Here is a 115343-nt window from a genome sequence, read left to right as displayed (position 1 = left end):
GCTCGTCTCCGCAGCCGATCCGGGGTCTCCGAGCCCGCGGGCCCGGGCCTCCTCGTTCGTGCTGTCGTCGGTCATCTCGGGCCTCCTCATCCGTCACGGCGGTCCCTCCACCGAGTCCCCGGAGGGGTCGTGACCCTTCGACCCTAACCCGGACGGGTCACAGATCCTCGGACGTTTCGGCCACGGATCGGCGAAGACGGCGGATCGTCTTGTCGCTCTTGACCCGCTCGCCCAAGGCCTCCGGGGTCCAAGCGGCATCGGGGATGTCGGTTGACGCGACGGAGCCGGACACCGTGGTGGGGTGCTCGGCCTGGGCCGGGACGCCGGCCCCCGCGTCGGGGTCGACTGTCTCTCCCATACCCTCGACCGGCGGGTGGGCACCCTTGGCCGGGCGGCGCTTGCGCTCCGGTGGGACCACCCCTGGCGCGAGACGACGGGTCGTGATCAGGAAACCCGTGTGCCCGTGCATCCGATGCTGGGGACGCACCGCGAGGCCCTCGAGGTGCCAGCCGCGGACGAGGGACTCCCAGGCGCTGGGCTCCGTGTAGCCGCCATGGGCCCGGATGCCTTCGGCGACCCGGCTCAGCTGGGTCGTCGTCGCGACATAGCAGATCAGCACCCCGCCGGGGAGCAGGGCGTCCGCGACGACGTCCAGGCATTCCCACGGAGCGAGCATGTCGAGGACGACCCGGTCGACCGAGGCGGGCGCGACCGTCCGGGGCAGCGCCTCCACGAGGTCGCCGACGGTGACCGTCCAGGCGGGGTGGTCGCCGCCGAAGAAGGCGCGCCCGTTGCCCCGGGCGATCTCGGCGAAGTCCGCCCGCCGCTCGAACGACAACACCCTGCCGTGCTCCCCGACCGCCCTAAGCAGGGACATCGACAGGGCTCCCGAGCCCACCCCCGCCTCCACGACCGTCGCGCCGGGGAAGATGTCGGCCATCGTCACGATCTGACCGGCGTCCTTGGGGTAGACGACGGCTGCGCCCCTCGGCATGGACATGACGTAGTCGCTGAGCAGCGGCCGGAGCGCGAGGTACTCGACGCCTGCCGTGTTGGTGACCACGGACCCGTCCGGGGCGCCGATGAGGTCGTCGTGGCGCAGGAAGCCGCGGTGCGTGTGGAACTCCCGGTCCGGCTCCAGGGTGATGGTGTGCAACCGGCCCTTGGGATCGGTCAGCTGGACCCGCTCGCCCACCTCGAAGACCCCTCGCCGATGGTGTGCGGTCGTGGGCGCAGCTGGGCTCGTGGCCACCTCGGCTTCGGTCATGGCAGGCAAGTCTAGGTGTCCGCGGCGCCGCTGCCGTGCACCCGGCGCAGGGCCTTGGCCTCGACCTCGTAGCGGCTCTGGCGTCCCTTCGGCGTCGCGAAGAACCGTCGTCGCAGCGACCCCTCGACCTCGATGGTGACGCCCGGGTCCAGTCGCAGAGCGGTCCGCCTGGTGCGAGCGCCCCAGCACACGACGTCGATGGTGTCGACCCGGCCCTGAGGTCGCTCTCCCTCTCCAGGACCGGCGCGTCGTGTGCTGTCGAGCCTGGGGACGACGACCCGGAGCGTGACGAGGGTGTCACCGCTGGGGAGCACGCGTTCCTCCGCGGCCGCGCTCAACCGGCCGCAGAGCCTCACCTCGTTCCGCCCGGGACCCGAACGGCCGGACCGGGCGTCCGCCCCGGACGACGTGCTGGCTGTGCTGCTTCTCGGCATCGCTGTGCTCCCTTCCGGCCCGGCGTTCTCGGGCACCGCAGAAGCGTGCGACACGGCGACGACCGACACGTCCCGTCCGACTGCGGCTGTGGACAGTGACCGGCGCGCCCGAGGGGGTGTGGACGACGCCATCTGCCGTGGTGGGCAGGCGTCAGCCGGTGGCCGCGTCAGCCGCGTCAGCCGCGTCAGCCCCGTCGGCGACGCGCCAGCGCGGCACCGACGACCGTGTTGACCCGGTCCGCCGTGACGAGCCCCCGGACACCCCGGGTCGCGTCGTCGACCACGAGGGCGACGGGAAGGTTGCGCTCGCCCATGGCTCGAACCAGGTCGGTGAGCACCGCATCCGGGCCCAGCGCCACGACCCAGTCGGCCGGCTGGGCGGTGACCACGGCGCCGAGAGGTGTCGTGGCGGCCGCCGCGTCGGGCACCTGCCCTGCCGCCGTCGGGTCGAACAACGCGAACGGCCAGCCCGACCCGTCCACCGCAGCCAGCCAGGTCGAGCCACCACCCGCAGCTGCCCGCCGCTGCACGTCGGCCACGGAGTCGGTCGCCGGGACCAGCAGCACCGGCTCGAGGACGTCCTCGACCGGCCCGGACGTCGCGTCGGTGATCGCACCGGCTCGGATGGCCTGGCTCGCACCCTGCCACAGGAAGAAGGCGATCGCGACCGGCCAGACGGCCTCGAACAACGCGATCCCCGCCCCCTCGAGAAAGGGTCGCCCGACGAACCACAGGACTGTGGCAACCGCCATGACGCGACCGAGCCATCCTGCGGCGACGAGGCCTGCGCCCCTGCGTCCGGTGACGCGCCAGACGAGCGCGCTGATGATCTGGCCGCCGTCCAACGGCAGCCCGGGCAGGAGGTTGAACAGCCCGACGAGGAAGTTCGCGCGGGCGACGATGAGCAGCAGGGTCGAGGCGGTCTCGTTGGTCACCCCGGCCTCGGCGATCCACGCGACGAATGCGAGCGCCAGGTTGGACAGCGGCCCCACGACGGCCACGATCGCAGTCGTCCCGGGAGAGGAGCGGGTGGCGTCGTAGACCGTGTGGCCGCCCCACACGTCGGCGACGATCCGCCCCACGGAGTGCCCGCGTGCCCGCGCTGCCAGGGCGTGGGCCGCCTCGTGGACGAGGACGGAGACGAGGAGCAGGAGCGCGTAACCGGCTGCGACGAGGTAGCCGTACGAGGCACCGCGGTCCGCTTGGCCGAGGGCAGGGCCGAAGACCGCGACGATGAGCACCGCGATGACCGGCCAGGACCGGGCGATGTACACGGGCGTGCCCGCGATGCTGCCGATGCGCCAGCCGTGGCGTCGGGAGTCGTCCGGCGCAGGTGAGGTCATGACGGGAAGCCTATGCGGGGCTCGGCGCGGCGTGGGCCACACCACGGTGTCGGAGCCCCGGCCTACAGTCGGGTCATGGTTCCCGCCCTGTCACCGAGTCGCGCTTCCGACTTCATGACGTGCCCGATGCTCTACCGCTTCCGAGTCATCGACAAGCTGCCGTCACCGCCGACCGCCGCGACGGCCCGCGGGACCCTCGTGCACGCGGTCCTCGAGCGGCTCTTCGACCTGCCGACAGCGCACCGCACCCTTGACGCGGCGATCGCCCTCGTGCCGCAGGAGTGGCAACGCATCGCGACCGAGGAGCCCGACATGCTCGCCCTGCTCGCGGAGCACGACGGCCGGACCGAGGAGTGGTTCTCCGGGGCCGGCGCCCTCCTGGAGACCTGGTTCGGTCTCGAGGACCCGACCCGCCTCGAGCCGGCGGAGCGCGAGCTGTACGTCGAGACGGAGGTCGACGGGCTCGTCCTGCGCGGTTACGTCGACCGCCTCGACGTCGCCCCGGACGGGGCGATGCGGGTCGTGGACTACAAGACCGGCAGGTCCCCCTCCGAGCGGTTCGAGGGCAAGGCGCTGTTCCAGATGAAGTTCTACGCCCTCGTCCTGTGGCGGCTGCGCGGTGAGATCCCCCATCTGCTGCAGCTCGTCTACCTCGGCAACGGTGAGATCGTCCGCTACCAGCCGGACGAGCAGGACCTCCTCGGGGTGGAGCGCAAGATCAAGGCGCTCTGGGCGGCCATCGAGCGAGCCGCCGAGCTCGGCGACTGGCGGCCGAGCCCGAGCCGCCTCTGCGACTGGTGCGAGCACCGACCGCTCTGTCCCGCCTGGGGTGGCACTCCCCCGCAGCTGCCGGAGGACGCCGCAACGCGCGCGGTCGACCCAAGGGCCAGCGGCCTGGTCACGATCGACGACTGAGCCGTATGCCGCTGGGCTTGCTTCCAGCCCACCCCTCCCAGCCGCTCGCAACACACCCGCTTACCGCGTGCGTGCACCCCCTCCAGCAGGGCCCAGCACGCGGTAGGCGGGTGTGTTGGCGCCGGTGACGGCGGCAGGGCGCGCGAGGCCGCTGGACCCGGGAAGCGGGCCCAGCGGCATACGGCATCAGGTCACGTGGTGAAGGTGTCGGCCACGTCGAGGGCCTCGTCGAGGATCGCCAGGCCCTCCTCGGCCTCCTCCGGCGTCGTCGTGCACGGTGGCACGACGTGGGTCCGGTTGAAGTGGGTGAACGGCCACAGTCCCCGCTCCTTGCAGGCGGCAGCGAACGCGGCCATCGGCGTGGCGGCGTCGCCAGAGGCGTTGAAGGGGACCAGCGGCTCGCGGGTCTCACGGTCACGGACGAGCTCGACGGCCCAGAAGACGCCCAGCCCACGGACGTCGCCGACACTCGGATGCCTTGCCGCGATCTCGCGGAGCCGCGGACCGATGACGTCCGTGCCGAGCCGGCGGGCGTTGTCGACGATGCCCTCCTCGTGGAAGGCGGTGATCGAGGCCACCGCCGATGCGCACGCCAAGGGGTGGCCGGAGTAGGTCAGGCCGCCCGGGTAGGCCCGCTCCCGGAAGGTGTCAGCGATGGCGTCCGAGATGATGACCCCGCCGAGCGGCACGTAGCCGGAGTTCACCCCCTTGGCGAAGGTGATGAGGTCGGGCACCACGCCCCAGTGGTCGACGGCGAACCACTCGCCGCACCGGCCGAAACCGGCCATCACCTCGTCGGCGATGAGCATGATGCCGTGCTCGTCACAGATCGCTCGCACGCCCTCGAGGTAGCCGTCCGGCGGGACGAGGATGCCGTTCGTCCCGACGACGGGCTCGAGGATGACCGCCGCCACCGTGTGGGGACCCTCGACCATGAGGGTGTCGCGGAGGTGGGCGAGGGCTCGGTCGCGCTCCTGCTCGGCGTTCTCGGCGTGGAACGCCGACCGGTAGGTGTAGGGCCCCCAGAAGTGGACGATCCCCGGCTGTCCGGGCTCGGAGGCCCAGCGGCGCGGGTCCCCCGTCAAGGTGATCGACCCAGCGGTCGCTCCGTGGTAGCTGCGGTAGGTCGCCAGCACCTTGTGACGACCGGTGTGCAGGCGAGCCATCCGCATGGCGTTCTCGTTCGCCTCCGCACCTCCGTTGGTGAAGAACACTCGGTCCAGGCCGTCCGGTGCGACCTCCGCGATGAGGCGAGCGGCCTCGCTGCGGGCGTCGTTGGCGAAGGCCGGCTGGATCGTGGCGAGACGGGCAGCCTGCTCCTGGATCGCGGCGACGACCTTCGGGTGCTGGTAGCCGATGTTGACGTTGACCAGCTGCGAGCTGAAGTCGAGGTAGCGGCGACCGGTGTAGTCCCAGAAGTACGAGCCCTGCGCCCGTGCGATGGGGAGGGGGTCGATGAGTCCCTGCGCGGACCACGAGTGGAAGACGTGGTCCCGGTCGAGCTGCCGGACGGTGTCCTCGCCGAGAGCGTCCATCCGCTCGGTGAACGAGGCCGCCGACGTGGTGGTGTCAGTCACGAGTCCTCCTGGAGCTCAACGGGTCCGCGGAAAGCCGAGGTCGACGGTCGACGCCGCCGGACCGGGCCATCGCTGGGTGACGACCTTGCCACGGGTGTAGAAGTTCACTCCCTCGGGACCGTACATGTGCGTGTCGCCGAAGAGGGAGTCCTTCCAGCCGCCGAAGGAGTAGTAGGCCACGGGTACCGGGATCGGCACGTTGACCCCGACCATCCCGACCTGCACCTCGGTCTGGAAGCGCCGGGCCGCACCACCGTCGCGGGTGAAGATGGCGGTGCCGTTGGCGTAGCGGTTGGCGTTGATGAGGGCCAGTCCCTCGTCGAACGACGAGACGCGGACGACCGAGAGAACGGGACCGAAGATCTCGTCCGTGTAGACCGTCATCTCGGGCGTCACCTCGTCGAGGAGCGTCATGCCGAGGAAGAACCCGTCGGACGGGAGATCCTGCCGGCGCCCGTCCACGACGACCTTCGCCCCCGCCGCGGCGCCCTCCCCGATGTAACGAGCCACCCGGTCCCGGTGCTCCCGGGTGATGAGCGGGCCCATGTCGGTGCCGGGCTCGTTCCCGGGACCGACCGTGAGGGACGGCAGACGGGCTCCGATCGCCTCGACGAGGCGGTCGGCCACGCCTCCCACGGCGACGGCGACCGACAGGGCCATGCAGCGCTCCCCGGCTGCACCGTAGGCCGCGGACACGATGGCGTCGGCGGCGAGGTCGAGATCTGCGTCCGGGAGCACCAGAGCGTGGTTCTTCGCGCCACCCAACGCCTGGACTCGCTTGCCCGCTGCGGTGCCCCGCTCGTAGATGTACCTGGCGACGGGTGTGGAGCCGACGAAGCTGACGGCGGCGACCTCATCGTGGTCGAGGAGCGCGTCGACCGCCTCCCGGTCACCGTGGAGAACGGTGAAGACCCCGTCCGGGAGCCCTGCCTCCTTCCACAGCTGGGCCAGGAAGAGGGCGGCGGACGGGTCCTTCTCACTCGGTTTGAGCACGAACGCGTTGCCGCAGGCGATGGCGTTCGCGCACATCCACAGCGGGACCATGGCCGGGAAGTTGAACGGGGTGATCCCGGCGACCACACCGAGCGGCTGGCGGATGCTGTAGACGTCGACGCCAGACGCGGCCTGTTCGCTGAAGCCGCCCTTGAGCAGCTGCGGGATGCCCGTGGCGAACTCGACGTTCTCGAGACCGCGCGCGATCTCCCCTGCCGCGTCGGCCAGCACCTTGCCGTGCTCGGAGGTGATGATCGCCGCCAGCTCGTCGGCCCGGGAGTGGAGCAGCTCGCGAAAGGCGAAGAGCACCGCGGCCCGGCGGGACAGGGAGCTGTGTCGCCACTCCCCCGCTGCGGCAACGGCCGTCTTGACCGCGGCGTCCACCTCTGCACGGGAGGCGAGCGGCACCAGGGCGGTGGGGCGTCCGGTGGCGGGGTCGAAGACGCGGGAGGTGCGTCCCGACGTGCCCGGGACCGGGCCGCCCGAGATCCAGTGGTCGAGCGTGCCTGGGGAGAGGACGGAGGTGTCGTTCATGGCAGCAGGCTAGGTTCCAGGTCGTGGCCGCACAAAGCATCTATTGATATGTTACAAACATGCGCGACACCCTCTCCGCTCTCGAGGAACGCCTGGACGCACCGACGAGCAGGGCCTTGGCTCAGGCGGTGTCACGCGCCATCCGAGATGGGGCTCTCGCGCCCGGGGAACGCCTGCCACCCATCCGGCGGGTGGCCCAGCAGCTCATGCTGTCCCCCACGACGGTCAGCTCCGCATGGCAGCTGCTGGCCCGTTCCGGTGTCATTCGGTCGGATGGTCGACGCGGCACCACCGTCGCCCTCGCCGGCTACGGCGGCGACCGCTACTCGAGCGCCCTCAAGCACGATCCGGGCAGCCGCCTCGACCTGTCGACAGGGGTTCCCGACCCCGCGCTCCTGCCAGACCTGGGCCGCCTCGTCGACCTGGTGGGGCGCGCCGAGGGACACGCTGCGCCGGGCAGCTACCTCGACGACCCGGTCCTGCCCGAGCTGCGGGACGTCCTGCTCGCCGACTGGCCCACCCCCGCCGAGGACCTGCTCGTCGTCGACGGCGCCATGGACGCCCTCGACCTCATCACCCGCGCTCTTCTCCGCCCCGGAGACCCCGTGGTGGTGGAGAGCCCCGGCTTCCCGGTGCTGCTCGATCTGCTCGAGGACCGCGGGGTCCTCGTCCTGCCCGTGGAGCTCGACCACAGCGGCCCGGATCCGGACGCCCTGGCCGCCCTGCTCGCCCGCAGACCGGTCGCCGTCATCGTCCAGCCGCGAGGCCAGAATCCGACCGGCGTCTCGCTGACCCCGACGCGTGCCCGACGGCTCGCCTCCCTCCTGGCTCCCACGTCGAGTCTCGTCATCGAGGACGACTCTGCCGGCGACATCGCATCCTCCCCCGCGCTGAGCCTGGGTCGCTGGCTCCCGGACCGGGTGATCCACATCCGCAGCTTCAGCAAGTCCTACGGGCCAGACCTCCGGCTCGCCGCCATGACCGGTCCCGCGTCGGTGCTGGCGCCGATCCGGCACGTCCGAGCCCTCGGGCAGGGGTGGACCAGTCGGCTGCTCCAGAGGGTCCTGACAGCACTGCTGACGGATGCGGAGACGCAGGCCGGGGTGCGCTCGGCCAGGGCCGAGTACGCGCGCCGCCGCGGCCTGGTCACCGGCCGTCTCGCCGAGCACGGCATCCCCGTCTCGGGGACCGACGGGCTCAACATCTGGGTCCCGGTGCGGGACGAGCCGGCCGCCGTGCTCCGGCTGGCCAGCGAGGGCATCGCCGTCGCCCCAGGGAGGCCATTCCTCGTCGATCGACGTGACGGCGAGCCACACATCAGGGTCACCACGGGGCTCATCACCGAGGGTCACCTCGCCATCGCCGACGCCATCGCCGACGCAGCGAGGGCGTCGGCCTGGTCGGCCCAGCACCGCTGACCCTCCCCGAGTGGACCCGGGGCACCCCGGGGACGCCTCACCTACGATCGGGACCGTGACCGGTGCGAGCAGGCGTGACCGTGGCCCGCAGTGGGGGTCGGCCACCATCGCCGACCTCGCCATCGCGGTGGTCCTCGCTGCGTTCCTGCTCACCGCGAGCCTCGGGGCGGTCTCCGACTCCGATCTGGGTGGCGTCTGGCGTGGCACCGTGCTCGGCGCCCTCGTGGTGCTGCACGCGGCGGCCCTCGTCCGGTCCCGATGGCCCGTCGCGACGTTCGCGGCAACGTCTGTCGCGATGCTGCCGCTCGCCCTCGCCCCCGACCTCTCCGGGCGGGCCGGCCTCGAGGTGGGCGGACCCTACTCGGCGCTCCTGCTGCCGAGCTCCCTCGTCTTCTTCGTCGCCCTTTACACGATCAGCTCACGCGCCGACCCTCCCCTCCCCCACCTCGCGCTGGGCCTCGGGCTGCTCGGCGCCGTCATCACGGTCGCCCGGCTCTGGAACGCCGACGAGTACGTCACCATCCCGGTCTCGGGCCTCATCGCGTGGCGACTGTTCATCGCTGCCGCCGTCACCGCCGGAGTCGTGGCGGCATGGTCCCTCGGCCGCTACCGCGCCACCCGAATCGCGTGGGTGTCCGCGCTGGAGGAGCGAGCCGTCCGTGCGGAGCGGGACCGGCTGGCCGCGATCGAGCAGGCTCGGGCCGACCTCGAGCGCGAGACCGAGCGCTCCGCCGCGGCCGAGCGACGTCGCATCGCCCGAGAGATGCACGACGTCGTCGCGCACTCGCTCGCGGTCGTCGTGGGGCAGGCGGAGGGTGGTCGCATGCTCGTCGAGAGCGAGCCGGGTCGAGCCAGAGAGGTGCTCGCCACGATCGCCGAGCAGGGACGACAGGCGCTGACCGAGATGCGGTCCCTGCTCGGAGTGCTCCGGGACGACGACACCGGCCCGGAGGCAGGCACCGCACCGCAGCCCGGGCTCGCAGATCTCGGTCGGGTGCTCGACGAGGTACGACGGGCCGGGACGACGGTCCACCTCGTCGAGGGTGGTGGGCCGGTCCCCTTGCCCGCCACCGCCGACCTCGCGGCGTTCCGGGTCGTCCAGGAGTCGCTGACCAACGTGGTGAAGCACGCACCGACGGGGGTCGGTGCGACCGTGAACTTGGACTGGCAGCCGAAAGGTCTGCGGATCCGGGTGCGCGACGGCGCGCCGGCTCCAGTCGCGCCACCGGTGCCCGGCCGTGGGCTGCTCGGGATGCGGGAGCGCCTCGCCCTCGTCGGCGGGGACCTCGTCCACGCCGGGCCCGCCCGCGACGGCGGCGGCGGGTTCCTCATCGAGGCCTGGGTCCCGAGAGCGCCCGAGGCTCGACGCCTCCCGGCCGCGGGCGACTCCGATCCGTCGTCCGAGCCTTTGTCCGGGCCCTCCTCCATTCGCCCAACCGAAGGAACCCATTCGTGACGTCCTCATCGACGATTCGCGTCGCCGTCGCCGACGACCAGGAGCTCATGCGGTCCGCCCTCGGCATGGTGATCCGCAGCCAGCCGGACCTCGAGCTCGTCGGCGAGGCCGTGGACGGGAGACAGATCGTGAGCCTGTGCCGAGAGCGACGCGTCGACGTCGTCCTCATGGACGTGCGGATGCCGCACCTCGACGGGATCGAGGCGACCCGGCAGGTCCTGGCGCTGCCCGATGGACCAAAGGTCATCGTCGTCACGACCTTCGACCTCGACGAGTACGCCTTCGCTGCCATCCGCGCCGGCGCGAGCGGCTTCCTGCTCAAGGACGCGCGCGGCGAGGACATCGTCGATGCCATCCGGGTCGTCCACGCGGGACACGCCGTGGTCTCTCCGTCGACGACACGTCGCCTCATCGAGCACCTCGTCGCGTCACCGGCACCGGACCGCGGAGAGGCGCAGCGGGTCCTCGACGGGCTCACCGCTCGCGAGCGGGACGTCCTCCTCGAGCTGGCCACCGGTGCGTCGAACGCCGAGATCGCCAAGCGGCTCTTCCTGTCGGAGTCGACGGTCAAGACCCACGTCGGCCACCTGCTCGGCAAGCTGCAGCTGCGCGATCGGGTGCAGGCGGTCGTGCTCGCGTACGAGATCGGGCTCGTGCGGCCGGGGACCTGACCGCGGCGGTGAGCCCAGCGGCATACGGACGCCGGTCGAGCACCTCACCCTTGAGGAGGATGGGAACGGGACCTCCGGGCGATGCGCCGGCCCTCTGGGGAGGGAGACGCTCCCACCATGAGACACACCAGCACGGATTCGGTGCCCTGGGTGTGGGGCCACGTCGGCGACACACTCCCCCCTTCGCCCAGCCCGTCGCGAGACGTGCACCTCGTGCGTGCCGTTCGTGTCGCCGCACCGGCGGCAGTCGTGTTCGGCTGGTTGGCGCAGCTGCGCGCCGCGCCCTACAGCTACGACCTCGTCGACAACCTCGGCCGGAGCAGCCCCGACGCGATGACGCGGACCGAGCCGGTCGAGCTGGGGCAGACGTTCATGAAGATCTTCACGCTGACGGCCTTCGAGGCGGACCGGGGGCTCACCCTCGAGCTCACTGATGCGGGAGCCCGACGCGCATTCGGGCCGCTCACCGTCGTCTATCGCGCGGTGCCCCTTCCCCCCGAAGCGCCGGAGCAGACCGGACCGCCCGCGTGCATCCTGCGCTGCGACCTCTTCCTCCGCCGGCCTCGCACCGTCCTCGAACGCATGCGTCTGATCATTCTCGCCTGGGGCGACCTGGTCATGATGCGACGCCAGCTGCTCAACCTCCGGAGGCTGAGCGAACGAACCGCATCCGCGCGGTGACCGGCCGCTAACGGGCCGCTGACGAGGCGGTGGTGCCCAGCGCGGTCGCCCGCAGCTCGGCGGCTCGCAGCCCATCGAGCGTGGTCACCCGCACCGATCCCGCTACCGGTGGCACGGGGACGATGTGCGGGATCGCGATGGTGGGCACCCCCGCAGCGGTCGCCGATCGGACGCCCGTCGGGGAGTCCTCGAGTGCGACACACTCCGATGGGTCGGCGCCGACCAGCTGCGCTGCCCGGAGGTAGGGCTCAGGGTGTGGTTTGCCGTGTGTCACCTCGTCGCCCGTCACCAGGGCGGTGAACGATGCAGGCGGCAGGAGGTCGACAACCGTCTCGGCGAGGTTGCGCCACGACATCGTGACGAGGACGTTCGGAACACCCAGCCCGATGAGCTCGTGGAGCAGCTCACGAGCACCGGGGCGCCACGGGACCTGCGCGCGCACCTGCTCGATGACCCGGTCCAGCAGCGCGTTGACCACCTCGGGCACCGAGAGCGGTATCCCGGTGAGCTCGATGATCACCTGGGCGGAGACATCCAGAGCGTTCCCCACGAGGCGGTGGGCCAGCTCCTCGTTCCAATCACCACCGTGCGCAGCCACCAGCTCGTGCTCGGCCGCGATCCAGTAGGGCTCGGTGTCGACGAGCGTGCCGTCCATGTCCCAGAGGACGGCGGCAGGCAGCCCGGCTGACGGGGGGCGGACATCCCGCCCGGAGGTGACCCCGTCGAGCTGCGGATCCGTGGCCACGCCTCAGTCCTCGGGGTCGTAGGCAAGGTACGGGGACAGCCAGCGTTCGGCCTCGGTCAGCGTCCAGCCCTTGCGCGACGCGTAGTCGGTGACCTGGTCTCGCCCGAGCCGACCCACGACGAAGTACTGCGACTCCGGGTGCGAGAAGTACCACCCGGAGACCGAGGCACCGGGCCACATGGACATGCCCTCGGTGAGCTGGATCCCGGTGTGGGCCTCGACGTCGAGCAGCCGCCACAGCGTCTCCTTCTCCGTGTGCTCGGGACACGCGGGATATCCGGGCGCCGGCCGGATGCCTTGGTACTGCTCCTTGATGAGGGCGGCGTTGTCGAGGTGCTCGTCCGGTGCGTAACCCCAGAGCTCCTTGCGGACCTTCTCGTGCATCCGCTCGGCGAAGGCCTCTGCCAGCCGGTCCGCCACGGCCTCGAGCAGGATGGCGTTGTAGTCATCCAGGTCCGTGCGGAACTCGGCCACGCGCTCCTGGCTGCCCAACCCGGCTGTCACCGCGAAGCCGCCGATGTAGTCGCGCAGGCCCGCGGACCTGGGCGCGACGAAGTCGGCCAGGCTCCGGTTGGGGATCCCCCCGCGATGCTCACCCTGCTGGCGCAGGTGGTGGAGCACGGCGATCGGACTCTCGCGCTGCTCGTCCAGGTAGACCTCGATGTCGTCGCCGACCGAGTTCGCCGGGAACAGGCCCACGACGGCGTTGGCCGTCAACCAGTTCTCCTCGATGACGCGCTCGATCATGACCTGGGCGTCGTCGTAGAGCTTGCGAGCAGCCTGCCCGCTCGCGGGGTTGTTGAGGATGTCGGGGAAGGATCCCTTGAGCTCCCACGCGTTGAAGAACGGCTGCCAGTCGATGTAGCGCCGCAGCTCCTCGACCGGGTAGTGCTTGTACACCCGGACGTGCTGGGTGCTGCCCTGGTGCCAGACGACCGGCGAGACGTCCTTCTCCTGCTGCAGGAGCAGATGGGGGCGCGGCGGGTGGTAGCCCTCCCAGGAGATCGGCGTCGCCCGCGATCGAGCCTGCTCGAGGGTGAGGAGCGGCCGCTCGTGCTTCGTCGCGTGCCGGGTGCGGAGGGCGTCGTAGTCGGCCTTGACGTCGAGCATCAGCTGGGGTCGCTGATCGGCGCTGAGCAGCGCAGCGGCCGTCGGCACGGACCGTGAGGCGTCCTTGACCCAGACGACCGGTCCGTCGTACTTCGGGTCGACCTTGACGGCTGTGTGGGCCCGCGAGGTCGTGGCCCCGCCGATCAGCAGCGGGATGTCGAAGCCCTGGCGCTGCATCTCGCCGGCGAAGCCCACCATCTCGTCCAGGGACGGGGTGATCAGCCCGGACAGTCCGATGAGGTCGGCGTCGTGCTCCCGAGCCGCGTCGAGGATCTTCTGTGCGGGAACCATGACGCCGAGGTCGATGACCTCGTAGTTGTTGCACTGCAGGACCACCCCGACGATGTTCTTGCCGATGTCGTGGACGTCGCCCTTGACAGTCGCCATCACGATCGTGCCGTTGGTGTCCTTCTGCTTCGCGAGCGCAGGGTCCTTGGCCTTCTCCTCCTCGATGTAGGGGATCAGGTAGGCGACGGCCTTCTTCATGACCCGAGCGCTCTTGACGACCTGCGGGAGGAACATCTTGCCGGCACCGAAGAGGTCGCCGACGACGTTCATCCCGTCCATCAGGGGACCCTCGATCACCTCGATCGGCTGTCCCCCGGCCGCGGCGATCTCGGCCCGGAGCAGCTCGGTGTCGTCCTCGATGTGCGCGTCGAGGCCCTTGACGAGCGAGTGGGTGATCCGCTCCCGGACGGGCAGCGACCGCCACTCGTCCTCGGCGACCGACTCCTCACCCGGAGCGCGGTTGTAGCGTTCTGCGATCTCCAGCAGCCGCTCCGCCGCATCCGGCCGCCGGTTGAGGATGACGTCCTCGATCCGCTCCCGCAGCTCCTCGTCGATCTCGTCGTAGACGGCCAGCGCGCCCGCGTTGACGATGCCCATGTCGAGACCTGCGGCGATGGCGTGGTAGAGGAAGACGGCGTGGATGGCCTCGCGAACCGGATTGTTGCCGCGGAACGCGAAGGAGACGTTGGAGATGCCACCCGAGACCTTCGCTCCGGGCAGGTTCTTCTTGATCCAGCGGGTTGCCTCGATGAAGTCGCGCCCGTAGGAGGCGTGCTCCTCGATGCCGGTGGCGACGGCGAAGACGTTGGGGTCGAAGATGATGTCCTCGGCCGGGAAGCCGACCCGCTCGGTGAGGATCCGGTAGGCGCGAGCACAGATCTGGGTGCGCCGCTCGAGGGAGTCGGCCTGGCCCTCCTCGTCGAAGGCCATGACGACCGCGGCGGCGCCGTACTTGCGCACGAGGCGCGCATGCTCGATGAAGGCCTCCTCGCCCTCCTTGAGCGAGATGGAGTTGACGATCGGCTTTCCCTGGACGCACTTGAGGCCGGCCTCGATGACCTCCCACTTGGACGAGTCGATCATCAGGGGCACCCGGCTGATGTCGGGCTCGCTGGCGATCAGCTTGAGGAAGCGGTCCATCGCCTTGACGCCGTCGATCATCCCCTCGTCCATGTTGACGTCGATGACCTGGGCGCCGCTCTCGACCTGCTGGACCGCCACGGACAGAGCGGTGTCGTAGTCGCCGTCCTTGATCAGCGTGCGGAACCGCGCCGAGCCGGTGATGTTGGTCCGCTCCCCGACGTTGACGAAGAGGCTGTCCTCCCGGATCGCGAAGGGCTCCAGCCCGGACAGATGCATGGCGGAGTCCGCCGGGGTCACCTCGCGCTGCGGCTTCCCGTCGACCGCCTTGGCGATCGCGGCGATGTGCTCGGGGGTCGTGCCGCAGCAGCCCCCGACGAGGTTGACGAATCCGGCCGAGGCGAACTCACCGATCACCTCGGCCGTCTCGTCGGGAGCCTCGTCGTACTCGCCGAAGGCGTTGGGCAGACCGGCGTTCGGGTAGCACGACACGAAGCAGTCGGCGACTCGTGCCATCTCGCTGATGTAGGGACGCAGCTCCTTGGCCCCGAGCGCGCAGTTGAGCCCCACCGCAAGGGGGCGGACGTGCCGGACGGAGTTCCAGAAGGCCTCGGTGACCTGGCCCGACAGGGTGCGGCCGGACGCATCGGTGATGGTTCCGGACACCATGACCGGCCAGCGGCGGCCGTACTCCTCGAAGAGGTTCTCGACGGCGAAGATGGCCGCCTTGGCGTTGAGCGTGTCGAAGATCGTCTCGATGAGGAGCAGGTCGGCCCCGCCGTCCACGAGCCCTCGCGCCGCCTCCGAGTAGGCGGCGACCAAGGCGTCGAACGTCACGTTGCGGGCTCCGGGGTCGTTGACGTCCGGTGAGATCGAGGCCGTGCGCGTCGTCGGCCCGATGGCCCCGGCGACCCAGCGGGCACGGTCGGGGGTGCGGGTCGTCATGGCGTCCGCCTCGCGGCGGGCGAGGCGAGCGGCTTCGTGGTTCAGCTCGTAGGCCAGCTCGCTCATGCCGTAGTCGCCGAGGGAGACGGCGTTGGCGTTGAACGTGTTCGTCTCGATGATGTCCGCGCCGGCCTCGAGGTAGTCGCGGTGGATCTGGGCGATCATCTCGGGCTGGGTCAGGGTGAGCAGGTCGTTGTTGCCCTGCAGGTCGGAGGGCCAGTCGGCGAACCGCTCCCCGCGGTAGCCCGCCTCATCCGGGCGGTCGCGCTGGATCGCGGTGCCCATCGCGCCATCGAGCACCATGATGCGCTCGCGCATGATGGCAGCGAGGATCTCTGTGGCGTCGGCACGGTGCTGTCTGGGCTGGGTCACGGCTTCTCTCCGGGGTTGGCAGGATCTCCAAGTCTAGAGAGGTTGCGTCCGGACCCTCTCCTGTGGCCGGAGTGTGGTCGTCCGGGCCGTCCGGAAGGGCCGGAGGGGACCCACCTCGGCCGCCCACGTCACGGTTCCTGTGATGCGCCCCATCCCCGGCATAAGGTGAGAGGCGGGGGCACCTTCGCCCCGCGGTGAGAGGAGGCCACGTGCTGGAGTTCGAGGACGTCCCGGATCTCGTCGACCCTGTGCTCATCGCGGCTTTCGAGGGATGGAACGACGCCGGTGAGGCCGCGAGCGCGGTGGTCCGCCACCTGGCCGAGGCGTGGGACGCGGAGCTCGTCGCAGCGTTCGACCCCGAGGACTACTACGACTTCCAGGTCAACCGGCCGAGAGTGGCCCTCGAGGAGGGCAGGCGCGTGGTGTCATGGCCGACGACGCGGGTCCTCGTCGCGACGGAGACCGGCTTCGACCGGGACGTCGTGCTCATCCAGGGGATCGAGCCCTCGATGCGCTGGCGGGCCTTCTCGGTGGAGCTGCTCGATCTCGCCCAGCAGCTCGGGGTGTCGACGATCGTGACCATCGGTGCGCTGCTGGCCGACGTCCCCCACACCCGACCCATTCCGGTCACCGCGACAGCGGAGGACGAGGCGGCGATTCATCGGTTCGACGTGGAGGCCAGCCGCTACGAGGGCCCGACCGGCATCGTCGGGGTGCTGAGCACGACGGCGAGCGACGCAGGGGTGCCGACGGTGTCCGCGTGGGCGGCGGTGCCGCACTACGCAGGCGGGTCGCCGTCCCCGAAGGCGACGCTGAGTCTGCTCCGCCGGATCGAGTCCCTGCTCGGGGTGACCATCCCGCACGGCGAGCTCGAGGAGAGCGCCCGGGCGTGGGAGCGGGGCGTCGACGAGCTCGCGCAGTCCGACGAGGAGGTCGCAGAGTACGTCCAGTCGCTCGAGGAGGCCCAGGACACCGCCCAGCTGCCGGAGGCGTCGGGGGATGCCATCGCGCGTGAGTTCGAGCGCTACCTGCGCGGTCGCGACAACGACCAGGGCGGGCGGGCCTGACCACGGGAGCAGGAGCGCCTCCTCCTGGCGTGGGTCGGTCGTGCCGTGCGTCGGTCGGTGGTGCCGACGCGGAGGTCTCGAGCTTCCTCTCGCTGGTCAGAGCCGGACGCCCAGAAGCGCGTCGAGGGCGCGGGCCAGAACGCCAGGGGCACCGGGGTCGTCGCCGCCTCGCGTGAGGGACTCGGTGGCCCAACGGTCCACGGCGGCGAGGGCCCGCGGGCTGTCGAGGTCGTCGGCCAGCGCTGAGCGCACCTCCTCGACCGTCGCGTCGGCGCCGGGCCCGCCGTTGCCGGACACGGCTTCACGCCAGGTGGCGAGGCGCTGCTGGGCAGCCGTGAGGTCGCCGTCGTGCCACATCCAGTCGCTTGCGTGGTGCCTGGCCAGGAGTGCGAGCCGGATCGCCATGGGGTCGACGCCGTCGCGGCGCAGCTGCGAGACGAAGACGAGGTTGCCTCTGCTCTTGCTCATCTTCTCGCCGTCGAGGCCCACCATGCCCTGATGGACGTAGGCCCGCGCGAACGTCGCGGTGCCGCTGAAGGCGCGGGCGTGCGCGGCGCTCATCTCGTGGTGGGGGAAGATGAGGTCCGTCCCGCCGCCCTGGACGTCGATGGGGAGGCCGAGGCGGGAGCAGGCGATGCACGCGCACTCGATGTGCCAGCCCGGACGGCCCGGCCCGAGCTGACCACCGTCCCACTCCGGCTCTCCCTCGCGGTGCGCACGCCACAGGAGCGGGTCGAGCCGGTTGCGCTTGCCCTCTCGCTCGGGGTCACCTCCCCGCTCGGCGAAGACATCGAGCATGCCGAGCTCGTCGAGCTGGCTGACCGAGCCGAACTTCGGGTCCCGGCTGACGTCGAAGTACACGTCGTGCGCACCGTTCCGGGATGCATCCGCGGCAGGCACCTGGTAGGCGTCGCCCGACGCGAGCAGCTGCTCGATGGGTGCGATGAACGTCGGGATGCTCTCGACGGCGCCGAGGTACTCGTCCGGTGGGAGGACGGCCAAGGCTGTCATGTCCTCACGGAAGAGGCCGATCTCCCGGGTGGCCAGCTCCTCCCACCCGATACCGTCGCGCTCTGCGCGCTCGAGCAGAGGATCGTCGATGTCGGTGATGTTCTGCACGTATCGGACGGGCACGCCGCTGTCGCGCAGTGCCCGGACCAGCAGGTCGAAGGTGACGTAGGTGGCTGCGTGGCCGAGGTGGGTCGCGTCGTAGGGGGTGATCCCGCACACGTACACCGAGGCAGATCCGCTCACAGCGGCCGGAACGAGCTCGCCGGAGACCGTGTCCCTCACTCGGACCTCAGGTGATCGACCTGGGACCTGCGGGACGAACGGTGCGGGCCAACTCTTCACGCGCAGACTCTATCCGGCGACGGGCGCCCTCCTGCGCCCCCTCTCAGAGCGGGGGCCAGGGGACGGCCGGCCAGCCGGGGCTCGGCCGGGGGTGTCGCCGGAGCCGCAGCAGGCGGGCCACCCGCTCGCGAAGGGCGAGGACATCGGTGTGGGGCAGCAGCGTCTCGAGGGCCTCTGCCAAGCCGACAGCCGGGTCGTCCAGGGCGTCGCGCAGCCGCTCGAGGCGGCCGAGGTCAGCATCGGTCAAGGGATCGCCGGACCAGCCCCAGAGGACCGTCCGGAGCTTCGGGGTGGCGTGGAACGTGACGCCGTGGTCGATGGCCCAGAGCCGGCCGGCCGCGTCCCGGAGGCAGTGGGACCCCTTGCGGTCGGAGTTGTTGATGACTGCGTCCAGCACGGCCAGGGCTCGCACGTCGTCGGTGGCGGCGTGGACCACCGTGACGGGCTCGCCGGTCGAGGTCTCCGCGGAGAAGGTCGGCAGCCATCCCGGCGGCACCGAGCCGGCGGGCGCGAGGTCCACGACCTGGTCGTCCGGAAGGGGTGTGAAGGGATCGCCGACCCACCGCTGCACCGATCCGGCGCCGAGCGGCCCGTCGCGCAGGACCGTGGCGGGGACGAGGTGCCAGCCCCCCGCCTCGGAGACGAGATGAGCGGCGACCTCGCGCCCGGCGAGCGTGCCCTCCGGGAAGTCCCACAGCGGCTGCTCGCCACGAACCGGTTTGTAGATGGCGTAGGCGTCGTCCGCAGCGAGCAGGCGAACGAGCACCGCGACGTTGGAGGAGGCTGCGAGCCGACCGACGACCTCCAGGTCGCCGAGCAGTGCGGCGTCACGTGGCGTGCCCCCGACCTCCGGGAACCCTCCCTCAGCGACGGTAGCCATTGGCCCGCGGGCAGATGTGCCCCGTCGGGTCGAGGGGGCCGCCGCAGAAGGGGCACGGGGGTCGCCCGGCCCGGACGATCGTCAGCGTGCGCCGGGCAAACGCTCGGGCCTGCACCGGGTCGAGCGACACCCGCAAGGAGTTGCGCGCGAACGGCGAACCCTCGAGCTCGTCCGGGTCGCCCGCCGGGTCGGCAGCACCTTCCGGCAGCTCGTCGGGGTCGTGGTCGTGGCACTCGATGACGAGCCGCTGGTGCTCCTCGTCCCACGCCAGGGAGAGGGTCTGGACGCGCCAGTCCTCCTCGAACGGGGTCTCCAGGGGGTCCGTGTCCTCGGCGGCGCCACCCGGCTGGCCCGGCTCGATCGCCGCCGCCGGCGCAAGCTGGTCGAGGACGTCGTTGATGCGGTCGGCGAGGATCGAGACCTGCTGCTTCTCGACCGCGACGGTGACGACGCGCCGACCATCCGTGGCCTGCAGGTAGAAGGTCCGGTTGCCGGCAGGCCCGACCGTGCCCGCGACGAAGCGCGTGACGGGGTCGAAGTCCTGGAAGGTCATGCCGTCGACCCTATCCGACCTCGCGAGCCTCACCTGAGGCGTCGTCGCCACCGACACCGGCGGCCGAGGGGGCCCCGGCGCCGCCCCCGATCTCGGCATCACCGTCACGCCCCGGCGCGGTCGTGGGCCGCAGCGGGCTCAGGTCCCCGCCGACATCGTTGAGCCGGAGCAGGAAGGGCCGGCGCGAGGTGTAGCGCACCACACTGACGGACCCGGGGTCGACGACGAAGCGCTGGAAGTCATCGAGGTGAGCGCCCGCGGCATGCGCCAGCACGGCCTTGATGACGTCACCGTGGGACACGGCCACCCAGACCGCCTCCGGGCCATGGCGCTCGAGCACGTGCGCATCCGTCTCACGCACCGCCCGCAGAGCCCGGTCCTGGACGTCTGCGATCGACTCGGACGAATAGGCCTCGGACGGAGGGAACCGCGCCTCACTCGGCCGGTCCTGGACGACCTCCCACAGCGGCTCCGAGACGAGGTCGCGGATCGACCGTCCGGTCCACGCCCCGTAGTGGCACTCCCCCAGGCCCGGATGAACGGACCGGGGCAGCGAGTCGAGCTCACGGGCGATGAGGTCGGCGGTCTGCAGACAGCGGTCGAGCGGCGACGAGACCAGCTCGACGACCTGGAGACCCGCGGCCGCGATCGAGGCCCCAACCCGGCTCGCCTGGGCCTCCCCCGTCTCGTCGAGGAAGACACCAGGGGCCCACCCCGCGAGCAGGCCCGCGGTGTTGGCGCTCGATCGGCCGTGGCGCACGAAGAGGACGGTGGGCACCCGGCCAGCGTAGACGCGCCGTCGCAACCCAGCGGCATACGCCTCCTGGCTGTGGTGAAGTAGGGCTGTGATCGTGGACCAGGCCATCTACCGGCGCGGGGAGCGCGTCGAGTGCGGTGACCTCAGCGACGAGCTGGGGCGCCTGCGTGCCGGCGCGGAGGGTTTTCTCTGGATCGGGTTGAAGGACCCGACCGACGACGAGTTCGCCCTCGTCAACAGCGAGCTCGGGCTCCACCCGCTGGCCGTCGAGGACGCCGTCAAGGGCAACCAGCGCGCCAAGATCGAGCAGTACGAGGGATCGGTGTTCGTGGTCCTCAAGACGCTGCGCTACATCGACGAGACGAGCGACATCGAGACCGGCGAGGTCATGCTGTTCATCGGCGACCGCTTCGTCGTCACGGTGCGACGTGGCGAGGGCAATCCCCTCCGGGACGTGCGACAACGTCTCGAGCTCGAGCCGGACCGGCTCGAGCACGGTCCGCTGGCCGTCCTCCACGCGGTGATGGACTCGGTCGTCGACAACTACGTCTACGTCGACCGGGAGCTCAATGTCGACCTCGACGACATCGAGGCCCAGGTCCTCGCCGAGGACGGGGCCGGTGACGCGAACGCCATCTACCGGCTCAAGCGCGAGGTCCTCGAGTTCAAGCGAGCGAGCTGGCCGCTCGCGGACGCACTGGGGATGTACATGGACCGCGGAGGTGGCCGCGAGCTCCACGTCGATGTGCGGCACCTGTTCCGGGACGTCGCCGACCACCTGCGCCATGTCAACGACCACATCGAGGCCTACGACCGGCTGCTGACCGACATCCTCTCGGCCCACCTCGCCAGCGTCTCCGTGCAGCAGAACTCCGACATGCGCAAGATCTCTGCCTGGGTCGCCATCGCCGCGATCCCCACCATGGTCGCCGGTGTCTACGGGATGAACTTCGCGGTCATGCCCGAGCTCGTTGCGAGTGTCAATGTCGGCGGGACCGAGTACTACTACGGCTACTTCGTCGTTCTCGCCCTCACCGGTGCAGCGTGCGTGTTCCTCTGGACGAGGTTCAAGCGCTCCGGCTGGCTCTGAGTCGACTCTTAGTCGGCTCTGAGTCGGCTCTGAGTCGGCGCTGGCAAGGTCGGGATCCCGCGCGGGCCGGGCAGCCAGGGGGCTCGCCAGGAGCTCCTCCTAGGTGGCCGAGATCCAGCTGGCCATCAGGGCGACGGCGAGGAGGAGGCCGAGGCCGACCCGGTACCAGACGAAGGACAGCAGGCTGTTGGACGCGACGAATCGCAGCAGCCAGGCGATCGACGCGTACGCGACGACGAAGGCCACGACGAGACCGACCGCCATCGGGCCGAGTCCGAGCGCACCCAGCGCCGACCGCTGCTCGACCGCCTGGAAGATGCCGGCCGCGGTGAGAGCCGGGATCGCCAGGAAGAAGCTGAGCCTGGTGGCGGTGACCCGGTCGATCCCGCGGACCAGCCCGGCTGAGATCGTCGCACCCGAACGGGAGACCCCGGGGATCAGGGAGAAGCACTGGACCAGACCGATGACCAAGCCGTCCATCGGCGTGACGGAGTGCTCGCCCCGGACGGCGTCCCTCCGCTCGTAGGTGGTGTGCACCCGCTCGGCCACGACCATGACGGCGCTCCAGAGCACCAGGGCCGCCGCGACGACCCAGAGGCTGCGCAGGCCGCCCTCGATGAGGTCGCGCCCGACGAACCCCACGAGACCGACGGGCAGCGACCCGATGACCACCGCCCAGGCGAGCCCGTAGTCGGGGTCCCGACGGCCTTCTGCTGACGACAGCCCCCGGAACCAGGCGCGCGCGAACCGGACGATGTCGGCGAAGAAGTAGATCAGGGTCGCCGCGATGGCGCCCAGCTGGATCACTGCGGTGTAGGCAGTGACCGCTGGGTCGTCGACCTCGAGCCCGAGCAGCTTCTCGGTGATGGTGAGGTGGCCCGTCGACGAGACGGGGAGGTACTCGGTCAGGCCCTCCACGACGCCGAGGATGACTGCGTCGAGGTAGCTCAGGTCAGCCACGATTCACGAAACCTTCTGGGTGGACGGACGCCGGAGTGCCCGCCGGGCCAGCATCAGCTCGCCGCTGGGCACAGTGGTGCAGCCTAGCCCGACCCGACCGGCCCAACGACCCGGCTGGTCGAGACGTCATCCCTCGCGGACTCCGTGGAGCTGCGCCACGACGGCCAACGTCGCCGTGGCCTGGTCACGGGTCATCCTCCCACCGGTCGCCACCGCCAACGTCGTGACGCCGGCTTCCTCGTAACGCCGGAGCCGCTGCGCCACCCGCTGCGGGGACCCGAGGAGGGCGGTCTCGTCGATGAACTCGATCGGCACGGCGGCCGCTGCCTCTCGATGCTGCCCGGCGAGGTAGAGGTCCTGGATCCGCGCGGCCTCCTCCTCGAAGCCCATCCTGCAGGCGAGCCGGTTGTAGAAGTTCTGCTCACGGGAGCCCATGCCGCCGATGTAGAGGGCGCAGTAGTCGCGGAGGTGGTCAGCGGCGGCTCGGACGTCCTCGACGAGGACGACAGGCGTGGAGGACACGACGTCGAACCCAGCCATCGGGTCCGTCGGCGTTCCTCGGCCCGCTGCGCGACGTGCCTCGGCTATGGTGCGGATCTCCTCGCGGGCGTGCGCTGGGCTCAGGAAGATCGCCAGCCACCCATCGGCGATCTCCCCGGTCAGGGCAAGGTTCCTCGGGCCCACGGCCGCGAGGTAGACGGGGACCTCGCTGCGGAGTGGGCGGGAGCCGAGCTTGAGCGCCTTGCCCGGTCCGTCCGGCAGGGGCAGCTCGTAGTGCGGACCGGGATGGGTGACCCGCTCCCGTCGCAGCACGGCACGGACGATGTCGACGTAGTCGCGCGTGCGACCCAGCGGGCTGGTGAACCGGACGCCGTGCCAGCCCTCGCTGACCTGTGGGCCCGAGACGCCGAGGCCGAGCCGGAAACGGCCGCCTGACATCGTGTCGATCGTCGCCGCCGTCATCCCCGTCATCGCGGGCGTCCGGGCGGGTATCTGCATCACCGCCGAGCCGAGGTGGATCCGCTCCGTGAGCGCCCCGATCCAGGCCAGCATCGAGGGCGCATCCGAGCCGTAGGCCTCGGCGACCCAGAGGCTGTCGTAGCCGAGGCGGTCCGCCTCCTTGGCGATGGCCACCATGTCGTGGGCAGCCGTGGCGCGGTCCCAGTACCCGAGGTTGACTCCCAGTCGCATGGGGGGAGGCTAGCGGCTTGCCGGTCCCCGGACACCGGCGTGCCGACGCGGCGGCCCGGTCCTCCGAGCGACTACCGTGCTGCTCCATGCACAGACGTGTCGGCTCCTCCGGCCTTCGGGTGGCCCCCCTCGCCCTGGGGACGATGACGTGGGGCAACTCGGTCGACCGGCACGAGGCCACCGACCACGTCCGCGCCTTCCTGGACGCCGGCTGCCAGCTCGTCGACACGGCCTACGGCTACGGGGGTGGCGACGCCGAGAGGTGCCTCGGCGACATGCTCGACCACGTCGTCCCGAGGGATGACCTCGTCATCTGCACCAAGGCCGGCATCCATCGGGTCGGTGACGAACGCCGGGTCGACGTCTCCCGCAGGGCCCTGATGCAGCAGCTCGACAGCTCACTGCAGCGCCTCCGAACCGACCATGTCGACGTGTGGCTCGCCCACACCTGGTCCGACGAGGTGCCGCTGTCCGAGACACTGTCCGCCCTCGAGTGGGCGCTCACCACCGGTCGCGCCCGTTACGTGGGCGTCTCCAACTACTCCGGGTGGCAGGCTGCGCGGGCGCTCAGCCTCCTCGAAGCAGCACGAATTCCATTGGTGCTGAACGAGATCCAGTATTCCTTGCTGGAGCGCGAGGCCGAGAGCGACGTCCTCCCAGCTGCTGAGTCCCTCGGCTTCGGTGTCCTCGCCTGGTCACCTCTCGGTCGGGGCGTCCTCACCGGCAAGTACCGCTCAGGCGTGCCCGCGGGGTCGCGGGCGACGTCGCCGGACTTCCCCGCGTTCGCCGAGCGGTTCCTCGACGAGCACAGCATGCGCGTCGCCGAGGCCGTCGTCATGGCGGCCAAAGGACTGGGCGTCACGCCGACCGAGGTCGCGCTCGCCTGGGTGCGGGACCGTCCGGGCGTCACCGCGCCCATCGTCGGCGCCCGCACCGGGGCACAGCTGCGGTCCGCACTGGCCAGTCTCGAGCTGACCCTGCCACCGGAGATCGTCGAGGCGCTCGACGACGTGTCGGGCGAGCGATGAGGCCGCGAGCGAGCTAGGCGCCGTCGCCCGACGCCCCACCCCGACCGCCGGCCTGGTCGCCGGGCAGCCCCTCGTCCACTTCGTCCTCGTCGTCGAGGTCGTCCTCGTCGTCGTACTCGAGGTCGTCGTCCTCGTCGTCGTCCTCGTCGTCGTCCTCGTCGTCCTCGTCGTCGTCGAGGTCCTCCTCGTCCTCGTCCTCGTCGTCGCCGTCGTCGTCGTACTCATCGGGATCGAGCCCGACGTAGACCCCGTCGGAGTCCTCCTCGTCCTCGTGACCGTCGAAGTCGTCACCGTAGACGGCGAGCGGCGTGGCCACCTCGGTGGCGTCGAACAGCGCCTCGTCGTAGTCGTCGAATGCCTCGGCGAGGTCCTGCGCCGCCGCGGCGACGAGCGGGTGGTCGGGGTCCTTGGTCGACCCGGCCGCCTCGTAGTGACGTTCGAGCGCTGTGATGAGCCGCTCGAGGGCGGCGCGGGGCTCCACGGTCATGACTCGACCGTAGTCGACCTGCGAGTGCGATGACACCGAAAGACCCCACCAAATGGACCACCCTGACCAGCGACGGCTCGCGAACGTCGAGAACGTTCGCGAGCCGTTGACCGGCTGCTCGACGTGAGCTCGTCAGGAGTTGGGGACCTCGACGACGTCGGCCGCCTTGGGAGCCGAGATCTCCACGGGCTCACCGTAGTTGCTCATCTTCATCTGGGCGTCGATGCCTGCGACGGAGTAGATGACCTGTCGGATGCGATCCTCGTCGTCGAGCCACATGTCGTACGTGATGGTGTCGGGGAGCGACGCTGCGTCGTCGGGGAGGGTGTCGCCGAGCGCCTTCGTGTCCATGGTGACCTCGTACTGCTGCAGGCTCTCCCCGTCGACGGTCTGGGGGCCGACGAACGTGACGTCGGTGATGGCCTGCTCGTAGGACTCGGCGAGCTTGGAGGGGTCCGCCTGCTGGAGCGACTTCTCGAACTCCTTGGCCATCTCTCCCGTGACTGCGACCTTGGCCCACTTCTTCGCGTCCACGCCTGGCACGCCCTTGAGGTAGAGGACGCTGTCGAGCAGGATCATGTCCAGGCTCATGGCTGCGCCCATGTCGATGGACATCTGCATCGCCGGGCTCTTACCGTCCATCTTCGTGTCACCGGCCATGGTGATCGTCTGGCCCTGCGCCTCCATCACCATCTCGACGTGCGCGGTGGTCATCTGGGTGCTGCCGGCCTTCAGGGCCGCGATGAACGAGTCCTTGTCAGCGTGACCCTGAGCGGCCGGAGTCGTCGTGGTCGTCGGCGCGGCCGACGTGCTGCCTGCCGTCGCGGTGGCGCTCGGAGCGGGCGATTCCGTCGACCCGCACGCCGTGAGCAGCGCCGCGGGCAGGACGATGGCGGCCGCCGTGAACCGGCGGGTCCTTTTCAGCATGGTCCCCTCCTGGGACTTGAGTGCCCGTGGGACGGGCTTCCCCCGATCCCCCTGGACCGGACCGTGCGACGGTACCTCACGGCTCCCGGCCGTGTGGTCGCCGTGATGTCACAATGTCGGCGATGAGCGATCCTGACCTCCGCTACGAGTACCGCGTCCTGACCTTCGACCGGCACACGCCGAAGGCTGCTCGACGACAGGCGGTGCGGGAGCACGCGGAGTACGGCCGGTGGGAGCTCGCGCGGTCGGTCCGTTACGAGGGCGGGGTCCACCGCGTCTGGCTGCGTCGGAAGGTGATGCGCGTCGAGCGGACCGCCTGAGCGGGACTCTCTCAGCAGGTGCGCAGGAAGTCGCCGAGCACACGTGCCCCGAAGCGGAGCGAGTCGACCGGGACGCGCTCGTCGATCCCGTGGAACATCGGCGCGAAGTCCAGGTCGGCCGGCAGTCGCAGCGGCGCGAAGCCGTAACCCGTGATCCCGAGCGTCGCCAGGGCCTTGTTGTCGGTGCCACCCGAGAGGCAGTAGGGCAGCACGGTGGCGCCGGGGTCGGCGCGAAGCAGCGACTGCTTCATCGCCTCCACGAGGTCGCCCTCCCACGGCGCCTCGAGGGCGATGTCCCGGTGGACCACCTCGACCTCGACGTGCTCACCTGCGAGCTCGCGGATCGTGGTGAGCAGCGACTCCTCGTGACCCGGGAGGTAGCGGCAGTCGACGGCAGCGGATGCTGACTGCGGGATGACGTTGTGCTTGTACCCGCCGTCGAGCATCGTCACGTTGGCCGTGTCCTGGAGCGTGGCGCGCACGAAACCCTGCGCGCCGCGGAGGGAACCGAGGAGCGGGTCGAGCCCAGCGGCATACGGCTGCTGGGTCAGCGCACTCATGCCGTCGAGGAGCTGCTTGACCGAGGCGATGTACTCGCGGGGCCACTCGTGGGTGGCGATGCGCCCGATGGCGGCGGCGAGCCGGACGATGGCGTTCTCCTCGTTGGGCACCGACCCGTGCCCTGCGCGGCCGTGGGCGTGCAGGCGCAGCCAGAGGATGCCCTTCTCCGCGGTCTGGAGCAGGTAGGCCCGCCGCTCACCGTCGGGTGTGGGCACGGTGACGCTGTAGCCGCCGACCTCGCTGATCGCCTCGTTCACGCCCTCGAACCACTGTGGGTGACGTTCGACGAGCCAGTGGCTGCCGTGGACTCCTCCGGCCTCCTCGTCGGCGAAGAAGACGAACGTCGTCGTCCTCGCGGGCCGGGTGCCGGTCCGGGCGAACTCGCGCAGGTTGGCCAGGATCATCGCGTCCATGTCCTTCATGTCCACGGCGCCGCGGCCCCAGATGCAGCCGTCGCGCTCCTCGGCGGCGAACGGGTCGACCTGCCAGTCGGCCGCGGTGGCCGGCACGACGTCGAGGTGCCCGTGCACGGCGAGCCCCGGTCGGGACGGGTCCGATCCCTCGAGACGGAGCACCACCGTCGCGCGTCCGGGCCGGCTCTCGAGGAGGTCTGCCTCGAGGCCGACCTCGGCGAGCTCGGCCATGACGTACTCGGCTGCCGCCCGCTCCCCCGGACCGCTGCCGTCACCGTAGTTCGACGAGTCGATCCGGATCAGCTCCCGGCAGATCCGGGTGACCTCCTCCTCCGCGGTCGGCTCAGCGGTCCGGTCAGCCGGGTCGGTCGGGGCCGTCAGGGACGTGTCCTTCGCAGGGTGGGACGTCATGGCGTCAGCGTATGCCGCTGGGCCCGCTGGGTGCCCACGGGCGGTTTGGTCTTTTGGCGGGGGGCCGTGCTACCGTTTCACCTCGCCGCAAGGGATCCCCTCGGGAACGTCGGGCCCCTTGGACATCACCTTGTCGGGGTGGCGGAATGGCAGACGCGCTAGCTTGAGGTGCTAGTGCCCTTAACGGGCGTGGGGGTTCAAGTCCCCCCCTCGACACCAGTCAGGCCCCGGGTCTCTGCACGCAGAGACCCGGGGCCTTCTGCATGCCACGGACCATGCCATCGACCGTGCCCTCGACGTGCCATCGACCACACGGGCGAGGGAGCCGGCGGGGCACCTGCTCAGACCTCGATCTCGGCGAGGGCCGCAGGCAGCTCGCGGACCAGTTCGCGCGCGAGGAAGCCGACGCGCCCGACGGCCGCGGTGAGACGCTCGCCCGCTCGCCCGTGGAGGAAGGCGCCCCAGACGGCCGCCTGTGCCGGGCCGGCTCCTCGAGCGAGCAGGCCGGCGATGGCACCGGCCTTGGCGTCCCCGGATCCCGAGGCGGCCATCCCCGGCGCTCCCGACTCGTTGCGCCAGACCGTCCCGTCCGGGGTCGCCACGAAGGAGGTGGCGGCACCGCCGAGCACGACGGCTCCGGTCTCGACGGCGAGCCGGGCCGCCATGGCACGCAGATCCTCGTCGGAGGGATCGTCGATCTGCTCACCCAGCGTCTCGGCAAGCTCCCTGGCATTGGGGGTGAGCAGCGCTCGGCCGGCGAGGTGTCGGACCCCGTCCCGGTGCTCGGTGAGGTAGGCCATGCCGAGGGCATCGACGAGCACGGCAGTGTCAAGGCGGGGGACGACCCGCTCCAGCAGGGCCGTGGCCGCCCCGGGCGCCATGATGCCCGGTCCGAGCAGGACGGCGTCGGCTGACGCAGCGAGCTCGAGGACGCGATCGGCGGCCTCGGGGGCGATGTCACCGTCGGCCTCCTCGGGCAGGCCCTCGACGAAGGCCTCCGGCACGGCGGTCGACACCAGTGGGGCCGTGCTTCGCACGGTGGCCATCTGCAGCGTTCCGGCGCCCACCCGGAGCGCCGCCTCCGCGGCGAGCAGCACGGCGCCGGGCGTCTGCGCGCCGCCGCCGACGATGAGGATCCGCCCCTTCTGGTGCTTGTCCCCACCGGGGTCCGGGAGCGGCCAGTCCCGCAGCACTCCGGGCGTGATCGTCACCTCGGCCCGGGGCCTCGCAGCCCTCGGTCCGGGGCGTGGTCCGTCACCGGCTGACCGTCCCTCAGGCATCGATCCCGCCCCGATCCGTGTGGGGCCGCTCGTGGGTCTCGGAGACCTCCCGCGCCTGAAGATGGTCGGTGGCGGCGAACTCGGCGAGCTGCAGGGTGCCGCCCTGGCCGCGATAGGTCGTGAGGGAGCAGTTCGCGAGTGGGATCTCCCGGTCGATCTCCAGGAGCTTGGTCTCGTCCAGTCCCTCGATGACGAGCCGGAAGCTCATGATCACCGCCTGGTGGGTGAAGACCCAGACGCGCTTGCCCACGTAGTCCTGCCGGATGTCCGACAGGACGCTCCGGATCCGCAGCGCGACGTCGGTCCAGCTCTCTCCACCCGGGGGTCGGTAGTAGAGCTTGCCCATGGTGCTCCGCCGCTTCGCCTCGTCGGGGAACGCCTCGCGGATCCCCAGGCCCGTCATCCCGTCGAACGCGCCGAGGTCCCGCTCCCGGAGACGTTCGTCTCGCTGCACCGTGACCGCGTCGAGCCCGGCAAGGGCGATCTCGGCCGTCATCTCGGCCCGCGCGTAGGGCGAGGTCAGCACGATGTCGGGGTGGCGGTCCGCGTCCAGGCCCGTCACGTACGCACCCAGCGCAGCGGCCTGCTCCTCGCCCACGTCGGACAGCGGGGTGTCGGCATCGCGGGTCGTCAGCTCCAGCCGGCTCAGGCGCTGCCGCCGGGCCGCCTCGTCGGCGACGTTCCCCACGCTCTGCGCGTGCCGCACGAGGACGAGCTCGGACGGCGCGGTCCCGCGCCCGGCGGCGATCGACTCGGACGAGCTCACGTGGCCTCCCTCGGGGTGGGCATCTGCGGACCGGGCCGGACACCCGGGACGGTCTCTCCTGAGCCCTACCCGCGCGCCGCCCGACGCAACGGACGAGCAGTCTCTCGGCCCTTGGCCCAGCTGAGGGGGGCACCCCTACGCTGACGGCGTGACGTTCCTGCGAGCTCTGGTCATGTTGCTGGGGCTCCCCGGGTTCCGGCGCCTCTTCCTGGCCAGGATCACCTCGCAGGGCAGCGATGGTGTGTTCCAGGTGGCGCTCGCCAGCCATGTGCTCTTCAACCCTGAACAGAACGCCGACCCCACCACGATTGCGGCCGCCTTCGCCGTCGTCCTGCTGCCCTACAGCGTCCTTGGCCCGTTCGCCGGCACCGTGCTCGACCGCTGGCCACGTCGTCGGGTCCTCGTGGCGGGTCAGTTCGTCCGGGCCGGGGTCATGGCCGGGGTCGGCGGACTCATCCTGCTCGGTTCGCTCGGCCTCGGCTTCTTCCTGGTCGTCCTGCTCGTCTTCTCGGTCAACCGGTTCGTCCTGGCGGGATTCTCGACGGGCCTGCCCCACGTCGTCGCGCGCGAGCACCTCGTCAGCGGCAACGCGGTCGCTCCGACCTCCGGCTCGGTCGCGTACTTCCTCGGAGGTGTCGCGGGCGGCGTGGTCAGCGCGCTGGCCAGCGACGCCGTGGTCGTCCTCGTGGCTGCGGGCGGGGTGCTCTCGGCCGCCTGGGCTGCGGCGCGGTTGCCGTTCATCGGTCCGGACATCCCGCGCGCCGCTCTACCGGCGACGGACGTCCTCCGACAGGTCGGCCGGGACCTGAGCGACGCGGCGCGCACGCTGCCCCGGCGGGCGAGGCTGCTGCTCGGCCTCGTCTTCCTCTCGCGGCTGCCCCTCGGCTACGTCCTGCTCCAGACCCTGCTGCTGTTTCGCGGCCCGTTCGCCGGCCCGGACCCGGAGCGGGGGGGCGACGTGCTCGGGTTCGGCCTCGCCGCCGCGGCTGCAGCAAGCGGCTTCGGCATGGCCGCCGTCGTCACGCCCTGGCTGGCCACCCGCTGGCGCCCGGTCCCGTTCGCGACCCGAGCGCTCGGGATCTCCGCGATCACCACGCTCGCGCTGGCACCGTGGCTCAACCCGTGGGTCGTCTCGGCCCTGAACCTCGTCGTCGGCTTCGCCGCCCAGACGGTCAAGATCAGCATCGACAGCCTGCTGCAGGCGCATGTGCCGGACGCGCTCCTCGGCCGCACCTTTGCCCTGCATGACATGATGTACAACTCGGGCCTCGTCGCCGCGGCCGCCCTCGCCGCGTGGACCCTGCCGCCGGGCGGTGCGACCACGTGGTCCTTCGTCGCCGTCGCCGTCGTCCTCGGCGCCCTCGCGGCGGGGCTGCCGTCGGCCTGGCAACGCGCCTCCCGCGCCGACGAGCGCGCCCCCCAGGTGGACGGCGGCCAGTCCGGCGGGGCCTGAGCCGCGGCCCCGGCCACTAGGCTGTCCGCGTGCTGCCACACGTCACGGCGACTCGATACGTCACCCCTCTCAAGGAGGGCGGCTCCCTACCCGGGATCGTCGAGGCGAGCGACGAGGGCACGTACGTCATGAAGTTCCGGGGCGCCGGGCAGGGGCTCAAGGTGCTCGTGGCGGAGGTCGTCGTCGCCGCCCTGGCCCGGGCCGTCCTCGTGCCCGTCCCGGACCTGGCCGTCATCTCGCTCGACGAGCGGATCGCCAAGTACGAGGCGGACGAGGAGGTCCAGGACCTGCTCACTGCGTCCGTCGGCACCAATCTCGGGGTCGACTTCCTTCCCGGCTCCCTCGGCTACGACGGGTCCCAACCACCACCAGCCGACCTCGCGGAGCGCATCATCTGGCTCGATGCCCTCACTGCCAACGTCGACCGCACGTGGTCGAACCCCAACCTGCTCGTGTGGCACGGACGGACGTACGCCATCGACCACGGCGCAGCGCTCTACTTCCACCACTCGTGGCCGAGCCGGGCTCCGTCGCCGGACCGGTTCGCCGCGCAGGCGTTCGACTCCTCCAAGCATGTCCTGCGCGACGTCGCGGGTGACGTCGCCGCGCGCCACGACGAGCTCCGTGAGCTCATCACCGATGACCGGGTCGGTGCTGCGCTGGACGAGGTGCCCGACGAGTGGCTCGAGCCCACGGACGACCTGCCCGACGTCACCGCGGTGCGCGCGGCCTACCGGACGCTTCTGGGAGCCCGCCTCGACAGCCTGGCGTGGGTGCCCGGGCGGGCCGCCGCGTGAAGGCCTACCAGTACGTCGTGCTGCGCCTCGTCCCCCGCGTGGACCGCGAGGAGTTCATCAACGTGGGTGTCGTCCTCTACTGCCAGGACGCCGACTTCCTGGACGCGGCCTGGGAGCTGGACGATGCCCGGGTGGCCGCGTTCGCGCCGATGTGTGATGCCGCCGGCGTCCGCGGGATGCTCGAGCGGATCCGGGCGCTGTGCCGCGGCGAGACGGGACGGGGCCTGCCGACCCTGGACAAGCCGGGCCAGCGGTTCGGCTGGATCATCGCCCCACGGTCCACGGTGGTCCAACCGGGGCCGGTCCACGGCGGGCTGACGGAGCACCCGGCGGCCGAGCTCGCCCACCTCATCGACCGGCTCGTGCGCATGGACCACGCCTGACGGACCACTCCGCTCCTCACTCCGCGGGCGTGCCGTCACCGGTCCCGGACGCGCAGAGCCCACATGGCCACTGCGGACGCCGCCGCCACGTTGAGGGAGTCGACACCGCCCGCCATCGGGATCCGGACGGTGAGGTCGGCTGCCGCGACCGTGCGCGCCCCGAGTCCGTCGCCCTCGGCGCCGAGCACCAGCGCGACCTTCGCCGGTGGGTCGGCCTCGAGCTCGTCGAGGGTGACGGCGTCAGCCGACAGAGCGAGCGCCGCGACCGTGAACCCGAAACGCTGCAGCACTCCGATCCCGCTGGGCCACGGGTCGACCCGCGTCCACGGCACCTGGAAGACGGTGCCCATCGACACCCTGATCGAGCGACGGTAGAGCGGGTCGGCGCACCTCGGGGTGACGAGCACCGCATCGACGCCGAGAGCAGCAGCCGAGCGGAAGATCGCGCCGACGTTGGTGTGGTCGACGATGTCCTCGAGGACCATGACCCGCCGGGCATCCTCGATGAGCGAGGTCACCTCGGGCAGGACGGGCCGCTGCATCGACGCGAGCGCTCCGCGGTGCAGATGGAAGCCCGTGAGCCGCTCGATGACGTCGTGCTCCCCCACGAAGACCGGGACACCGTCCGCCTCGGCCTCGGCAACGACGTCGGCGAGGTCGGTGAGCCAGCGCTGCGCCATGAGCAGGGAGCGCGGTCGGTGGCCGGCGGCGAGCGCCCGTCGGATCACCTTCTCGCTCTCGGCGATGTAGAGACCCCGCTCGGGCTCCGCCCGCCTGCGCAGGGCGACGTCCGTCAGGGAGACGTAGTCCTCGAGTCGGGGGTCTGAGGCCTCGGTGATGTGGGTCGGCACCGGGCAAGGCTAGAGGGCGACACCGGTCCACGCGCTCACGACACCAGCGCCCGGACGATCACTCCGATGCCGGCCAGCGCGCAGAAGGCCAGGACTGCGCCCCGGAGACGGCCACCCGGAAGCAGCCGGCGCACCGGCTGGGCGGCAGCGTAACCAAGCAGCGCGAAGGGGATCCAGAGCAGCCCGACGCTGACGGCGGTCGCGTCGACCTGCCCGGCGGCGGACAGGCCCCCCAGACCCATGAGGGTGCCGACGAGGAAGAACCAGGACAGCGTCGCCCGGAGGCGGACCGGAGCCTCGTGCTGGAGCACGAGCGCGAAGAACGGTCCGCCGATCGATGCTGCTGTCCCGGAGACACCGGCAAGGGCCCCGGACACGAGCGCGTTCGCCGCGGTCGCGTGGATCTCGAACCGGGTCAGGGACACGAGGACGGTGATGAGGAGCAGCACCCCGACGAGCACGGCGATGAGGTCGGTCGAGTAGGCGGCGACGACCCAGACGCCGACCGGCGTCAGGAGGGCTCGCCCGACGAGCGCCCAGGTGAGGGTTCGCCACGCAATCTCCCGGGGGCCGTGGAGGAGCTGGACCACCGGGACCGACAGGCTCGTGACGAGGATGGCAACGGGCATGACGTCAGGTGCCCACACCACGACGAAGGGGGCCGCGACGACGGCGATCCCGAAGCCGATCGACCCCTGGACCAACGCCCCGAGCGCGATGGCCAGCCCCAGGGCGAGGTGGACGCCGGTCACGGGAACCAGATGAGCTTGACGATGGCGACGACGCCGATCGTCACGATCAGGACCCGGAGCACGCCGGGTGGGATGCGTCGGCCGATCCTGGCGCCGAGCACCCCGCCGACGAAGCTCCCTGCCGCGATGAGGACGACGACGAGCCAGTCGATGTGCTCGCGGGCGAACACGACGAAGAGCAGGGCCGCAACGGTGTTGACGATGAGGGCGAGCACGTTCTTGTAGCCGTTGAGCCGCTGCAGCGGCTCGGCGCTCAGGGCGCTGAACAGTCCCATCAGCAGGACGCCCTGGGCGGCTCCGAAGTAGCCGCCGTACATCCCGGCGAGGAGCACTCCCCCGGCCATGGCCGGCACGTGCCAGCTCGGCTGCTCGTGACGGTCGCGCGCCGCCCACGCCTGGATCCGGGGGCCGAGCACCACGAGCACGAGGGCGAGAGCGATCAGCGCCGGGACGATCGCGTTGAACGCGCTCGGTGGTAGGACGAGCAGCAGGGCAGCGCCGACCACCGAGCCGAGGAAGGAGAGGGGGATGAGCCGTCGCAGACTCGGGGCCTGGCCGGTCAGCTCGTGGCGGTAGCCCCAGGCGCCGGTGACTCCCCCGGCGACCAGCCCGACCGTGTTGGAGACGTTGGCCGCGAGCGGGTGGACCCCGAAGAAGAGCAGGGTGGGAAAGGTGATCAGGGTGCCGGAGCCGACGATCGTGTTGATCATTCCGGCACCCGTGCCGGCGAGGGCGATGGCGGCGGCGGACCAGAACGACATCCGGCCACCCTAGGGCAGGGCGGCCGGGTGTCGGCTGGTGTGGTCAGCGGGCGGGCGAGGTGCCCTCGTCGTCGTGACCGGGCAGCGCGTCGTCCTCCACGGGTGCCGTCGGTGCGCTCGCCGCGGCGGGCGCACCCGCGGGGGCGTCTGCCGCGCCGGAGGTCGGCGCCATCCCGGCCATCGGAGCGGTCGGCGGCATCGGCGCAGCAGGGGGGACCTGGTCGGCCGGGGGCTGGATCGGCGGCTGCTGACGACCCACGGGCGCGGCGTGCTCGGTGGACTCGGCACTGGCCTGGGCCGCCTGCCCGCGCGCCTCCGCGAGGGCCTTCGCCGGGTCCTCGAGGACGGTCTCTGCGAAGGCGTCGTCGTCCGGCGTCCCGGGCTCGACCCACGTGTCGTCCTCGTCGAAGCCGGGACGGGCGTTGCTGCCCAGTGCGCCGCCGATGCCTCGGAGGGCGTCGGTCAGCTCCGAAGGCACGATCCACATCTTGTTGGAGTCACCACGGGCGAGCTGTGGCAGCACCTGGAGGTACTGGTAGGCGAGCAGCTTCTGGGTCGGCTTGCCCCGGTGGATCGCGGCGAACACCTGCTGGATGGCTCGTGCCTGGCCCTGGGCCTCGAGGATCCGCGCCTGCGCCGAACCCTCCGCCCGGAGGATCTGGCTCTGCTTCTCCCCCTCGGCGGTGAGGATGGCGGACTGCTTGACGCCCTCGGCCGTGAGGATGGCCGCGCGCCGGTTTCGCTCGGCGCGCATCTGTTGCTCCATCGAGTCCTGCACCGAGTGCGGCGGGTCGATCGCCTTCAGCTCGACCCGGTTGACGCGGATGCCCCACTTGCCCGTCGCCTCGTCGAGGACCCCGCGCAGCTGGCCGTTGATCTGGTCCCGGCTCGTCAGGGTCTGCTCGAGGTCGAGCGAGCCGATGACGTTGCGCAGCGTGGTCACGGTGAGCTGCTCGATGCCCTGGATGAAGTTGGCGATCTCGTAGACGGCTGCCTTGGCGTCGATCACCGAGTAGTAGATGACGGTGTCGATGCTGACGACGAGGTTGTCCGAGGTGATCACGGGCTGGGGCGGGAACGTGACGACCTGCTCGCGCAGGTCGATGTTGGCCCGCACCTTGTCCACGAAGGGCACGAGGAAGTGGATCCCGGCCGTGAGTGTCTTGTTGTAACCCCCGAGGCGCTCGACGATCTGCGCCGTCTGCTGCGGGACGATGCGCACCGTCCGCAGCACGATGATGAGTGCGACGGCGATGATCAGCAGCGGGATGATGAGTACCGGGTCCACGACCTACTCCCTGTCTCTGGGTGGTGAGCGTCTGCTCTGGTGAACGCGATCCCTGGCAGGGTCGCGCGTCTTCTGGGGCGGGGCCGACCCGCCGTGGCTGGTGCGAGCGGGGCGGGTCAGCTGCCGAGGATGCGGGCTCGGCTGACGACGACGGTGGCGCCCTCGATGGCGTCGACGACGACCTCCTCGCCCGGCTCGATGCTGTCGCCCGTCGTCCGAGCGCTCCACGTCTCCCCCGCGAGCTTCACTCGGCCGTTGGAGCTGGTGACCCGGTCGAGGACGTAGGCCGATCTGCCGAGGTTGGCCTCGGCTCCCATCCGGTGGTGCTGCTCGACGGTGAACCGGCGCTTCAGCCACGGTCGGACGGTGACGAGCAGCACCACGGCGACGATGGCGGCCACGATCGCCTGGACGAGGAAGGGCGCTCCGACCGCAGCGGCGGCCGAACCGCCGAGCGCGCCGCCGGCCAGCATGAGGAACGTGAAGTCGACGGTGGCGGCTTCGACAGCCACGAGCACGAGTGCGACCCCGAGCCACACCATCCAGGCATATCCTTCGAACACGGTGCACCGACCTTCTCCGGCCGTTGCCCCGGCCGGCCCGGGTCGCCCCCGCGGGGCGACGCCCCATACGTCACAAGTGTGACGTCTTCGATTCTGCCTCAGTTCCCGTCAGTGGGACCTGCGCCACCTAACGGATCGGTCACGACCGGGCCCGCGCCGACCACCGCTCGCCGTGCTGCTCCAGGACGAGAGGCAGACCGAAGGTGCGCGAGAGGTTCTCCTCCGTCAGCGTGATCGGAATGGGCCCTGCTGCCACGACCCGGCCCTCGCGGAGCAGCAGCACGTCGGTGAAGGAGGGCGGGATCTCCTCGACGTGGTGAGTGACGAGGACGAGAGCCGGCGCCTCGGTGTCGGCGGCCAGCTCGCCGAGTCGTCGGACCAGGTCCTCTCGGCCACCGAGGTCGAGCCCGGCGGCCGGCTCGTCGAGCAGCATCAGCTCGGGGTCGGTCATCAGCGCCCGGGCGATCTGGACCCGCTTGCGCTCGCCCTCACTCAGCGTGCGGTAGTGCCGGTCCGCGAGGTGCTCGACCCCGAGGGTCTTGAGCAGCTCCATCGCCCGCACGTAGTCGAGGTGGTCGTAGTGCTCGCGCCAGCGGCCGACGATTCCGTAGGAAGCGGTGACCACGACGTTGCCGACGAGCTCGTCGCCGGGGATGCGGTCGGCCATCGACGAGCTCGACAGCCCGATGCGCGGGCGCAGCTCGAAAACGTCGACCGTGCCGAGCACCTCGCCGAGGATCCCGGCCACGCCGCTCGTCGGGTGAATCCGGGCGGCCGCCACCTGGAGCAGGGTCGTCTTGCCGGCACCGTTGGGGCCGAGCACGACCCAGCGCTCGCCCTCCTCGACCTCCCACGTCACGTCGTCGAGGAGCGTCGTGGTGCCCCTCCTGACGGAGACGCCGGCAAGGGCGAGGACATCGCTCATGGCCCCGACCCTATGCCACGTCGCCCGGTCATCCGCGACGGCTCACCCGTTGGGTGGCCACTCCTCGGCACCTACGATGTCGCCTGATGTCCGAGCTCCCCGCGTCCGTGCGTCTCGCCCTCTGGGTCACCGCTGCGTGGAACGGCGCGGTCTCCCCCAGCGACGCCCTGGCGAGGTCCTTCCCCGACCTCGACCATGTCGCCGGGGACCTCGGTCGCCTCGACGTGTGGCGGGACCTCGGCGAGCGCGCCCTCTTCGTCGCGCTCCCCCGACCGGGAGACACCAGCCGTATGCCGCGGTGCTCGGTCCCGGCGGCGGCGCTGGCTGCCGAGGCCGGCGAGTGTGTGTTCGTGCCCTCGATCGGGGGCCTGCTCATCCCCACCGTCGCCCCGTTCGGCCCCGAGGGCGACACCGGGTGGCGGGCCGACTGGTTCGCGCACGACGCCCAGCCGGTGCCCCGGCACCGGCTGGAGATGATCGACCTCCGGGACGTGGAGCGCACCCTGCTCACCGGGCTCCGCGAGCTGACCGAGGCGTTCGAGCGCGTCGGTGGCGCCCCCTGGAGCGGCGCAGGACGCTCCGAGGCCGAGGCCGCGCTGGACAGCCACGGCTGGGGCCTGCCAGACGACACCCCTGCCAGGGCCCTGCGCGTCATGGCGCTCGCGGCGACCGCCGGCCGGCTCGCCGACCGCGCCGCTCGCCTCACGGCCCTGGGCTCCGACGGGCTCGACGCCGGCACGAGCGTGACACGCGAGGTCCTGCTGAGGCAGCTCTCGGGGCACTCGGACGACGCGCTCGCCGACGCCACGAACGTTGCGGTGATGAGCCTGGCCGGCTGGCGACCGGCATAGTTGGCTCATGGCCACCACTCCCGAGCTCGAGCCCCTGGACGACTCCACCTTCGACCGCGTGCTCTGCGTCGCTGCGCACCCCGACGACCTCGAGTACGGCACGACCGCAGCCGTGGACAAGTGGGTCAAGGCGGGCAAGACCGTGACCTACCTGCTCGTGACCCGCGGGGAGGCCGGCATCGACACCATGCCCCCGCACGAGGCGGGACCGGTCCGTGAGCAGGAGGAGCGCGACGGTGCCGAGGAGGTCGGGGTCTCGGTCGTGCAGTTCCTCGACGAGTTCCGCGACGGCGTCGTGGAGTACGGCCTCCCCCTCCGGCGCGCCATCGCTCGCGAGATCCGGATCCGCCGGCCCCACCTCGTCGTCACGTCCACCTTTGCGCCCTACTTCCCCGGCGGCTTCGTCAACCAGGCGGACCACCGGGCGGTCGGCCTCGCCACCCTCGACGCGAAGGCCGACGCCGGCAACCGCTGGATCTTCCCGGGACTCGTCGAGGAGGGGCTGGAGCCGTGGCAGGCCGGGCAGCTGCTCATCCTGGCCGACCCGGAGCCGACCCACGCCATCGACGTGTCCGGGCACTTCGAGGAGGCGGTCGCTTCCTTGTCCGCCCATGACCGCTACCTCGAGGCACTGGGTCCCGACTACCCCCGACCCCGGGACCTGCTCCAGCAGATCCTCGGGGGTGCAGGCGCTGCCCTCGGCGTCGAGCACGCGCTGGCCGGGCGGCTCATCGGCTGACGGCCTGGCCCGCGCTCAGGCGACGGGCGCCTCCCGGGGCCCTCGACGGCGACGCCACCGGCGCACGACGAGCATCAGCTTGATGAGCACGACCGCCAGGAACACGAGGCCGACGATGACGAGGACCGGCGCGAAGAGCGCGGCCAGGCTCAGGCCCACGGAGGCGGTGTCCTCCACCGTCGAGACGACCGGTGCGCCGGCGCCGAGCGTGCCGGCGTCGATCGCCGGGCGGGCGGTGGCCTTCCCCGCATGGACGAGGCCGGAGACGACGATGCCGAGAACGACGCCGACCCATGGGTTGTCCGCCATCCACGAGGACTGGTCGACGTCGCGGGCGGCCGACGACGCAGCGAACATCAGCCCGCCCATGCTCGGACGGATGAACGTCTGGACCGCGTCGTTGACCGTGTCGACGGCCGGGATCTTGTCCAGGACGACCTCCGTGAGCAGGAGGACCGAGCCGATGCCGATGGCCCAACCGCTCTCCATCCAGGCCAGACCCGCCGGCAGCGCGACGATGTCGGTGAACCTGGCGACCAGCGCGACGAGCAGGAACGGCACGTAGGCGTTGAGCCCCGCGGCGGCCGACAGGCCAGCCCCCGTCAGTACCTCGATCATCCCTGTCCTCCTTCGTGTCGCGGAAACCGACCTGCGTGCGGAACCCGGCCCAGCGGCATACGGAATGGGCCCGTCAGGTGACCAGGACCGAGCGGTACACGTCGAGGGTCCGGTCACCGATCGACCCCCACGAGAACGACTCGACGGCCCGCCGGCGACCGGCCGCGCCGAAGGCGCGCGCCCGGACCGGGTCGGACACCGCATCGGTCAGAGCCGCAGCGAGGTCGGCCACGAAGCGCGCCGGGTCCACCGGCGTGCCCGTCCCGTCCTGGACCTGGTCGATCGGGACGAGCCAGCCCGTCGCCCCGTCGACGACGACCTCGGGGATCCCTCCCGTCGCAGTCGCGACCACGGGCAGCTCACAGGCCATCGCCTCGAGGTTGACGATGCCGAGCGGCTCGTAGACGGAGGGACAGGCGAAGACGGTGCCGTGGGAGAGCAGTGCGACCACCTCGGCGCGGGGCAGCATGTCGGCGATCCAGACGACCCCGTCACCGCGCTGGGCCCGCAGACGCTCCATCAGCCCCTCGACCTCGGCCATGATCTCGGGTGTGTCCGGGGCACCGGCGCACAGGACGAGCTGGACGTCGGGCGGCAGCTCGGCGCAGGCGCGGAGCAGGTAGGGCAGCCCCTTCTGGCGGGTGATCCGACCGACGAAGACCACCGAGGGGCGATCCGGGTCGACCCCGTGGCGCTCGACGACTGCTCGGGCCTCGGGAGACCGGTCGGGCTGCCACAGCTGCGCGTCGATGCCGTTGTGGACGACGTGGACCCGCGCCGGGTCCAGGGCCGGATAGCTGCGGAGGATGTCCCCACGCATCCCCGCGCTGACCGCGATGACCGCGGCGGCGGCTTCATAGGCGGTGCGCTCCGCCCACGAGGAGACCTGGTATCCCCCGCCGAGCTGCTCCGCCTTCCACGGGCGCATCGGCTCCAGGGAGTGCGCCGTGACGACGTGCGGGATGCCGCCGAGGAGGGCGCCGAGGTGACCGGCGAGGTTGGCGTACCACGTGTGGGAGTGGACGAGGTCGGCACCGGCGCAGTCGCTCGCCATGGCGAGGTCGACGCCGAGCGTCTGGATCGCCGGGTTGGCGTCCGCGAGACCGGGCAGGTCGGGGTAGGCGGTCGTGCCCGTCTCGTCGCGCGGAGCGCCGAAGCACCGCACCTGGACGTCGAGGTCGCCGCGGGCGCGCAGGGCGCGCACCAGCTCGGCGACATGGACGCCGGCGCCTCCGTAGATCGCCGGCGGGTACTCCTTGCTGAGGATGTCGACGCGCACGTGCCGAGCGTAGCCCCGAACCCGGTTCCGACCCGGTTGACACCGGCATCGGGACGACGGATGTCCGCGCCTCCCGCGCGGCGTGCGCCACGACACGCGTTGTGGTGGACATCGCTCCCCGCGAGCAGGCCTTGCCACCTAGGGTGAGGCCATGGCGCGACGAAGCCCGTACTCCAATCGCAAGGTCCTCGCCATCGTGCTCGCGGGCGGTGAGGGCAAGCGGCTCATGCCGCTCACCGCGGACCGGGCCAAACCCGCGGTGCCGTTCGCCGGCATCTACCGCCTCATCGACCTCGCCCTGTCCAACGTCGTCAACTCCGGGTACCTCCAGGTCGTCGTCCTGACGCAGTACAAGTCGCACAGCCTCGACGCGCACGTGACGAAGACGTGGCGCATGTCGACCCTCCTCGGCAACTACGTCACGACCGTCCCGGCCCAGCAGCGGGTCGACAAGAACTGGTACCTCGGCAGCGCCGACGCGATCTTCCAGAGCCTCAACCTGATCCACGACGCGAAGCCCGACATCGTCGTCGTCGTCGGTGCCGACCACGTCTACCGCATGGACTTCAGCGACATGGTCGAGCAGCACATCGAGTCGGGCGCCGGAGTCACCGTGGCAGCGATCCGTCAGCCGATCTCGCTGGCCGACCAGTTCGGCGTCATCGAGGTCGACGACGCCGACCCCGCCACGATCGCCGCCTTCCGCGAGAAGCCGACCGACGCCAAGGGACTGCCGGACAGCCCGACGGAGGTCCTGGCGTCGATGGGTAACTACGTCTTCACCGCCGATGCCCTCATCGAGGCGGTGACCCGCGACCGCGAGCGTGCGGGCAGCAAGCACGACATGGGCGGCGACATCGTCCCGGACTTCGTCGACCGCGGCGAGGCGGCCGTCTATGACTTCAAGGACAACCTCGTGCCCGGAGCGACCGACCGGGACCGCGGCTACTGGCGTGACGTCGGGACGATCGAGTCCTACTACGACGCCCACATGGACCTCGTCTCGATCCACCCGATCTTCAACCTCTACAACTACGAGTGGCCGATCTACACCCAGCACGCGCCCTACCCGCCGGCGAAGTTCGTGCACGGCAGCGGCGACCGGATCGGTGAGGCCCTCAACTCCGCGGTGTCCCCCGGCGTCGTGGTGTCCGGCGCGCACATCTACGCCTCGGTCCTCTCCCCGCTCGTGCGGGTCCACTCGTATGCCAGTGTCCAGGGCTCCGTGATCCTCGACGGGGTGGAGGTCGAGCGCCACGCGCAGATCCGGCGGGCGATCATCGACAAGAACGTCGTCATCCCCGAGGGCTGCCAGGTGGGCATCGACCACGAGCACGACCTGGCTCGTGGCTTCCACGTGACCGAGACCGGCATCACCGTCATCGGCAAGGGCCAGACCGTCGTCCGGTGATCGAGCGGGACACCAACCGACTGACCCTCGGGGCCTACGAGCAGCAGGCGCAGGCCTACCGGGAGCAGACCGAGCCGCAGCGAGGCCATCGGCAGGACGGGCGCGGAGCTCGTGGCGCCGTACCCTCCGGGGGTGCCGGTGCTCGCGCCGGGTGAGCAGATCACTGCCGCTGCCACCGAGGCGCTGCGGGAGGCCGTGGCCCACGGGACCCGGGTCGCCTACGCGGCGGACCCGCCCCTGGCGACCCTGCGGGTGCTGCGATCATCGACCTCTCAGCCGACCACCCGAGGCCACCTGATCCCCGGAGCGAGCCCAGCGGCATACGGCATCGCTCGCCCACCGGCGACCACGAAGAGGAGGACACCGTGACCGAGGAACTTCCCGCCAGCGCGACGGACCCACGCCCGGCCCGGGTGGCGGTCCAGATCCCGCCACAGCACGCGAGCTGGGCCGAGATCCGGTCCCTCGCCGTGACGGTCGAGGAGCTGGGCGCCGACGTCATCCTCACGTGGGACCACTTCTTCCCGCTGAGCGGCGATCCCGACGGCGCCCACTTCGAGGCGTGGACGATCCTCGCCGCCTGGGCGGAGGCGACCGAGCGGGCCGAGATCGGCTGCCTCGTCACGAGCAACTCCTACCGCAACCCGAACCTCCTCGCGGACATGGCCCGGACCGTCGACCACGTGAGCGGGGGACGCCTCATCCTGGGCATCGGCTCAGGTTGGGCCGAGCGCGACTACGACGACTACGGCTACGAGTTCGGCACTGCCGGGAGCCGACTCGACGACCTGGCCCGCGACCTGCCCGTCATCCGGGACCGGTGGCAGCGGCTCAACCCGCCGCCCCTTCGTGACATCCCCGTCCTCATCGGCGGCGGCGGCGAGCAGAAGACTCTGCGCATCGTCGCCGAGCACGCCGACATCTGGCACGGCTTCGGTGACGACACCGTCATCGCCCACAAGCACCGGGTGCTCGACGAATGGTGCCGGCGGCGGGGCCGAGACCCACTGGAGATCGAGCGGTCGGCGGGGGTGTCGTTCGTGCCGGGGCGCAACCCCGACCAGCGAGCGGACTACGCGGGAAATGCCCAGCGCCTGCATGACGTCGGCACCCGGCTCTTCACGGCGAGCCTCTCGGCCGCACACCCCGACCTGGGCCGCCTTCGCGACCTGCTCCAGTGGCGCGACGCCACCAATGCCCGGCTGCGTGCCGCCCCTCCGATGTGACCGGTCGCATGGCGGAAGCCCCGCGATGCCCGGCGCGCACCTGACTAGCCTCGGTGCCGTGACGAGCGACGACGTGCAGACCCTGAGCATCACGGTGACCGGCGAGGACCGCCCGGGTGTGACGAGCGCCATCGTCGACGCCATCAGCGGCACCGGGGCGGAAGTCCTCGACATCCAGCAGGTCGCCGTCCACGGGCACCTGACGCTCGCCCTGCTCCTGGCTCCCGGAGAGCACTCCGACGCGCTGCGCGACGCCGCGGCGGTGGCCGCTCACCGGCTCGGACTCACCCTCACGGTCGTGGAGGGCACCGGTGACAACGCTCGGCAGCGCCATGGACGGGCTGCTGTCGTCGTCCTCGGTGCACCGCTGCGCGCCGAGGCCGTCTCGCTGGTGACGGCCCGGATCGCCGAGCACGGCGCCAACATCGACCGGATCCGGCGCCTGTCGCGCTATCCCGTGACGACGGTCGAGTTCGACATCAGCGGCGCCGACGTCGCGTCGCTCCGGACCCAGCTGTCCCTCGTGGCCGCCACCGCCGGGATCGACGTGGCCGTCGCGCCTGGTGGGCTCGCGCGTCGGGGCCGTCGCCTCGTCGTCCTCGACGTCGACTCGACGCTCATCCAGCAGGAGGTCATCGAGATGCTGGCGGCGCACTGCGGCCGCGAGGCAGAGGTGGCCGCGGTGACGGCTCGGGCGATGGCCGGCGAGCTCGACTTCGAACAGTCGCTGCGTGCCCGGGTCGCGACGCTGGCCGGGCTGCCCGAGACGGTCCTCACCGAGGTCCGCCGCGACGTCATGCTCACCCCGGGTGCCCGGACGTTGGTGCGCACCCTCAAGCGGCTCGGCTACACGGTCGGCCTGGTCAGCGGCGGTTTCATCGAGATCGTCGGCGAGCTCGCCGCAGAGCTCGGGATCGACCACGCGCGAGCCAACCGGCTCGAGGTCCGCGACGGTGTGCTGACCGGTCGGGTCCTCGGCCCCGTCGTCGACCGCGCCGGGAAGGCCGCGGCGCTGCGCGAGTTCGCCGCGCTGGAGGGCCTGCCGCTGAGCCGCACCGTCGCCATCGGGGACGGCGCCAACGACCTCGACATGCTCGCCACCGCCGGGCTCGGCGTCGCCTTCAACGCCAAGCCGCTCGTGCGCGAGCAGGCCCACACGAGCGTCAACGTCCCTTACCTCGACTCGGTGCTCTACCTGCTCGGCATCACCCGGGAGGAGATCGAGGAGGCCGACCTCAGCGACGGTTCGATGTGATCGATCGGGTCATGACTCGATCGATCACATCGACCGCGGCGGTGGAAGGTCAGCCGCCCATCGCGTGGGCGCCGCCGTCGACGTGCAGGATCTCGCCCGTCGTCGCCGGGAACCAGTCGGACAGCAGCGCCGCGCAGGCCTGGGCCGCCGGCACCGGGTCGTTGACGTCCCAACCGAGCGGAGCCCGGTCGTCCCAGACCTCCTCGAAGTGCTTGAACCCGGGGATGGACTTCGCGGCGGTCGTGCGGATCGGCCCGGCGGCGACGAGGTTGCAGCGGATGCCCTTCGGGCCGAGGTCACGGGCCAGGTAGCGGTTCGTCGCCTCGAAGGCCGCCTTGGCGACACCCATCCAGTCGTAGACGGGCCAGGCGAACTTCGCGTCGAAGGTCAGCCCCACGACGCTCCCACCTGGTGCCATGAGCGGCAGGGCGGCGACGGCCAGGGACTTGAGGCTGTAGGCCGAGATCTGCAGTGCCGTGGACACGTCCTCCCACGTGCCCTCCATGAAGTTGAAGGCACCCTGGGGGGCGAACCCGATCGAGTGGAGCACGCCGTCGACCCGGTCGACGTGCTCGCCGAGGCGCTCGGCGAGCGAGTCGAGGTGCTCCTGGTTGGCGACGTCGAGCTCGATCACCTCCGGCGTCTGCGGAAGCCGCTTGGCGATGGTCTGGGTGATCTTCATGGTGCGTCCGAAGGAGGTCAGCACCACCTCGGCGCCCTCCTCCTGCGCGATCTTGGCGACGTGGAACGCGATGGAGCTGTCCATGAGGACACCGGTGACGAGGAGCTTCTTGCCTTCGAGGATTCCCATGTCTTCTCGTGACTTTCTCGTGTGGGAGGCGACGTGCGTGCGGAGGTGAGCTGAGCGGCATACGGACACAGCGGTCGTATGCCGCTGGGCCGGCTCAGTGCCCCATGCCGAGTCCTCCGTCGACGGGGATCACCGCGCCGGTGATGTAGGCGGCGTCGTCGCTGGCGACGAAGCGCACGACGGACGCCACCTCCTCGGGGGTGGCGAAGCGGCCAGCCGGGATGCTGGCCAGGTAGGCCTTCTTCTGCTCGTCGGGCAGGACCGCGGTCATCTCGGTGTCGATGAACCCGGGGGCGACGACGTTCGCAGTGATGCCGCGTCCACCGAGCTCGCGGGTGATCGAGCGTGCGAGGCCGACGAGGCCTGACTTGGAGGCGGCGTAGTTCGCTTGGCCCGGGGAGCCGTAGAGGCCGACGACGCTGGAGATGAGGACGATGCGGCCCCGGCGCTTGCGGATCATCCCCGTCGCTGCCCGTCGGGCACACCGGAACGCGCCCGCGAGGTTGGTGTCGATGACACTGTCGAAGTCGTCGTCGCTCATCCGCATCAGGAGCGTGTCCCGGGTGATGCCGGCGTTGGCGACGAGCACCTCCACCGGGCCCCCGAAGATCTCCTCGGCGGCCGCGAACGCCTGGTCGACCGACGCCGAGTCGGTCACCTCGCACGTCACGCCCTGCAGCCCCTCCGGAGGCTCGCCGGAACGGTGGGTGATGACGACCTTGTCGCCCGCAGCCTGGAAGGCCCGGGCGATGGCCAGCCCGATCCCTCGGTTGCCTCCCGTGACGAGGACGTTGCGTGGCTCAGTGGCTGCCACCTGGTCTCCTTCGCGTGCGTTCAGGTCGACGCCGCCCAATCCGGCGTCCCGGTCAGCCCCGAACCTAGTGGACTACCGATGGGTACGACGACGCCGTCCAAGGCCGACGGCGCTCTCCGCGTACGGCGGGCTTATGGTGGACGAGTGGCAGAAGGCAAGCAGCGACCGGTGGTGCACACTGTCACCTCGGCTCCCTCCTCGCCCGCGGACGACCAGTCCCAGCGGGTCAGGCGCTACCTGACCATGATGGGCATCCGGATCGCGTGCCTCGGCCTGATCTTCGTCACCGAGGGCTGGCTGCGCTGGGCCGCGATCGTCGGTGCGGTGGTGCTGCCGTACTTCGCCGTCGTCACGGCCAACGCGGTCCGACCCAGCCAGTCCGGCGCCATCGAGCCCGTGACGCCGCACGCCGTGCCCCCACCGGCGGAGCAGAACCGGCTCGAGCAGTGAGCGGACCCCTCGGCGGATCCTGGGCGGAGAGCGCGGACCGGACCTGCAGCGCCAAGGGCTGCCGGGCCGCGGCCGTGCATGCCGTCGTCTGGCGAAACCCCAAGCTGCACGTCGAGGGCCGGCGCAAGGTGTGGCTCGCCTGCGACGACCACGCGCAGTCCCTCGCCGACTTCGTCGGGGTGCGCGGGTTCCTCATCGAGATCATCCCCGTCGGAGCGCTCACCGAGGCCGACGGCTGAACGGGACGGCGCCCGGGGGCGGTCAGCCGCCGATCGCCGACATCGGCCGATCCGGCTGGACGAAGCCCGGGTCGCCGATGCCGTGTCCGCGGCGCTTGCGCCACATCTCCCCACGCATGAGACCGAGCAGCTCGGCGTCCGTCGCGCCCTCGCGCAGGGGCGTGCGCAGGTCGGTCTCGGTGCGTGAGAAGAGGCAGTTGCGCACCTGCCCGTCCGCGGTGAGGCGGGTGCGGTCGCACGCCCCGCAGAACGGCGCCGTGACGCTGGCGATGATGCCCACGGTCTCGGGGCCGCCGTCGACGAGGAACCGCTCGGCCGGGGCACTCCCCCGCTCGGCCGCCGGCAGCGGCGTGAGCGAGTAGCGCTGGGACAGGGTGGCGCGGATCTCGTCGGCGGTCACCATGTCACGACGGTCCCAGGCGTGCTGCGCGTCAAGGGGCATCTGCTCGATGAAGCGCAGCTCGTAGCCCCGGTCGAGACACCACTGCAGCACGTCCGCGACCGAGGCGTCGTTGACCCCTCGCATCGCGACGGCGTTCACCTTGACCGGCCTGAGTCCCGCATCGGCCGCCGCCTTGAGGCCGAGCTCGACATCGGCGAGCCGGTCACGACGGGTGAGACGCGTGAACGTCTCGGAGTCGATCGTGTCGAGGCTGACGTTGACCCGGTCGAGCCCCGCGTCGGCGAGGCCCTGAGCCACCCTCTCGAGCCCCACGCCGTTGGTCGTCATGGCGATCCGCGGCCGAGGGTCGAGCGAAGCGATGCCGGCGACGAGGTCGACGAGGGACCGACGCAGCAGCGGCTCACCGCCGGTGAGCCGCACCTGGGTGACCCCGTCGCGAACGAACAGGCCGATCAGCCGCAGCATCTCCGCATCGGTGAGCATCTCCGCCTTGGGCATCCAGGGCAGCCCCTCGGCCGGCATGCAGTACGTGCAGCGGAGGTTGCAGCGGTCGGTGACCGAGACGCGCAGGTCGCGGGCCACGCGACCGAACTGGTCGCGCAGGCCGGTCTGGCCAGCCGGCCCGCCGATCGCTGCGGCGGGCCGGACGGTGGGATCCGGAAGGCGCGTCATGACCACCACTGTAGGCCGGGTAGCGTCGTGGCGTGCTCCGGCTCTGGCTCACTCCTCGATGGCTCCTCGTGACGGTGGTCGCCCTCCTCTTCGGTCTCGCGTGCTGGACGCTGGGCTCGTGGCAGTGGACGCGTCACGTCGAGCAGCGCACCAAGGTGACCGCCATCGAGCAGAACTACGACGCCGCACCGGTCCCGCTGAGTCAGGTCCTGGCCGAGGGCGGGGGCGGCAGCCGCCTGCGTGCCGAGAACCAGTGGACGAAGGTGACGTTCCGTGGTCGCTACCTCGCACAGTCCGACCAGATGGTGCGCAACCGCACGCGGGAGCGAACCGTCGGTTTCGAGGTGCTGACCCCCTTCGTCGCCGATGGGACCACCGTGCTCGTCGACCGGGGCTGGGTGCCCAACGCCCGCGAGGCCGAGACGACGCCTCCCGCCGACCGGGCACCAGCCGGTGAGATGGAGGTCGTCGGTTGGGTCCGTTCGGCCGAGCCCGACCTCGGCCGCGACCTGCCCGCTCCACAGCTCGCGAGCATCAGCATCGCCGACGTCCGCGAGCGGGTGCCCTCGCTCAGTGACCTCGACGTCTACGTCGTGCTCGGCGAGCAGACTCCGCAGCCGCCGGCGGGTGCGCACCCCGTGTCCCCGCTCCCGCGGCCCGACGAGGGGCTGGGGCCGCACCAGGCCTATGCCATCCAGTGGTGGCTGACGATGCCGGCCGGGCTGGTCTTCGTGTTCTTCGCCATCCGCAGGCAGGTGATCCAGACTCCCGGGGATCCAGCAGCACCCGGGGCGGCTGCCAGGCCCAGGAAGGTGCGGATCTGGGACGAGGAGGACGCCTGACGGCCGGGAGGCCGGCATCGCGTCCTGACGGGCTCAGCTCGTGGCGTGCCGGGCGGCAAGGACCTGCTCCCGGAGGATGTCGGCGTGGCCACCGTGCTGGGCCAGCTCGCGCAGCACGTGCAGGAGAACCCAGCGGAGGGGCAGCGGCCCACGGCGGTTGCCGGTGACCAGGTCATCGAGTCCGAGACCGGCGACGGCCGCACGGGACGCCTGGCACGCCGGGCGTGAGCGGCGCGGACCGTCTCGATGGTGTCCTCCGGGTCGAGGACGAAGGACTCGTCCGGGGTCGCGGGGATCCCGATCTCCGCTCGGCTGCGCGCGGTGACCGCCTCGTCGAACCAGACCTTCTCGACGAACGTCGCGTGCTTGACCAGGCCGAGCAGGGTCGTCCGCGACGGCACCAGAGCGCGGCGCGCCTCCTCCTCGGTCAGCCCCTCGAGGCACCCGCCCAGCTGGACGCGGTGGTCGTCGATGAACAGCTCGAGCTGCCTGCGAAGCGGGGCGCCGAAGGCACTTGAGGTCAGGGCGGCCGGGTCTGATTGCACGGGGGCCACCATAGGCGGGCCCGCGTCGTGGGGGCCGCGTGGAGAACGGCTCAGGCGCGCGCCGGCCCGGTCGGCAGGGCGATCGCGTCCCTGCGCTCGTCCGCGGTCCGCGGGGAGTCCGCGAACTGGGTCGCATGGAGGTCGGCGTAGAGCCCTCCGGCGGCGAGCAGCTCGACGTGGCGACCGGTCTCGACGACCCGACCGTGGTCGAGCACCACGATGAGGTCGGCCTGACGGATCGTCGAGAGACGGTGGGCGATGACGATGGATGTCCGGCCCGCGAGGGCCGCGTCGAGGGCCCGCTGCACGGCGACCTCTGACTCGGAGTCCAGGTGGGCGGTCGCCTCGTCGAGAACGACGATGTCGGGGGCCTTGAGCAGCAGCCGGGCTATCGCGAGCCGCTGCTTCTCTCCCCCGCTGAGCCGGTGCCCTCGGTCGCCCACGACGGTGTCGAGTCCCTCGGGCAGGTCGTCGACCAGGTCGCCGATCTGCGCAGCTCGGAGAGCCCGCGCCATCTCCTGCTCCGTCGCCTCGGGCCGCGCATAGAGCAGGTTGGCCCGGATCGTGTCGTGGAACAGGTGCGCCTCCTGGGTGACGACACCGAGGCGCCGACGCAGCGAGCCGAGCGTGACGTCGCGCAGGTCCAGGCCACCGACGCGGACGGAGCCCGAGGTGGGGTCGTAGAGCCGGGTCACCAGTGACGTGAGGGTCGTCTTGCCGGCGCCGGACGGGCCCACGAGCGCGACGAGCTGCCCCGGCCGCACCGAGAGGCTGATGTCTCGCAGCACAGGCCCACCCGCCCGGCGGTCGCCACTCGCCGTGGACTCCAGCGAGGCGAGCGAGACCTCGTCGGCCGACGGGTAGCGGAAGGACACGTGGTCGAGCTCGACCCCGAGCGGGCCGTCCGGCAGCGGCTGGGCTCCCGGGCGCTCGGCCACGAGCGGCTGGAGGTCGAGCACCTCGAAGACCCGCTCGAACGAGATGAGCGCCGTCATGATGTCGACGCGGACGTTGGAGAGCGACGTCAGCGGGCCGTAGAGCCTCGCGAGCAGGGCCGCGAGGGCGAGCAGGGTGCCGACGGAGAGGCTGCCGCTGACGGCCATGAGACCGCCGAACCCGTAGACCATGGCGGTCGCGAGGGCGGCAACGAGGGTGAGCGCCGCCATGAAGAGGGTCCGGTTGATGGCGATCTGGATGCCGACGTCACGGACCCGGCTGGCTCGCTCGTCGTACTCGGCCTCCTCGCGCCGCGGGTCACCGAACAGCTTGACGAGGAGCGCCCCGGCCACGTTGAACCGCTCGGTCATCCGGGTGCCCATGTCGGCGTTGAGGGTCATCTGCCGCGAGGCGAGAGCGGCGAGACGCCGGCCCATCAGCTTCGCCGGAATGAGGAACAGCGGCACGAGCAGGAGCGAGCCCAGGGTCAGCTGCCAGGACAGGGCGAGCATCGCCGCGACGACGAGGATGACCGAGACGATGTTGCTCACCACGTTGGACAGCACCGAGGTGAAGGCCTGCTGCGCGCCGATGACGTCGCTGTTGAGCCGGGACACCAGGGAGCCGGTCTGGGCGCGGGTGAAGAACGCGATGGGCTGCTGGAGGACGTGTGCGAAGACCTCGGTGCGCAGGTCCTTGATCAGCCCCTCACCGATCCGGGCCGAGTACCAGCGCTGCACGATGCTGAGCAGGGCGTCGAGCACCGCGATGCCGGCGACGACGAAGGCCAGCCGGACGACGACGCTGGAGTTCTTGGGGATGACGCCGTCGTCGACCAGGGCCTTGATGAGCAGTGGCACCGTGACGACGAGGATGGAGTTGACGATGACGACGCCGAGGAAGGCCAGGATCGAGGAGCGGTACGGCGCGGCGTACGAGAAGACGCGGCGCCGCGTGCCGGGGGCGAGGGTCCGCTCGGTCACGCTCTGATCGCGCGACATCGACCGCATCATCATCCACGGCTGCATTCCCAAGGCGGGCCCTCCTTCGTCCTCCGATCCAACCGCAAGGAGGGGACAACGATTCCCTCGGGGTGTCAGGCCGCCACGGTGGTGGGCGGCACCACGCGCAGGACTCCCCAGCCGGAGACCGCCGCCGGTTGCGCCAGCTCGACGCGCAGGACGCGCAGGCAGTCGAGGCACGACCAGGCGGACAGGGGGTCCGGGAAGGGGCTCAGGTCGTCCCCGCCGCAGTACGGGCACGCGAGGTGGTAGGTCGGCATGACACTCAGTGTCGGCACAGACCTCGCCAGATACAATAACCATCCATTATCTGGATGATCACCTTTGATTATGTGGATCAGGCGAGCGCGATGAGGTCCTTGTAGTCCGGGCCCCAGAGGTCCTCCACGCCATCGGGCAGGAGGAGGATGCGTTCCGGCTCGAGCGCGTCGACGGCGCCCTCGTCGTGGGTGACGAGGACCACGGCTCCCTCGTAGGTCGAGAGGGCACCGAGGATCTCGGCCCGGGACGCCGGATCGAGGTTGTTCGTCGGCTCGTCCAGCAGGAGCACGTTGGCGGCGGAGACGACGAGCATCGCCAGCGACAGACGCGTCTTCTCGCCGCCGGAGAGCACGCCGGCCGGCTTGTCGACGTCGTCGCCGGAGAAGAGGAACGAGCCGAGCACCTTGCGCACGTCCGTCTCACCGAGGTCCGGGGCAGCGGTCTTCATGTTCTGCAGGACGCTGCGCTCGACGTCGAGGTTCTCGTGCTCCTGCGCGTAGTAGCCGAGCTTGAGCCCGTGGCCCGGCTCGACCTCCCCGGTGTCCGGATCGTCCACCCCCGCGAGCATCCGCAGCAGCGTCGTCTTGCCGGCTCCGTTGAGGCCGAGCACGACGACCTTGCTCCCCCGGTCGATGGCCAGGTCGACGTCCGTGAAGACCTCGAGCGAGCCGTACGACCGTGACAGCCCCGACGCCCGCAGCGGCGTCCTGCCGCAGGGCGCGGGCTTCGGGAAGCGCAGCTTGGCGACCCGGTCCTGCAGCCGCTCACCCTCGACGCCGGCGAGGAGCCGCTCCGCACGCTTGGCCATGTTCTGTGCCGCGGTCGCCTTGGTCGCCTTGGCGCGCATCTTGTCCGCCTGCGCGAGGAGGGCGCTCGCCTTCTTCTGGGCGTTGGCCAGCTCCCGCTTGCGGCGGCGCTCGTCGGTCTCCCGCTGCTGGAGGTAGGTCTTCCACCCCATGTTGTAGACGTCGAGCGCCGACCGGTTGGCGTCGAGGTGGTAGACCTTGTTCACGACCGCATCGAGCATCTCGACATCGTGGCTGATGACGATGAGACCGCCGCTGTAGCCGCGCAGGTACTCCCGCAGCCACACGACCGAGTCCGCGTCGAGGTGGTTGGTCGGCTCGTCGAGCAACAGCGTCTCGCTGCCGGAGAAGAGGATCCTCGAGAGCTCGACCCGGCGTCGCTGTCCACCCGACAGCGTCCCCAGCGGCTGCGAGAGGATGCGCTCCTCGAGCCCGAGAGCGCTCGCGATGGCCGCCGCCTCCGACTCGGCCGCGTAGCCACCGGCCGCCTCGAACTCGACCTCGAGGCGGGTGTACTGCCGCATCGCCTTCTCGCGGACCCGCTCGTCCTCACTGGCCATCCGCTCCTCCGAGGAGGCCCGTCGGCGGACGATCTCGTCGAGGCCGCGCGCCGAGAGGATCCGGTCCCGGGCCAGCATCTCGAGGTCCCCGGTGCGGGGATCCTGCGGAAGGTAACCCACGGCCCCGGTGCGGGTGACCGTGCCCGCGGCCGGCTGCCCCTCCCCCGCGAGGACCTTGGTCAACGTCGTCTTGCCCGCGCCGTTGCGGCCGACGAGCCCGATCCGGTCCCCTGAGTCGATGCGGAAGCTGGCATCCTCGAGCAGCAGGCGGGCACCGGCCCGCAGCTCGATCCCGGTCGCGACGATCACGGCATGTTCCTTCCTCGTGCCGCACTTCGTCAGCGGCTGGACAACCCCTCCATTCTGCCAGCGGCGACAGCATGCTCTCGACCGGTTTCGCTCCCCCGGCCCGGCCTCGCGAGCGCAGGCGAGCCCAGCGGCATACGGCTTCGTCCTTCTCCGCGCGGGCGGATCGGCCCGCTCCGGTAGCGTGGCGCTCCGTGAGCGCCCCGATAACCGTCCGCGAGATCACCGCCGACGAGCACCTCGCCTGGCTGCGGACGCAGCCGTCGGCGAGCTTCCTCCAGACACCCGCGTGGGGGGACGTCAAGACCGACTGGCGGCACGAGTCGCTCGGCTGGTTCGAGGGCGACACCATGGTCGGGGCCGCGTTGGTGCTCCACCGCAGCCTGCCGAAGCTCGGGCGCACGCTCGCCTACCTGCCGGAAGGTCCCTGCATCGACTGGGCCTCACCCCGGCTCGTCGAGCTGCTCCGCGCCCTCCGTGACCACCTCAAGGCCGAGGGAGCCTTCGCGCTCCGGCTCGGGCCGCCCGTCCCCACGCACCGGTGGCACGCGGCGACGATCAAGGCGGCCATCAGCGACCCCGCCACGGCGCGGTACGACCAGGCACCCCCGGACGTCGTGGAACCGGTCGGCACCACCGTCGTCGAGACGCTCCGCCGACTGGGGTTCAAGCACCTGTCCGCTGACGACGGCTTCCTCGCCGGCCAGCCCGAGTACGTCTTCCAGATCCCCCTCGAGGGGCGGTCCGAGACGGAGCTGCTGGCCGGGATGAACCAGCTCTGGCGGCGCAACATCAAGAAGACCCAGAAGAACGGCGTCATCGTGCGGACCGGCGACGCAACGGATCTCGGCACCTTCCACCGGCTGTACCTCGAGACCGCGGAGCGCGACCGGTTCACCCCGCGGGGCCTCGAGTACTTCGAGCGCATGTACCGCGTCATGTCGGCGGAGGACCCCGACCGGATCCGCGTCTACCTGGCCGAGCACGAGGGCGAGGTCCTCGCCGCGACGATCTTCATCCGCGTGGGGCGGCACGCCTGGTACTCCTACGGCGCGTCGACCGCGGCCAAGCGGGACCTGCAGGCCTCGACCGCGGTCCAGTGGCAGATTATGCGGGACGCCCTGGACGCCGGGGCCGCGGTCTACGACCTGCGCGGCATCACCAACACCGTCGCCGAGGACAACCCGCACATCGGCCTGATCCGGTTCAAGGTCGGCACGGGCGGCGAGGCGGTGCGCCTCGCCGGGGAGTGGGACCTCCCGCTCAACCGCCTGCTGTACACCGCCTTCGACCTCTACATGAAGCGGAGGTGACCCCGTGGCCCTGACCCTGCACGTCGACGGCGGCCGGTGGCGCGCTGCCCAGGCCGCTGCCCTCGCCGCCAACCCCGGCCTCGTCCCCGTGGTCAAGGGCAACGGCTACGGCTTCGGGAGGGACGTGCTCTACGCCGAGGCCGCCCGGCTGCCGGTGCGGATGATCGCGGTCGGCACCTACGCCGAGGTCCCCGGTGCGCTGACCGGCTTCCCCGGAGACGTGCTCGTCATGGAGCCGTTCCGCGCGTCGATCCACGCGGCGCTCGCCGGGCTCGGCGCCGGCCGCCTCGTCCACACCATCACGGCCCGGGTCGACCTCGACGCACTCCTGGCGGCCAACGCGTCGGCGAGGCTCGTCGTCGAGGGGCTGACGTCGATGGGCCGCTTCGGTGCGCCCGTCGAGCGCGTCGGCGACCTCATCGCCGCCGGCCGCGGCGAGGGGGTCACCCTCCACCTGCCGCTGGGATCCGGGCACGTCGACGAGATCAGCCACTTCGTCGAGGCCGTCGGTGGGATCCGGCCGTTCTTCGTCTCCCACACGACCGCCGACGAGGTCGCCGAGCTCAGACGACGCTTCCCCGAGCACACCTTCGCCGCCCGGGTGGGCACCGACCTCTGGCTCGCCGACCGCACTGCGTACGAGGTGAGAGCGCACGTGCTCGACGTGCGGGCCCTGTCCAGGGGCGAGCGGGTCGGCTACCGGCAGCGGCCCCAGCCGGCCGGTCACCTCGTCGTCGTCAGCGGGGGCACCTCCCACGGCGTGGCCATGGAGTCCCCCGCGTCGGCGGCGACTGCCCGGAGCCGGGCCATCGCCGTCGCCGAGGGAATGCTCGAGGCCGCGCACCGCGTCCGGTCGCCCTTCACCGTCGGCGGCACGATGCCACGGTTCGCCGAGCCGCCGCACATGCAGTGCAGCCTGCTCGCCCTCCCGGGCGACGTCGCGCCCCCCGCCATCGGGGACACGGTCCAGGTGCGGATGCGGCTGACCACCGCCTACCCGGATGCCGTCGTCATCGAGTGACGCCGGTGGTGTCGATGATGGCGCCGCATCAGGGCATCGAGGCGCGACATGCGGTCGGCCGGATGCCCGGTGGGTACAGGGCGGTGACTAGGGTTGACGCAGCGACGGCCCGACACGTGCCGGGCCCCATCTCCAGCAGGAGCGTGACATGAGCTTCAACGAGAACGCCCAGCTCGACACCTCTCAGGTGGAGAGCGGTGGTGGCGGAGGCTTCGGCCGCGGGGGCGGCGGGGGCGGCAACTTCCCCGGCGGCATCCAGGTCGGCGGCGGCATCGGCGGGCTCATTCTTCTCGTGCTCATGCTGATCTTCGGCGGCGGCAGCATCCTCGGTGGCGACTCAGGGGGCGACTCAGGGGGCGGCGGCAGCTCCGGTGGGCTGCCGTCCCAGCAGCTGCAGCCCGAGCAGGTCGGGGCCGCCGGCCAGGTGCAGGAGTCCGAGTTCGCGCAGTGCAAGACCGGCGCGGACGCCAACAAGGACGATGTCTGCCTGATCATCGCCACGGTCAACAGCGCCAACGACTACTGGACCAAGACGCTGCCGAAGTACCAGATGAACTACGAGGTGGCCCGGACGGTGATCTACGAGGGTCAGGTCCAGTCCGGGTGCGGCACGGCCAGCGCCCAGGTCGGCCCGTTCTACTGCCCGTTGGACGCGAAGGTCTACGTGGACGCCAGCTTCTTCCAGGAGCTGCAGAGCAAGTTCGGCGCTGATGGTGGGCAGCTGGCCAAGGAGTACGTCATCGCCCACGAGTACGGCCATCACGTGCAGAACCTCCTCGGCATCCTCAACCGCGCCCAGCAGGACCCGCAGGGCCCCAACTCCGGCGCCGTGCGGATCGAGCTGATGGCCGACTGTCTCGCCGGCACCTGGGTCAAGCACGCCACCGAGACGACCGACGCGAGTGGCACGCCGTTGCTCAAGCCGATCACCCAGGACGACGTCCGCTCTGCGCTCTCGGCCGCCGCGGCCGTCGGCGACGACCGCATCCAGGAGAAGATGCAGGGCCGGGTCACTCCCGAGAACTGGACCCACGGCTCCGCGGATGCCCGGATGAAGTGGTTCAACCAGGGCCTGCAGACCGGCGACATCAACCAGTGCAACACCTTCGGGGTCGAGTCCGTCAGCTGACCTGGTCGGCGCCCCGCTCCCCCGTCCGGCCCGCCACCCACCTCGCAACACACCCGCTACCTGGCAACACACCCGCTACCTGGCAACACACCGGAGCCCTACCGCGGTGCGCTGCACGGTGCTCGGTGTGTTGCCGGGGTCATGGGCTCGAGGGGGTGGGCTCGGTCAGGGTGATCCGGTAGCTCCTGCCCCTGCGCACCGCCGCCTCGAGGACGTCCCGACGAGGGTCGGGCAGGTCGAACAGCTCCCGCACGGGCAGTCCGCGCAAGGCGCGCAGGGCCGGCGACTCGAGCACCTCGCGGACCAGGGTCCGGTCGCCGCCGACCACGAGCCCGCATGGCAGACCGTGGGGCAGACCGTAGGGCAGACCGTAGGGCAGACCCGGTGGCTGCTGACCCGGGGCACCCCGACGCGGCGACTCGTCGTCCCTGAGCAGGATGCGTCGCGCGTGCACCGCGACGGCGCCCACCAGCTCATCCGCCTGCTTGCCGCGGCGCCGCGCGAACCGCTGCTGGGACCAGCCGCCGGCGGCGGTCCGCGACTGGACGTGGCGCGCGCCCACCTTGGCGTCGACGAGGCGGCCCGCCACGGCGATGGCCACGGCGTACCCACCCCTACGCACGAGAACGATCCCGAGGGGGTCGTGGTCGAACGGGTCAGCGACCGCGACCGCACCGTCCGCTGCCTCGGCGCGGACGAGGACGCCACCCGCGGTGCTCTCGCGGGTGGCGTCGTAGGGGCCGTGTCGCTCGGCGAAGCCCGTGAGCCAGCGCTCGAGCCGCTCGGGTGCGACCTCGATGACGCGGCTCACCTCAGCGCCGGGCCGGTTGGGCGGTCAGAGGTTGAAGCCGAGCGCCCGCAGCTGTTCGCGGCCGTCCTCGGTGATCTTGTCGGGTCCCCACGGCGGCATCCAGACCCAGTTGATCCGATGGGACGCGACCAGCCCCTCGAGCGCCTGAGCGGTCTGGTCCTCGATGACGTCGGTGAGCGGGCACGCCGCTGACGTCAGGGTCATGTCGATGACCGCGTGCGACTGCGAGTCCACGGTGATGCCGTAGACGAGGCCGAGGTCGACGACGTTGATGCCGAGCTCGGGGTCGACGACGTCACGCATCGCCTCCTCGACGTCCGCGACGTTGGCGGGGGTGGTCTGGGTGGTCATGACTTCGCTCCCGTGGTGGTGGGCTTCGGTGAATCGGTCCGCGGGGCGGCACCGGCTGTCGGGCGGGTGATGTCCTGGCCCGAGCGGGCCAGCGCGTCGGTGAAGGCAGTCCAGCCGAGCAGGGCGCACTTGACCCGGGCTGGGTACTTGGCGACCCCGGCGAAGGCCACGCCGTCGCCGATGATCTCCTCGTCGCCGGCGACCTTCCCCTTGGAGGTGAGCATCGTGCGCATCGCCTCGACCGTCTCGAGAGCCTCGGCCACCGGCCGCCCGATGACCTCCTCGGCGAGCACCGAGGAGGAGGCGACCGAGATGGAGCAGCCCTTGGCGTCGTAGGAGACGTCGTCGACGACGGGCTGGCCGTCGGCGTCGGCGACCGACACGCGCAGGGTCACCTCGTCGCCGCAGGTCGGGTTGATGTGGTGCACCTCGGCCGTGTAGGGCTCACGGAGCCCGGCGTGGTGCGGCCGCTTCGAGTGCTCGAGGATGAGCTCCTGGTAGAGGTCCATGTCAGCCCACCTCAACCGGGGTCGCGACGTCGAGGCCGAAGATCACCGGCACCCGGTCCAACGCCTCCAGCAGAGCGGTGACCTCTGCGCGGGTGCTGTGCACCGCGAACGAGGCGCGCGTGGTCGCTGCCGCGTCCAGGGCACGATGCAACGGCCAGGCGCAGTGGTGCCCGACCCGCACCGCCACGCCCGCGTCGTCGAGAACCTGGCCGACGTCGTGGGCGTGAACACCGTCGACGACGAAGGCGACCGCACCGCCGCGGGGGGTGCCGCGCGGAGGACCGACGACCCGGATCCAGGGCCGCTCCTCGAGACCTGCCAACAGCTCGTCGACGAGCGCCGCCTCATGTGCCTGGATCCGTCGGATGCCGATCTCCTCGATCCAGCGGACCGCCGCGGCGAGCCCGACGGCCTGTGCGGCGTTGGGCACGCCGGCCTCGAACTTCTGCGGAGGCGGCGCCCACGTCGAGCGCTCCATGGTGACCAGCTCGATCATCGACCCTCCGGTGAGGAAGGGTGGCATGACCTCGAGCAGCTCGGAGCGGCCCCACAGCACACCGATGCCCATCGGGCCGTAGAGCTTGTGGCCGCTGAACGCGATGAAGTCGGCGCCGAGCGCGGCCACGTCGACCGGCAGGTGCGGGACCGACTGGCAGGCGTCGACGACGACGAGGGCGCCCAGCGCGTGGGCACGCTCGGCGAGCTCGGTCACGGGGTTGATCGTGCCGAGGACGTTGGACACGTGGGCCACGGCCAGGACCTTGGTGCGCTCGGTCAGCAGGTAGGCGAGCTCCGAGAGGTCGAGCGCGCCGTCCGACCCCACGGGGATCCACCGCAGCGTCGCCCCGGCGCGCCGGGCCAGCTCCTGCCACGGCACGAGGTTGGCGTGGTGCTCCATCTCGGTGACGAGGATCTCGTCGCCGGGTCCGAGCACGAACCGGTCGTCTTTCGGGTCGTCGGTCGGCGCAGCGTTGGAGAAGGCGTAAGCCACGAGGTTCAGCGCCTCGGTCGCGTTCTTCGTGAAGACGATCTCGTCCGCGGGGGCGCCGATGAAGGAGGCGATCGTCTCCCGCGCGGCCTCGTAGTCGTCGGTCGCCTCCTCGGCGAGCTGGTGCGCGCCGCGATGGACGGCCGCGTTGTGCTTCTCATAGAAGGCGCGCTCGGCGTCGAGGACCACCGTCGGCTTGTGCGACGTCGCCCCGGAGTCGAGGTAGACGAGGGGCCTGCCGTCGCGCACGGTGCGCGACAGGATGGGGAAGGCGCGCCTGATGGCGGCGACCTCCTCATCCGTGAAGGCGCCGACGTGCGGCGTACCGGCAGAACGCATCTCGATCGGACCTCTCAGACGCTGTCGGCGACGGCAGCCGTCGCGTAGCGGTCGTAGCCCTCTTCCTCGAGGCGGTCGGCGAGCTCGGGGCCGCCCTCCTCGACGATCCGGCCGTCGATGAAGACGTGGACGAAGTCGGGCTGGATGTAGCGCAGGATCCGCGTGTAGTGCGTGATGAGCAGCACTCCGAGGCCGTCGGGGGTCGCGGTCTTGGCCCGGTTGACGCCCTCGGACACGACCTTGAGGGCATCGACGTCGAGGCCGGAGTCGGTCTCGTCGAGAATCGCCATCTTGGGCCTGAGCAGCTCGAGCTGGAGGATCTCGTGGCGCTTCTTCTCGCCGCCGGAGAAGCCCTCGTTGACGTTGCGCTCAGCGAAGGACGGGTCCATGCGCAGGTCGGCCATGGCGCCCTTCATGTCCTTGACCCAGGTGCGCAGCTTGGGCGCCTCGCCGTCGATGGCGGTCTTGGCGGTGCGCAGGAAGTTGCTCACCGTCACGCCGGGCACCTCGACCGGGTACTGCATGGCGAGGAAGAGGCCCGCGCGGGCCCGCTCGTCAACGCTCATCGACAGGACGTCCTCGCCGTCGAGCGTCACGGTGCCGCCGGTGACGGTGTACTTGGGGTGGCCAGCGACGCTGTAGGCCAGCGTCGACTTGCCGGAGCCGTTGGGGCCCATGAGGGCGTGGGTCTCCCCCGACTTCACGGTCAGGTCGACCCCGCGCAGGATCTCCTTGGGGCCGTCCTCGGTCTCCACCGAGACGGTGAGTCCCTTGATCTCGAGCGTGCTCATACGGGTCAGTTCTCCTTGGTGCTGTCGAGTGAGTTGTCGGTCGTGCTGGCGGCCGCGGCGTAGGCGGTTGCGGCGAGCTCCGCCTCGATCGCGGCGCTCACCTCGTCACGGAGGTCGGCGAGCGGGATCTCGCGGACGATGTCGGCGAAGAAGCCACGGACGACGAGGCGCTTGGCCTCGTCCTCGGGGATACCGCGCGCCTGCAGGTAGAACAGCTGCAGGTCGTCGAAACGTCCCGTGGCCGAGGCGTGGCCGGCCCCCTCGATCTCACCGGTCTCGATCTCGAGGTTGGGCACCGAGTCGGCGCGGGCGCCATCGGTGAGGATGAGGTTGCGGTTCAGCTCGTAGGTGTCGGTGCCCTCAGCCGCGGCGCGGATCAGGGCGTCGCCCACCCAGACGGTGCGAGCCGTCGCGCCCTGGAGCGCGCCCTTGTAGGTGACGTGGCTCTTGCAGTGCGGGGTGTTGTGGTCGACGAACGAGCGGTGCTCCAGGTGCTGGCCCGCATCCGCGAAGTAGACACCGAGGAGGGTCGCGTCTCCGCCCGAGCCCGCATAGCGCACGTTGGCGTTGAGCCGGACGATCTCGCCGCCGAGGGTGACGGAGATGTGCCGGTAGGTCGCGTCGCGGCCCACGAGGGCGTCGTGCTGCCCGAGGTGGATCGCGTCGTCCTGCCAACGCTGGCCGGACACGACGGTGAGGTCGGAGGCGTCGTCGGTCACGACGGAGACGAGCTCGGTCAGCTGTCCCCCGCCCTGGTGGTCGATGACCACGGTGGCTCGCGAGTGGTGGCCGGCCCGGATGACGACATGGGCGTGCGCAGGCGAAGCGGCCCCGTCGAGGCGCATCCGGACCGGTCGCGTCAGCTCGGCCTCGGCAGCGATGTCGAGGAGGAGGACCTTGAGGGCGCCCGCCGCGGCGACGGCTGCGGCGCGGTCCTGTGGGGCCAGGATCCCGAGGTCGCGCGCCTGCTGGGGCGTGATCGTCGAGGTGCTCACTCCGTCGGGCAGGTCGAGGTCCCAGCCGAGGGCGGGGCTGGTGCCCTCGGCGAGGAGCGCGGAGAGCTTCTTCACCGGGGTGAAGCGCCACTCCTCCTCGCGGCCCTTGGGAACGGCGAAGTCGGCGAGGTCGAACGACGCGGTCCGCTCGGCGCGGGACTGGACGGGCACGAAGCCGCGGGCGGCGGCGGGGTCGACGTGGGTCTGCCCCGTGCCCTGCGCGATCGCGGCGGCGGACTCGGCAAGCGTGTCGGCAACGGACATCAGCCGACGGCTCCTTCCATCTGGAGTTCGATGAGGCGGTTGAGCTCGAGGGCGTACTCCATCGGCAGCTCGCGTGCGATGGGCTCGATGAACCCACGCACGATCATCGCCATCGCCTCGTCCTCGGCCATGCCTCGGGACATCAGGTAGAACAGCTGGTCCTCGGACACCTTGGAGACGGTGGCCTCGTGGCCCATCGACACGTCGTCCTCGCGGATGTCGACGTAGGGATAGGTGTCGGAGCGGCTGATCGTGTCGACGAGCAGGGCGTCGCAGCGCACGGTGGACGCCGAGTGCGAGGCGCCTTCGAGCACCTGCACGAGGCCGCGGTAGGAGGCGCGGCCGCCACCACGGGCCACCGACTTGCTGATGATCGAGCTCTTGGTGTTGGGAGCCGCGTGGACCATCTTGGAGCCGGTGTCCTGGTGCTGGCCCTCGCCGGCGAAGGCGATGGAGAGCGTCTCGCCCTTGGCGTGCTCGCCCATGAGGAAGACGGCCGGGTACTTCATCGTCACCTTGGAGCCGATGTTGCCGTCGATCCACTCCATCGTCGCGCCCTCCTCGCAGGTGGCGCGCTTGGTGACGAGGTTGTAGACGTTGTTGGACCAGTTCTGGATCGTCGTGTAGCGCACGCGGGCGTTCTTCTTGACGATGATCTCGACCACGGCCGAGTGCAGCGAGTCCGACTTGTAGATCGGCGCGGTGCAGCCCTCGACGTAGTGCACGTAGGAGCCCTCGTCGGCGATGATCAGGGTCCGCTCGAACTGGCCCATGTTCTCGGTGTTGATCCGGAAGTAGGCCTGCAGCGGGATGTCGACGTGGACGCCCGGCGGGACGTAGATGAAGGAGCCACCGGACCACACCGCGGTGTTGAGCGAGGCGAACTTGTTGTCGCCCGCCGGGATCACCGTCGCGAAGTGCTCACGGAAGACGTCCTCGTGCTCCTTCAGGGCGGTGTCGGTGTCGAGGAAGATGACGCCCTGCGCCTCGAGGTCCTCGCGGATCTGGTGGTAGACGACCTCGGACTCGTACTGCGCGGCGACACCGGCCACGAGGCGCTGCTTCTCGGCCTCGGGGATGCCGAGCCGGTCGTAGGTGTTCTTGATCTCCTCCGGCAGCTCGTCCCACGTGGTCGCCTGCTTCTCGGTCGACTTCACGAAGTACTTGATGTTCTGGAAGTCGATCCCGGTGAGGTCGGACCCCCAGGTCGGCATCGGCTTCTTGTGGAAGAGGGAGAGCCCCTTGAGACGCAGCTTCGTCATCCACTCCGGCTCGTTCTTGCGCGCGGAGATGTCACGGACGACCTCCTCGTTGAGTCCACGCCGAGCCGACGATCCGGCGGCATCCGAGTCGGCCCAGCCGTACTCGTAGCGCCCGATGTCCTTCAGGCCCGGGTTGAGCTCTTCGATGTGGGTGGTCATGAACGGGACCTTTCCTTGGTTGGTTCGTTCGGGATGGTCGTATGCCGCTGGGCCGGGTCCCCGGCCGCGCCTGCGCCACCGTCGGGCGTCCTCTGGTCAACAGCGGAGGCGTCCAGGGTCTTCCGGGTGACCGGGGCGGCCGGGACGAACGTGGTGCAGACGTGGTCCCCGCCCGCCAGGGTGGCGAGGCGCTGCACGTGCACACCGAGCAGGCGTGAGAAGGCGTCGGTCTCGGCCTCGCAGAAGGTCGGGAACTGCTCCGCCGCGTGCTGGACGGGGCAGTGCCCCTGACACAGCTGGACGCCGGCCAGGGCGCCGGCCCGCACGGGACGCGCGGACGCCGCGAAGCCGTCGCGGCTGAGCAGGTGGACGAGGGTCTCAGCCCGAGCGCTCGGGTCGGTGCCGGTGGAAGCGAGCTCAGCGGCATACCTCTCCTCGAGGGCTGCGACGCGGCTCCGCGCGAAGTCGGCGACCGCCTGCGGGCCGGCGTGCTCGGACAGGTAGCGCAGCACCTCGACGGCGAGCGAGTCGTAGTCGGCCTCGAGGGCCCGGTGCCCGCCCTCGGAGACGACGTAGGCGCGGGCGGGGCGGCCCCGACCCCGGCGCGCGGCCGAGGGCTCGTGCTCCACGACAGCGCCCTGCTCGACGAGCGCGTCGAGGTGCCGGCGGACCGCGGCGGGTGTCAGGTCCAGGTGCCGGCCGAGCTCGGCAGCACTGATCGGGCCCTCGGCCGAGACCATGTGCAGGACGCGGGAGCGAGTGCGCGACTCGGAGGGCGACCCGAGGTCGCCGTCCTTTGCCTCGTGGGGCACGTGCTCACCGAAAAACACCACACCATTGTGACGTAATTGCGCCGGGATCGGCTAGTAAGGGCGCCCTTACCTGAATGCGGGGCCGGAAGCCTCGCCGCCGCCCTCCCCCACCGCCGGATCGCACGGTTGGTCGAGGTCGGGGTCCGGGTCGAGCGCCCCGACACCGTCGATGACCGGGTCGGGCTGGACCGGCATGATCACGGACGGCATCCGCGTGCGAGGCGGGGCGACCGCCTCCGGGCCGAACCAGCGGCGGCGCAGCGGGCCCGTGACCCAGCCCAGGGGCGAGGTGAGCACGTAGCCGTAGGCGATGGCGATCCCGGTGGCGCGGGGGAACAGCACGAGCCCGAGGACCACGGCGGCGAGCAGACCGAACGTCAGCGGCGGGTTGTTCGTCGAGAGGAGGCCCCGGAAGGACCGGAAGCGGAAGGACGTCGCCATGAGCGCGGCCGGCACCACCCCCGCCGCGACGGGCAGCAGCGGCCCCTGGAGCGGCTGGTCGATGGCGAACACGGTCGCGATGACCACTCCAGCCGCGCCGGGACTGGGCAGGCCGATGAAGTAGCGCTTGTCGGCCATCGGGTCGATCGTCACGTTGAAGCGGGCCAGACGGTATGCGGCACACGCCAGCCAGAACATCGCGCCCGCCCAGGCCCACTGCGGGTAGGACGGCAGCGCCCAGGTGTAGACCAGCACGGCCGGTGCGATGCCGAAGGAGACGAGGTCGGCGAGGGAGTCGAACTGCAGGCCGAACGGAGTGATCGCCCCGACGGCCCGGGCAACGGCCCCATCGAGGATGTCGAGCACGATGGACACGGCGATCAGCACGGCCGCGACCCCGAACTTGTCCTGGAAGGCCATCAGCACCGAGGAGAAGCCGCAGACCATGTTGCCGAGCGTGAAGAGGCTCGGCAACATCACCTTGGCCCTGACGCGGGGGTTGAGGCGGTTGAGCGGCACGACGCGCGCGCCGGTCTGTGAGACGAGGCGCCAGCCCCGGACGACGCGCTGGCGGGCGCGGCGGGCGCGGGGCCGCCCCGGTTCCTCGCTCACCGGAACCGTCCGAGCACGGTCTCGCCGGCGACGGCCCGCTGTCCCTTGGTCACCTCGAGGACCACCTCGGGCGGGACGAAGACGTCCATGCGCGAGCCGAACTTCATCAGGCCGATGCGCTCACCGGTCGCCACCTCGTCCCCGGCCCGGATCCGCGTGACGATGCGGCGGGCGAGCTGGCCGACGAGCTGCCGGTAGACGACGCGGCGGGCGCGGCCACCGACGACACGCTCGACGACGATCTCGCTCCGCTCGTTCTCGGTGGCGCTGGCGGCCCGGTAGGCCGCGAGGAACCGTCCGGGGACGTGCGTCACGCTGAGCACCCGGCCGCCGTAGGGAGAGCGGTTGATGTGGACGTCGAGCAGCGACAGGAAGATGCTCACCTGCTGCCACTCCCCCTCGGGGGCGACCCCGTCCTGCGCCGCTCCCGCGTGCACGACCATCCCGTCGGCCGGCGCGAGGACCACGTCGGGGTCGGTGACCGCAACCCGGTCCGGTGTGCGGTCGGGATCGCGGAAGAACAGGGTCACCCCCGCGGTCAGCAGTCCGAGCGCGAGCGTGGCTCGGGGTCGTCGGGCTGCGGCGGCCAGGACGGTGGGGACGACCGCCAGGGCGGTGAACGGCTTGGCGGCGGGGTCGATCTTCACAGGGAGCTTCTCCGGGCGGTGGGCGAATCGTTGCGTGACCGGACCCGAGCCTAGACTCATCCATCATGACGGAGGCCGGACGCGAGGGGTCAGCAGCAGATTTCGCGGTGACCCTGTCAGACGTGCACCGCAGCTACGGGTCCGTCCACGCGCTCGACGGGCTGTCCTGGCGAGCCGCGACGGGACGGATCACTGCAGTGCTGGGGCCCAACGGCGCCGGCAAGACGACGGCGATCGAGTGCGCCGTCGGGCTCGGCCGACCGGACCGTGGCACGGTCCGCGTGCTCGGTGCGGACCCGAGCACGGCCGACGCCGACCACCGGGCGCGTGTCGGCGTCATGCTCCAGACCGGCGGCCTGCCCGGAGGGAGCAGGCCGATGCGCCTGCTCGAGCACCTGAGCCACTTCTACGCGGCCCCGGCGGACGTCGCCGCGACGGCTCGGCGGCTCGGGGTGTCCGACTTCGCCGGAACGTCGATCCGGCGGCTCTCCGGCGGACAGAAGCAGCGCCTGGCGCTCGCCGCCGCGCTGCTCGGGCGTCCGGAGGTCCTCTTCCTCGACGAGCCCGCGGCCGGCCTCGACCCCCACGGACGCCTTGAGGTGTGGGACATCATCGGCGGGCTGCGCGACGAAGGGACGACCGTGGTGGTGACGACCCACTCCTTCGAGGAGGCAGAGCGGCTCGCCGACCACCTCGTCATCATGAACGCCGGCCGCACCGTGGCCGAGGGCACCCTGGCCTCGGTGACCGACGGCCGACCGCTCGAAGCGGTCTACTTCGGACTGACGACGCGGGGGCGGGCATGAGCTGGCTCGGGGCCCGCCCCGCGTCCGGCCTCCGAGAGGGGCCCCGCCACGCCGCACCGACCTCCGAGCGGATCCTCGCCCAGGCGCGCTTCGAGGTGGGCACCCTCCTGCGCAACGGCGAGCAGCTGCTCGTCTCCCTGATCCTGCCGGCCATGGTGCTCCTCGGCCTGCGGGCGACGAGCACGCCCTCGCTCGGGGCGGGCGACCGGATGGACGTCGCCGTGCCGGGCGTCATCGCCCTGTCCGTCATCTCGTCGGCGTTCACCTCCCAGGCCATCGCCACCGGCTTCGACCGTCGCTACGGCGTCCTTCGATACCTCGGGGTCACCCCACTCGGCAGGTCGGGGCTCGTCGCCGCCAAGGTGCTGGCGACCCTCGCGGTGCTGGCACTCCAGGTGGTCGTCCTCGGCACGCTCGGCCTCGCCCTCGGCTGGACGCCTCAGCTGTCCGGAGCCCTGCCGGCCGTTCTCTTCGTCCTCGTCGGGACGTGGGCCTTCGTCGCGCTCGCCCTCCTCGTCGGAGGCACCCTGCGCGCCGAGGCCGTGCTCGCCCTCGCCAACCTGCTCTGGGTGCTGTTCCTCGCGGTGGGCGGCGTCGTCGTGCCCCGTTCCCAGCTGCCCGAGGCAATGGCCGGTCCAGTGGCGCTGCTGCCCTCGGCCGGCCTCGGCGACGGGCTCCGGTCCGCGCTCGTCGACGGCACCCTGAACGCACCGGCCCTCCTCGTCGTCCTCGGGTGGGCAGGCGTCGCGACCTTCTTCGCGGCGCGGCTGTTCCGATTCGACGACTGACTCGGCGAGACTGAGCAGCGCCGGCGCCTCCCGGCGACGCTGCAGCCCGACCGCCTGACTTTGGAGGGGCCGTGTTCGACTTCATCCTGGGCCTGCCGATGCACGCGCTCGTCATCCACGGCCTGGTCGTCCTCGTCCCGCTCATCGCGGTCCTCGCCATCGCCTTCACGGTCCTCCCCCGGTGGCGGCGCCCGCTCCGCTGGCCCGCCGCGGCGGGCGCGGTGCTCAGCGGTGCCCTCGCGTGGGTCGGCGCGGCGAGCGGTGAGGCCCTCCTCGTCCGGGTGTCGCAGGCGCGCGCAGCGACCACCGACTTCGAGCTCGTCCAGGCCCACACCGACGCCGGCTACCGGGTCCGCCTGGCAGCCACCGTCTTCATGGTCCTCGTCCTCGCTGCCGCGTGGCTGCTCAGGGCACCGGCCCACGCGGGCAGCACGACTCATCTGCTGCAGCTGCTCCTCAGCCTGCTCGTGGTCCTCGCCTCCCTGACCCTGATCGTCACCGTCGCGCTGGCAGGGCACGCGGGCAGCGCGGCCGTCTGGTCCGACGTCGGCTGAGGCAGTCACGCCGTATGCCGTCGGGCTCGCCACGCACGACGGCCCGGTGCACCTGGGGGCTGTCCCGAGGCATACGCTCTCTGACGTGTCAACGCCTACGTCCGCGCCGCCGCAGCCGACCTCGACCCACCACCTCCTCGGACGCTGGGTCCGGCCGATCCTCGTGGCCAACCTCGTGGCTGAGGTGGGCATCGTGGTCACCGGCGGAGTCGTCCGTCTGACCGGCAGCGGACTGGGCTGCTCGACCTGGCCCGAGTGCCAACCCGGCTCGTTCACCCCGGTCCGCACGACCGAGAGCCAGTACCACGACCTCGTCGAGTTCGGGAACCGCACCCTCACGGGCGTCCTTGCCGTCCTTGCCGTCCTGTCCGTCCTCGCCGTCGTGTCGGTGTGGCCGGAGCGCCGCCGGATGCATCGGGTGGCCTACGGGGTGCTCGTCGGTGTCATCGCGCAGGCGGTCGTCGGCGGCGTCACGGTCCTGACCGGCCTCAACCCCTGGACCGTGATGTTCCACTTCCTCGTGTCCATGGTGCTCGTCGCCCTCTCCACCGCCCTCGTCCGCGGGGCCCGGGACGCCGAGTCCGGGCCGGGTCCGCTCACCGTGCACCCGCTCACGCAGCGCCTGGCCTGGGCCACGGCGGGGGTCGGGCTGGTCGTCCTCCTCCTCGGCGCGGTCGTCACGGGATCGGGTCCGCACTCCGGCGACGCCGACTCCCCCGCGCGCACCGGGTTCGACCCCCGGTTCGTGTCGTGGATGCACGCAGACGCCGTGATGTTCTTCACCGGCCTCGTCATCGCCACGCTCGTCGCCGTCCGGCTCACCTCGACCCACGAGCGGACCAGGCACGCCTGGGAGGCCGTGCTCTACGTCACCGTCCTGCAGGGCGTCATCGGCTACGTCCAGTACTTCGCCGGCCTTCCAGAGCTGCTCCTCCTGCTCCACATGCTCGGGGCGAGCCTGCTCGTCGTGGCCCTGACCCGAGGTGTCCTCGAAACCCGCCATCGGCCGATCTAGCCGCCACCGTCCGGGCGTCGGGCCGGGGTCTAGGTTTGGGTGCGTGGATCATCCGGAGCAACCCACGATGCGCGACGACGACCTCCTGCTGCGACCGTGGACGACCGCCGACGTCGAGGAGTCCCACCGGCTGCTCGATGCCGACCTCGTCCGGTGGTTGGGCCTGCCGACCATGCCCCCCACCGTGGAGCAGCACGCCGCCTGGGTTGATGAGACGCACGGCCACTGGGCCGACTCACGGTCGAAGGCGACCTTCCTCGTCGAGTGGCGCGGCAAGGTCGCCGGTTCGGTGGACGTCGAGCAGGTCGCCGACGGCGTGGGTTCGCTCTCGTGGCTCGTCTACGCGCCCTACCGCCGTCGCGGCATCGCCAGCCGGGCCGTGCGGCTCCTCATCGAGTTCGCCTTTCGCGAGCTGGGCCTGAGCCGCGTGGAGGCCCACGTCGACCCGCTCAACCGCTCCTCCCTCGGGGTGGCCCTGCGTGCCGGTTTGCGACGCGAGGGCCTGCTGCGCGGCAACGTGCGCCTCGGCACCGAGACCCATGACACGGTCGTCCTCGGACGCCTCAGCCGGGACCCCGCCCCCGGGTCCCGGGAGGGCTTCACCGCCATGCTCGACTCGGCCCTTCCGGTCAAGCGAGCGATCTCCCAGGGCGTGCTGCGCAACGAGCGCGGCGACGTCCTGCTCTGCGAGCTGGCCTACAAGGCCGAGTGGGACCTGCCCGGTGGCGTCGTCGACCCCGACGAGTCGCCGGCGAGGTGCGTCGTCCGGGAGATCGAGGAGGAGCTCGGGCTGGCCGTGCAGCCCGTCGGCCTGCTCGCCGTCAACTGGATGCCCCCGTGGCTCGGCTGGCGCGACGCCGTCCTGCTCGTGTTCGACCTCGGGACGGCCGCCTCGGACATCATCGAAAGCCTGGTCCTCGAGGACCGCGAGATCCGCGCCGCGCACTGGGCCGACGAGTCGGTCTGGACGGAGCGGGTCGCGCCCTACACGGCCCGGATGCTCAGGTCCGTCATGAGCAGTGGTCTCCCTGGTCCCGCCGCGCCCTACCTGGAGGACGGCCTGCCCACGCTGGGCACCCCGCCGAGGACCTGAGCCGACGGCCGTCCGAAACCCGACCCAGCGGCATACGGCTGCAGCGGCCTCGGCGGCGCGAGCCTGCCTCAGGCGACGCCTGGCAGCGCCAGGTGCCAGATCGGGTCGATGGCCACCCCGACGAAGAGGATCGTCAGGTAGGTGATGGAGAAGTGGAAGAGGCGCATCGGGCGCAGCTTCGACTCGGGTGCGCCGGAGCGGGCCGAGGCGAGCAGTCGGTGCGCCTCCGTGAGGAACAGGGCGCCGGACGCGAGGGCCGTGACCGTGTAGACCCAGCCCATCCCTCCGACGGGCACGAGCGCCAACGACGTCAGCACCATCGCCCAGGAGTAGATGGCGATCTGTCGCGCCACCACGACCATCTGCTCGACGACGGGCAGCATCGGGACCTCGGCCTTGGCGTAGTCGTGCTTGAACCGCATGGAGAGCGGCCAGTAGTGCGGTGGCGTCCAGAAGAAGATGACCATGAAGAGGATGAACGCGGACCAGCTGAGCGAGTCGGTCACCGCGGACCACCCGATGAGCACGGGCATGCATCCGGCCGCCCCGCCCCAGACGATGTTCTGGGCCGTGCGCCGCTTGAGCACCAGGGTGTAGCCGAAGACGTAGAAGAGCAGCGCCGCGAGGGCCAGCCAGGCACTCAGCCAGTTGACGAGCAGACCGAGCCAGAGCGTGGAGACCACGGCGAGGACGGTCCCGAAGACCAGGCCGCCGCGCGGGCTGATGGTCCCCGTGACGAGCGGCCGCTTGCTCGTGCGGTGCATGACCGCGTCGATGTCCCGGTCGATGTAGCAGTTGAGGGTGTTGGCGGCGCCAGCAGAGAGCGTGCCACCGACGAGGGTGGCCAGCACGAGGAGCAGGTTGGGCACCCCGCCGGCCGCCAGGAACATGACGGGGATGGTGGTGACGAGGAGCAGCTCGATGATCCGAGGCTTCATCAGGGCGACGTACTGCCCGACGAGGAAGCGCAGGCCGCTCCCGTCCGGGCCGTGAAGCGCCGACAGCTCGGCGCGTGCGTCCACCGTAGTCACTGCAGTCCTTGTCGTCCGTCGCTGATCCGTCGCGCCCGACACGTCCGTTGCTCCGGTGGCAGGCAAGTCCGCCCGAAGTCTAGCCCGTCCTTTGACGGATTACGGCGAGAGGGTGTGCGGTGGCCACGTCGAGGGGTATGGGGTCAGGCGATCCGTGCGCTCGTGCAACCCCTGTTCCGACGGGTCGAGGGACCCCCGGCAACTCAATGCACGGCGTGCCTCGCGTCACACGCCACGCACTAGGCTCGTCACCGTACGTGCCGCCCCGCACCCGGCCCAGAAGGAGACCCGCCCCGTGCCTACCCCGACCAGTGCAACCGCCACGGCCACCGCCACGGAGAGCAAGCCCAGCCGCTCGAGGTCGGCGACCAAGGACCCGTTGGGCGGGCGCGACCCCCGGCTGCCCCGCCCCGTCTGCGCTGACGCCGGATGGTCGGACCTCGACGTGCGGGCGGTCGACACCGCTCGGCTGCTGGCCGCGGACGCAGTCCAGAAGGTGGGCAACGGCCACCCCGGCACGGCGATGTCACTGGCACCGCTCGCCTACCTGCTCTACCAGAACGTCATGCGGCACGACCCGTCGGACGCTGCCTGGCTCGGTCGCGACCGGTTCGTCCTGTCGGCCGGGCACTCGAGCCTGACGCAGTACATCCAGCTGTACCTCAGCGGATACGGCCTCGAGCTGGACGACCTCAGGTCGCTGCGCACGTGGGGCTCCCGGACCCCCGGGCACCCGGAGGTCCACCACACGGTCGGCGTGGAGATCACGACCGGCCCGCTCGGCTCGGGCCTCGCCTCGGCCGTCGGGATGGCCATGGCGCAACGCCGGCAGCGGGGCCTCTTCGACCCCGAGGCCGCGGCCGGCACGAGCCCCTTCGACCACCACGTCTATGTCATCGCCTCCGACGGGGACATCCAGGAGGGTGTCAGCCACGAGGCCTGCGCCCTCGCCGGCCACCAGGAGCTCGGCAACCTCACCGTCGTCTACGACGCCAACCAGATCTCCATCGAGGACGACACGGACATCGCCTTCAGCGAGGACGTCGCGAAGCGCTACGAGGCCTACGGCTGGCACGTCGTCACCGTCGACTGGCGCGGCACTGGCGACGGCAGCAGCTACGTCGAGGACGTCGATGCCCTGCTCGCCGCGATCCGTTCCGGCGACGAGGAGCCGACCCGGCCGACCCTGGTCATCCTCCGCACGATCATCGCCTGGCCCGCGCCCACCAAGCAGGACACCGGCAAGTCCCACGGCTCGGCCCTCGGTGAGGACGAGGTCGCAGCCACCAAGGAGCTGCTCGGATTCGACCCCGGCAAGTCCTTCGTCGTCGAGCCTGCCGTGCTCAAGCGGGCACGCGAGGTCGTCAAGCGGGGCAAGGCGGCCCACCGCGAGTGGGACAGGTCCTACAAGGCGTGGCGCAAGGCGAACCCCGACCGCGCTGCCCTCCTCGACCGCGTCGTCGCCGGACGGGCCCCCGAGGGCCTGGCCAAGGCCCTGCCCACCTTCCCCGCGGACGCGAAGGGTGTCGCGACCCGGGCCGCCTCCGGCAAGGTCCTCACCGCCCTCGCGTCCGTCATGCCGGAGCTCTGGGGAGGCTCGGCCGATCTCGCCGAGTCCAACAACACGACGATGGAGGGCGAGCCCTCCTTCATCCCGACCGGCAAGCAGACTGACGCCTGGCAGGGCAACCCCTACGGACGCACCCTGCACTTCGGCATCCGCGAGCACGGCATGGGGATGATCCTCAACGGCATCGCCCTGGAGGGTCTGACCCGGCCCTACGGCGGCACGTTCCTCGTGTTCTCCGACTACATGCGCCCGGCGGTGCGGCTCGCCGCCATCCAGCAGCTGCCCGTGACCTACGTGTGGACCCACGACTCGATCGGACTCGGCGAGGACGGCCCGACCCACCAGCCCGTCGAGCACCTGGCGGCCCTGCGCGCCATCCCCGGCCTGGACGTCGTGCGGCCCGCCGACGCCAACGAGACGGCGGCGGCGTGGGCGCAGATCCTCACCGGCGCCACCGGCCCGACGGCCCTCGCCCTCACCCGGCAGGCCGTTCCCACCTGGGACCGCTCCACCCACGGCAAGGCCAGCGGCGTCGCCAAGGGCGCCTACGTCCTCGTCGAGGAGTCCCGTCCCGGCGACCCTGACGTCATCCTCGTCGCCACCGGATCCGAGGTGCAGCTCGCCGTCGAGGCGGCGCAGCGGCTCGAGAAGTCGCGGGTCGCCACCCGCGTCGTGTCGATGCCGTGCCGCGAGTGGTTCGAGAAGCAGTCCAAGGCCTACCAGAACAGGGTGCTGCCGCCGGCGGTCCGCGCCCGGGTCAGCGTCGAGGCGGGCGTGTCCATGGGGTGGCACGACATCGTCGGCGACGCCGGTCGGACGATCAGCCTCGAGCACTTCGGCGCCTCCGCCGACTACCAGACCGTCTTCCGCGAGTTCGGCATCACCTCGGATGCGGTCGTCAAGGCGGCCAAGGAGTCGATCAAGGCGGCTGCGACCGCCGTGCACGCGCCCGGCATCACGGAGACCAACCCACGCAAGCGCACGGCGAGCGGCGACACCGACGTGTCCAGCGCGCGCCCACGGGCTGCGGCCAAGAAGTCCGCGACCGCCCGCCCCTCGAAGAGGAAGTGACCACCATGACGAACCCCAACACCCGGGCCCTGTCTGATGCCGGAGTCTCGATCTGGCTCGACGACCTGTCTCGTGAGCTGCTCGAGACCGGCAAGATCGCGGACCTCATGGAGGAGCGCAACGTCGTCGGGCTGACCTCCAACCCGTCGATCTTCCAGGCTGCGCTCTCCAAGGGGGACCGCTACAACGAGGACCTCACCGCCCTGACGAGCGCCGGCAAGAGCGTGGAGGAGGTCGTGCACGACCTGACCACGGCCGACGTGCGTGAGGCGTGCGACCTGTTCCGGCCGATCTACGACCGGACGGGTGGCCAGGACGGCCGGGCCTCGATCGAGGTCGACCCGCGCCTCGCGCACGACACCGAGGCAACGATCGCCCAGGCCAAGCAGATGTACGCCGACGTCGACCGGCCGAACGTCCTCATCAAGATCCCGGCCACGCTGGCCGGCCTGCCGGCGATCACCGCGGTCACGGCCGAGGGGATCAGCGTCAACGTCACCCTGATCTTCTCGCTCGACCGCTACCGGGCGGTGATGAACGCCTACCTGGACGGTCTCGAGAAGGCCCACGCCGCCGGCAAGGACCTCGCGACGATCCACTCCGTCGCGTCGTTCTTCGTCTCGCGCGTCGACACGGAGATCGACAAGCGTCTCGACGCCGTCGGCACCGACGAGGCGAAGGCCCTGCGCGGCCAGGCCGGCGTCGCGAACGCTCGCCTCGCGTACCAGGCCTTCGAGGAGGTCTTCAGCACCCCGCGCTGGCGCAGCCTCGCCGACGAGGGTGCCAACGTCCAGCGTCCGCTCTGGGCGTCGACGGGGGTCAAGGACCCCGCCTACTCCGACACCCTCTACGTCACCGAGCTCGTCGCACCGGGTGTCGTCAACACCATGCCGGGCAAGACCCTCGAGGCGACCGCCGACCACGGGGAGATCCGCGGGGACACGATCACCGGCACCTACGCCGAGGCAGCAGCCGTCCTGGACGCCCTCGCGGCACAAGGCATCTCCTACCAGGACGTGGTCGAGCTGCTCGAGCAGGAAGGCGTCGAGAAGTTCGAGAAGTCGTGGGGCGAGCTGCTCGACGGGGTGAGCGAGGAGATGGAGAAGGTGCGGGCATGACCTCGCTCGCCGTGAGCGCCTCCGGCGCCGCCGCCGACGCCATCGAGCGGCACGTGCCCGACCTCGTCGGCGACTCGGTCGCGAGCCGGCTGTTCGCCCGGGACGCCACCCTGTGGGGTCCCGACGCGGAGGCAGAGTCGCGCATCCGGTTGTCCTGGGTCGGCCTCGGCCGGTCCTCGCGCCCACTCGTCGGGGAGATCGCGGCGCTGCGCGACACCTTCGCCCAGCAGGGCCTCGACCACGTCGTGCTGTGTGGGATGGGCGGCTCCTCGCTCGCCCCTGAGGTCATCTGCGCCACCGCGGGGCGCCCGCTGGTCGTGCTGGACTCCTCGGACCCGGACGTCGTCCGGCGGGCGATCGACGACGACCTCGCCCACACGGTCGTCGTCGTGTCCAGCAAGTCGGGCTCGACGGTGGAGACCGACTCCCAGCGGCGCGCCTACGAGCAGGCCTTCACCGACGCTGGGATCGACCCGACCGAGCGCATCGTCGTGGTGACCGACCCAGGAAGCCCCCTGGACGAGGAGGCCCGCGGCAAGGGTTACCGCGTGGTCAACGCCGACCCCGAGGTCGGTGGTCGCTACTCCGCGCTCACCGCCTTCGGCCTGGTGCCGAGCGGCCTCGCCGGTGTCGACGTCGCTGCCCTGCTCGACGAGGCGGAGTCGGTCGCCGACCTGCTCGCCGCGGACGACGACGCCAACCCCGCGCTCCGGCTCGGTGCCGCCATGGGTGGCACGAGTCCCCTGCGCGACAAGCTCGTCCTCGTCGACGACGGCTCGGGCATCAGCGGCTTCGCCGACTGGGCCGAGCAGCTCATCGCCGAGTCGACCGGCAAGAACGGCACCGGCGTCCTGCCGGTGGTCGTCGAGTCGGACGACGCCCCGGAGCTGGGCTGGTCGGCACCCGACGTCCTCGTCGCCCGTCTCGTCGCCGCCGATGACGAGGGCCGGCCGGATGGCGACGGGGTCCGCGTCGGCGGCACCCTCGGCGCCCAGCTGCTGCTCTGGGAGGCCGCCACGGCCGTTGCCGGTCGCCTCCTCGGGATCAACCCGTTCGACCAGCCCGACGTCGAGTCGGCCAAGAAGGCCGCCCGGGGGCTCCTCGACCAGGGGACCCGCGAAGCCAGCCCAGCGGCATACGTCGACGGGGCCGTCGAGGTCCGCGCGCTCGGTGGTGACTGGCTGCCCGTCGAGCGCCCCACCGGACCGGCGGGGCGCACGGTGGCCGAGGCGGTCGAGGCCCTCCTCGGGCAGGTCGGCGCCGACGGGTACGTCGCCGTGATGGCCTACCTCGACCGGCTGGGCGACGCTGAGCTCGCCGACTGCCGGCGCGCCCTCGCTGCGCGCACCGAGCGACCGACCACCTTCGGGTGGGGACCCCGGTTCCTCCACTCGACCGGTCAGTTCCACAAGGGCGGTCCGCCCGTCGGTGTCTACGTCCAGATCACCTCGGCACCCCGTTCGGACCTCCCCGTCCCGGGACGGGACTTCACCTTCGGGCAGTTCATCGCCGCCCAGGCAGGCGGGGACGCCCAGGTCCTCGCGGAGCACGGCCGCCCTGTCCTGCAGCTGCACCTCACCGACCACGACGCCGGTCTGGCGCAGGTGCGAGCGGCGCTGCTGGTGGGAGACCACGGATGAGACCGGCGCGGGTGGCCCACGGTGTCAACCCGCTCCGCGACCCGGAGGACAAACGCCTCCCCCGCATCGCGGGCCCCTGCGGGCTCGTCCTCTTCGGGGTCACCGGCGACCTCGCCCGCAAGAAGCTCATGCCGGCCATCTATGACCTGGCCAACCGGGGCCTGCTCCCCCCCGGCTTCTCGCTCGTCGGCTTCGCCCGCCGGGACTGGGCCACGCAGGACTTCGGCAAGGTCGTCTACGACGCGGTCCGGCAGCATGCCCGGACGCCGTTCAGCGACGACGTGTGGCGCAACCTCTCCGAGGGGTTCCGCTTCGTCCCGGGCACGTTCGACGACCCCGCCGCCTTCGACCTGCTGACCCAGACCGTCCACGAGCTCGACGCCGACCGGGGCACCGGCGGCAACCACGCGTTCTACCTCTCGGTCCCGCCGGCGTTCTTCGCCCCGGTCTGCGAGCAGCTCGAACGGTGTGGGCTGACGACGTCCAGCGGTGACTCCTGGCGCCGTGTCGTCATCGAGAAGCCATTCGGGCACGACCTGCGCAGCGCCCAGGAGCTGAACCGGATCGTCGAGAAGGTGTTCCCTCCGGACAGCGTCTTCCGGATCGACCACTACCTCGGCAAGGAGACCGTCCAGAACCTGCTCGCCCTGCGCTTCGCCAACCAGCTCTTCGAGCCGGTCTGGAACTCCCACTACGTCGACCACGTGCAGATCACGATGGCCGAGGACATCGGCATCGGTGGGCGCGCCGGCTACTACGACGGCATCGGTGCCGCCCGCGACGTCGTGCAGAACCACCTGCTCCAGCTGCTGGCGCTCACCGCCATGGAGGAGCCCGTGTCCTTCGACGCCACCGACCTGCGCGCCGAGAAGGAGAAGGTCCTGTCCGCCGTGCGGCTGCCCGTCGACCTCGATGCGCACGCTGCCCGCGGTCAGTACGCCTCGGGGTGGCAGGGCGAGACGGAGGTCGTCGGCTACCTGCAGGAGGAGGGCGTCGACTCGGAGTCCCGGACCGAGACCTTCGCGGCCGTGACCCTCGAGGTCGACACCCGCAGGTGGGCGGGAGTGCCGTTCTACCTGCGGGCCGGAAAGCGTCTCGGCAAGCGGGTCACCGAGATCGCCGTCGTCTTCAAGCGGGCGCCCCACCTGCCCTTCGAGCACACGGCCACCGAGGAGCTGGGCCAGAACGCCATCGTCATCCGCGTCCAGCCGGACGAGGGCGTCACGATCCGCTTCGGCTCGAAGGTGCCCGGCGCCCAGATGGACATCCGGGACGTCACCATGGACTTCGGCTACGGGTCCTCCTTCACCGAAGCCTCCCCCGAGGCCTACGAGCGGCTCATCCTCGACGTCCTGCTCGGCGACCCACCCCTCTTCCCGCGCCACGAGGAGGTCGAGCTGTCCTGGCGGATCCTCGACCCGCTCATCAAGCACTGGGCACGCAGCGGCAGACCGGAGCAGTACCCCGCGGGCACGTGGGGGCCGGCCTCCGCCGACGCCATGCTCGCTCGTGACGGCCGCACCTGGAGGATGCCGTGATCAGGGACCTCACCGACACCACGACGAAGGACATCAGCAAGACCCTCGTGCGGCTCCGCAACGAGGTGGGCGCGATGGCACTCGGCCGTGTCCTCACCCTCATCATCGTCGTCGACGACGCCGACGCCGCAGAGGCGATCGAGGTGGCCAACCACGCCAGCCGCCAGCACCCCTGTCGGATCATCGTCCTCATCGCCGGCGACCGTCGCGGGCGCAACCGCCTCGACGCCCAGATCCGCCTCGGGGGTGACGCCGGCGCGAGCGAGATCGTGGTCCTGCGGCTCTACGGGCCGCTGGCCAAGCACGGCCCCAGCGTCGTCGTCCCGCTGATCCTGCCCGACTCCCCAATCGTCGCCTGGTGGCCCGGTGAGGCGCCGGGCGACGTCGCCAGCGACCCCATCGGCGCGATGGCCCAACGCCGCATCACCGACGCCGCCGAGCACCGCAACTCCCGCCTCATGCTCAAGAAGCGGGCCAAGACCTACCAGCCGGGCGACACCGACCTGTCGTGGACGAGGATCACCCGATGGCGGGGCCTGCTCGCCGCCGCGCTCGACCAGCCGCCCTACGAGCCGGTGACCGAGGCCGTCGTCTCCGGGGCACCGGACTCCCCGTCCACCGACCTGCTGGCGGCGTGGTTGGCCCACCGGCTCAAGGTCCCGGTCCAACGGGTCGCGACGCCACGCGGCTCGGGCATCGGAGCCGTGCGCCTCGAGCGCAAGAGCGGCCCGATCGACCTCGTGCGTCCCGGCGACACGATCGCCACCCTCTCCCAACCGGGCCAGCCCGATCGCCGGATCACCCTGCCCCGGCGGGAGGCTCGCGAGATCCTCGCCGACGAGCTGCGCCGCCTCGACCCGGACAACACCTACGAGGACGCTCTCCTCGACGGCCTGCAGAAGCTCCGGCCCGTGCGGCTCTCCGCCGCCGAGGCAGCCAAGGCCGGAAAGGCGCCTGACCCGGACCAGGCCCGCCGGCTCGCCGAGCGGCTCAGCCGCGACGACTCCGCCAAGGAGGCGATGGCGATGATCACCAGCCCGCCGGCGCCCGACCGGTCCGAGGTGGAGCAGGTGCACTCGGCCACGGTCCGCAAGCTGGCGGGCAAGCGGACGCCGAGAGAGAAGGAGGCCGCGGCGCAGCCCCGTCAGCGCAAGGCCGCGAGGCCCGCGTCGAGCGAGAAGTCCTCCGCCGCGAAGACCTCTCCGAGCCGGAAGGGGTCCTCATGACCGCGGATCACCTCGTCACCCCGGAGCCCGGGGTCGTCGTCCACCCGGACCAGCAGTCGCTCGCTGACGCGGCGGCCGCCCGGCTCGTGCCCGCCCTGCTCGACGCCCAAGGGCGCACGGGCGAGGCGCAGGTCGTGCTGACGGGTGGCTCGCTGGGATCGGAGATCATCCGGTCGCTGACCCACGTGCCGGGCCGCAGCGCCGTGGACTGGAGCCGGGTCCGGGTCTGGTGGGGTGACGAGCGCTTCCTGCCGCGGGGGCATGCGGACCGCAACGACACGCAGAACGACGAGGCCGGCCTCACCTCGCTGGGGCTCGACCCGGCCAAGGTCCACCGGGTGCCGGGACCCGACGAGGCAGACACTGCCGAGGAGAGCGCAGCCGCCTACGCCGAGACGCTGCTGCGACATGGGGCCGCTCCCTTCGACGTCCTCATCCTCGGCGTCGGGCCGGATGGTCACGTGGCGTCGCTGTTCCCCCACCACGACGCGCAGCGCACCACCGGGGCCCCGACCGTCGCCGTGCACGAGTCGCCCAAGCCGCCGCCGGACCGCGTCTCGCTGACCTTCGAGCGCCTCGCCCGGGCGCGGGAGACCTGGTTCCTCGTGGCCGGACGCGACAAGGCGGACGCGGTCGCCGCAGCGCTGCGGCCGGGAACCGACCGGTGGGACGTGCCGGCGTCGGAACCGAAGGGCAGCGAGGCGACCCGGTGGCTCGTGGACGTCGAGGCGGCCGCAGGACTCTCCTGGCGCCCAGCGGGCTCCTGACCTCAGCTTGGGCGCGGCCTGCACGCCCCGATGAGAGGTGCGTCAGCCCGCCACGACGCACGTATGCCGCTGAGCGGGCGCCCGCTCAGCGGCATACGTCACCGGGTGGCCCGGCTACTGGATGAGCCCGCGGTCGCGCAGGGTGCTCAGTGCCTCGTCGAGGATCGCCGCGCCATCGGCATCGCTGCGGCGCTCCTTGACGTAGGCGAGGTGGGTCTTGTAGGGCTCGACCTTGGGCGGGGCCGGGGGGTTCTCCTTGTCCTGGCCGGCCGGGAACCCGCACCGCGGGCAGTCCCAGAGCTCCGGGAGCACCATGCCGGGCTCCTCGGCGAAGCTCGGCCTGGTCTCGTGGCCGTTGGAGCACCAGTAGGAGATGTAGACCCGGGGGGCGGTGTCGCCGCGCTCGGCCTCACCCATGGGTCCGGCCCCGACTCGGCTGCCTCGGATCGCGTTGCCGCTCGCCATGCGCCCGCCCTCTCAGCCCTGGAACCGGGCGAGCAGGCCCAGTCCGATGATCGCCGTGGCCCACACGGCGGCGACCGCCACCGTGAACCGGTCGAGGTTGCGCTCCGCGACCGACGAGCCGCCGAGTGACGTCGACATGCCACCACCGAACATGTCGGAGAGGCCGCCACCCTTGCCCTTGTGGAGCAGGATGAACAGGGTCAGGATCAGGCTGGACAGCACCAGCAGGACCTGTAGCACGATGCGAACCGCATCCACGTGGTCACTCCAAATCGTCGGTGACGGGCGCGCGACCCGTCGCATGGTCGGCCCGGTTGGGCACAGTCGGGGGCTGGTTGAGAGCCCGGATGTGGCCCGGTTGAGGCCATGGGACAGGATACCTTCCCCCAGCCGGTGAGCCGAATGTCCGGCCCCACGTGCCGAGGCCGAAGCCGGGACCAGGCCCGAGCGGGATCAGCTCCCGGTGACGTGGTCGCGGTAGCGGCAGATCGACGCGAACTCGGCCGGGTCGATGGACGCGCCGCCGACGAGGGCACCATCGACGTCCTCCTGCGCCATGATCGAGGCGACGTTGGCCGCCTTGACGCTCCCGCCGTAGAGGATGCGCACGCCGTCGGCCAGGTCGCCGCTGTAGAGCTCGGCGAGCAGGGTGCGGATGGCGGCGCAGACCTCCTGGGCGTCCTCGGGCGTCGCGACCTCGCCCGTGCCGATCGCCCAGATCGGCTCGTAGGCGATCACGATGCCGGCGGCCTGCTCCCTCGTCACCCCGTCGAGCGCGGCACGCAGCTGCCCGACGACGTGCTCGACCTGGCGGCCCTCCTTGCGCACGTCGAGGGCCTCGCCGCAGCAGAGGATCGGCGTCAGCTCGTGCCGGTAGGCAGCCTTGACCTTGGCGGCGACGACCTCGTCGGTCTCGTGGTGCCCCTCGCGCCGCTCGCTGTGTCCCACGACGACGTAGGCGCACCCGAGCTTCCTGAGGAACGCACCCGAGATGTCACCGGTGTAGGCGCCGGACGCGTGGGGGGACAGGTCCTGCGCCCCGTAGCGCAGGTGGAGTCGGTCGCCCTCGACGAGGGTCTGGACCGACCGCAGGTCGGTGAACGGGGGCAGCACGGCGACCTCGACGGCGTCGTAGTCGTGCTTGGCGTCCCGGAGCGTCCAGTCGAGCTTCTGGACGAGGTGGGTTGCCTGCAGGTGGTCGAGGTTCATCTTCCAGTTGCCCGCCATGAGCGGGACCCGGCCGACGGCCTTGTGCGCGGCCATCAGGCTTCTCCCCCCTGCGGCCCGGCAGCGGCGTCGGCAGCGTCATCGCCGGCGTCGGGAGCCGCGTCGGCTGCGTCATCGCCGGCGTCGGTGCTGTCCGGGTCGTCGTCCCCGTCGAGGACGGTGAGCCCCGGCAGCTCCTTGCCCTCGAGGTACTCGAGGCTGGCCCCGCCGCCGGTGGAGATGTGACCGAACTCGGTGTCGGCGAAACCGAGCTGACGCACCGCGGCGGCCGAGTCGCCCCCGCCGACGACGGTGAGGGCACCCTCCCGGGTCACCTCGACGAGCGCCTGCGCCAACGCCTTGGTCCCTGCTGCGTAGGGCTCCATCTCGAAGGCACCCATCGGGCCGTTCCAGAAGACGGTCCGGCAGTCGGCCAGCCTCGCGGCGAAGAGCGCCGCCGACTCGGGCCCGACGTCCAGACCCATCCGGTCGGCCGGGATCGCGTCGACGGGGACGACCTCGTGCTCCGCGTCCGCACTGAAGGCGTCGGCCGCGACGATGTCGACCGGCAGGACGATCTCGACGCCCTCCTGCTCGGCTCGCTCGAGGTAGCCCTTGACCGTCTCGACCTGCTCGGACTCGAGCAGGCTCTTGCCGACCTCGAGGCCCTTCGCGGCGAGGAAGGTGAAGACCATGCCGCCGCCGATGAGGAGGCGGTCGGCCGTGCCGAGGAGGTTGCCGATGACCCCGAGCTTGTCGGACACCTTGGCGCCGCCGAGGACGACGGCGTAGGGCCGCTCCGGGTCGCGGGTCAGCCGGCGCAGCACGTTGACTTCCGCCTCGACGAGACCCCCGGTCGCGTGCGGGAGCAGCCGGGCGACGTCGTACACCGACGCCTGGGCGCGGTGCACGACTCCGAAGCCGTCGGAGACGAAGACATCGGCGAGCGATGCGAGCGCCTCGGCGAACTCGGCCCGGTCTGCCTCGGATTTCGCCGTCTCCCCGGCGTTGAAGCGCAGGTTCTCGAGCACGACGACGCCGCCGTCCTCGAGGGACTCGACGGCGGCCCGCGCGCTCTCACCGACGGTGTCCTCGGCGAACACGACAGGGTGCCCGAGCAGCTCGCCGAGGCGCCCGGCCACCGGCGCCAGGGAGTACTTCGGGTCCGGCTCACCCTTGGGTCGGCCGAGGTGTGCGCAGACAATGACGCGAGCGCCCATCTCGGACAACATCTTGATCGTGGGGGCGGACGCCCGGATGCGCCCGTCATCGGTGATCGTCGCCCCGCGCTCGGTCTGCTCGAGCGGGACGTTGAGGTCGGAGCGGACGAGGACGCGCTTGCCGCGCAGGTCCCCGAGGTCGCCAATCGTCTTCACGCGGATGCCTCTTCGGTTGGGTCAGGACGTGCAGGGGGGACCGGTCTCGGTCTGGTCAGGAGGCCGACGAGATCGGCCGGGTGGTGGGCCGGTCGGTCTGAGCGGAGGCGGCCACCGCCCCCAGGCGAGCCTACGTGGCCCGCCTGCGCTCGGGGACGGCGGCGCCTGCGCTCAGAGCGACTGGCCGACGAGCTTGACGATGTCGACGAGCCGGTTGGAGTAGCCCCACTCGTTGTCGTACCACCCGACGACCTTGACCTGGTTGCCGATGACCTTCGTGAGGCCGGCATCGAAGATGCAGGAGGCGGGGTCGGTCTCGATGTCCTTGGACACGATCGGGTCCTCGGTGTAGACGAGGTAGCCCTTGAGCGGCCCCTCAGCGGCAGCCTTGACCGCGGCGTTGACCTCCTCGACCGTCGTCTCCCGGCCCGCCTCGAAGGTGAGGTCGGTGGCCGAGCCCGTGGGCACCGGGACCCGGAGGGCGAAGCCGTCGAGCTTGCCCTTGAGCTCGGGCAGGACCAGGCCGATCGCCTTCGCGGCGCCCGTGGACGTCGGGACGATGTTGAGCGCAGCGGCGCGGGCGCGGCGCAGGTCCTTGTGGGGGGCGTCCTGGAGGTTCTGGTCCTGGGTGTACGCGTGGATGGTCGTCATGAGGCCCTTGACGATGGTGAACTCGTCGTGGAGGACCTTGGCCATCGGGGCGAGGCAGTTGGTCGTGCACGAGGCGTTGGAGATGACCGTGTGCGCGGACGGGTCGTAGAGGTCGTCGTTGACGCCCATCACGATGGTGATGTCCTCGTTCTTCGCCGGCGCGGAGATGATGACCTTCTTCGCCCCGCCGTCGACGTGCGCCCGTGCCTTCTCGGCGTCGGTGAAGAAGCCGGTCGACTCGACGACGATGTCCGCTCCGACGGAGGTCCAGTCGATCTGCGCCGGGTCGCGCTCCTCGAAGACGCGGATGGAGGTCCCGTCGACCGTGATCGACGTCTCGTCGTAGCTCACCTCGCCCGGGAAGCGGCCCAGGATGCTGTCGTACTTCAGCAGGTGGGCCAGGGTCTTGTTGTCCATGAGGTCGTTGGTGGCAACGACCTCGATGTCGGCTCCCGACGCCTGGACGGCGCGGAAGAAGTTGCGGCCGATGCGGCCGAAGCCGTTGATGCCTACACGAACGGTCACTGCTGTGCACCTCTCGGGGTGAGACTTCACTGGTCGGCGGTCGGTCGCGGCGCTGCGACGTCTCGTCGCCTCAACCCTAGACCGTCGCTCCCGGGGACGTGACGTGAGTCTCATCGCATGGGCGCTGCCCGGCCGGTGGCCACTCCCCCGCTGGCGGAGGCCGTATGCCGCTGGGCCCGGTCGGGTGCCCGCGTGCCCCTGCGGACGCCGCGGGGTCAGCTGTCGAGCATGTCCGCGGTGAGGTTGGCATCGGTGCCGGGGATGCCGAGGTCCTCGGCCCGCTTGTCCGCCATGGCGAGCAGGCGGCGGATGCGACCGGCGACGGCGTCCTTGGTCATCGGCGGCTGGGCCAGCTGGCCGAGCTCCTCGAGGCTGGCCTGCTTGTGCTCGAGCCGGAGCACACCGGCCTCGCGGAGGTGGTCGGGCACCTCGTCACCGAGGATCTCCATGGCGCGCTCGACGCGGGCGCCGGCGGCGACCGCGGCCCGGGCGGAGCGTCGCAGGTTGGCATCGTCGAAGTTGGCCAGCCGGTTGGCGGTCGCCCGCACCTCCCGCCGCATCCGCCGCTCCTCCCAGGCGAGCACGGCGTCGTGAGCGCCGAGCCGGGTCAGCATGGCGCCGATCGCGTCCCCGTCCCGGATGACCACACGGTCGACGCCGCGGACCTCGCGGGCCTTGGCCTGGATGCCGAGCCGCCGGGCGGCTCCCACGAGGGCCAGGGCGGCTTCGGGGCCCGGGCAGGTGACCTCCAGCGCCGAGGACCGGCCGGGCTCGGTGAGGGAGCCATGGGCGAGGAAGGCGCCACGCCAGGCTGCCTCGGAGTCGCAGGTGGAACCGCTGACGACCTTGGGCGGCAGCCCGCGCACCGGGCGGCCCTGGGTGTCGATGAGTCCGGTCTGCCTCGCGAGGGTGGCGCCCTCCTCGACCACCCGCACCACGTAGCGGGAGCCGCGCCGCAACCCCCCGGCGGCGAGGACGAGGACGTCGCTGCGGTGCCCGTAGACCTCGGTGATGTTGCGGCGCAGCCGGCGTGCGGCGTTGGCCGTGTCGAGCTCGGCCTCGACGACGATCTGGCCACCGATGATGTGCAGCCCGCCCGCGAAGCGGAGCATCGTGGACACCTCGGCCTTGCGACAGCAGGGCTTGGTCACGTCGAGACGTGAGAGCTCGTCCTTCACCTTCGCTGTCATCGCCATGCCCGACATCCTGCCACCCGCATCGACGCGCGGACGCGATCCGCTCACGGTGCGAGGTCCACGTGACGTCCACGCGGCGTCAACCCGGGCGGGCGTGCGTCGGCCGCCCGGGGCTCAGCTCGCGATGACGTCCCGCAGCGCGGCAGCGAGGCGCAGCGGGTCGTGCACCCCTGGTCGACCACGGGCGACGACCGGAGCCACGACGAGCTCGGCACCGACCTGGGAGGCGGCAGCCCGGAGCGTGTCCGTGTCGTCGACGACGCTGGGGTCGGCGATGACGGCGTCGAGCCGGAGGTCAGGTGCGTTGGCGGCGAACGAGGCGAGGTGGTCCTCGGCCCGGAAGTCGCGCGTCTCGTCGGTGGCCACCTCGAGGTTGAGGATGAGCAGACGTCGGGCCGTGGTCGCGACGAGCGCGTCGGCGAGGTCGGGCACGAGCAGGTGCGGCATGACCGAGGTGAACCAGGAGCCGGGGCCGAAGACGACCCAGTCGGCCTCACCGACGGCGGCGAGGGCCTCGACGCATGGCTGGGGACAGGTCGGCAGGATCCCGATCGAGGACACGGTCCCCGGTGACGAGGCGACGCGGTGCTGACCGTGGACGACGACGGTCTCGTCGGGCGTCGCCGGGTCGTGGCCGCGGATCTCGGCGACGATCTCGAGGGGTTCCGACGCCATGGGCAGCACGCGCCCGCGCGCCCCGAGCAGGCGCCCGACGAGCTCGAGGCCGCCGACGGTGTCACCGAGCAGCTCCCAGATGGAGACGATCATGAGGTTGCCGAGGGAGTGCCCTTGGAGCTCGCCCGAGCCGGCGAACCGGTGCTGGAGGACGTCCCGCCACGTGTGCCCCCACTCCGAGTCGTCGCAGAGGGCGGCGAGGGCCATGCGCAGGTCTCCCGGGGGAAGCACGTGGAAGTCGTCGCGGAGCCGACCGCTCGAGCCGCCGTCGTCGGCGACGGTGACGACGGCGGTCAGGTGGTCGGTGAGCAGGCGCAGGGCACTGAGCGACGCGAACAGCCCGTGGCCGCCGCCGAGCGCGACGATCTGTCGCTGGTGCGTCGGCAGCAGCTGGGTGGCCGGTGGCACGCTCATTCGCGGCCGAGGTCCCGATGCACGGTGAACGTGTCCACCTGCTCCGTGCCCAGCCGGCCGCTGAGCGCCTCGGCGGTCGCCACCGATCGGTGTTTGCCGCCGGTGCAGCCCACGGCGACGGTGACGTAGCGGCGCCCCTCGCGGACGTAGCCGTCGACCATGGTCGAGAGCAGGTCGGTCGCTCGGTCGAGGAACTCCTGGGCTCCGTCCTGCCTCATGACGTAGTCGGCGACGGCCTCGTCCTGGCCGTTGAGCGCCTTGAGCTCGGGCACCCAGTACGGGTTGGGCAGGAACCTCATGTCGAACACGACGTCGGCGTCGAGGGGCAGGCCGTACTTGAACCCGAAGCTCATCACGGCGATGCGCAGCTGGACCTTCCGGTCACCGGCGAAGAGGGAGGCCAGCTTGGCCGTCAGCTGGTGGACGTTGAGCCCGGAGCTGTCGATCACGACGTCGGCGCTCGAGCGCAGGTCGAGCAGCAGGGCGCGCTCACGCTGGATCCCGTCGAGCAGGCGCCCCTCACCCTGCAGGGGATGGGGCCGTCGGACACTCTCGAACCGTCGGACGAGGGCCTCGTCCGTGGCGTCGAGGAAGAGGACGCTCGGCCGCTCACCGCGGGCCGTGGCGGCGTCGATGGCCTCCTGCAGGTGAGCGAACCAGCCACGCGACCGCACGTCGACGACGACCGCCAGCTGGCGGAGCGCCGCGTCGGGGTGGCGCTGGACGGAGGCGTAGCGCAGCTCGACGAGGGACTCGAGCATCTGGGGCGGGAGGTTGTCCACGACGAGCCAGCCGAGGTCCTCGAGGACATTCGCGGTCGTCGACCGCCCCGCCCCGCTCATCCCGGTGACGATGACGAGAGGAGCGTCGGCGATCGCGCCGGTGGTCGGGTGCGTCTGGGAGGGGTGCGGCTTCTCGGGGGTGCCCGACGGCGTGGTCATTCGAGGATCTCTCCCGTGGTGAGGTTGACGGCGGGCTCGGTGGGACCGCTCTGGCTCAGGTGCGCGACGATGGCGGCGGCGAGCGCCGGGCCGATCCCGGGTACGGCCATGATGGCCTGCGCGTCGGCGGCCCGAAGCCGTTTCACCGATCCGAAGTGCTTGAGCAGCGCCCGCTGCCGGGCCGCGCCGAGCCCCGGCACCCCGTCGAGCTGGGAGACGGTCATCGCCTTCGAGCGACGCTGCCGGTGGAACGTGATGGCGAACCGGTGCGCCTCGTCGCGGAGCCGCTGCAGCAGGTAGAGGCCCTCGCTCGTGCGCGGGAGGATGACCGGGTAGTCCGTGCGCGGCAGCCAGACCTCCTCCAGTCGCTTCGCGAGCCCGACGACGGCCACCTCCTCGATGCCCAGCTCGTCGAGCACGGCCTGCGCGGCATTGACCTGGGGCAGCCCGCCGTCGACGACGACGAGGCTGGGTGGGTAGGCGAACCGTCGCGGACGGCCGGTCGTCGGGTCGATCGGTCCGGAGGGCAGGTCGTCCGCCAGCCCGGGCTCCGAGCCCTCCGGCGCACCGCCCGGGCGGCCGTTGCCGTTCCGCCTGCCGTCTCGTGGGTGCGCACCGACGGCGTCCGGGACCTCACGCTCGATGTCTCCCTCGATCCCTGCGGCGAGGTCGAGGTCGCCCACCCCCTCGGCCTCCTCGAGGTAGCGGCGGAAGCGACGACTGAGCACCTCCCGCATGGCCGCGGTGTCGTCGACCGTGACCTGCTCAGCGGCCTGGCCAGCGGCCTGGCCAGCGTCCTGGCCAGCGTCCTGCCCATCGACCGGACCACTGCCGCTGCCCCCTCCCCGCACGATGAACCGGCGGTACTCCCCCTTGCGGGCGAGCCCGTCCTCGAAGACGACCATGCTCGCCACGACGTTGGTGCCCTGCACGTGGCTCACGTCGTAGCACTCGATCCGCAGCGGAGCCTCGGGAAGGTCGAGGTAGTCCTGCAGCTCCTGGAGAGCCTGGCTGCGCAGGGTCAGGTCCCCGGCCCGGGCGACCTTGTGGCGGGCGAGGGACTGCTCGGCGTTGCGACGCACGGTCTCCATGAGGCGTCGTTTGTCGCCGCGCTGCGGAATCCGCACGGAGACGGCGGACCCGCGCAGGCCGGACAGCCACGTGGCGACGGCGTCCGCATCGGTCGGCAGGACGGGGACGAGGACCTCACGCGGCACCGCGTCGCGCGTGCCGTTCTGCGGGTCGACATCGCCGTAGACCTGCTGCAGCAGGTGCTCGACGAGCAGCGGAAGGTCCTCGCTCTCCTTCTCCACGACCCAGCCGCGCTGACCGCGGATTCGGCCGCCCCGGACGTGGAAGACCTGGACCGCCGCCTCGAGGTCGTCGTCGGCCAGGGCGAAGATGTCCGCGTCGGTCGCGTCGCCCAGGACCACGGCCTGCTTCTCCAGGGCCTTGCGCATGGCGTTGAGGTCGTCGCGCAGGCGGGCAGCCTCCTCGAACTCGAGGTTGGACGAGGCGTCCTTCATCCGCGTCTCGAGTCGCCTGAGGAAGCGCGTCGTGTCGCCGGACATGAACTCGCAGAACTCCTCGGCGATGGCGCGGTGCTCATCGGCGCTCACCCGACCCACGCACGGTGCCGAGCACTTGTCGATGTAGCCGAGCAGGCAGGGTCTGCCGCTCGCGGCCGCTCGCTTGAACACCCCGGCCGAGCACGTCCGGATGGGAAACACCCGAAGAAGCAGGTCGAGGGTCTCGCGGATCGCCCAGGCGTGCCCGTAGGGGCCGAAGTAGCGAGTGCCGCGTCGCTTGGCGCCTCGCATCACCTGGGCCCGAGGGAACTCCTCTCCCAACGTGACGGCGAGGAACGGATACGACTTGTCGTCGCGGTACTTGACGTTGAAGCGCGGGTCGAACTCCTTGATCCAGGAGTACTCGAGCGCGAGCGCCTCCACCTCGGTCCGCACCACGGTCCACTCGACCGAGGCAGCGGTGGTGACCATCGTCGCCGTGCGCGGGTGGAGGGCGGCGATGTCCTGGAAGTAGGACGACAGGCGCGGGCGCAGCGACTTCGCCTTGCCGACATAGATGACCCGCCGGTGGGCGTCCCGAAACCGGTAGACCCCCGGGTCCAGGGGGATCTCCCCCGGTTTGGGGCGGTAGGTCGTCGGATCGGCCACGCCACCACCTTATGTCCGCTCACCGACTGCCCCGGGCAGGGCAGTGGGGGCGTCGAGTGGGTCAGCTCACCGTGAAGGTGTCACCCGAGACAGTGACCGACTTCGCCTCGAGCGGCCGCTTGGCCTGGCTGTCCTGGGTGGGAGTCCCGGACTCGATGTCGAAGGCGCTGCCGTGACACGGACAGATGATGTGACCGTCACGGACGCTCGTCACGGCGCACCCCTGGTGGGTGCACGTCGTCGAGAACGCCTTGAGCGTGCCGGCAGTGGGCTGGGTGACGACGACCTTCTGGGCCGGGAAGATCTTGCCGCCGCCGACGGGGATCTCGGAGACCGGGTTGCCTGCGGCGGTCGGGGCCTGACCGGTGGCGCCGGTGCCCGTGGTCCGAGACGCGGCCGTGGGCTCGACTGCGGGCTGCCGGGTGGGGACTGGGGGGCTGCTGCACGCCGACAGGGCCCCGGCCGCCGCCACCCCGAACAGCACGGTCCTGCGACCCGTGTGCACGTCGCTCATGTGGTCTCCTTCGTCGTTCGCCTGGCTCGTGGCGCGCGCTTGGCGGCCGAGGCCGAGGCCGCGGTGGCACGGACCGTCACGTTCGGGGTGCTCTTGGCCGCGGCAGCCGTCGTCCGGGCCCTCGACCCGGCGGAGCGCGTCGACCCACTCCCACCCCGGCTCGACGTGGTCCGACCGCCGCCCGTGGACCGCGAGGGGGTGCGAGCGGTCCGCTCGAGGATGGGGCGAAGGAAGCGTCCCGTGTGGCTGGCCTCGATCTGGGCCACGTCCTCGGGCGTGCCCTCGGCGACGACCTGACCGCCACCTGACCCACCCTCAGGCCCGAGGTCGATGATCCAGTCGGCGTTCTTGATGACATCGAGGTTGTGCTCGATGACGAGGACGGTGTTGCCCTTGTCGACGAGGTTCTGGAGCACGTCGAGGAGCTTGCGGATGTCCTCGAAGTGCAGACCGGTGGTCGGCTCGTCGAGGACGTAGACGGTCCGTCCGGACGACCGCTTCTGCAGCTCGCTGGCGAGCTTGACCCGCTGGGCCTCGCCGCCGGACAGGGTCGGGGCGGGCTGGCCGAGGCGGACGTAGCCGAGCCCGACGTCGTTGAGGGTCTTCAGGTGCCGCGAGATGGCCGGGACGGCCTCGAAGAACTCGGCGGCCTCCTCGATCGGCATGTCGAGCACGTCGGCGATCGTCTTGCCCTTGAAGTGGACCTCGAGGGTCTCTCGGTTGTAGCGGGCGCCGTGGCACACCTCGCACGGCACGTAGACGTCGGGCAGGAAGTTCATCTCGATCTTGATCGTGCCGTCGCCGGCGCAGTTCTCGCAGCGTCCGCCCTTGACGTTGAACGAGAACCGGCCGGGCTGGTAGCCCCGCACCTTGGCCTCGGTCGTCTCGGCGAACAGCTTGCGCATGTTGTCGAAGACGCCGGTGTAGGTGGCTGGGTTCGATCGCGGGGTCCGCCCGATCGGGCTCTGGTCCACATGGACGACCTTGTCCAGGTGGTCGAGCCCGCTCACCGACTTGTGCCGACCGGGCACGCGCTTGGCGTTGTTGAGGCGGTTGGCCAGGACGTTGTAGAGGATGTCGTTGACCAGCGTCGACTTGCCGGACCCGGACACGCCGGTCACGGCGACGAGGTTGCCGAGGGGGAAGTCGACCGTGACGTCGCGGAGGTTGTTCTCGCGGGCCCCGGTCACGGTGATCGTGCGCCCGTCATGGCCGCGGCGGACCGCCGGGACCGGGATCTCGCGGCGGCCGGAGAGGTACATGCCGGTGAGGGAGTCCGGGTGCTCGAGCAGCCCCTTGACCGGGCCGGAGTGGACCACGTGACCACCGTGCTCTCCGGCGCCGGGACCGATGTCGACGACCCAGTCGGCGGTGGCGATGGTGTCCTCGTCGTGCTCGACGACGATGAGCGTGTTGCCGAGGTCGCGCAGCCGGGTCAGCGTCTCGATGAGGCGGTGGTTGTCACGCTGGTGCAGCCCGATGGACGGCTCGTCGAGGACGTAGAGGACACCGACCAGGCCGGACCCGATCTGGGTCGCCAGCCGGATCCGCTGCGCCTCACCGCCCGAGAGGGTCCCGGCCGCCCGGTCGAGGGAGAGGTAGTCGAGGCCGACGTCGACGAGGAAGCCGAGCCGGGCGTCGATCTCCTTGATCACCCGCTCGGCGATCTGCCGCTCGCGAGGGGTGAACTCGACGTCGTCGAGGAAGCCTGCCGCATCACTGATGGCGAGGGCGCACACCTCCGAGATGTTCCTGCCGTCGATCAGGACCGCGAGCGACTCGGGCTTGAGCCGGGCGCCCTTGCAGACCGGGCAGGGCACCTCGCGCATGTAGCCCTCGTAGCGCTCGCGGCTCCACTCGGACTCGGTCTCGGCGTGCCGGCGCTTGATGAAGGGCACCGCACCCTCGAACCCCGTCGTGTAGGACCGGTCGCGACCGTAGCGGTTGCGGTACCGCACGTGGACCTTGTAGTTCTCCCCATGGAGCAGGGCCTGCCTGGCCCGCTCCGGGAGTGCCCGCCAGGGGACGTCCATCGAGAACTTGAGGTCCTCGGCGAGCGCCGCCATGACCCGCTGGAAGTACTCCGCCGAACCGCTCCCCTGGGCCCAGGGCTGGATCGCCCCCTCGGCGAGGCTGAGGTCGTCGTTGGGCACGATGAGCTCGGGGTCGACCTCGAGCTCGGTGCCGATGCCGGTGCACTCGGGGCAGGCCCCGAACGGCGAGTTGAAGGAGAACGACCGCGGCTGGATCTCGTCCATCCCCAAGGGGTGGTTGTTGGGGCAGGCCATCTTCTCGGAGAACCGCCGCTGCCGGGCCGGGTCCTTGGCCTCACGGTCGACGAAGTCGACGATGAGGATCCCGCTGGCCAGGCCGAGCGCTGTCTCCACGGAGTCGGTGAGCCGTCGCTTGGCGCCGGAGTCGTCACCCTTCGCGACGAGCCGGTCGACGACGACCTCGATGGTGTGCTTGCGCTGCTTCTCGAGCTTGGGCGGCTCGGCGAGGGAGACGACCTCCCCGTCGACGCGGGCGCGGGAGAAGCCCTTGGTCTGCAGCTCGGCGAAGAGGTCGACGAACTCGCCCTTGCGGCCCTGGACGACGGGGGCGAGCACCTGGAAGCGGGTGCGGTCCTCCAGCGTCAGGAGCTGGTCGACGATCTGCTGCGGCGTCTGCCGCGTCACCGGCTCGCCGCAGACCGGGCAGTGCGGGCGCCCAGCGCGCGCGAAGAGGAGCCGCAGGTAGTCGTAGACCTCGGTGATCGTGCCCACCGTCGAGCGCGGGTTGCGGTTGGTCGACTTCTGGTCGATCGAGACCGCGGGCGACAGTCCCTCGATGAAGTCGACGTCCGGCTTGTCCATCTGTCCGAGGAACTGGCGTGCGTAGGAGGACAGGGACTCGACGTAGCGTCGCTGGCCCTCCGCGAAGATCGTGTCGAAGGCGAGCGACGACTTGCCGGAGCCCGACAGGCCGGTGAAGACGACGAGGCTGTCGCGGGGCAGGTCGACCGACACGTCCTTGAGATTGTGCTCGCGCGCCCCGCGCACGACGAGAGAGTGAGAGGTGGGGTGCCGATCCGAGGGCGTAGCAGTCACGCGCCCCATGCTAGGTTGCCGGACCGACAGTGCCTGAATCCGTGAGATGCCGTATGCCGCTGGGCGGGCTCCCGCCGCCGGCCCTCCTTCCAGCCCGGCCGACGACTGAGGGCACATCCACCCCCGAGCGAGCCCAGCGGCATACGGTGATGCTTGTGAGCGAGAACTGGCCGGCGGGGAACGTCACCCCGATCGAGGACTACGCCGTCCTCGGCGACACCGGGACGGCCGCGCTCGTGAGTCGCGAGGGGTCGGTCGACTGGCTGTGTCTGCCGCGGTTCGACTCGCATGCCTGCTTCGCCGCCCTCCTCGGGACGCGTGAGAACGGCCGCTGGCTGCTGGGGCCGGTTGACCCGGACGTCAGGACCACCCGTCGCTACCTCGACGACTCGTTCGTCCTCGAGACGACGCACGAGACGTCGACCGGCGTCGTCCGGGTGCTCGACCTCATGCCCCTCGGCGACGGCAGGGCCGACGTCCTCCGGCGCATCGAGGGCGTGAGCGGCACCGTTCGCATCCGGCACGAGTGGATCGTGCGCTTCGGCTACGGCCGGATGCGTCCCTGGGTCAGCCGGCACAGCGAGGAGCGCGAGGCGGGCGTCGACCAGGTCATCACCGCGGTCGCCGGCCCGGACATGATCGTCCTGCGGGGCGCCCGTCTCCCCCGCCCCGAGGACGGCCACCACGTCGACGAGTTCGACGTCGCGGCCGGCCAGGTCTACACCTTCGCGACGACCTGGTTCCGCAGCCACGAGACCGTCCCTCCGCCGCTCAAGGTGATGGACCGCATCGCCGACACCATCGAGCGGACCCGCGGGTGGGCGGCTCGGAGCGACTACGACGGCCCCTACGAGGACGTCGTCACCCGCTCCCTGCTCGTGCTCCGTCTCCTCAGCCACGGGGTCACCGGCGGCATCGTCGCGGCCCCGACGACCTCGCTTCCCGAGGACTTCGGCGGCGAGCGCAACTGGGACTACCGGTTCTGCTGGCTCCGTGACGCCGCGCTCACGCTGGAGGCGCTGCTCGCCTGCGGCTACGTCGAGGAGACCGACCTGTGGCGGCAGTGGCTGCTCCGGGCCGTGGCCGGCGACCCGGACGACATCCAGATCATGTACTGCGTCGACGGGGCCCGCGACCTGCCGGAGCGTGAGCTCTCGCACCTGCCCGGGTACGCCGACTCCCGTCCCGTGCGCATCGGCAACGGCGCCGTGGGGCAGCGTCAGACGGACGTGCTCGGCGAGGTGATGATCGCCCTGGAGCACGCCCGCCAGCGGGGCCTCACCGAGACCGCCGACTCATGGAACCTCCAGCGCGCCCTCGTCGGCAACCTCGCCGAGCACTGGCAGCAGGCCGACAACGGGCTGTGGGAGATCCGCGGCCCGGTGCGGCACTTCACCCATTCGCGCGTCATGGTCTGGGCGGCCTTCGACCGGGCGATCCAGGCCGTCGAGGAGCATGGTCTCGACGGTCCGGTCGACCAGTGGCGGGAGCTGCGCGACCTCGTCCGGGCCGAGGTGATGGACAAGGGCTGGAACGACGAGCGGCAGAGCTTCGTCCAGCACTACGACACGACCGAGGTCGATGCGTCCCTGCTCACCCTCTCGGCCGTCGGCTTCCTCCCCGGTGACGACCCGCGCATGCTCGCGACCATCAGGGCCGTCGAGCAGGACCTGATGCGCGACGGCCTCGTCCTGCGCTACCGCACGCAGACGGGCGTCGACGGCCTCGAGGGCGACGAGCACCCCTTCCTCGCCTGCTCCTTCTGGCTCGTCGTCGCCTACGCGAAGGCGGGGATGGTGGCCGAGGCGACCGCGTTGATGGACCGCCTCGTCGGCCTCGTCAACGACGTCGGACTGCTGTCGGAGGAGTACGACCCCGCCAACGGGCGCATGGTGGGCAACTTCCCCCAGGCGTTCTCGCACCTGACCCTGGTCGGCGCGGCTCTCGCGCTGGCCGAGGCGACCGGAAAGGCACGACATGCACCTCATTGACCTGTCCACCAGACTCCTGCCGAGCGAGACCGAACGCCTCGTCGCCACGGCTGAGTCGTTCGCCGACGATGACGTGCGCGCCGAGTCGCTGTGCGCCGGCTGGACCCGCGGTCACGTGCTCACCCATCTGGCGCGCAATGCCGAGGGGCTCGGCAGGGTCTGCGCCGCCGTGCTCACCGGCGCCGCAGAGACGATGTACGAGTCGCCCGAGGCGAGGGACTCCGACATCGAGGCCGGCGCCGGCCGGCCGGCCGCCGAGCTCGCCGCGGACGTGCGGGTGACGGCGGCGGCGCTGGCGCCGCAGATCACCCGGCTCGGGATCGAGCATGTCGGCACCACCGTCGAGCGGGTGCCCGGTGGCCAGCTCATCGCCGCCGAGCGGGTCCCGTTCATGCGGCTGCGCGAGGTGGTCTGGCACCACGTCGACCTCGATGCCGGATACACCTTCGAATCGGCCCCCGAGGAGCTCGTCCATCTCTTCCTCGAGGACACCGTTCGCCGGCTGGGGTCGAGCGACGGCGTCCCGGGTCTCCTCATCCGGACCGACGAGGGCGAGGAGTGGACCGTCGGTGACGGTGGCAGCACGATCACCGGTCCCCGGCACGGCGTGCTCCTCTGGCTCGCGCGGGGACGCGCCGACGCCCTCCGGGACCACTCCGACGCCCTCCCCCGGCTTCCCTTCGGAGGCTGAGGCCATGACCGGCTCACCGGGCACGGAGACCACCGGCCGGGACGGGCGCGGCGACGACTACACCGGACACGTCGTTCCTGACGGGCCCGTCGCCGTCCGCGAGCTGAGGGACCTGACGATCCGCAAGCTCGCCGTCTCGGAGATGAGCAACAACGTCTACCTGCTGACGTGCCGCGCGACCGGCAGCCAGCTGCTGATCGATGCAGCCGACGACGCGCACCGGATCCTCGAGGTCGTCGGCTCGGGCGGAACGGGCCTCGAGGCAGTGGCCACGACCCACCGGCACTGGGACCACGTCCGCGCTTTGGCGGAGGTCGTCGCCGCCACGGGCGCACGCACCATCGCCGGGGAGGAGGACGCCGACGACCTGCCCGTCCCGGTCGCCCAACGGGTGGGCCAGGGCGACGTGGTGCGCTTCGGGCAGATCGCCCTCGACATCCTCCACCTGCGCGGTCACACCCCGGGCTCGATCGCGCTGGCCTACTCCGACCCGGCCGGGTCCACCCACCTGTTCACCGGGGACTCGCTCTTCCCGGGGGGTGCTGGGCGTACAACAAGCCCCGTCGACTTCGCCTCCCTCATGGGCGACCTCGAAGCCCGGGTGTTCGACCGGTACGACGACGCGACGTGGTTCTACCCCGGCCACGGCGACGACTCGACGCTCGGCGCCGAACGCCCCCACCTCGACGACTGGCGCCGCCGGGGATGGTGACCTCACGCTGACGTGATCGACGTCAGCCCACGTCCTCGGCGGGGACCGTCTGCGGGTCGGAGACGGCCTCGTCCGGCCCCGACTCGAGCTCCGCGATGAGCGACTCGAGCTCGGCACGCACGGCCTCGACGTCGTAGGGGACGTTGCTCACGACGAAGTGGCGCCTCGGGCTGTTGGCCACGCACAGCCCGACACCGAGTCGCGACCGCCCGTGCTTGTCGTTCCAGAGTCGCTCCAGTCGGGTGCCGTCCCACTCCTTGGGTGCGTGCAGCCAGCCCTGCATGACGACCAGGGCATCCTCCGGGTCAGGCCGGTGCCTGGGGCCTTCGAGTTCTTCCACCGTGATCTCGCCCATGACTTGACGGTACGACGGCCGAACCGTTCGTGTCAGCCCTTCGTCGCCTCAGGCCCGCTCAGGTCGCATGCAAGGATGGCGTCCGTGCCGCGCCCGACTTCTCCCGAGACCGCAGCTGGACGCGCGGTGGTCGGGACGCCCCGACCCACCGCAGGCGTGGTCCGTCGATGAGGCTGGACCGCTCCACCGCCCCCCTGCTCGTCCTCGGCGGGGTCGTGTCCGTCCAGTTCGGCGGCGCCCTGGCCGCCACCTTGGTGCCGAGGATCGGGGCGGTCGGCTCGGTCATGATGCGGCTCGCCTTCGCCATGGTGATCCTGTGCGCCGTCGCCCGTCCGCGGCTGTTCGGACGTTCGGCGCGGGCCTGGGCCACCGTCGTCCTCTTCGGACTGGCCCTGGCCGCGATGAACACCGCCTTCTACTCCTCGCTGGCCTACCTGCCGATCGGCGTGGCGGTCACGGTGGAGTTCCTCGGCCCCCTGGCGCTCGCGGCCGTCCTCAGCCGGCGACCGCGTGACATCGCCGCCGTGCTGGCCGCGGGACTCGGCGTCGCCCTGGTGTCCGGCGCGACCGACGCCACGTGGGGCCGCTTCGAGCCGATCGGTCTGTTCTGGGCCGGCGCGGCCGGCGTCATGTGGGCCGCCTACATCGTGCTCAGCCAGCGCACCGGGAGCCTCTTCGACGGCTTGGACGGCCTCGCCGTCGCGCTCATCGTCTCCACCGCCGTCGTCACCCCGTTCGGTCTCGCCTCCGTCGACGCGTGGACGCCGCAGATCGTCGGCCTCGGGCTCGGCATCGCGGTGCTCAGCTCCGTCCTGCCCTACTCGCTCGAGCTGATGGCGCTGCGCCACCTGAGCCAGGGCGTCTTCGGGATCCTGCTCAGCCTCGAGCCGGCCGTTGCCGCACTCGCCGGCCTCATCGTGCTCGGCCAGGTCCTCGACGCCGGGCAGGTGCTCGGCCTGGGCCTCGTCGTCATCGCCAGCGCCATGGTCCTCAGCGCCAAGCGCAAGCAGGACCCGCCCGACGCGGTCGTCGGCTCAGGCTGACCCGTCCCCGCGGACGGACCCTTCCGTCCCGGAGACCGCACCCACGGGCTGCCGGCGCTCCCTCGCCGACACGGTCATCGCGATCGGACCGGTCACGCTGCGTCTTCTCAGCCCTGCCCACCCTGGCTCGACCCGCTGTCGACGGACGCCGCGGAGCGGGCTTCGGAGCGGGCATCCCGGCGCGTCTTGAGCAGGCTGGCGATGGTGGTCACGCCGAGGATGAGGACGATCGCCCCGAGCGAGACGCTGATGGGGATGTCGGGCACGGCGTGGATCGGCTCGCCGCCGTTGATGAACGGCAGGTTGTTCTCGTGGAGGGCGTGCAGGATCAGCTTCACGCCGATGAAGCCGAGGAGCACGGCCAGGCCGACGCTGAGGTAGACGAGGCGCTTGAGGAGCCCGCCGATGAGGAAGTAGAGCTGGCGCAGACCCATCAGGGCGAAGATGTTGGCCGTCAGGACGAGGAACGGCTCCTTGGTCAGCCCGTAGATCGCTGGGATCGAGTCGAGCGCGAAGAGCAGGTCGGTGGTGCCGAGCGCGAGGATGACGATCATCATCGGGGTGATCAGACGCTTGCCGCTCCGCACGATGGTCAGGTGGGCGCCGTGCCACTCCTTGGTCGCCGGGAAGGTCTTCTCGACCCAGAGGAGGAAGCGGTTCTCGTGGTACTCGTCGTCGTCCGTCTCCCCACCCTTGGCGAGCTTGATCGCCGTGTAGATGAGGAAGGCACCGAAGATGTAGAACACCCAGGCGTACGCGTTGATGACGACCGCGCCGAGCGCGATGAAGATGCCGCGCAGCACGATGGCGATGACGATGCCGATCATCAGCGCGGACTGCTGGAGCCGCTGCGGCACGCGGAAGCTCTGCATGATGAGCAGGAAGACGAAGAGGTTGTCGACCGACAGGGAGTACTCGGTCAACCAGCCGGCGAAGAACTCCCCGGCGTACTGGCCGCCCCACTCCCACCACACGAACAGACCGAAGAAGACCGCGGCGGTGACGTAGAACACCAGGTGCCGGCTCGCCTCCCCCATCGAGGGGACGTGCGGCCGGCGGGCGATGACGAAGACATCGATGAGCAGGACGATGGTCATCAGCCCGAGGGTGAGGTACCAACCCCAGGTGGGAACGTTCATGTGAGCGCCTTCCGGTTACAGCGTCGATCGGACAACGTGAGCAACCGGAGGTCTCTCCCGCCCTGCAGGCCGGCCGATGAGCCCGGGACCGACCATGTCGGAGCCGTGATGACGAACCCATCGCTTCGGGGATACTCCCCTCCGTGAACGACTGAGTGTTTCATCCCGGTGAGCGTCTGCCCAAATCTCGCCCGGTGGGCGGACCGTGGCCCGGGTCCGACCCGGCTAGCGGGTGGCCTCGGTCATCTGGCGCAGCTCTTTCTTCAGGTCGCTGATCTCGTCGCGAAGCCGCGCCGCTAGCTCGAAGTGGAGCTCCGCAGCGGCCTGGTGCATCTGCTCGGTCAGCTCCTGGATGATCCCGGCGAGGTCGGCTGCCGCGAGGTCGGCCGGCCGGTCCCCCCGTCGGCCCGTGGACACGCCGACGTCCGCCGCGACCGCGCCGCGCCCCGCGCCGCTCTTGCCGCGGGACTGCATCCGCCCGGACCCGAGGAGCTCCTGCGTGTCGGCGTCCTCGCGCTGCAGCAGGTCGGTGATGTCGGCGATCTTCTTGCGGAGGGGCTGCGGGTCGATCCCCATCTCGCGGTTGTACGCCAGCTGCTTGTCGCGTCGACGGTTCGTCTCGTCGAGGGCCTCCTGCATCGACGGGGTGATCTTGTCGGCGTACATGTGCACCTGCCCCGAGACGTTGCGCGCGGCCCGGCCGATGGTCTGGATCAGGGATCGGGCGGACCGGAGGAAGCCCTCCTTGTCGGCGTCGAGGATCGACACGAGCGACACCTCGGGCAGGTCGAGGCCCTCACGGAGCAGGTTGATGCCGACGAGCACGTCGAAGACGCCCTGACGCAGCTCCCGCAGCAGCTCTACCCGACGCAACGTGTCGATGTCGCTGTGCAGGTAGCGGACCCGGATCCCCTTGTCGAGAAGGTAGTCGGTGAGGTCCTCGGCCATCTTCTTCGTCAGGGTCGTGACGAGCACCCGCTCGTTGCGGTCGACCCGGATGCGGATCTCGTCCATGAGGTCGTCGATCTGGCCCTTGGTCGGCTTGAGCACCACCTCGGGGTCGATCAGGCCCGTCGGTCGGATGATCTGCTCGACGGGAGGTCCGCTCCGGCCCGACTTGGCCAGCTCGTACTCCCCCGGCGTGGCCGACAGGTACACCGTCTGGCCGATCCGCTCGAGGAACTCCTCCCACTTGAGCGGGCGGTTGTCCATCGCGCTGGGCAGGCGGAAGCCGTGCTCGACGAGCATCCGCTTGCGGGACATGTCACCTTCGTACATGGCCCCGATCTGGGGGACGGTCTGGTGCGACTCGTCGATGACGAGCAGGAAGTCCTCGGGGAAGTAGTCGAGCAGGCAGTTCGGGGCCGACCCGGCCCCGCGGCCGTCGATGTGCCGCGAGTAGTTCTCGATGCCGGAGCAGAAGCCGACCTGCCGCATCATCTCGATGTCATAGGTCGTGCGCATCCGCAGGCGCTGCGCCTCGAGGAGCTTGCCCTGCTTCTCGAACCGGGTGAGCTGGTCCTCGAGCTCGAGCTCGATGCCGCGGATCGCGCGCTCCATGCGCTCCGGACCGGCGACGTAGTGCGACGCCGGGAAGACGTACATCTCCTGCTCCTCGTGAACGACCTCGCCGGTGACCGGGTGCAGGGTGTAGATCCGCTCGATCTCGTCGCCGAAGAACTCGATGCGGATGGCGAGCTCCTCGTAGACGGGGATGATCTCGACGGTGTCGCCGCGCACCCGGAAGGTGCCCCGGGTGAAGGCGAGGTCGTTGCGCGAGTACTGCATCTCGACGAAGCGCCGGAGCAGCGAGTCCCGGTCCACCTCGTCGCCGACCTTGATCCGCGCCATCCGGTCGACGTACTCCTGCGGGGTGCCGAGGCCGTAGATGCACGAGACCGAGGCGACGACGATGACGTCGCGGCGGGTCAGCAGCGAGTTGGTCGCCGAGTGCCGGAGCCGCTCGACCTCGTCGTTGACCGAGCTGTCCTTCTCGATGTAGGTGTCCGTCTGCGGGATGTAGGCCTCGGGCTGGTAGTAGTCGTAGTACGAGACGAAGTACTCGACGGCGTTGTTGGGCATCAGCTCGCGGAACTCGTTGGCCAGCTGCGCCGCGAGGGTCTTGTTGGGCGCCATGACGAGCGTGGGGCGCTGCACCTGCTCGATGAGCCAGGCCGTCGTCGCGGACTTGCCGGTGCCGGTCGCTCCGAGGAGGACGATGTCCTGCTCCCCCGCCGTGATCCGCCGCGCGAGCTCCGCGATCGCCTGGGGCTGGTCACCGCTCGGCCGGTAGTCCGAGATCACCTCGAAGGGGGCCACGGTGCGCTGCAGATCGGTCGTGGGACGCATGACTACACGGTACGTGCCGGCGCCGACAACACCCGTGCCGTATGCCGCTGGGCCGGGTCACGGGACACGGTGGGTCCACTCGTGGGTCGCGAACTTCGTGTCGACGAGCGCCTGGGCGGCCTCGAGCTCCGCGGCGGTGTACGTCCCCGGAACCGTCCGGTGGGTGCGGGCGAACGACGCCATGAAGCTGTCGATGATCGCCTCGCGCGACATGCCGGTCTGCGACCGCATCGGGTCGACCCGCTTGTTCGCCGACCGGGTGCCCTTGTCCGACAGCTTCTCGCGCCCGATCCGCAGCACCTCGAGCATCTTGTCGGCGTCGATGTCGTAGGCCATGGTCACGTGATGGAGGACGGCGCCCGACACCAACCGCTTCTGAGCGGCGCCGCCGATCTTGCCCTGGTCGCTCGCGATGTCGTTGAGCGGCACGAAGTGTGCCCGCACCCCGACGTCGGCGAGCGCCCCGATCACCCAGTCGTCGAGGAAGGAGTACGAGCGTTCGAAGCTGAGGCCCTCGACGAGCGAGCTGGGCACGACGAGGGAGTAGGTGATGGTGTTGCCGGGCTCCATGAACATCGCTCCGCCGCCGGACACCCGGCGGACCACCTCGATCTCGTGGCGCGCGGCCCCGTCGGGGTCGACCTCGTTGCGCACGCTCTGGAAGGAGCCGATGACGACGAGAGGGCGGTCCCAGTCCCAGAACCTCAGGGTGGGCGGGCGTTCACCGGCTGCCACCTCACGAGCGATGACCTCGTCGAGGGCGACGTGCATGGCCGGGTCAAGGGTGAGCGGGGCGATGACGTCGAAGACGTGGTCGTGCCATCCGGTGGCCTTGCCGAGGGCTCGCCGGACCGCGATGCCGATGGCCTCGGGCGTGAAGCCGATGAGCGACACCGCCTCGTCGAGCGCCGAGTCGACAGCGGCGGCGAGCTGCTCGACCCCTGAGTCGACCGGGAGCCCGCCCAGTGCCGCGTTGATGTCCTCGAGTGCCTCGTCGGGCTCGAGGAAGAAGTCACCCGAGACGCTGACCTCGGAGAGCCTCCCGTCGGAGACCTCGAGGTCGACTGCCACGAGCTTGCCGCCGGGAACCTTGTACTCACCTCTCACGAGAGCCTCAACAACGTCGTATGCCGCTGACTTCCCCGGGTGCCCCCGCTGACCTCAGCGCGGGGTCCAGCTCGTCCGTGCCGCCCACGCCTCGGCACGGGGGTGGGCGTCGGCGAACCACGGCTCCTTCGCCTCCGTGTAGGTCGAGGTCGTGTCGTCGACGGCGAGGAGCCGGCTCTTCTCGGCGGCGTAGGCGAGGCGTTCGGCTGGCTGGTGGATCAGCCAGTCGCGGAACAGCAGGGCAAAGCGCCACCCCGCGGAACCGGTCTCGCGCACGTGGACGTGGGCGATGGTGGCCGGGTCGGTCGAGCCGTACACCCGCTTCCCCCAGCCGGTGGGGTCGGAGCCGGGAGGGTGGGGCGAGTCGGCGGTCAGGTCCGGGAAGCGCAGCAGTCCCGCCTCGAGCATGGCCGCGGCGAACGGCGGCTCGTCGGCGGCGCGGAGGTCGCGGATGCCGACCTGGATGTCGAGGACGTCCTTGGCCGGCAGCTCCGGCACGGAGGTGGAGCCGATGTGCTCCACCTCGGTGACGGCGCTGATGTCACGCAGGGCGTGCGCGAGCTTCGCGACGAACCGGCCGCCACGCTGACCCCAGTCCCGGCGTGGGGCGACGACGGCGCCACGGTCGGGGCGTCGCGAGGCCCGCCCGTGGACGAGGTTGTCGTTCCAGGGGGCGAGCCGGTCGCGCCACAGCACGTCGACAGCCGCCGCGAGCTCCTCCGGGGTTCCGTCGTTGGGCAGGACGACGTCGCAGGCCGCTCGGCGCTGGGCGTCGGACGCCTGGGCGGTGACCCGGTTGCGGGCGTCCTGCTCGTCCAGCCCGCGCTGCTCGACGAGCCGACGGACCCGCGTCTCGAGCTCGGTCTCGACCGCGATCGAGACGTGCTCGCGGACCCAGAGCCCACGCTCGACGAGGAGGGGCATGTCGAAGACGGAGACGAGGCCCGCAGGCACCGCCGAGCGCCGCTGCGCCACCCGTCGGGCGATCGCCGGGCCGGTGATGGCATCCAGTGCGGCGAGCGCCTCAGGGTCGGTGAAGACGATGGCGGCGAGACGAGCCCGATCGAGGGCGCCGTCGGGTCGAAGAACCCCGTCGCCGAACCGTTGGCGCACCTCGTCGAGGACGGGTTCGCCCGGGTCCATGATCTCGCGCGCGACCTGGTCTGCATCGATGACCACCGCGCCCAGCTCTGCGAGGCGACGCGCCACGGTCGACTTGCCCGAGCCGATCCCCCCGGTCACTCCGACACGCAGCATGGCGACACGCTACGGCATCGGACTCATTCCCCTCGGTGCCTGAAGTGTCGCGCGTCGGCAGCGACGAGGACCTGGCCGAGCCAGCCGACGTAGGAGTCGTGCGTCCAGCCGCACCGTCGGACCAGGCGGTCGTAGACCTCGGGTGCGGTGAGGGTCCACATCTCGTCGAGGAACGCCCCGGAGCACGGGGTCTCCGGCGTTCCGTGGACGGAGTCCAGGAGCCGTATCACGTTGGCGTTGCCAGTGCGGCGCTCAGCCTCGATCGCCTCGACGAAACGCGCCAGCCCGGCATCGGCGCCGGGTCCCTGCGCGAGGACCGCACCGAGCAACGACCCGACCCGCCCGTAGATGAGGCCGCACAGGGCGGCATACGCGACGAGGAGCCCGCGCCGGTCCGGCGCCTGAGCGATCGCGCGGAACTCGGGGCGCTCGGACATCGGGATGGGCGCATCGTCGCCCGCCAGGAGGGTGTCGTAGGCGAGCTTGAGGACCTCCGCCTTTCCCCCGATAGCGTTGTACACGGTCTGCGGGCTCACTCCGGCTGCCTTCGCGAGGGCAGCCACGGACACGTCGTGGTACCCCTCAGCGAGCAGCAGGCTCGTCGCAGCATCGACGATGCGGCGTCGCGTGGCTCGGGCGGACTCCGCACGGACCCCAGGGCGCTCGGCCCGACCAGTTGACACCTGCCACCTCCGACGCCACGATGTGCACATTGGAACGCCGTTCAAGTCAACGGCGGACCAGCCCGCCCGGCCCTCCCCCGTGACCGACTCGACGACACGTTGTGCCAGTCAGAGTCTGGCACGACCACGGGACCGGCCACGCGGGGCACGCGAGGGGGACGAGGGTCCGGCGCATCGGGGGGATCGTCGGACCCTCGTTGCGTCAGCCGACGATCGACAGCACCCTGACCGGATCGTCGGTGATCAGTCCGTCGACTCCTGCCGCGACGACGCGGCGCACGTCCTCCGTCTCGTTCACGGTCCAGGGCAGCACGCCGAGGCCCAGGGTGTGCGCACGGCCCACGAACTGCGCGTCGACGGACTGGTGGTGCGGAGACACGACATCGGCACCGACCGCCGCAGCGGCACCGGCGAGGTCATCCCCGTGGTCTCGCCAGTCGACGCTGCCGAGCCAGGGCGACCCCTCGGCGTAGGTGACTCCGGTGACGGCGAGAGCCGAGCGGTGCAGGTCCGGCGCCAGCTCTCGGGCGCGCTCGAGCACCGCCCAGTCGAACGAGTGGATCAGCGACCGAGCCCCGGTGCCTGCGTCCGCGACCGCACCCAGCACCCCGTCGAGCAGCCGGACGCGGGTGCCCGCCACGCCGGGCTCCGTGGGGTCGAGCTTGAGCTCGATGGTCCACCAGATGCCAGGCGCTCGCTCACGCCCGACGTCGAGCACCTCCGTCAGGGTCGGGATGCGCTCGCCGGCGGCGGCCCGCTGCCCCGGAAACCCGGGGACGGTGCGCGAGCCGACGTCGACCGTCCGCAGCTGCTCCAAGGTGAGGTCAGCGACGAGGGCACCGGTGAAGTCGTGGGTCGTGGACCGGCACTTGTCGGCCTCGATGCGCGGGTCGTGCCACACGACGACCTGGTCGTCGGCCGTGAGGCGCACGTCGAGCTCCACGCCCGTGACACCGGCCTCGAAGGCCGCGAGGAAGCTCGGGATCGTGTTCTCGACGACCAGACCGCGGGCGCCCCGATGACCCTGGACGTCGATCCGTGGACCCGGCCACCGCCGGCGCGCCGAGAGCCGGGCAGTTCTGGGGTCGGTCCCCCCGGCCGCCGGGGACGAGACCGGCGCGGCGGTGGCGGCGTGGTCGGGCAGGGCCAGGAGCTGCTGCACGTCGCCACGGTGGCGGAACCGGTTTACCGACCGGTCGCGGACTTCCGACCTCTGGGGAAACCGGACATGAACAGCGGGTGAAGGAACGACACGGTCGCACCCGGCGACAGGGAGATGACGACCGCGAGATGACGACGGCGAGATGACGACCGCGGGGCCGAGGCCGCGGAGACGGACCGAGCCCCGGTCCTTCACGTTCGTGAAGGACCGGGGCTCGGTGTGGCCGTTACCGCTCGAGCGGGCCCAGCGGCATACGGCCTGGTGTCGTCAGTTGCCGGTCAGCTTCTCGCGGAGCGCAGCGAGCGCCTCGTCAGAGGCGAGCGTGCCCTCAGCAGGGGTCGGCGCGGACTGGCTCTCCGAGGAAGCACCGCTGGCGGACGAGTACGACGTGGCCATGCCGGCGTTGGCAGCAGCCTCGGCGTCGGCCTTCGCGGCGGCGTCGACCTGCGCCTTGTGCGCCTCCCAGCGGGCGTGGGCCTCGGCGTACTGCCGCTCCCACTTCTCGCGCTGGGCCTCGTAGCCCTCGAGCCACTCGTTGGTCTCCGGGTCGAAGCCCTCGGGGTACTTGTAGTTCCCCTCCTCGTCGTACTCGGCGGCCATGCCGTAGAGCGTCGGGTCGAACTCCGACACCGGCACGCTCTCGTCGTTGGCCTGCTTGAGCGACAGCGAGATGCGGCGACGCTCGAGGTCGATGTCGATGACCTTGACGAAGATCTCGTCACCGACGTTGACGACCTGCTCCGGGAGCTCGACGTGACGCTCAGCCAGCTCCGAGATGTGCACGAGGCCCTCGATGCCGTCCTCGACGCGGACGAAGGCGCCGAAGGGGACGAGCTTGGTGACCTTGCCGGGCACGACCTGGCCGATGGCGTGAGTCCGCGCGAAGTGCTGCCACGGGTCCTCCTGCGTCGCCTTCAGCGACAGGGAGACTCGCTCGCGGTCCATGTCGACGTCGAGGACCTCGACGGTGACCTCAGTGCCGACCTCGACGACCTCGGACGGGTGGTCGATGTGCTTCCAGGACAGCTCGGACACGTGGACGAGACCGTCCACGCCACCGAGGTCGACGAACGCACCGAAGTTGACGATGCTGCTGACGACGCCCTGGCGGACCTGGCCCTTCTGGAGCTCCTTGAGGAACGTGGTGCGGACCTCGGACTGCGTCTGCTCGAGCCAGGCGCGACGCGACAGGACCACGTTGTTGCGGTTCTTGTCGAGCTCGATGATCTTGGCCTCGATCTCCTTGCCGACGTACGGCTGGAGGTCGCGGACGCGACGCATCTCGACGAGCGAGGCCGGCAGGAAGCCGCGGAGGCCGATGTCGAGGATGAGGCCACCCTTGACCACCTCGATGACGGTGCCGGTGACGACCCCGTCCTCTTCCTTGATCTTCTCGATCGTGCCCCAGGCGCGCTCGTACTGCGCGCGCTTCTTGGACAGGATCAGGCGACCTTCCTTGTCCTCCTTCTGGAGAACGAGGGCCTCGACCTCGTCACCCACCCCGACGATCTCGGAGGGGTCGACGTCGTGCTTGATGGACAGCTCGCGCGAGGGGATGACGCCCTCGGTCTTGTAGCCGATGTCGAGCAGGACCTCGTCCCGGTCGACCTTGACGATGCGACCCTGCACGATGTCGCCGTCGTTGAAGTCCTTGATGGTCGCGTCGATCGCGGCAAGGATGTCTTCCTGAGAGCCGATGTCGTTGATGGCGACCTCAGGCGCGGTCTTCTCGACCGTGTTGGCAGTCATGTAGTAGGAACTCCGATTGTGGACTGTAAAATTGGCGGCGGCTGTGGGTCGCCGTGTGGACATGGTGAACTGAGCACACGAATGCGCTCGATCATCCTATCCGTGCGCGACGGAGCCGGTCAAAGGCGCTCTGGTCGGGGTGGTCGATGAGCGAGCCGGCCGAGGCGCTGAGACGTCCGGCAGCCCCGCGAGAGACCGTGCGGGCCAACCGCTCCTGGTGGGACGACGAGGCCGCCGGCTACTACCAGGAGCACGGCGCCTTCCTCGGGGACGCGGACCTCGTGTGGGGCCCCGAGGGGTTGCGAGAGGCCGACGCCCGCCTCCTCGGCGACCTGGCCGGACGGCGGGTGCTCGAGATCGGCGCCGGGGCGGGGCAGGGTTCGCGCTGGGTGCGGCTCCAGGGAGCGAAGGTCGTCGCCAGTGACCTCTCCGCCGGCATGATCCGGCAGGGGGGTGCCGTCAACGACGGTCTCGCACCGGATCACCGGGCGCCCTTCGTGCAGTGTGACGGGCGCGAGCTGCCCTTCGCCGCCGGCTCCTTCGACGTCATCTTCACGGCCTACGGGGTCATCCCCTTCGTCGCAGACCCTGCCGTCGTGCTCGAGGAGGCAGCCCGCGTGCTCAGACCCGGCGGGCGGTTCGTCTTCTCCACGACCCATCCGATCCGGTGGGCGTTCCGCGACGACCCCGGCCCCGGGGGCCTCACCGCGACGTACTCCTACTTCGACAGGACGCCGTACGTCGAGCAGGACTCCGACCGGCTGGCCACCTACGTCGAGCACCACCGCACCATGGGCGAGCTCGTGCGCCAGATCACCGACGCCGGCCTCCGTCTGGTCGACCTGATCGAGCCGGAGTGGCCGGACGGGCACGAGCAGACGTGGGGCGGATGGTCACCACTGCGCGGGCGCCTCATCCCGGGCACTGCCATCTTCGTCTGCTCTCTGACCCCTGACGGGGCTGCCTGAGGACCGACGCGAGGGTGCCCCACCCGAGCCCGCGCGAGCCCCGCGCGAGCTCAGGGGCGTGCGGTCCGCTGTCGTCGGCTCCCCAGCGTGCCGAGGCCGTCCACGCCCTGGGCCGGCTCCTCCCGACGAGGTCGGACGAGCAGCAGCGCCAGGCCGACGAGCACGAGCAGGCCCCCGACGACCAGACCCACCGGCTTCAGCGTGTCGCGGACGAACCCCAGCAGACGGCCCTTGGAGCCCCAGGTCTCGGCGTTGGCGAGGACGGTCTTCTCGTTGTAGCCGATCGTGCCCTTCGTGGTGTTGACGCTGCCGTACTGAGCGGAGACCAGCGAGCGCTCCAGCTCCTCCTGCCCCTTGACGATCACCCCGGTGTTGGGCTCCACCCACAGCGTCCGCTTGTTGGCGTACATGACCTCGACATCGACGTTTTCCCCAGTGGCGTCGAAGATTCCGGCGGGGACCGAACGGGTGGTGACCCTCGTCTTCGGGATCGACTGCTGGAACACGTAGGTCTCGGTGCCGTAGAGGTTCTCCTCCCGGATGAACTCGATCGGGACCGCCTGGCCGAGGTCGCCGTCCCAGAACTGGTAGGTCTTCTTCTGCGCGTTGAAGGGGAACTTGAAGAACTGGCCGGAGTGCAGGACCGGCACGACCTTCTCCGGGTCGTCCAGGTCGCCCGCTGAGCGCACGTCCAGCGGAGAGCCGGTGGTCTCGCCGGTCACGCGATCGAACGTGACGACCTCCATGCTGTAGGTCAGGTCGCCGACACCGGCCGCCTCGGACTTGACCCCCGTCTGCCACACGGCGGTGCGCTCATCGTCCCCCGACACCTCGCCCGGGACGCCGACGACGGTCCGGGTGCTGAGCACGTGTGCGTCGGTGAGCTTGTCGTAGTGCGCCTTCTCCTCTGCGTCCGCCCAGAGCCGGAGCACCTCCATGCCGGTGCCCTCCGAGCGGGAGGTGTAACAGTCATTCACCTCCGCCTCGCAGTCCTGCTCTCCGCTCTCGGAGATCGCGGGGTGCTGGTCCAGCGGGACCGTGGCGAGCTGGTTGTAGAGGTACGGATTCGCAAGGAATCCCACGACAACCAGGGCGGTGCCCAGAGCGGTTGCAATGCCACCGAAGATGCGACGCAAGAGAGGTCTCCCGACTAGAGTGACGGCGCTGTCCCTAGGTCATGCCCGCCTGCTACGCGCAGGTAACATGACTCGCGCGGAGCCTACCAGCGAGAACTCCACCTCGTCACTGGCCAGGCCCCGCAGCCAACTCAGAGACCAAGGAGTGACCGGTGAGCGACGTCACCTCGGCCGCTGGAGCTGCTGCGGCGACGGCGAGTCCCACCGGGACGGAGGAACCGACCTCCGAGGTCGAGCGTCCCCCATGGCTGGAGAGGGACCTGCTCAGGACCGCGGTCCTGGTGATCACGATCCTGGCCCTGGCCGCTCGCGCCAGCGTGGTCAAGGACAGCTTCTTCATCACCGATGACTTCATGCTCAGCTCCCGGGCCATGGAGAGCGGCTTCGGGTGGGCCTACCTGACCCGGGTTCACACCGGGCACTTCGAGCCCATCGGTTTCGCCACGATGTGGCTGCTGGCCCACTTCGCCCCGTTGAACTGGGGCGTCACCGTCGCGGTGCTCCTCGCGGGCCAGGCGTTCCTGAGCCGCCAGGTCTGGCTGCTCCTCACCGAGCTGTTCGGCCGTCGCGCCCTGGTCCTCGTGCCGTACGCCATCTTCTGCATCACGCCGCTCACCCTGCCCGCCTTCACATGGCTGGCCGCCGCGATCATCTGGCTGCCCCTGATGATCGCGATCGCGGGAGCGCTGCGTTGGCACACGCGCTACGTCCGGTCGGGCGCGCCACGTGACGCCTGGTGGGCGGTCGCCTGGTTCGTCGTCGGCCTCGCGAGCTTCGAGAAGATCGTCATCTTCCTCCCCTACGTCATCGTCTTCACCTTGGCTGTTGCCCACGGGGCCAGGCTGACGCCCTCCGTGGTGTGGGCCTTGGCCAGGAGGACGCGGTGGGTCTGGCTCGGGTACCTCGTCGCCTCTCTGGGTTATCTGGCCCTGTACGTGCCCGGCGTGCAGAGTGCCGGGAACGACTCGCCGGTGACCGCCCCGGACCCCGGTCCCTTGGCGGACTTCGTCTTCCTCAGCGTGGCGCGGACCTTCGTGCCCGGCACCTTCGGCGGACCCTGGGACTGGCAACCGACGAGCTACGCGCTCGCCATCGTCGACTCGCCCAGGGCGTTCGACTGGGCCCTGTGGATCGTTGCTTCCGCGGTGGTGGTCGGATCTCTCGTCCTTCGCCGAAGTGCCGCCCGGTTCTGGGCTGCCCTCCTCGTCTACCTCCTGGGCTCCATCGCCACGGTGGCAGCCGGACGAGTCGCCTTCGGTGGCTCCATCGTGGCCCTGGAGACTCGTTACCTCGCGGACGCGGTCGTTCCTCTCGTCGTGGCCCTGGGTGCGGCCCTGATGCCGCTCGTCGACGAGACGCGCCCGTGGACCACCACGGCACGTGAGCTGCAGACACGCCTGCCCCGGCCGGCACCACTCGCGGCCCTGTTGACATCGATGGCAGTGATCGCCGGTCTCTCACTTCATGCCTTCGGGGGGTACGCCGCCTTCAGCACCAACAACCCGGCCCGCCAGTTCGTCACGAACACAGTGGAGTCGATCGAGCGGCTGCCCCCTACGGCTGAGGTGTACGACACCGAAGTTCCCGGCCAGATCATCGGACCGCTCTTCGCGTCGTACAACACCGCCAGCCGATACCTGGCCCCGCTCATGCCTGACAGGCGAAAGGACCTGTACGAGCAGCGCGTGTTCACGGCGCCCTACGTCCTCAATGCCACCGGCGCGCTCGTGCCCATGCGGATCAACCCCGTCGCGACGTCCATCCCGCGCGCCAACAGCTGTTACGGGGCAAGGAATGGGACGGTTCGAATCACCTTGTCGCAACCTGTTCACCGCTGGGGATGGGCGGTCCGGATCGGCTACCTCGCAGACGCCCCGGCCTTCGCCACCGTCTCCCTCGGAGATGACAGCCAGGAGGTCCAGCTGTCCGAGGGCCTCGGTGAGGTGTACGTCGCGCTGGTCGCCGAAGGATCCGAACTCGTCTTCACCGGGCTCCCCGAAGACATGAACTTCTGCGTGGGAGACGTGCAGCTCGGGTTCCCCACCCCGGCCGAGTGACGATGAGCATCCGCATCGAGCGCGCCCGCCGCCGCTGTGCGAGGACCCATCGAGGGGGACCACGCTGATGAGGTTGCGCTTCGACGCACTCGACGGACTCCGGTTCGTGGGCGCACTCGCCGTGCTGACGACGCACGTGGGTTTCGACAGTGGGGATGCCCTGCGGGGGCCCTTCGCGTCGATCCTGGCTCGCCTCGATGCGGGGGTTGCCCTGTTCTTCGTCGTGTCGGGCTTCCTGCTCTTCCGCCCCCATGCCATGGCCCACCTGGAGGGGCGTCATCGACCCCGCCCGCTCGCCTACTATGCGCGGCGGGCGGCGCGTATCCTCCCGCCCCTCTGGATCGCCGTGGCGGCTGCCGCCCTGCTGGTGCGGGGCGGCTCGACGGGCGACTACGTGGCCCACGCCACGCTCACGCAGATCTACGTCGACACTCCGTTGACTCCGGGGCTGACCCAGTTCTGGAGCCTTGGGACGGAGGTGGCGTTCTACCTCGTGCTGCCTCTGGTCGCCGCGCTGGTCTGTCGGGGGCCGGGCAACGCCTCGTGGTGTCGGCGTGTTCTCATCGGCTTCTCGGTCCTTCCTGCCGTCGGCGCCGCCTGGATGGCCTTCGCAACCGTCGTCGGACATCCACCGGCGAGGCTGTGGCTGCCCGGATATGTCGGGTGGTTCGCGGTGGGCATGGGACTGGCGGTCTGGCACGCGGGTCGCTCGACGGGAGTGCTGCCGGTTTCTCGACTCGAGGTCCTCGCCCACCACCCGGGCACGGTGTGGGCCCTGCTGGGCGCCCTCTACCTGCTGTCCACCAGCGCGGTGGCCGGACCGATCGACCTGACGGAGCCCACCCCCTTCCAGGCTGCGGCAAAGAACCTGCTCTACGCGGCGATCGGGCTGCTCGCGGTCGCCCCAACCGTGCTGGCCATTCCTCCCGCCGCGGAGCCGCGTGCCCTCGCTCCCCTGACGGGGCGTGCCGGCGTGTGGCTCGGACGAGTCTCCTACGGCGTGTTCGCCTACCACGTCATCGCCCTCGAGCTGGTCAACGAGATCCCGGGCTTTGCGGCCTTCACCGGACGGTTCGGACCACGCTGGGTGCTCACGCTCGCGATGGCGCTCCTCGCCGCGGCCGCCAGCTACTACCTGGTCGAGCGGCCCATCATGCGTCGCGTCCGGGTCGGTCGCCGCTCGGGCCGACACCCGACGGTGCTCAGGATCGAGAGCCAGACCAGGCCCTGAACGAGCCACGAGTCGACGTGTGCTGAGTACGCCGGGAACGGGCGGGCCGTCACCGCGGCGCCCGCGGCGAGCAGCGAGACGAAGGGAAGCCACTCAGTCCTTCGCCTCGTCCCCACCGCGACGACGAGTGCGGCTGCGCCAGCCAACAACGCCACTGGACCGCCGGCGGCCACGGCCACGACAGCCCCCGCGATCGGTGAACCCACCCAGCCGGCCGAAGGGTGCGGCCCCGTCCCCCGGCGCGGTGAGCGCACGGCGATGACCAGCACCAGAAGCGCAAGGAGCGCTCCGACGAAGAGCCCGAACTGGTAGAGCCGGTTGGGAGCGAACTCGGCAACCAGGGCGGTCGCGGGACCGGCAGGGACGACGAAGCCCTGCTGCCACCCGTTGACTCGTATCGGGGTGAGAGCTGCCTCCGGGCCTCTCGCGGTCCATCCCGGGTTGTAGTTCTGGGGCAGGACCAGCACGCTCGCAGCCGAGCGTGCGCCCACACCCGCAGTGAGCACCGACGGACTGGTTCTCTCGACGGAGACCTCGCTCGAGGTATCCGCCTGCCGCCGAAGGGACATGGACCGCAGGGACAGCTGCGAGGGGCTGAACTCCGCGCTGGCCCGCGCTTCGACGGTCACTCGCCCGACCGGCGTGGGCACGACCCCCGCGGTGGCGCACGGCTCCCAGGAGAGGGTCCCTCCGGTCAGCAGCTCCGCGATCGTTCCGCGCACCCGGGTCGCGTACCCTCGGCCCCCGATGGTCAGCTCCGGGCCGAAGCCGCACGGCACCCCTGTGCCTGCCCCGGCGACCAGTGGGACACTGAGCCGCTTCGCACCAAGCAGGCGCAGCTCGCTGAAGCCCAGCGGGGCGAAGGAGTGCCGCCCTGTCTCCGAGTCGATGTTCTCCATGAGCCGGGCCTCGCCGAAGGTCAGGCGCAGCGAACTCGTCCGGATCGGTGGGAACCGGGCCACGCCGGAGTCGTCGGCGGTCACCGTGCGCGTGGTCCCGTTGTCGAACGTCACCGTCACCGTGACCGGCGTCGAGGCCGGCAACTCGCGGCTCTTGGTGATCCTCATCCCCGAGACCCGAATCCTCCGCGGGAGGGAGATCTCGTACCACGGCCGCGGGTCGGCCGGACTGGCCACCCACCCGGTACTGGGGTCCCCGTCGATACCCGCGTCCGGGCGCCCCAATGGTGCGGTGACCAGCCGGGAGGAGGCGGTGGCCTTCCAGCCGGACGGAAGGGCAAGCAGCTCCTCGAGCGCCGGTCCGTCGACCGGGGTGACCTCCCCTTTGACGGAGTACTGCCCTGCTGCGGTCGCTGTCCAGCTGCGCCGCCAGCCGAGCTCCTCAGCGTCCCGACGCAGCGTCGGGCTGCAGGCGACCGTCCCGTCCAGCGTGAGGCACTCGGAACGTCCCGGCTTGCCGGTCTCCAGGAGGACGAGTTGGGGGTCCGACGCTCCGGGGAGGCTGAGCGTCGGACGGGGCGTCACCCCCGGAACCGACAGCTCCGCGACGGAGAAGCCGTTCTGCACCCCGGGCTCGACGTCGACGAGTGTGATCCTCAGCCAGCTCGCTGCGCCCGGGGGGGTCCGGAGGCGAACAGCCGGGCCCGCAACGACGGTGGTTGTCACGGCCCCGATGTCGGTCTCGACCCTGACAGCTCTGGGCCGAGCGGCCACCGGAGATGCTCCGGACAGGGTGATCGTGGTGCCGGCCACCCGCGTCGGGCGGGTGAAGTCCACCTGGAGCCACTCACCGGTCGCCTGTCCGAACCGCCCGCTGAGCCAACGGGTTCGGTCGTCGCCGTCCAACGCTTGCTGCGGCCCCTGGCCCGGGCCCGTCCGCAGCGTCGCATAGGCATCCGACGCCGACGAGGAGGCCCGGACGGACGCAACTCCACTCCAGGTGAGGCTCGACTGGCCTCCGGGGACGGAGTAGTCGATGACCTTCCGCCCCGACCGACCGGGGTCGCCGGTCTCCAACACTCCGGAGGTGTTGTGAGTGGGAAGGCCGAAGTTGACCTCCCGACGCCTCAGGCCGTCGGTGAGGATCGTCGGGCCCCCAGCGGCGTCGCCGACACCCGACGCGTCCGCCTCGAGGAGCACGTCCTGAGGCCCCAAGGCCTCGGTGACGGCCG

At 71.0% G+C, this 115343-nt stretch carries 106 protein-coding genes, 1 tRNA gene and 2 pseudogenes (1 of these 109 only partly in view); 44 read left to right on the top strand and 65 right to left on the bottom strand.

Annotated features, from left to right (window positions below; translation table 11 throughout):
* Positions 1–157: 157 nt before the first annotated feature.
* The 3 genes from ABWV20_RS13125 to ABWV20_RS13115 form a co-directional block, all read right to left on the bottom strand.
* Positions 158–1267 (bottom strand): tRNA (adenine-N1)-methyltransferase, encoded by a 1110-nt coding sequence (locus ABWV20_RS13125; RefSeq protein WP_353355708.1) that lies wholly within the window; start codon positions 1265–1267, stop codon positions 158–160.
* Between the two features lie 11 nt (positions 1268–1278).
* A complete protein-coding gene (locus ABWV20_RS13120) occupies positions 1279–1623 on the bottom strand; it encodes a single-stranded DNA-binding protein (RefSeq protein ID WP_353355860.1) in 345 nt (114 codons plus the stop codon).
* Positions 1624–1886: 263 nt separating this feature from the next.
* The gene (locus ABWV20_RS13115; RefSeq protein ID WP_353355706.1) at positions 1887–3044 is read right to left on the bottom strand and encodes a site-2 protease family protein; all 1158 of its coding nucleotides are present in this window, start codon (positions 3042–3044) and stop codon (positions 1887–1889) included.
* A gap of 75 nt (positions 3045–3119) precedes the next feature.
* On the opposite strand from ABWV20_RS13115, the gene ABWV20_RS13110 reads away from it, so the two are divergent.
* The gene (locus ABWV20_RS13110; RefSeq protein WP_353355704.1) at positions 3120–3959 is read left to right on the top strand and encodes a RecB family exonuclease; all 840 of its coding nucleotides are present in this window, start codon (positions 3120–3122) and stop codon (positions 3957–3959) included.
* 191 nt (positions 3960–4150) lie between these two features.
* Here ABWV20_RS13110 and ABWV20_RS13105 read toward each other — a convergent pair whose 3' ends face one another.
* The gene (locus ABWV20_RS13105; protein ID WP_353355858.1) at positions 4151–5494 is read right to left on the bottom strand and encodes an aspartate aminotransferase family protein; all 1344 of its coding nucleotides are present in this window, start codon (positions 5492–5494) and stop codon (positions 4151–4153) included.
* A 57-nt stretch (positions 5495–5551) separates the two neighbouring features.
* On the bottom strand, positions 5552–7063 hold the full coding sequence (locus ABWV20_RS13100; RefSeq protein ID WP_353355702.1) for a CoA-acylating methylmalonate-semialdehyde dehydrogenase: 1512 nt from the start codon (positions 7061–7063) through the stop codon (positions 5552–5554).
* A 59-nt stretch (positions 7064–7122) separates the two neighbouring features.
* Here ABWV20_RS13100 and ABWV20_RS13095 point away from each other — a divergent pair, with 59 nt between their 5' ends.
* From ABWV20_RS13095 to ABWV20_RS13080, 4 genes are all read left to right on the top strand, one after another.
* Positions 7123–8481 (top strand): aminotransferase-like domain-containing protein, encoded by a 1359-nt coding sequence (locus ABWV20_RS13095; protein WP_353355700.1) that lies wholly within the window; start codon positions 7123–7125, stop codon positions 8479–8481.
* A 55-nt stretch (positions 8482–8536) separates the two neighbouring features.
* Positions 8537–9937, top strand: a complete 1401-nt coding sequence (locus ABWV20_RS13090; protein ID WP_353355698.1) for a sensor histidine kinase — start codon at positions 8537–8539, stop codon at positions 9935–9937.
* Positions 9934–10608 carry a response regulator gene (locus tag ABWV20_RS13085; protein WP_353355696.1) on the top strand — a complete coding sequence of 225 codons (675 nt, stop codon included), beginning with the start codon at positions 9934–9936 and terminating at the stop codon, positions 10606–10608. Before ABWV20_RS13090 ends, ABWV20_RS13085 begins: the two co-directional genes overlap by 4 nt.
* A gap of 213 nt (positions 10609–10821) precedes the next feature.
* Positions 10822–11289 (top strand): SRPBCC family protein, encoded by a 468-nt coding sequence (locus ABWV20_RS13080; protein ID WP_353355694.1) that lies wholly within the window; start codon positions 10822–10824, stop codon positions 11287–11289.
* 7 nt (positions 11290–11296) lie between these two features.
* Here ABWV20_RS13080 and ABWV20_RS13075 read toward each other — a convergent pair whose 3' ends face one another.
* The gene (locus ABWV20_RS13075; protein WP_502901786.1) at positions 11297–12034 is read right to left on the bottom strand and encodes an HAD family hydrolase; all 738 of its coding nucleotides are present in this window, start codon (positions 12032–12034) and stop codon (positions 11297–11299) included.
* 3 nt (positions 12035–12037) lie between these two features.
* The gene (gene metH / locus ABWV20_RS13070; RefSeq protein WP_353355854.1) at positions 12038–15775 is read right to left on the bottom strand and encodes a methionine synthase; all 3738 of its coding nucleotides are present in this window, start codon (positions 15773–15775) and stop codon (positions 12038–12040) included.
* Between the two features lie 263 nt (positions 15776–16038).
* Here metH and ABWV20_RS13065 point away from each other — a divergent pair, with 263 nt between their 5' ends.
* Positions 16039–16896 carry a PAC2 family protein gene (locus tag ABWV20_RS13065; protein WP_353355692.1) on the top strand — a complete coding sequence of 286 codons (858 nt, stop codon included), beginning with the start codon at positions 16039–16041 and terminating at the stop codon, positions 16894–16896.
* A 96-nt stretch (positions 16897–16992) separates the two neighbouring features.
* Here the strand turns inward: ABWV20_RS13065 and mshC are convergent, their stop codons facing one another.
* Genes mshC through ABWV20_RS13045 form a run of 4 tightly spaced genes read right to left on the bottom strand, consistent with a single transcriptional unit; the run spans position 16993 to position 20460 of the window.
* Positions 16993–18249 carry a cysteine--1-D-myo-inosityl 2-amino-2-deoxy-alpha-D-glucopyranoside ligase gene (gene mshC, locus ABWV20_RS13060; RefSeq protein ID WP_353355690.1) on the bottom strand — a complete coding sequence of 419 codons (1257 nt, stop codon included), beginning with the start codon at positions 18247–18249 and terminating at the stop codon, positions 16993–16995.
* A gap of 43 nt (positions 18250–18292) precedes the next feature.
* Complete coding sequence (locus ABWV20_RS13055; RefSeq protein ID WP_353355688.1) at positions 18293–19129, bottom strand: SCO1664 family protein; 837 nt, start codon at positions 19127–19129, stop codon at positions 18293–18295.
* Positions 19113–19682 carry a DUF3090 domain-containing protein gene (locus tag ABWV20_RS13050; RefSeq protein ID WP_353355686.1) on the bottom strand — a complete coding sequence of 190 codons (570 nt, stop codon included), beginning with the start codon at positions 19680–19682 and terminating at the stop codon, positions 19113–19115. Before ABWV20_RS13050 ends, ABWV20_RS13055 begins: the two co-directional genes overlap by 17 nt.
* Before the next feature lie 10 nt (positions 19683–19692).
* Complete coding sequence (locus ABWV20_RS13045) at positions 19693–20460, bottom strand: MSMEG_4193 family putative phosphomutase (protein ID WP_353355684.1); 768 nt, start codon at positions 20458–20460, stop codon at positions 19693–19695.
* Positions 20461–20527: 67 nt separating this feature from the next.
* Between ABWV20_RS13045 and ABWV20_RS13040 the strand changes: the two genes are divergently transcribed.
* Positions 20528–21529: a magnesium and cobalt transport protein CorA gene (locus tag ABWV20_RS13040; RefSeq protein WP_353355682.1), complete on the top strand. Its 1002-nt coding sequence runs from the start codon at positions 20528–20530 to the stop codon at positions 21527–21529.
* Between the two features lie 99 nt (positions 21530–21628).
* On the opposite strand, the gene ABWV20_RS13035 is transcribed toward ABWV20_RS13040, so the two are convergent.
* Both ABWV20_RS13035 and ABWV20_RS13030 read right to left on the bottom strand, forming a co-directional pair.
* Positions 21629–22489, bottom strand: a complete 861-nt coding sequence (locus ABWV20_RS13035) for an undecaprenyl-diphosphate phosphatase (protein ID WP_353355680.1) — start codon at positions 22487–22489, stop codon at positions 21629–21631.
* Between the two features lie 126 nt (positions 22490–22615).
* The gene (locus ABWV20_RS13030) at positions 22616–23680 is read right to left on the bottom strand and encodes an LLM class F420-dependent oxidoreductase (RefSeq protein ID WP_353355678.1); all 1065 of its coding nucleotides are present in this window, start codon (positions 23678–23680) and stop codon (positions 22616–22618) included.
* A gap of 86 nt (positions 23681–23766) precedes the next feature.
* Here ABWV20_RS13030 and ABWV20_RS13025 point away from each other — a divergent pair, with 86 nt between their 5' ends.
* Complete coding sequence (locus ABWV20_RS13025) at positions 23767–24708, top strand: aldo/keto reductase (protein WP_353355676.1); 942 nt, start codon at positions 23767–23769, stop codon at positions 24706–24708.
* Between the two features lie 13 nt (positions 24709–24721).
* Here ABWV20_RS13025 and ABWV20_RS13020 read toward each other — a convergent pair whose 3' ends face one another.
* On the bottom strand, positions 24722–25195 hold the full coding sequence (locus ABWV20_RS13020; protein ID WP_353355674.1) for a hypothetical protein: 474 nt from the start codon (positions 25193–25195) through the stop codon (positions 24722–24724).
* 132 nt (positions 25196–25327) lie between these two features.
* Entirely contained in the window at positions 25328–26122 is a 795-nt protein-coding gene (locus ABWV20_RS13015; RefSeq protein WP_353355672.1) for an SCO4651 family lipoprotein, read from the bottom strand.
* A 113-nt stretch (positions 26123–26235) separates the two neighbouring features.
* On the opposite strand from ABWV20_RS13015, the gene ABWV20_RS13010 reads away from it, so the two are divergent.
* Positions 26236–26442 carry a DUF5703 family protein gene (locus ABWV20_RS13010; protein WP_353355670.1) on the top strand — a complete coding sequence of 69 codons (207 nt, stop codon included), beginning with the start codon at positions 26236–26238 and terminating at the stop codon, positions 26440–26442.
* Positions 26443–26453: 11 nt separating this feature from the next.
* Here ABWV20_RS13010 and ABWV20_RS13005 read toward each other — a convergent pair whose 3' ends face one another.
* The gene (locus ABWV20_RS13005; protein ID WP_353355668.1) at positions 26454–27827 is read right to left on the bottom strand and encodes a M20/M25/M40 family metallo-hydrolase; all 1374 of its coding nucleotides are present in this window, start codon (positions 27825–27827) and stop codon (positions 26454–26456) included.
* Positions 27828–27959: 132 nt separating this feature from the next.
* Between ABWV20_RS13005 and ABWV20_RS13000 the strand changes: the two genes are divergently transcribed.
* Positions 27960–28046 (top strand) — tRNA-Leu (locus ABWV20_RS13000).
* 122 nt (positions 28047–28168) lie between these two features.
* On the opposite strand, the gene ABWV20_RS12995 is transcribed toward ABWV20_RS13000, so the two are convergent.
* Together ABWV20_RS12995 and ABWV20_RS12990 are read right to left on the bottom strand one after the other, a co-directional pair.
* On the bottom strand, positions 28169–29038 hold the full coding sequence (locus ABWV20_RS12995; RefSeq protein ID WP_353355666.1) for an NAD(P)H-hydrate dehydratase: 870 nt from the start codon (positions 29036–29038) through the stop codon (positions 28169–28171).
* Positions 29039–29099: 61 nt separating this feature from the next.
* The gene (locus tag ABWV20_RS12990; protein WP_353355664.1) at positions 29100–29873 is read right to left on the bottom strand and encodes a histidine phosphatase family protein; all 774 of its coding nucleotides are present in this window, start codon (positions 29871–29873) and stop codon (positions 29100–29102) included.
* 148 nt (positions 29874–30021) lie between these two features.
* Here ABWV20_RS12990 and ABWV20_RS12985 point away from each other — a divergent pair, with 148 nt between their 5' ends.
* The 3 genes from ABWV20_RS12985 to ABWV20_RS12975 are packed head-to-tail and all read left to right on the top strand — an operon-like array spanning position 30022 to position 32506.
* On the top strand, positions 30022–31326 hold the full coding sequence (locus ABWV20_RS12985) for an MFS transporter (RefSeq protein ID WP_353355662.1): 1305 nt from the start codon (positions 30022–30024) through the stop codon (positions 31324–31326).
* A gap of 29 nt (positions 31327–31355) precedes the next feature.
* Complete coding sequence (locus tag ABWV20_RS12980; RefSeq protein ID WP_353355660.1) at positions 31356–32123, top strand: HipA family kinase; 768 nt, start codon at positions 31356–31358, stop codon at positions 32121–32123.
* On the top strand, positions 32120–32506 hold the full coding sequence (locus ABWV20_RS12975) for a DUF3037 domain-containing protein (protein WP_353355658.1): 387 nt from the start codon (positions 32120–32122) through the stop codon (positions 32504–32506). The genes ABWV20_RS12980 and ABWV20_RS12975 overlap by 4 nt, the downstream gene beginning before the upstream one ends.
* Before the next feature lie 35 nt (positions 32507–32541).
* Here ABWV20_RS12975 and ABWV20_RS12970 read toward each other — a convergent pair whose 3' ends face one another.
* The 6 genes from ABWV20_RS12970 to ABWV20_RS12945 form a co-directional block, all read right to left on the bottom strand.
* A complete protein-coding gene (locus tag ABWV20_RS12970; protein WP_353355656.1) occupies positions 32542–33357 on the bottom strand; it encodes a TrmH family RNA methyltransferase in 816 nt (271 codons plus the stop codon).
* A 35-nt stretch (positions 33358–33392) separates the two neighbouring features.
* A complete protein-coding gene (locus tag ABWV20_RS12965) occupies positions 33393–34109 on the bottom strand; it encodes a sulfite exporter TauE/SafE family protein (protein WP_353355654.1) in 717 nt (238 codons plus the stop codon).
* Positions 34106–34870 carry a sulfite exporter TauE/SafE family protein gene (locus tag ABWV20_RS12960; RefSeq protein ID WP_353355652.1) on the bottom strand — a complete coding sequence of 255 codons (765 nt, stop codon included), beginning with the start codon at positions 34868–34870 and terminating at the stop codon, positions 34106–34108. The genes ABWV20_RS12965 and ABWV20_RS12960 overlap by 4 nt, the downstream gene beginning before the upstream one ends.
* Positions 34871–34913: 43 nt before the next feature.
* Entirely contained in the window at positions 34914–36158 is a 1245-nt protein-coding gene (locus tag ABWV20_RS12955; RefSeq protein ID WP_353355650.1) for an SPFH domain-containing protein, read from the bottom strand.
* Positions 36159–36274: 116 nt separating this feature from the next.
* Complete coding sequence (locus tag ABWV20_RS12950) at positions 36275–36721, bottom strand: NfeD family protein (RefSeq protein WP_353355648.1); 447 nt, start codon at positions 36719–36721, stop codon at positions 36275–36277.
* Positions 36722–36860: 139 nt separating this feature from the next.
* Positions 36861–37646 (bottom strand): ABC transporter ATP-binding protein, encoded by a 786-nt coding sequence (locus tag ABWV20_RS12945; RefSeq protein ID WP_353355646.1) that lies wholly within the window; start codon positions 37644–37646, stop codon positions 36861–36863.
* An 86-nt stretch (positions 37647–37732) separates the two neighbouring features.
* Here ABWV20_RS12945 and ABWV20_RS12940 point away from each other — a divergent pair, with 86 nt between their 5' ends.
* Both ABWV20_RS12940 and ABWV20_RS12935 read left to right on the top strand, forming a co-directional pair.
* Positions 37733–38497, top strand: a complete 765-nt coding sequence (locus ABWV20_RS12940) for an Rv1486c family protein (RefSeq protein ID WP_353355644.1) — start codon at positions 37733–37735, stop codon at positions 38495–38497.
* A 7-nt stretch (positions 38498–38504) separates the two neighbouring features.
* On the top strand, positions 38505–39236 hold the full coding sequence (locus tag ABWV20_RS12935) for a PIG-L deacetylase family protein (protein WP_353355642.1): 732 nt from the start codon (positions 38505–38507) through the stop codon (positions 39234–39236).
* A gap of 15 nt (positions 39237–39251) precedes the next feature.
* Here ABWV20_RS12935 and ABWV20_RS12930 read toward each other — a convergent pair whose 3' ends face one another.
* On the bottom strand, positions 39252–39854 hold the full coding sequence (locus ABWV20_RS12930) for a DUF4126 domain-containing protein (protein WP_353355640.1): 603 nt from the start codon (positions 39852–39854) through the stop codon (positions 39252–39254).
* 73 nt (positions 39855–39927) lie between these two features.
* Complete coding sequence (gene glgA, locus ABWV20_RS12925; protein WP_353355638.1) at positions 39928–41133, bottom strand: glycogen synthase; 1206 nt, start codon at positions 41131–41133, stop codon at positions 39928–39930.
* 151 nt (positions 41134–41284) lie between these two features.
* Here glgA and glgC point away from each other — a divergent pair, with 151 nt between their 5' ends.
* Genes glgC through serB form a run of 5 tightly spaced genes read left to right on the top strand, consistent with a single transcriptional unit; the run spans position 41285 to position 45025 of the window.
* Positions 41285–42544 (top strand): glucose-1-phosphate adenylyltransferase, encoded by a 1260-nt coding sequence (glgC, locus tag ABWV20_RS12920; protein ID WP_353355636.1) that lies wholly within the window; start codon positions 41285–41287, stop codon positions 42542–42544.
* Positions 42541–42699, top strand: a complete 159-nt coding sequence (locus ABWV20_RS12915) for a hypothetical protein (protein ID WP_353355866.1) — start codon at positions 42541–42543, stop codon at positions 42697–42699. The genes glgC and ABWV20_RS12915 overlap by 4 nt, the downstream gene beginning before the upstream one ends.
* Entirely contained in the window at positions 42656–42913 is a 258-nt protein-coding gene (locus tag ABWV20_RS12910) for a hypothetical protein (protein ID WP_353355634.1), read from the top strand. The genes ABWV20_RS12915 and ABWV20_RS12910 overlap by 44 nt, the downstream gene beginning before the upstream one ends.
* On the top strand, positions 42910–43770 hold the full coding sequence (locus ABWV20_RS12905) for an LLM class F420-dependent oxidoreductase (protein ID WP_353355632.1): 861 nt from the start codon (positions 42910–42912) through the stop codon (positions 43768–43770). The genes ABWV20_RS12910 and ABWV20_RS12905 overlap by 4 nt, the downstream gene beginning before the upstream one ends.
* Positions 43771–43828: 58 nt before the next feature.
* On the top strand, positions 43829–45025 hold the full coding sequence (gene serB / locus ABWV20_RS12900) for a phosphoserine phosphatase SerB (protein ID WP_353355630.1): 1197 nt from the start codon (positions 43829–43831) through the stop codon (positions 45023–45025).
* Positions 45026–45074: 49 nt separating this feature from the next.
* On the opposite strand, the gene fabI is transcribed toward serB, so the two are convergent.
* On the bottom strand, positions 45075–45836 hold the full coding sequence (fabI, locus tag ABWV20_RS12895; protein ID WP_353355628.1) for an enoyl-ACP reductase FabI: 762 nt from the start codon (positions 45834–45836) through the stop codon (positions 45075–45077).
* A gap of 94 nt (positions 45837–45930) precedes the next feature.
* Entirely contained in the window at positions 45931–46650 is a 720-nt protein-coding gene (locus tag ABWV20_RS12890; RefSeq protein WP_353355626.1) for a beta-ketoacyl-ACP reductase, read from the bottom strand.
* Between the two features lie 168 nt (positions 46651–46818).
* Here ABWV20_RS12890 and ABWV20_RS12885 point away from each other — a divergent pair, with 168 nt between their 5' ends.
* Positions 46819–47100: a DUF3099 domain-containing protein gene (locus ABWV20_RS12885; protein ID WP_353355624.1), complete on the top strand. Its 282-nt coding sequence runs from the start codon at positions 46819–46821 to the stop codon at positions 47098–47100.
* Entirely contained in the window at positions 47097–47339 is a 243-nt protein-coding gene (locus tag ABWV20_RS12880) for a hypothetical protein (RefSeq protein WP_353355622.1), read from the top strand. The genes ABWV20_RS12885 and ABWV20_RS12880 overlap by 4 nt, the downstream gene beginning before the upstream one ends.
* A gap of 22 nt (positions 47340–47361) precedes the next feature.
* Here ABWV20_RS12880 and moaA read toward each other — a convergent pair whose 3' ends face one another.
* Positions 47362–48414 carry a GTP 3',8-cyclase MoaA gene (gene moaA / locus ABWV20_RS12875; RefSeq protein WP_353355620.1) on the bottom strand — a complete coding sequence of 351 codons (1053 nt, stop codon included), beginning with the start codon at positions 48412–48414 and terminating at the stop codon, positions 47362–47364.
* A gap of 32 nt (positions 48415–48446) precedes the next feature.
* Here moaA and ABWV20_RS12870 point away from each other — a divergent pair, with 32 nt between their 5' ends.
* Positions 48447–49256, top strand: coding sequence for an SURF1 family cytochrome oxidase biogenesis protein (locus ABWV20_RS12870; protein WP_353355618.1), 810 nt, complete (start codon positions 48447–48449; stop codon positions 49254–49256).
* A 33-nt stretch (positions 49257–49289) separates the two neighbouring features.
* On the opposite strand, the pseudogene ABWV20_RS12865 reads toward ABWV20_RS12870, so the two are convergent.
* The 4 genes and pseudogenes from ABWV20_RS12865 to ABWV20_RS12850 all read right to left on the bottom strand — a co-directional run bounded on the left by ABWV20_RS12865 (position 49290) and on the right by ABWV20_RS12850 (position 53695).
* Positions 49290–49813 (bottom strand): annotated as a pseudogene (locus tag ABWV20_RS12865) (DinB family protein).
* Positions 49814–49851: 38 nt separating this feature from the next.
* A complete protein-coding gene (locus ABWV20_RS12860; protein WP_353355616.1) occupies positions 49852–51738 on the bottom strand; it encodes an ABC transporter ATP-binding protein in 1887 nt (628 codons plus the stop codon).
* Between the two features lie 95 nt (positions 51739–51833).
* Positions 51834–52019: a hypothetical protein gene (locus ABWV20_RS12855; RefSeq protein ID WP_353355614.1), complete on the bottom strand. Its 186-nt coding sequence runs from the start codon at positions 52017–52019 to the stop codon at positions 51834–51836.
* A gap of 77 nt (positions 52020–52096) precedes the next feature.
* Positions 52097–53695 (bottom strand): ABC-F family ATP-binding cassette domain-containing protein, encoded by a 1599-nt coding sequence (locus ABWV20_RS12850; RefSeq protein ID WP_353355612.1) that lies wholly within the window; start codon positions 53693–53695, stop codon positions 52097–52099.
* A gap of 191 nt (positions 53696–53886) precedes the next feature.
* Here ABWV20_RS12850 and ABWV20_RS12845 point away from each other — a divergent pair, with 191 nt between their 5' ends.
* From ABWV20_RS12845 to ypfJ, 3 genes are all read left to right on the top strand, one after another.
* The gene (locus ABWV20_RS12845; RefSeq protein ID WP_353355610.1) at positions 53887–55005 is read left to right on the top strand and encodes a lipid II:glycine glycyltransferase FemX; all 1119 of its coding nucleotides are present in this window, start codon (positions 53887–53889) and stop codon (positions 55003–55005) included.
* A 4-nt stretch (positions 55006–55009) separates the two neighbouring features.
* Positions 55010–56026: an alanine racemase gene (locus ABWV20_RS12840; protein WP_353355608.1), complete on the top strand. Its 1017-nt coding sequence runs from the start codon at positions 55010–55012 to the stop codon at positions 56024–56026.
* Positions 56027–56174: 148 nt separating this feature from the next.
* Complete coding sequence (ypfJ, locus tag ABWV20_RS12835) at positions 56175–57155, top strand: KPN_02809 family neutral zinc metallopeptidase (protein ID WP_353355606.1); 981 nt, start codon at positions 56175–56177, stop codon at positions 57153–57155.
* A gap of 139 nt (positions 57156–57294) precedes the next feature.
* On the opposite strand, the gene ABWV20_RS12830 is transcribed toward ypfJ, so the two are convergent.
* The 10 genes from ABWV20_RS12830 to ABWV20_RS12785 are packed head-to-tail and all read right to left on the bottom strand — an operon-like array spanning position 57295 to position 66136.
* A complete protein-coding gene (locus ABWV20_RS12830) occupies positions 57295–57966 on the bottom strand; it encodes a Vms1/Ankzf1 family peptidyl-tRNA hydrolase (RefSeq protein WP_353355604.1) in 672 nt (223 codons plus the stop codon).
* A 24-nt stretch (positions 57967–57990) separates the two neighbouring features.
* The gene (locus ABWV20_RS12825; RefSeq protein ID WP_353355602.1) at positions 57991–58317 is read right to left on the bottom strand and encodes a metal-sulfur cluster assembly factor; all 327 of its coding nucleotides are present in this window, start codon (positions 58315–58317) and stop codon (positions 57991–57993) included.
* The gene (sufU, locus tag ABWV20_RS12820) at positions 58314–58826 is read right to left on the bottom strand and encodes a Fe-S cluster assembly sulfur transfer protein SufU (protein WP_353355600.1); all 513 of its coding nucleotides are present in this window, start codon (positions 58824–58826) and stop codon (positions 58314–58316) included. The genes ABWV20_RS12825 and sufU overlap by 4 nt, the downstream gene beginning before the upstream one ends.
* 1 nt (position 58827) lies before the next feature.
* Positions 58828–60153, bottom strand: coding sequence for an aminotransferase class V-fold PLP-dependent enzyme (locus tag ABWV20_RS12815; protein WP_353355598.1), 1326 nt, complete (start codon positions 60151–60153; stop codon positions 58828–58830).
* Positions 60154–60167: 14 nt separating this feature from the next.
* Positions 60168–60944, bottom strand: a complete 777-nt coding sequence (sufC, locus tag ABWV20_RS12810) for a Fe-S cluster assembly ATPase SufC (RefSeq protein WP_353355596.1) — start codon at positions 60942–60944, stop codon at positions 60168–60170.
* A 5-nt stretch (positions 60945–60949) separates the two neighbouring features.
* The gene (gene sufD, locus ABWV20_RS12805; RefSeq protein ID WP_353355594.1) at positions 60950–62203 is read right to left on the bottom strand and encodes a Fe-S cluster assembly protein SufD; all 1254 of its coding nucleotides are present in this window, start codon (positions 62201–62203) and stop codon (positions 60950–60952) included.
* On the bottom strand, positions 62203–63624 hold the full coding sequence (gene sufB / locus ABWV20_RS12800; protein ID WP_353355592.1) for a Fe-S cluster assembly protein SufB: 1422 nt from the start codon (positions 63622–63624) through the stop codon (positions 62203–62205). Before sufB ends, sufD begins: the two co-directional genes overlap by 1 nt.
* Positions 63621–64454: a helix-turn-helix transcriptional regulator gene (locus ABWV20_RS12795; protein ID WP_353355590.1), complete on the bottom strand. Its 834-nt coding sequence runs from the start codon at positions 64452–64454 to the stop codon at positions 63621–63623. Before ABWV20_RS12795 ends, sufB begins: the two co-directional genes overlap by 4 nt.
* 48 nt (positions 64455–64502) lie before the next feature.
* Positions 64503–65489, bottom strand: a complete 987-nt coding sequence (pssA, locus tag ABWV20_RS12790) for a CDP-diacylglycerol--serine O-phosphatidyltransferase (protein ID WP_353355588.1) — start codon at positions 65487–65489, stop codon at positions 64503–64505.
* On the bottom strand, positions 65486–66136 hold the full coding sequence (locus tag ABWV20_RS12785) for a phosphatidylserine decarboxylase (protein ID WP_353355586.1): 651 nt from the start codon (positions 66134–66136) through the stop codon (positions 65486–65488). Before ABWV20_RS12785 ends, pssA begins: the two co-directional genes overlap by 4 nt.
* Before the next feature lie 65 nt (positions 66137–66201).
* Between ABWV20_RS12785 and ABWV20_RS12780 the strand changes: the two genes are divergently transcribed.
* The 5 genes from ABWV20_RS12780 (at position 66202) to ABWV20_RS12760 (ending at position 70392) form a co-directional block, all read left to right on the top strand.
* Positions 66202–66942, top strand: a complete 741-nt coding sequence (locus ABWV20_RS12780; protein ID WP_353355584.1) for an ABC transporter ATP-binding protein — start codon at positions 66202–66204, stop codon at positions 66940–66942.
* Positions 66939–67730, top strand: a complete 792-nt coding sequence (locus tag ABWV20_RS12775) for an ABC transporter permease (RefSeq protein ID WP_353355582.1) — start codon at positions 66939–66941, stop codon at positions 67728–67730. The genes ABWV20_RS12780 and ABWV20_RS12775 overlap by 4 nt, the downstream gene beginning before the upstream one ends.
* Positions 67731–67801: 71 nt before the next feature.
* Positions 67802–68284 carry a DUF2231 domain-containing protein gene (locus ABWV20_RS12770; protein ID WP_353355580.1) on the top strand — a complete coding sequence of 161 codons (483 nt, stop codon included), beginning with the start codon at positions 67802–67804 and terminating at the stop codon, positions 68282–68284.
* An 85-nt stretch (positions 68285–68369) separates the two neighbouring features.
* Positions 68370–69299, top strand: coding sequence for a COX15/CtaA family protein (locus ABWV20_RS12765; RefSeq protein ID WP_353355578.1), 930 nt, complete (start codon positions 68370–68372; stop codon positions 69297–69299).
* A 43-nt stretch (positions 69300–69342) separates the two neighbouring features.
* Positions 69343–70392, top strand: coding sequence for an NUDIX hydrolase (locus ABWV20_RS12760; RefSeq protein ID WP_353355576.1), 1050 nt, complete (start codon positions 69343–69345; stop codon positions 70390–70392).
* A 68-nt stretch (positions 70393–70460) separates the two neighbouring features.
* On the opposite strand, the gene ABWV20_RS12755 is transcribed toward ABWV20_RS12760, so the two are convergent.
* Positions 70461–71423 (bottom strand): heme o synthase, encoded by a 963-nt coding sequence (locus ABWV20_RS12755; protein ID WP_502901785.1) that lies wholly within the window; start codon positions 71421–71423, stop codon positions 70461–70463.
* Positions 71424–71718: 295 nt separating this feature from the next.
* On the opposite strand from ABWV20_RS12755, the gene tkt reads away from it, so the two are divergent.
* The 6 genes from tkt to pgl are packed head-to-tail and all read left to right on the top strand — an operon-like array spanning position 71719 to position 80353.
* The gene (gene tkt / locus ABWV20_RS12750) at positions 71719–74064 is read left to right on the top strand and encodes a transketolase (protein ID WP_353355574.1); all 2346 of its coding nucleotides are present in this window, start codon (positions 71719–71721) and stop codon (positions 74062–74064) included.
* Between the two features lie 5 nt (positions 74065–74069).
* Positions 74070–75182 (top strand): transaldolase, encoded by a 1113-nt coding sequence (gene tal / locus ABWV20_RS12745; protein WP_353355572.1) that lies wholly within the window; start codon positions 74070–74072, stop codon positions 75180–75182.
* Entirely contained in the window at positions 75179–76822 is a 1644-nt protein-coding gene (locus ABWV20_RS12740; protein WP_353355570.1) for a phosphoglucose isomerase-related protein, read from the top strand. Before tal ends, ABWV20_RS12740 begins: the two co-directional genes overlap by 4 nt.
* On the top strand, positions 76819–78360 hold the full coding sequence (zwf, locus tag ABWV20_RS12735; protein ID WP_353355568.1) for a glucose-6-phosphate dehydrogenase: 1542 nt from the start codon (positions 76819–76821) through the stop codon (positions 78358–78360). Before ABWV20_RS12740 ends, zwf begins: the two co-directional genes overlap by 4 nt.
* Positions 78357–79586 carry a glucose-6-phosphate dehydrogenase assembly protein OpcA gene (locus tag ABWV20_RS12730; protein ID WP_353355566.1) on the top strand — a complete coding sequence of 410 codons (1230 nt, stop codon included), beginning with the start codon at positions 78357–78359 and terminating at the stop codon, positions 79584–79586. The genes zwf and ABWV20_RS12730 overlap by 4 nt, the downstream gene beginning before the upstream one ends.
* On the top strand, positions 79583–80353 hold the full coding sequence (gene pgl, locus ABWV20_RS12725) for a 6-phosphogluconolactonase (protein WP_353355564.1): 771 nt from the start codon (positions 79583–79585) through the stop codon (positions 80351–80353). The genes ABWV20_RS12730 and pgl overlap by 4 nt, the downstream gene beginning before the upstream one ends.
* A 114-nt stretch (positions 80354–80467) precedes the next feature.
* Here pgl and ABWV20_RS12720 read toward each other — a convergent pair whose 3' ends face one another.
* From ABWV20_RS12720 to uvrA, 11 genes are all read right to left on the bottom strand, one after another.
* Positions 80468–80818 (bottom strand): RNA polymerase-binding protein RbpA, encoded by a 351-nt coding sequence (locus ABWV20_RS12720; RefSeq protein ID WP_353355562.1) that lies wholly within the window; start codon positions 80816–80818, stop codon positions 80468–80470.
* A gap of 12 nt (positions 80819–80830) precedes the next feature.
* Positions 80831–81076, bottom strand: coding sequence for a preprotein translocase subunit SecG (gene secG / locus ABWV20_RS12715; RefSeq protein ID WP_353355560.1), 246 nt, complete (start codon positions 81074–81076; stop codon positions 80831–80833).
* Between the two features lie 195 nt (positions 81077–81271).
* Positions 81272–82081 (bottom strand): triose-phosphate isomerase, encoded by an 810-nt coding sequence (tpiA, locus tag ABWV20_RS12710; RefSeq protein WP_353355558.1) that lies wholly within the window; start codon positions 82079–82081, stop codon positions 81272–81274.
* Positions 82081–83400 carry a phosphoglycerate kinase gene (locus ABWV20_RS12705; RefSeq protein ID WP_353355556.1) on the bottom strand — a complete coding sequence of 440 codons (1320 nt, stop codon included), beginning with the start codon at positions 83398–83400 and terminating at the stop codon, positions 82081–82083. Before ABWV20_RS12705 ends, tpiA begins: the two co-directional genes overlap by 1 nt.
* A gap of 171 nt (positions 83401–83571) precedes the next feature.
* Complete coding sequence (gene gap / locus ABWV20_RS12700) at positions 83572–84576, bottom strand: type I glyceraldehyde-3-phosphate dehydrogenase (RefSeq protein WP_353355554.1); 1005 nt, start codon at positions 84574–84576, stop codon at positions 83572–83574.
* Positions 84577–84791: 215 nt separating this feature from the next.
* Positions 84792–85772: a DNA-binding protein WhiA gene (gene whiA, locus ABWV20_RS12695; protein WP_353355552.1), complete on the bottom strand. Its 981-nt coding sequence runs from the start codon at positions 85770–85772 to the stop codon at positions 84792–84794.
* Positions 85773–85886: 114 nt separating this feature from the next.
* Positions 85887–86861, bottom strand: coding sequence for a gluconeogenesis factor YvcK family protein (locus tag ABWV20_RS12690; RefSeq protein WP_353355550.1), 975 nt, complete (start codon positions 86859–86861; stop codon positions 85887–85889).
* A complete protein-coding gene (rapZ, locus tag ABWV20_RS12685; protein WP_353355548.1) occupies positions 86858–87802 on the bottom strand; it encodes an RNase adapter RapZ in 945 nt (314 codons plus the stop codon). Before rapZ ends, ABWV20_RS12690 begins: the two co-directional genes overlap by 4 nt.
* Positions 87799–89979: an excinuclease ABC subunit UvrC gene (gene uvrC, locus ABWV20_RS12680; RefSeq protein WP_353355546.1), complete on the bottom strand. Its 2181-nt coding sequence runs from the start codon at positions 89977–89979 to the stop codon at positions 87799–87801. The genes rapZ and uvrC overlap by 4 nt, the downstream gene beginning before the upstream one ends.
* A 61-nt stretch (positions 89980–90040) precedes the next feature.
* Positions 90041–90493, bottom strand: coding sequence for a Rieske (2Fe-2S) protein (locus tag ABWV20_RS12675; protein WP_353355544.1), 453 nt, complete (start codon positions 90491–90493; stop codon positions 90041–90043).
* A complete protein-coding gene (gene uvrA, locus ABWV20_RS12670) occupies positions 90490–93591 on the bottom strand; it encodes an excinuclease ABC subunit UvrA (protein ID WP_353355542.1) in 3102 nt (1033 codons plus the stop codon). Before uvrA ends, ABWV20_RS12675 begins: the two co-directional genes overlap by 4 nt.
* Positions 93592–93737: 146 nt before the next feature.
* Here uvrA and ABWV20_RS12665 point away from each other — a divergent pair, with 146 nt between their 5' ends.
* The 3 genes from ABWV20_RS12665 to ABWV20_RS12655 are packed head-to-tail and all read left to right on the top strand — an operon-like array spanning position 93738 to position 96976.
* Positions 93738–95573: a glycoside hydrolase family 15 protein gene (locus ABWV20_RS12665; protein WP_353355540.1), complete on the top strand. Its 1836-nt coding sequence runs from the start codon at positions 93738–93740 to the stop codon at positions 95571–95573.
* A complete protein-coding gene (locus ABWV20_RS12660; RefSeq protein ID WP_353355538.1) occupies positions 95560–96264 on the top strand; it encodes a maleylpyruvate isomerase family mycothiol-dependent enzyme in 705 nt (234 codons plus the stop codon). Before ABWV20_RS12665 ends, ABWV20_RS12660 begins: the two co-directional genes overlap by 14 nt.
* A 4-nt stretch (positions 96265–96268) precedes the next feature.
* Positions 96269–96976, top strand: coding sequence for an MBL fold metallo-hydrolase (locus tag ABWV20_RS12655; protein WP_353355536.1), 708 nt, complete (start codon positions 96269–96271; stop codon positions 96974–96976).
* 22 nt (positions 96977–96998) lie between these two features.
* Here the strand turns inward: ABWV20_RS12655 and ABWV20_RS12650 are convergent, their stop codons facing one another.
* Complete coding sequence (locus ABWV20_RS12650) at positions 96999–97331, bottom strand: hypothetical protein (RefSeq protein ID WP_353355534.1); 333 nt, start codon at positions 97329–97331, stop codon at positions 96999–97001.
* A 167-nt stretch (positions 97332–97498) separates the two neighbouring features.
* On the opposite strand from ABWV20_RS12650, the gene ABWV20_RS12645 reads away from it, so the two are divergent.
* Complete coding sequence (locus ABWV20_RS12645; protein WP_353355532.1) at positions 97499–98374, top strand: EamA family transporter; 876 nt, start codon at positions 97499–97501, stop codon at positions 98372–98374.
* Positions 98375–98481: 107 nt separating this feature from the next.
* On the opposite strand, the gene ABWV20_RS12640 is transcribed toward ABWV20_RS12645, so the two are convergent.
* The 7 genes and pseudogenes from ABWV20_RS12640 to rpsA form a co-directional block, all read right to left on the bottom strand.
* Positions 98482–99513: a TerC family protein gene (locus ABWV20_RS12640; RefSeq protein ID WP_353355530.1), complete on the bottom strand. Its 1032-nt coding sequence runs from the start codon at positions 99511–99513 to the stop codon at positions 98482–98484.
* 225 nt (positions 99514–99738) lie between these two features.
* Complete coding sequence (uvrB, locus tag ABWV20_RS12635) at positions 99739–101862, bottom strand: excinuclease ABC subunit UvrB (RefSeq protein WP_353355528.1); 2124 nt, start codon at positions 101860–101862, stop codon at positions 99739–99741.
* Between the two features lie 57 nt (positions 101863–101919).
* Positions 101920–102969: a lipoate-protein ligase LplAB gene (gene lplAB / locus ABWV20_RS12630; protein WP_353355526.1), complete on the bottom strand. Its 1050-nt coding sequence runs from the start codon at positions 102967–102969 to the stop codon at positions 101920–101922.
* Between the two features lie 54 nt (positions 102970–103023).
* Positions 103024–104226 carry a dephospho-CoA kinase gene (coaE, locus tag ABWV20_RS12625; protein ID WP_353355524.1) on the bottom strand — a complete coding sequence of 401 codons (1203 nt, stop codon included), beginning with the start codon at positions 104224–104226 and terminating at the stop codon, positions 103024–103026.
* 494 nt (positions 104227–104720) lie between these two features.
* A pseudogene (locus tag ABWV20_RS19355) lies at positions 104721–104939 on the bottom strand (TetR/AcrR family transcriptional regulator); the annotation flags it as partial.
* 172 nt (positions 104940–105111) lie between these two features.
* Positions 105112–106071 carry a glycerophosphodiester phosphodiesterase family protein gene (locus ABWV20_RS12615; protein ID WP_353355520.1) on the bottom strand — a complete coding sequence of 320 codons (960 nt, stop codon included), beginning with the start codon at positions 106069–106071 and terminating at the stop codon, positions 105112–105114.
* Between the two features lie 267 nt (positions 106072–106338).
* Complete coding sequence (gene rpsA, locus ABWV20_RS12610) at positions 106339–107820, bottom strand: 30S ribosomal protein S1 (RefSeq protein WP_353355518.1); 1482 nt, start codon at positions 107818–107820, stop codon at positions 106339–106341.
* A 146-nt stretch (positions 107821–107966) separates the two neighbouring features.
* Between rpsA and ABWV20_RS12605 the strand changes: the two genes are divergently transcribed.
* Complete coding sequence (locus ABWV20_RS12605; protein ID WP_353355516.1) at positions 107967–108788, top strand: class I SAM-dependent methyltransferase; 822 nt, start codon at positions 107967–107969, stop codon at positions 108786–108788.
* 50 nt (positions 108789–108838) lie between these two features.
* Here ABWV20_RS12605 and pgfA read toward each other — a convergent pair whose 3' ends face one another.
* On the bottom strand, positions 108839–109924 hold the full coding sequence (gene pgfA, locus ABWV20_RS12600; RefSeq protein WP_353355514.1) for a cell envelope lipid trafficking protein PgfA: 1086 nt from the start codon (positions 109922–109924) through the stop codon (positions 108839–108841).
* 152 nt (positions 109925–110076) lie between these two features.
* On the opposite strand from pgfA, the gene ABWV20_RS12595 reads away from it, so the two are divergent.
* Complete coding sequence (locus ABWV20_RS12595; RefSeq protein WP_353355513.1) at positions 110077–111981, top strand: DUF2339 domain-containing protein; 1905 nt, start codon at positions 110077–110079, stop codon at positions 111979–111981.
* Positions 111982–112048: 67 nt separating this feature from the next.
* Entirely contained in the window at positions 112049–113212 is a 1164-nt protein-coding gene (locus tag ABWV20_RS12590) for an acyltransferase family protein (RefSeq protein WP_353355512.1), read from the top strand.
* On the opposite strand, the gene ABWV20_RS12585 is transcribed toward ABWV20_RS12590, so the two are convergent.
* Positions 113113–115343, bottom strand: the 3' portion of a protein-coding gene (locus ABWV20_RS12585) for an alpha-(1->3)-arabinofuranosyltransferase domain-containing protein (RefSeq protein WP_353355511.1). The gene runs 1882 nt beyond the window's last position; 2231 of the gene's 4113 nt are visible here — the last part of the coding sequence; its start codon lies beyond the right edge, outside the window — the gene reads right to left on this strand; it ends in the stop codon at positions 113113–113115. The two genes, ABWV20_RS12590 and ABWV20_RS12585, sit on opposite strands and share 100 nt — an antisense overlap.

Origin of the sequence: Intrasporangium sp. DVR (assembly GCF_040365325.1) — a bacterium.
Classification (GTDB): Bacteria; Actinomycetota; Actinomycetes; order Actinomycetales; family Dermatophilaceae; genus Intrasporangium.
This window is presented reverse-complemented; position numbering and strand designations above follow the sequence as displayed.

Coding starts and splice junctions, on each gene's coding strand:
- moaA (WP_353355620.1), bottom strand. CDS start 48,414: ATGACGCGCCTTCCGGATCCCACCGTCCGGCCCGCCGCAGCGATCGGC.
- ABWV20_RS12675 (WP_353355544.1), bottom strand. CDS start 90,493: ATGAGCGACGTGCACACGGGTCGCAGGACCGTGCTGTTCGGGGTGGCG.
- ABWV20_RS12930 (WP_353355640.1), bottom strand. CDS start 39,854: ATGATCGAGGTACTGACGGGGGCTGGCCTGTCGGCCGCCGCGGGGCTC.
- ABWV20_RS13100 (WP_353355702.1), bottom strand. CDS start 7,063: ATGAACGACACCTCCGTCCTCTCCCCAGGCACGCTCGACCACTGGATC.
- tpiA (WP_353355558.1), bottom strand. CDS start 82,081: ATGGCCGCGCACAAGGCCGTCGGCCGGGTCCCGCTCATGGCGGGCAAC.
- coaE (WP_353355524.1), bottom strand. CDS start 104,226: ATGCTGCGTGTCGGAGTGACCGGGGGGATCGGCTCGGGCAAGTCGACC.
- ABWV20_RS12945 (WP_353355646.1), bottom strand. CDS start 37,646: ATGAGCGATGTCCTCGCCCTTGCCGGCGTCTCCGTCAGGAGGGGCACC.
- pgl (WP_353355564.1), top strand. CDS start 79,583: ATGACCGCGGATCACCTCGTCACCCCGGAGCCCGGGGTCGTCGTCCAC.
- ABWV20_RS12815 (WP_353355598.1), bottom strand. CDS start 60,153: ATGCGTTCTGCCGGTACGCCGCACGTCGGCGCCTTCACGGATGAGGAG.
- sufC (WP_353355596.1), bottom strand. CDS start 60,944: ATGAGCACGCTCGAGATCAAGGGACTCACCGTCTCGGTGGAGACCGAG.
- ABWV20_RS12590 (WP_353355512.1), top strand. CDS start 112,049: ATGAGGTTGCGCTTCGACGCACTCGACGGACTCCGGTTCGTGGGCGCA.
- uvrA (WP_353355542.1), bottom strand. CDS start 93,591: ATGGGGCGCGTGACTGCTACGCCCTCGGATCGGCACCCCACCTCTCAC.
- ABWV20_RS13015 (WP_353355672.1), bottom strand. CDS start 26,122: ATGCTGAAAAGGACCCGCCGGTTCACGGCGGCCGCCATCGTCCTGCCC.
- ABWV20_RS12940 (WP_353355644.1), top strand. CDS start 37,733: ATGTCCGAGCTCCCCGCGTCCGTGCGTCTCGCCCTCTGGGTCACCGCT.
- ABWV20_RS12780 (WP_353355584.1), top strand. CDS start 66,202: ATGACGGAGGCCGGACGCGAGGGGTCAGCAGCAGATTTCGCGGTGACC.
- ABWV20_RS12720 (WP_353355562.1), bottom strand. CDS start 80,818: ATGGCGAGCGGCAACGCGATCCGAGGCAGCCGAGTCGGGGCCGGACCC.
- sufB (WP_353355592.1), bottom strand. CDS start 63,624: ATGACCACCCACATCGAAGAGCTCAACCCGGGCCTGAAGGACATCGGG.
- ABWV20_RS12775 (WP_353355582.1), top strand. CDS start 66,939: ATGAGCTGGCTCGGGGCCCGCCCCGCGTCCGGCCTCCGAGAGGGGCCC.
- whiA (WP_353355552.1), bottom strand. CDS start 85,772: ATGGCGATGACAGCGAAGGTGAAGGACGAGCTCTCACGTCTCGACGTG.
- ABWV20_RS13125 (WP_353355708.1), bottom strand. CDS start 1,267: ATGACCGAAGCCGAGGTGGCCACGAGCCCAGCTGCGCCCACGACCGCA.
- sufU (WP_353355600.1), bottom strand. CDS start 58,826: ATGGACCTCTACCAGGAGCTCATCCTCGAGCACTCGAAGCGGCCGCAC.
- ABWV20_RS13020 (WP_353355674.1), bottom strand. CDS start 25,195: ATGACCGTGGAGCCCCGCGCCGCCCTCGAGCGGCTCATCACAGCGCTC.
- ABWV20_RS12605 (WP_353355516.1), top strand. CDS start 107,967: ATGAGCGAGCCGGCCGAGGCGCTGAGACGTCCGGCAGCCCCGCGAGAG.
- zwf (WP_353355568.1), top strand. CDS start 76,819: ATGAGACCGGCGCGGGTGGCCCACGGTGTCAACCCGCTCCGCGACCCG.
- ABWV20_RS13055 (WP_353355688.1), bottom strand. CDS start 19,129: ATGGCTACCGTCGCTGAGGGAGGGTTCCCGGAGGTCGGGGGCACGCCA.
- ABWV20_RS12960 (WP_353355652.1), bottom strand. CDS start 34,870: ATGTCGTTCTGGTCCGCCGCCGCCATCGCCCTCGCCGGCACGGGTGCC.
- ABWV20_RS13115 (WP_353355706.1), bottom strand. CDS start 3,044: ATGACCTCACCTGCGCCGGACGACTCCCGACGCCACGGCTGGCGCATC.
- tal (WP_353355572.1), top strand. CDS start 74,070: ATGACGAACCCCAACACCCGGGCCCTGTCTGATGCCGGAGTCTCGATC.
- ABWV20_RS13095 (WP_353355700.1), top strand. CDS start 7,123: ATGCGCGACACCCTCTCCGCTCTCGAGGAACGCCTGGACGCACCGACG.
- fabI (WP_353355628.1), bottom strand. CDS start 45,836: ATGGGAATCCTCGAAGGCAAGAAGCTCCTCGTCACCGGTGTCCTCATG.
- uvrB (WP_353355528.1), bottom strand. CDS start 101,862: ATGCGTCCCACGACCGATCTGCAGCGCACCGTGGCCCCCTTCGAGGTG.
- ABWV20_RS12655 (WP_353355536.1), top strand. CDS start 96,269: ATGACCGGCTCACCGGGCACGGAGACCACCGGCCGGGACGGGCGCGGC.
- ABWV20_RS12660 (WP_353355538.1), top strand. CDS start 95,560: ATGCACCTCATTGACCTGTCCACCAGACTCCTGCCGAGCGAGACCGAA.
- ypfJ (WP_353355606.1), top strand. CDS start 56,175: ATGAGCTTCAACGAGAACGCCCAGCTCGACACCTCTCAGGTGGAGAGC.
- ABWV20_RS12935 (WP_353355642.1), top strand. CDS start 38,505: ATGGCCACCACTCCCGAGCTCGAGCCCCTGGACGACTCCACCTTCGAC.
- metH (WP_353355854.1), bottom strand. CDS start 15,775: ATGCGCGAGCGCATCATGGTGCTCGATGGCGCGATGGGCACCGCGATC.
- ABWV20_RS12825 (WP_353355602.1), bottom strand. CDS start 58,317: ATGACCACCCAGACCACCCCCGCCAACGTCGCGGACGTCGAGGAGGCG.
- ABWV20_RS13050 (WP_353355686.1), bottom strand. CDS start 19,682: ATGACCTTCCAGGACTTCGACCCCGTCACGCGCTTCGTCGCGGGCACG.
- ABWV20_RS12855 (WP_353355614.1), bottom strand. CDS start 52,019: ATGCCGACCTACCACCTCGCGTGCCCGTACTGCGGCGGGGACGACCTG.
- ABWV20_RS12690 (WP_353355550.1), bottom strand. CDS start 86,861: ATGAGCGTGCCACCGGCCACCCAGCTGCTGCCGACGCACCAGCGACAG.
- ABWV20_RS13105 (WP_353355858.1), bottom strand. CDS start 5,494: ATGGACGCTCTCGGCGAGGACACCGTCCGGCAGCTCGACCGGGACCAC.
- ABWV20_RS12650 (WP_353355534.1), bottom strand. CDS start 97,331: ATGGGCGAGATCACGGTGGAAGAACTCGAAGGCCCCAGGCACCGGCCT.
- ABWV20_RS13025 (WP_353355676.1), top strand. CDS start 23,767: ATGCACAGACGTGTCGGCTCCTCCGGCCTTCGGGTGGCCCCCCTCGCC.
- ABWV20_RS13030 (WP_353355678.1), bottom strand. CDS start 23,680: ATGCGACTGGGAGTCAACCTCGGGTACTGGGACCGCGCCACGGCTGCC.
- rpsA (WP_353355518.1), bottom strand. CDS start 107,820: ATGACTGCCAACACGGTCGAGAAGACCGCGCCTGAGGTCGCCATCAAC.
- ABWV20_RS13010 (WP_353355670.1), top strand. CDS start 26,236: ATGTCGGCGATGAGCGATCCTGACCTCCGCTACGAGTACCGCGTCCTG.
- ABWV20_RS13005 (WP_353355668.1), bottom strand. CDS start 27,827: ATGACGTCCCACCCTGCGAAGGACACGTCCCTGACGGCCCCGACCGAC.
- rapZ (WP_353355548.1), bottom strand. CDS start 87,802: ATGACCACGCCGTCGGGCACCCCCGAGAAGCCGCACCCCTCCCAGACG.
- ABWV20_RS12645 (WP_353355532.1), top strand. CDS start 97,499: ATGAGGCTGGACCGCTCCACCGCCCCCCTGCTCGTCCTCGGCGGGGTC.
- ABWV20_RS12740 (WP_353355570.1), top strand. CDS start 75,179: ATGACCTCGCTCGCCGTGAGCGCCTCCGGCGCCGCCGCCGACGCCATC.
- ABWV20_RS13110 (WP_353355704.1), top strand. CDS start 3,120: ATGGTTCCCGCCCTGTCACCGAGTCGCGCTTCCGACTTCATGACGTGC.
- glgC (WP_353355636.1), top strand. CDS start 41,285: ATGGCGCGACGAAGCCCGTACTCCAATCGCAAGGTCCTCGCCATCGTG.
- sufD (WP_353355594.1), bottom strand. CDS start 62,203: ATGTCCGTTGCCGACACGCTTGCCGAGTCCGCCGCCGCGATCGCGCAG.
- ABWV20_RS12860 (WP_353355616.1), bottom strand. CDS start 51,738: ATGTCGCGCGATCAGAGCGTGACCGAGCGGACCCTCGCCCCCGGCACG.
- ABWV20_RS12640 (WP_353355530.1), bottom strand. CDS start 99,513: ATGAACGTTCCCACCTGGGGTTGGTACCTCACCCTCGGGCTGATGACC.